The 115,343-nt window shown below is 47.4% G+C and carries 107 protein-coding genes, 1 tRNA gene, 2 pseudogenes, 2 riboswitches and 1 other annotated feature; of the genes and pseudogenes, 91 read left to right on the top strand and 19 right to left on the bottom strand.

Going from position 1 to position 115,343, the window contains the following annotated elements; all coding sequences use genetic code 11:
* Window positions 1-90: 90 nt before the first annotated feature.
* Window positions 91-312, bottom strand: coding sequence for a helix-turn-helix domain-containing protein (locus J2Z65_RS26095; RefSeq protein ID WP_028556998.1), 222 nt, complete (start codon window positions 310-312; stop codon window positions 91-93).
* A 195-nt stretch (window positions 313-507) separates the two neighbouring features.
* On the opposite strand from J2Z65_RS26095, the gene J2Z65_RS26090 reads away from it, so the two are divergent.
* From J2Z65_RS26090 to J2Z65_RS26080, 3 genes are read left to right on the top strand one after another with little or no spacing between them, the layout of a single operon-like run.
* Entirely contained in the window at window positions 508-1,206 is a 699-nt protein-coding gene (locus J2Z65_RS26090) for a DUF6483 family protein (RefSeq protein ID WP_167069011.1), read from the top strand.
* 19 nt (window positions 1,207-1,225) lie between these two features.
* Window positions 1,226-1,957 carry a class I SAM-dependent methyltransferase gene (locus J2Z65_RS26085; protein ID WP_167069014.1) on the top strand — a complete coding sequence of 244 codons (732 nt, stop codon included), beginning with the start codon at window positions 1,226-1,228 and terminating at the stop codon, window positions 1,955-1,957.
* Between the two features lie 10 nt (window positions 1,958-1,967).
* Entirely contained in the window at window positions 1,968-2,951 is a 984-nt protein-coding gene (locus J2Z65_RS26080) for an MBL fold metallo-hydrolase (RefSeq protein ID WP_167069016.1), read from the top strand.
* Between the two features lie 157 nt (window positions 2,952-3,108).
* Here J2Z65_RS26080 and J2Z65_RS26075 read toward each other — a convergent pair whose 3' ends face one another.
* The gene (locus J2Z65_RS26075; RefSeq protein ID WP_167069019.1) at window positions 3,109-4,071 is read right to left on the bottom strand and encodes a phosphatidylglycerophosphatase A family protein; all 963 of its coding nucleotides are present in this window, start codon (window positions 4,069-4,071) and stop codon (window positions 3,109-3,111) included.
* Between the two features lie 270 nt (window positions 4,072-4,341).
* On the opposite strand from J2Z65_RS26075, the gene J2Z65_RS26070 reads away from it, so the two are divergent.
* The 3 genes from J2Z65_RS26070 (at window position 4,342) to J2Z65_RS26060 (ending at window position 6,968) form a co-directional block, all read left to right on the top strand.
* Window positions 4,342-5,391 (top strand): GerMN domain-containing protein, encoded by a 1,050-nt coding sequence (locus tag J2Z65_RS26070; RefSeq protein ID WP_167069022.1) that lies wholly within the window; start codon window positions 4,342-4,344, stop codon window positions 5,389-5,391.
* Between the two features lie 184 nt (window positions 5,392-5,575).
* Window positions 5,576-6,334, top strand: a complete 759-nt coding sequence (rph, locus tag J2Z65_RS26065) for a ribonuclease PH (RefSeq protein ID WP_167069025.1) — start codon at window positions 5,576-5,578, stop codon at window positions 6,332-6,334.
* Window positions 6,318-6,968, top strand: coding sequence for an XTP/dITP diphosphatase (locus tag J2Z65_RS26060; protein WP_167069028.1), 651 nt, complete (start codon window positions 6,318-6,320; stop codon window positions 6,966-6,968). Before rph ends, J2Z65_RS26060 begins: the two co-directional genes overlap by 17 nt.
* Before the next feature lie 49 nt (window positions 6,969-7,017).
* Here J2Z65_RS26060 and asnB read toward each other — a convergent pair whose 3' ends face one another.
* Entirely contained in the window at window positions 7,018-8,862 is a 1,845-nt protein-coding gene (gene asnB / locus J2Z65_RS26055) for an asparagine synthase (glutamine-hydrolyzing) (RefSeq protein ID WP_167069031.1), read from the bottom strand.
* Between the two features lie 175 nt (window positions 8,863-9,037).
* Between asnB and J2Z65_RS26050 the strand changes: the two genes are divergently transcribed.
* The 4 genes from J2Z65_RS26050 (at window position 9,038) to J2Z65_RS26040 (ending at window position 10,831) form a co-directional block, all read left to right on the top strand.
* Complete coding sequence (locus J2Z65_RS26050) at window positions 9,038-9,394, top strand: hypothetical protein (RefSeq protein ID WP_167069034.1); 357 nt, start codon at window positions 9,038-9,040, stop codon at window positions 9,392-9,394.
* A 46-nt stretch (window positions 9,395-9,440) separates the two neighbouring features.
* Window positions 9,441-9,554 carry a DUF4023 family protein gene (locus tag J2Z65_RS26045; RefSeq protein ID WP_167069037.1) on the top strand — a complete coding sequence of 38 codons (114 nt, stop codon included), beginning with the start codon at window positions 9,441-9,443 and terminating at the stop codon, window positions 9,552-9,554.
* 416 nt (window positions 9,555-9,970) lie between these two features.
* On the top strand, window positions 9,971-10,102 hold the full coding sequence (locus tag J2Z65_RS35770) for a hypothetical protein (protein WP_275691097.1): 132 nt from the start codon (window positions 9,971-9,973) through the stop codon (window positions 10,100-10,102).
* Window positions 10,103-10,229: 127 nt separating this feature from the next.
* A riboswitch (cobalamin riboswitch) is annotated at window positions 10,230-10,434 on the top strand.
* A 28-nt stretch (window positions 10,435-10,462) separates the two neighbouring features.
* The gene (locus J2Z65_RS26040) at window positions 10,463-10,831 is read left to right on the top strand and encodes a (2Fe-2S) ferredoxin domain-containing protein (RefSeq protein WP_167069040.1); all 369 of its coding nucleotides are present in this window, start codon (window positions 10,463-10,465) and stop codon (window positions 10,829-10,831) included.
* 65 nt (window positions 10,832-10,896) lie between these two features.
* On the opposite strand, the gene J2Z65_RS26035 is transcribed toward J2Z65_RS26040, so the two are convergent.
* From J2Z65_RS26035 to J2Z65_RS26015, 5 genes are all read right to left on the bottom strand, one after another.
* Entirely contained in the window at window positions 10,897-11,739 is an 843-nt protein-coding gene (locus J2Z65_RS26035; RefSeq protein WP_338111835.1) for an energy-coupling factor ABC transporter ATP-binding protein, read from the bottom strand.
* Window positions 11,736-12,461 (bottom strand): cobalt ECF transporter T component CbiQ, encoded by a 726-nt coding sequence (cbiQ, locus tag J2Z65_RS26030; protein ID WP_240160108.1) that lies wholly within the window; start codon window positions 12,459-12,461, stop codon window positions 11,736-11,738. Before cbiQ ends, J2Z65_RS26035 begins: the two co-directional genes overlap by 4 nt.
* A 77-nt stretch (window positions 12,462-12,538) precedes the next feature.
* Window positions 12,539-12,823, bottom strand: coding sequence for an energy-coupling factor ABC transporter substrate-binding protein (locus J2Z65_RS26025; RefSeq protein WP_167069046.1), 285 nt, complete (start codon window positions 12,821-12,823; stop codon window positions 12,539-12,541).
* Window positions 12,820-13,599 (bottom strand): energy-coupling factor ABC transporter permease, encoded by a 780-nt coding sequence (locus J2Z65_RS26020; protein WP_167069050.1) that lies wholly within the window; start codon window positions 13,597-13,599, stop codon window positions 12,820-12,822. The genes J2Z65_RS26025 and J2Z65_RS26020 overlap by 4 nt, the downstream gene beginning before the upstream one ends.
* Window positions 13,600-13,752: 153 nt before the next feature.
* Window positions 13,753-13,944, bottom strand: a riboswitch (cobalamin riboswitch).
* A gap of 101 nt (window positions 13,945-14,045) precedes the next feature.
* Window positions 14,046-14,119, bottom strand: a tRNA-Arg gene (locus tag J2Z65_RS26015).
* Between the two features lie 180 nt (window positions 14,120-14,299).
* On the opposite strand from J2Z65_RS26015, the gene J2Z65_RS26010 reads away from it, so the two are divergent.
* The 6 genes from J2Z65_RS26010 (at window position 14,300) to J2Z65_RS25985 (ending at window position 20,837) form a co-directional block, all read left to right on the top strand.
* Window positions 14,300-15,193 (top strand): hypothetical protein, encoded by an 894-nt coding sequence (locus tag J2Z65_RS26010; RefSeq protein ID WP_167069053.1) that lies wholly within the window; start codon window positions 14,300-14,302, stop codon window positions 15,191-15,193.
* 110 nt (window positions 15,194-15,303) lie between these two features.
* Window positions 15,304-16,605, top strand: a complete 1,302-nt coding sequence (tig, locus tag J2Z65_RS26005) for a trigger factor (protein WP_167069056.1) — start codon at window positions 15,304-15,306, stop codon at window positions 16,603-16,605.
* Window positions 16,606-16,804: 199 nt separating this feature from the next.
* The gene (clpP, locus tag J2Z65_RS26000; protein WP_029194632.1) at window positions 16,805-17,395 is read left to right on the top strand and encodes an ATP-dependent Clp endopeptidase proteolytic subunit ClpP; all 591 of its coding nucleotides are present in this window, start codon (window positions 16,805-16,807) and stop codon (window positions 17,393-17,395) included.
* A gap of 12 nt (window positions 17,396-17,407) precedes the next feature.
* A complete protein-coding gene (gene clpX / locus J2Z65_RS25995; protein WP_167069059.1) occupies window positions 17,408-18,676 on the top strand; it encodes an ATP-dependent protease ATP-binding subunit ClpX in 1,269 nt (422 codons plus the stop codon).
* 98 nt (window positions 18,677-18,774) lie between these two features.
* Window positions 18,775-19,872: a flavodoxin-dependent (E)-4-hydroxy-3-methylbut-2-enyl-diphosphate synthase gene (ispG, locus tag J2Z65_RS25990; protein ID WP_167069063.1), complete on the top strand. Its 1,098-nt coding sequence runs from the start codon at window positions 18,775-18,777 to the stop codon at window positions 19,870-19,872.
* Between the two features lie 149 nt (window positions 19,873-20,021).
* Window positions 20,022-20,837 carry a divergent polysaccharide deacetylase family protein gene (locus J2Z65_RS25985; RefSeq protein ID WP_240160103.1) on the top strand — a complete coding sequence of 272 codons (816 nt, stop codon included), beginning with the start codon at window positions 20,022-20,024 and terminating at the stop codon, window positions 20,835-20,837.
* Here the strand turns inward: J2Z65_RS25985 and J2Z65_RS25980 are convergent.
* Window positions 20,824-21,513 carry an N-acetylmuramoyl-L-alanine amidase family protein gene (locus J2Z65_RS25980; RefSeq protein ID WP_167069066.1) on the bottom strand — a complete coding sequence of 230 codons (690 nt, stop codon included), beginning with the start codon at window positions 21,511-21,513 and terminating at the stop codon, window positions 20,824-20,826. The two genes, J2Z65_RS25985 and J2Z65_RS25980, sit on opposite strands and share 14 nt — an antisense overlap.
* Window positions 21,514-21,727: 214 nt before the next feature.
* On the opposite strand from J2Z65_RS25980, the gene lonB reads away from it, so the two are divergent.
* The 16 genes from lonB (at window position 21,728) to hemL (ending at window position 40,699) form a co-directional block, all read left to right on the top strand.
* Entirely contained in the window at window positions 21,728-23,446 is a 1,719-nt protein-coding gene (gene lonB, locus J2Z65_RS25975; RefSeq protein WP_167069069.1) for an ATP-dependent protease LonB, read from the top strand.
* Window positions 23,447-23,596: 150 nt separating this feature from the next.
* Window positions 23,597-25,942: an endopeptidase La gene (gene lon / locus J2Z65_RS25970; protein WP_167069072.1), complete on the top strand. Its 2,346-nt coding sequence runs from the start codon at window positions 23,597-23,599 to the stop codon at window positions 25,940-25,942.
* Window positions 25,943-25,965: 23 nt separating this feature from the next.
* A complete protein-coding gene (yihA, locus tag J2Z65_RS25965) occupies window positions 25,966-26,634 on the top strand; it encodes a ribosome biogenesis GTP-binding protein YihA/YsxC (RefSeq protein ID WP_167069075.1) in 669 nt (222 codons plus the stop codon).
* A gap of 245 nt (window positions 26,635-26,879) precedes the next feature.
* Entirely contained in the window at window positions 26,880-27,467 is a 588-nt protein-coding gene (locus J2Z65_RS25960) for a non-ribosomal peptide synthetase module (RefSeq protein ID WP_167069078.1), read from the top strand.
* Window positions 27,468-27,794: 327 nt separating this feature from the next.
* Window positions 27,795-28,202, top strand: a complete 408-nt coding sequence (speD, locus tag J2Z65_RS25955) for an adenosylmethionine decarboxylase (RefSeq protein ID WP_028556978.1) — start codon at window positions 27,795-27,797, stop codon at window positions 28,200-28,202.
* A 118-nt stretch (window positions 28,203-28,320) separates the two neighbouring features.
* Window positions 28,321-28,857 (top strand): S-adenosylmethionine decarboxylase, encoded by a 537-nt coding sequence (locus J2Z65_RS25950; protein WP_167069081.1) that lies wholly within the window; start codon window positions 28,321-28,323, stop codon window positions 28,855-28,857.
* A 157-nt stretch (window positions 28,858-29,014) separates the two neighbouring features.
* Window positions 29,015-30,418, top strand: coding sequence for a glutamyl-tRNA reductase (gene hemA, locus J2Z65_RS25945; protein ID WP_167069083.1), 1,404 nt, complete (start codon window positions 29,015-29,017; stop codon window positions 30,416-30,418).
* Between the two features lie 33 nt (window positions 30,419-30,451).
* A complete protein-coding gene (locus J2Z65_RS25940; RefSeq protein WP_167069086.1) occupies window positions 30,452-31,285 on the top strand; it encodes a cytochrome C assembly family protein in 834 nt (277 codons plus the stop codon).
* A 2-nt stretch (window positions 31,286-31,287) separates the two neighbouring features.
* Window positions 31,288-32,019 (top strand): precorrin-2 dehydrogenase/sirohydrochlorin ferrochelatase family protein, encoded by a 732-nt coding sequence (locus J2Z65_RS25935; RefSeq protein ID WP_167069089.1) that lies wholly within the window; start codon window positions 31,288-31,290, stop codon window positions 32,017-32,019.
* 14 nt (window positions 32,020-32,033) lie between these two features.
* Window positions 32,034-32,981 carry a hydroxymethylbilane synthase gene (gene hemC, locus J2Z65_RS25930; RefSeq protein ID WP_167069092.1) on the top strand — a complete coding sequence of 316 codons (948 nt, stop codon included), beginning with the start codon at window positions 32,034-32,036 and terminating at the stop codon, window positions 32,979-32,981.
* A gap of 5 nt (window positions 32,982-32,986) precedes the next feature.
* On the top strand, window positions 32,987-34,519 hold the full coding sequence (gene cobA / locus J2Z65_RS25925) for a uroporphyrinogen-III C-methyltransferase (RefSeq protein WP_167069095.1): 1,533 nt from the start codon (window positions 32,987-32,989) through the stop codon (window positions 34,517-34,519).
* Window positions 34,520-34,582: 63 nt separating this feature from the next.
* Entirely contained in the window at window positions 34,583-35,578 is a 996-nt protein-coding gene (gene hemB / locus J2Z65_RS25920; RefSeq protein WP_167069098.1) for a porphobilinogen synthase, read from the top strand.
* A 200-nt stretch (window positions 35,579-35,778) separates the two neighbouring features.
* Window positions 35,779-36,843, top strand: a complete 1,065-nt coding sequence (gene hemE, locus J2Z65_RS25915; protein WP_167069101.1) for a uroporphyrinogen decarboxylase — start codon at window positions 35,779-35,781, stop codon at window positions 36,841-36,843.
* Window position 36,844: 1 nt separating this feature from the next.
* Window positions 36,845-37,792 carry a ferrochelatase gene (gene hemH, locus J2Z65_RS25910; RefSeq protein ID WP_167069104.1) on the top strand — a complete coding sequence of 316 codons (948 nt, stop codon included), beginning with the start codon at window positions 36,845-36,847 and terminating at the stop codon, window positions 37,790-37,792.
* The gene (hemG, locus tag J2Z65_RS25905; RefSeq protein WP_167069107.1) at window positions 37,789-39,252 is read left to right on the top strand and encodes a protoporphyrinogen oxidase; all 1,464 of its coding nucleotides are present in this window, start codon (window positions 37,789-37,791) and stop codon (window positions 39,250-39,252) included. Before hemH ends, hemG begins: the two co-directional genes overlap by 4 nt.
* A 148-nt stretch (window positions 39,253-39,400) precedes the next feature.
* Window positions 39,401-40,699, top strand: a complete 1,299-nt coding sequence (hemL, locus tag J2Z65_RS25900; RefSeq protein WP_167069110.1) for a glutamate-1-semialdehyde 2,1-aminomutase — start codon at window positions 39,401-39,403, stop codon at window positions 40,697-40,699.
* A gap of 373 nt (window positions 40,700-41,072) precedes the next feature.
* On the opposite strand, the gene J2Z65_RS25895 is transcribed toward hemL, so the two are convergent.
* Complete coding sequence (locus tag J2Z65_RS25895; RefSeq protein WP_167069113.1) at window positions 41,073-42,572, bottom strand: phosphodiester glycosidase family protein; 1,500 nt, start codon at window positions 42,570-42,572, stop codon at window positions 41,073-41,075.
* A gap of 266 nt (window positions 42,573-42,838) precedes the next feature.
* On the opposite strand from J2Z65_RS25895, the gene J2Z65_RS25890 reads away from it, so the two are divergent.
* The 6 genes from J2Z65_RS25890 to J2Z65_RS25865 all read left to right on the top strand — a co-directional run bounded on the left by J2Z65_RS25890 (window position 42,839) and on the right by J2Z65_RS25865 (window position 52,485).
* Window positions 42,839-43,735, top strand: coding sequence for an RluA family pseudouridine synthase (locus J2Z65_RS25890; RefSeq protein ID WP_167069115.1), 897 nt, complete (start codon window positions 42,839-42,841; stop codon window positions 43,733-43,735).
* Window positions 43,736-43,846: 111 nt separating this feature from the next.
* On the top strand, window positions 43,847-44,938 hold the full coding sequence (locus tag J2Z65_RS25885) for a LysM peptidoglycan-binding domain-containing protein (RefSeq protein WP_167069118.1): 1,092 nt from the start codon (window positions 43,847-43,849) through the stop codon (window positions 44,936-44,938).
* A gap of 531 nt (window positions 44,939-45,469) precedes the next feature.
* Entirely contained in the window at window positions 45,470-48,139 is a 2,670-nt protein-coding gene (locus tag J2Z65_RS25880; RefSeq protein ID WP_167069121.1) for a valine--tRNA ligase, read from the top strand.
* Between the two features lie 70 nt (window positions 48,140-48,209).
* Window positions 48,210-49,589 carry a bifunctional folylpolyglutamate synthase/dihydrofolate synthase gene (locus tag J2Z65_RS25875; protein WP_167069124.1) on the top strand — a complete coding sequence of 460 codons (1,380 nt, stop codon included), beginning with the start codon at window positions 48,210-48,212 and terminating at the stop codon, window positions 49,587-49,589.
* A gap of 7 nt (window positions 49,590-49,596) precedes the next feature.
* A complete protein-coding gene (gene murC / locus J2Z65_RS25870; protein ID WP_167069125.1) occupies window positions 49,597-50,985 on the top strand; it encodes a UDP-N-acetylmuramate--L-alanine ligase in 1,389 nt (462 codons plus the stop codon).
* A 153-nt stretch (window positions 50,986-51,138) separates the two neighbouring features.
* Window positions 51,139-52,485: an SPOR domain-containing protein gene (locus tag J2Z65_RS25865; protein ID WP_167069128.1), complete on the top strand. Its 1,347-nt coding sequence runs from the start codon at window positions 51,139-51,141 to the stop codon at window positions 52,483-52,485.
* A gap of 115 nt (window positions 52,486-52,600) precedes the next feature.
* Here J2Z65_RS25865 and J2Z65_RS25860 read toward each other — a convergent pair whose 3' ends face one another.
* On the bottom strand, window positions 52,601-53,839 hold the full coding sequence (locus tag J2Z65_RS25860; RefSeq protein ID WP_167069131.1) for an N-acetylmuramoyl-L-alanine amidase: 1,239 nt from the start codon (window positions 53,837-53,839) through the stop codon (window positions 52,601-52,603).
* 143 nt (window positions 53,840-53,982) lie between these two features.
* Here J2Z65_RS25860 and J2Z65_RS25855 point away from each other — a divergent pair, with 143 nt between their 5' ends.
* The 23 genes and pseudogenes from J2Z65_RS25855 to J2Z65_RS25745 all read left to right on the top strand — a co-directional run bounded on the left by J2Z65_RS25855 (window position 53,983) and on the right by J2Z65_RS25745 (window position 73,827).
* Window positions 53,983-54,225 (top strand): DUF4321 domain-containing protein, encoded by a 243-nt coding sequence (locus J2Z65_RS25855; RefSeq protein WP_167069134.1) that lies wholly within the window; start codon window positions 53,983-53,985, stop codon window positions 54,223-54,225.
* 50 nt (window positions 54,226-54,275) lie between these two features.
* Window positions 54,276-54,884, top strand: a complete 609-nt coding sequence (locus J2Z65_RS25850) for a Maf family protein (RefSeq protein WP_167069137.1) — start codon at window positions 54,276-54,278, stop codon at window positions 54,882-54,884.
* Between the two features lie 98 nt (window positions 54,885-54,982).
* Window positions 54,983-55,435 (top strand): RrF2 family transcriptional regulator, encoded by a 453-nt coding sequence (locus J2Z65_RS25845; RefSeq protein WP_167069140.1) that lies wholly within the window; start codon window positions 54,983-54,985, stop codon window positions 55,433-55,435.
* A gap of 110 nt (window positions 55,436-55,545) precedes the next feature.
* A pseudogene (radC, locus tag J2Z65_RS25840) lies at window positions 55,546-56,028 on the top strand (RadC family protein); the annotation flags it as partial.
* Window positions 56,029-56,712: 684 nt separating this feature from the next.
* Window positions 56,713-58,608 (top strand): group II intron reverse transcriptase/maturase, encoded by a 1,896-nt coding sequence (gene ltrA, locus J2Z65_RS25835; protein ID WP_167069146.1) that lies wholly within the window; start codon window positions 56,713-56,715, stop codon window positions 58,606-58,608.
* Window positions 58,609-58,745: 137 nt separating this feature from the next.
* Window positions 58,746-58,952 (top strand): annotated as a pseudogene (locus J2Z65_RS25830) (JAB domain-containing protein); the annotation flags it as partial.
* Window positions 58,953-58,987: 35 nt separating this feature from the next.
* Window positions 58,988-60,022, top strand: a complete 1,035-nt coding sequence (locus J2Z65_RS25825) for a rod shape-determining protein (RefSeq protein ID WP_167069149.1) — start codon at window positions 58,988-58,990, stop codon at window positions 60,020-60,022.
* Window positions 60,023-60,035: 13 nt separating this feature from the next.
* Window positions 60,036-60,908, top strand: a complete 873-nt coding sequence (mreC, locus tag J2Z65_RS25820; RefSeq protein WP_342357359.1) for a rod shape-determining protein MreC — start codon at window positions 60,036-60,038, stop codon at window positions 60,906-60,908.
* Between the two features lie 13 nt (window positions 60,909-60,921).
* Window positions 60,922-61,449, top strand: coding sequence for a rod shape-determining protein MreD (mreD, locus tag J2Z65_RS25815; RefSeq protein ID WP_167069152.1), 528 nt, complete (start codon window positions 60,922-60,924; stop codon window positions 61,447-61,449).
* A gap of 72 nt (window positions 61,450-61,521) precedes the next feature.
* Window positions 61,522-62,181 (top strand): septum site-determining protein MinC, encoded by a 660-nt coding sequence (gene minC / locus J2Z65_RS25810; RefSeq protein WP_167069155.1) that lies wholly within the window; start codon window positions 61,522-61,524, stop codon window positions 62,179-62,181.
* 35 nt (window positions 62,182-62,216) lie between these two features.
* Complete coding sequence (gene minD / locus J2Z65_RS25805; protein ID WP_167069158.1) at window positions 62,217-63,011, top strand: septum site-determining protein MinD; 795 nt, start codon at window positions 62,217-62,219, stop codon at window positions 63,009-63,011.
* A 7-nt stretch (window positions 63,012-63,018) separates the two neighbouring features.
* Complete coding sequence (locus J2Z65_RS25800; protein ID WP_167069161.1) at window positions 63,019-64,167, top strand: FtsW/RodA/SpoVE family cell cycle protein; 1,149 nt, start codon at window positions 63,019-63,021, stop codon at window positions 64,165-64,167.
* A gap of 245 nt (window positions 64,168-64,412) precedes the next feature.
* The gene (locus tag J2Z65_RS25795; protein WP_167069164.1) at window positions 64,413-65,303 is read left to right on the top strand and encodes a M23 family metallopeptidase; all 891 of its coding nucleotides are present in this window, start codon (window positions 64,413-64,415) and stop codon (window positions 65,301-65,303) included.
* Window positions 65,296-66,171 carry a M50 family metallopeptidase gene (locus J2Z65_RS25790; protein ID WP_167069167.1) on the top strand — a complete coding sequence of 292 codons (876 nt, stop codon included), beginning with the start codon at window positions 65,296-65,298 and terminating at the stop codon, window positions 66,169-66,171. The genes J2Z65_RS25795 and J2Z65_RS25790 overlap by 8 nt, the downstream gene beginning before the upstream one ends.
* A 23-nt stretch (window positions 66,172-66,194) precedes the next feature.
* Complete coding sequence (locus J2Z65_RS25785; protein ID WP_167069170.1) at window positions 66,195-67,358, top strand: Rne/Rng family ribonuclease; 1,164 nt, start codon at window positions 66,195-66,197, stop codon at window positions 67,356-67,358.
* Between the two features lie 53 nt (window positions 67,359-67,411).
* Window positions 67,412-67,501 (top strand) — a sequence feature (ribosomal protein L21 leader region).
* 12 nt (window positions 67,502-67,513) lie between these two features.
* Window positions 67,514-67,825, top strand: coding sequence for a 50S ribosomal protein L21 (gene rplU / locus J2Z65_RS25780; RefSeq protein ID WP_127455312.1), 312 nt, complete (start codon window positions 67,514-67,516; stop codon window positions 67,823-67,825).
* A gap of 9 nt (window positions 67,826-67,834) precedes the next feature.
* Entirely contained in the window at window positions 67,835-68,188 is a 354-nt protein-coding gene (locus tag J2Z65_RS25775; RefSeq protein ID WP_167069173.1) for a ribosomal-processing cysteine protease Prp, read from the top strand.
* A gap of 4 nt (window positions 68,189-68,192) precedes the next feature.
* Window positions 68,193-68,504, top strand: coding sequence for a 50S ribosomal protein L27 (gene rpmA, locus J2Z65_RS25770; RefSeq protein WP_127455314.1), 312 nt, complete (start codon window positions 68,193-68,195; stop codon window positions 68,502-68,504).
* A 189-nt stretch (window positions 68,505-68,693) separates the two neighbouring features.
* Complete coding sequence (locus tag J2Z65_RS25765; protein ID WP_240160105.1) at window positions 68,694-69,449, top strand: Spo0B domain-containing protein; 756 nt, start codon at window positions 68,694-68,696, stop codon at window positions 69,447-69,449.
* 53 nt (window positions 69,450-69,502) lie between these two features.
* Complete coding sequence (obgE, locus tag J2Z65_RS25760; RefSeq protein WP_167069176.1) at window positions 69,503-70,804, top strand: GTPase ObgE; 1,302 nt, start codon at window positions 69,503-69,505, stop codon at window positions 70,802-70,804.
* A gap of 258 nt (window positions 70,805-71,062) precedes the next feature.
* A complete protein-coding gene (locus tag J2Z65_RS25755; protein WP_167069179.1) occupies window positions 71,063-71,203 on the top strand; it encodes a hypothetical protein in 141 nt (46 codons plus the stop codon).
* Between the two features lie 325 nt (window positions 71,204-71,528).
* Window positions 71,529-72,605, top strand: a complete 1,077-nt coding sequence (locus J2Z65_RS25750) for an anthranilate phosphoribosyltransferase (protein ID WP_240160106.1) — start codon at window positions 71,529-71,531, stop codon at window positions 72,603-72,605.
* Between the two features lie 190 nt (window positions 72,606-72,795).
* The gene (locus tag J2Z65_RS25745) at window positions 72,796-73,827 is read left to right on the top strand and encodes a C40 family peptidase (protein ID WP_167069182.1); all 1,032 of its coding nucleotides are present in this window, start codon (window positions 72,796-72,798) and stop codon (window positions 73,825-73,827) included.
* Between the two features lie 44 nt (window positions 73,828-73,871).
* Here the strand turns inward: J2Z65_RS25745 and J2Z65_RS25740 are convergent, their stop codons facing one another.
* On the bottom strand, window positions 73,872-74,381 hold the full coding sequence (locus J2Z65_RS25740) for an NUDIX hydrolase (RefSeq protein WP_167069185.1): 510 nt from the start codon (window positions 74,379-74,381) through the stop codon (window positions 73,872-73,874).
* A 166-nt stretch (window positions 74,382-74,547) separates the two neighbouring features.
* Here J2Z65_RS25740 and J2Z65_RS25735 point away from each other — a divergent pair, with 166 nt between their 5' ends.
* The 5 genes from J2Z65_RS25735 to J2Z65_RS25715 all read left to right on the top strand — a co-directional run bounded on the left by J2Z65_RS25735 (window position 74,548) and on the right by J2Z65_RS25715 (window position 79,694).
* On the top strand, window positions 74,548-75,030 hold the full coding sequence (locus tag J2Z65_RS25735) for an ACT domain-containing protein (RefSeq protein WP_338111837.1): 483 nt from the start codon (window positions 74,548-74,550) through the stop codon (window positions 75,028-75,030).
* A 30-nt stretch (window positions 75,031-75,060) separates the two neighbouring features.
* Window positions 75,061-76,347, top strand: coding sequence for a homoserine dehydrogenase (locus tag J2Z65_RS25730; RefSeq protein ID WP_167069188.1), 1,287 nt, complete (start codon window positions 75,061-75,063; stop codon window positions 76,345-76,347).
* A gap of 27 nt (window positions 76,348-76,374) precedes the next feature.
* A complete protein-coding gene (gene thrB / locus J2Z65_RS25725) occupies window positions 76,375-77,352 on the top strand; it encodes a homoserine kinase (protein WP_167069191.1) in 978 nt (325 codons plus the stop codon).
* Window positions 77,349-78,212 (top strand): prephenate dehydratase, encoded by an 864-nt coding sequence (gene pheA, locus J2Z65_RS25720; protein ID WP_167069194.1) that lies wholly within the window; start codon window positions 77,349-77,351, stop codon window positions 78,210-78,212. The genes thrB and pheA overlap by 4 nt, the downstream gene beginning before the upstream one ends.
* A 189-nt stretch (window positions 78,213-78,401) precedes the next feature.
* Window positions 78,402-79,694, top strand: a complete 1,293-nt coding sequence (locus tag J2Z65_RS25715) for a LysM peptidoglycan-binding domain-containing protein (RefSeq protein ID WP_167069197.1) — start codon at window positions 78,402-78,404, stop codon at window positions 79,692-79,694.
* A 75-nt stretch (window positions 79,695-79,769) separates the two neighbouring features.
* Here J2Z65_RS25715 and sigW read toward each other — a convergent pair whose 3' ends face one another.
* Complete coding sequence (gene sigW, locus J2Z65_RS25710; RefSeq protein ID WP_167069198.1) at window positions 79,770-80,381, bottom strand: RNA polymerase sigma factor SigW; 612 nt, start codon at window positions 80,379-80,381, stop codon at window positions 79,770-79,772.
* 518 nt (window positions 80,382-80,899) lie between these two features.
* Here sigW and J2Z65_RS25705 point away from each other — a divergent pair.
* From J2Z65_RS25705 to yajC, 8 genes are all read left to right on the top strand, one after another.
* Window positions 80,900-81,565 carry a BofC C-terminal domain-containing protein gene (locus J2Z65_RS25705; RefSeq protein ID WP_338111838.1) on the top strand — a complete coding sequence of 222 codons (666 nt, stop codon included), beginning with the start codon at window positions 80,900-80,902 and terminating at the stop codon, window positions 81,563-81,565.
* 120 nt (window positions 81,566-81,685) lie between these two features.
* The gene (gene ruvC / locus J2Z65_RS25700; RefSeq protein ID WP_167069201.1) at window positions 81,686-82,189 is read left to right on the top strand and encodes a crossover junction endodeoxyribonuclease RuvC; all 504 of its coding nucleotides are present in this window, start codon (window positions 81,686-81,688) and stop codon (window positions 82,187-82,189) included.
* On the top strand, window positions 82,186-82,815 hold the full coding sequence (gene ruvA, locus J2Z65_RS25695) for a Holliday junction branch migration protein RuvA (RefSeq protein WP_167069204.1): 630 nt from the start codon (window positions 82,186-82,188) through the stop codon (window positions 82,813-82,815). Before ruvC ends, ruvA begins: the two co-directional genes overlap by 4 nt.
* A gap of 148 nt (window positions 82,816-82,963) precedes the next feature.
* Window positions 82,964-83,974 carry a Holliday junction branch migration DNA helicase RuvB gene (gene ruvB / locus J2Z65_RS25690; protein ID WP_167069207.1) on the top strand — a complete coding sequence of 337 codons (1,011 nt, stop codon included), beginning with the start codon at window positions 82,964-82,966 and terminating at the stop codon, window positions 83,972-83,974.
* A 529-nt stretch (window positions 83,975-84,503) separates the two neighbouring features.
* Entirely contained in the window at window positions 84,504-86,696 is a 2,193-nt protein-coding gene (locus J2Z65_RS25685; protein ID WP_167069209.1) for a SpoIID/LytB domain-containing protein, read from the top strand.
* Between the two features lie 10 nt (window positions 86,697-86,706).
* The gene (gene queA / locus J2Z65_RS25680; protein ID WP_167069212.1) at window positions 86,707-87,792 is read left to right on the top strand and encodes a tRNA preQ1(34) S-adenosylmethionine ribosyltransferase-isomerase QueA; all 1,086 of its coding nucleotides are present in this window, start codon (window positions 86,707-86,709) and stop codon (window positions 87,790-87,792) included.
* A 44-nt stretch (window positions 87,793-87,836) separates the two neighbouring features.
* On the top strand, window positions 87,837-88,976 hold the full coding sequence (tgt, locus tag J2Z65_RS25675; RefSeq protein WP_167069215.1) for a tRNA guanosine(34) transglycosylase Tgt: 1,140 nt from the start codon (window positions 87,837-87,839) through the stop codon (window positions 88,974-88,976).
* Window positions 88,977-88,991: 15 nt separating this feature from the next.
* Entirely contained in the window at window positions 88,992-89,306 is a 315-nt protein-coding gene (gene yajC / locus J2Z65_RS25670; protein ID WP_167069218.1) for a preprotein translocase subunit YajC, read from the top strand.
* A 47-nt stretch (window positions 89,307-89,353) separates the two neighbouring features.
* Here the strand turns inward: yajC and J2Z65_RS25665 are convergent, their stop codons facing one another.
* Together J2Z65_RS25665 and J2Z65_RS25660 are read right to left on the bottom strand one after the other, a co-directional pair.
* Complete coding sequence (locus J2Z65_RS25665) at window positions 89,354-90,193, bottom strand: phosphatase PAP2 family protein (protein ID WP_167069221.1); 840 nt, start codon at window positions 90,191-90,193, stop codon at window positions 89,354-89,356.
* Between the two features lie 94 nt (window positions 90,194-90,287).
* Window positions 90,288-90,668 carry a TIGR04086 family membrane protein gene (locus J2Z65_RS25660; protein WP_240160114.1) on the bottom strand — a complete coding sequence of 127 codons (381 nt, stop codon included), beginning with the start codon at window positions 90,666-90,668 and terminating at the stop codon, window positions 90,288-90,290.
* 109 nt (window positions 90,669-90,777) lie between these two features.
* On the opposite strand from J2Z65_RS25660, the gene J2Z65_RS25655 reads away from it, so the two are divergent.
* Complete coding sequence (locus J2Z65_RS25655) at window positions 90,778-92,118, top strand: ArsB/NhaD family transporter (RefSeq protein ID WP_167069227.1); 1,341 nt, start codon at window positions 90,778-90,780, stop codon at window positions 92,116-92,118.
* A 105-nt stretch (window positions 92,119-92,223) separates the two neighbouring features.
* A complete protein-coding gene (locus tag J2Z65_RS25650; protein WP_167069232.1) occupies window positions 92,224-92,910 on the top strand; it encodes a DUF421 domain-containing protein in 687 nt (228 codons plus the stop codon).
* 1 nt (window position 92,911) lies between these two features.
* Here the strand turns inward: J2Z65_RS25650 and spoVB are convergent, their stop codons facing one another.
* Window positions 92,912-94,477: a stage V sporulation protein B gene (gene spoVB, locus J2Z65_RS25645; RefSeq protein WP_167069235.1), complete on the bottom strand. Its 1,566-nt coding sequence runs from the start codon at window positions 94,475-94,477 to the stop codon at window positions 92,912-92,914.
* Window positions 94,478-94,641: 164 nt separating this feature from the next.
* Between spoVB and J2Z65_RS35950 the strand changes: the two genes are divergently transcribed.
* The 10 genes from J2Z65_RS35950 to J2Z65_RS25595 all read left to right on the top strand — a co-directional run bounded on the left by J2Z65_RS35950 (window position 94,642) and on the right by J2Z65_RS25595 (window position 106,919).
* Window positions 94,642-94,995 carry a post-transcriptional regulator gene (locus J2Z65_RS35950; protein ID WP_167069237.1) on the top strand — a complete coding sequence of 118 codons (354 nt, stop codon included), beginning with the start codon at window positions 94,642-94,644 and terminating at the stop codon, window positions 94,993-94,995.
* A 100-nt stretch (window positions 94,996-95,095) separates the two neighbouring features.
* A complete protein-coding gene (gene secD / locus J2Z65_RS25635; protein ID WP_167069300.1) occupies window positions 95,096-96,328 on the top strand; it encodes a protein translocase subunit SecD in 1,233 nt (410 codons plus the stop codon).
* A complete protein-coding gene (secF, locus tag J2Z65_RS25630; protein ID WP_167069240.1) occupies window positions 96,318-97,244 on the top strand; it encodes a protein translocase subunit SecF in 927 nt (308 codons plus the stop codon). Before secD ends, secF begins: the two co-directional genes overlap by 11 nt.
* A gap of 65 nt (window positions 97,245-97,309) precedes the next feature.
* On the top strand, window positions 97,310-98,260 hold the full coding sequence (locus J2Z65_RS25625) for a cation diffusion facilitator family transporter (RefSeq protein ID WP_167069242.1): 951 nt from the start codon (window positions 97,310-97,312) through the stop codon (window positions 98,258-98,260).
* A 102-nt stretch (window positions 98,261-98,362) separates the two neighbouring features.
* Window positions 98,363-100,807: a single-stranded-DNA-specific exonuclease RecJ gene (gene recJ, locus J2Z65_RS25620; protein ID WP_167069244.1), complete on the top strand. Its 2,445-nt coding sequence runs from the start codon at window positions 98,363-98,365 to the stop codon at window positions 100,805-100,807.
* Complete coding sequence (locus J2Z65_RS25615; protein WP_167069247.1) at window positions 100,804-101,316, top strand: adenine phosphoribosyltransferase; 513 nt, start codon at window positions 100,804-100,806, stop codon at window positions 101,314-101,316. The genes recJ and J2Z65_RS25615 overlap by 4 nt, the downstream gene beginning before the upstream one ends.
* A 231-nt stretch (window positions 101,317-101,547) precedes the next feature.
* Window positions 101,548-103,734 (top strand): RelA/SpoT family protein, encoded by a 2,187-nt coding sequence (locus J2Z65_RS25610; protein ID WP_167069251.1) that lies wholly within the window; start codon window positions 101,548-101,550, stop codon window positions 103,732-103,734.
* A gap of 40 nt (window positions 103,735-103,774) precedes the next feature.
* Window positions 103,775-104,215 carry a D-aminoacyl-tRNA deacylase gene (gene dtd / locus J2Z65_RS25605; protein WP_167069254.1) on the top strand — a complete coding sequence of 147 codons (441 nt, stop codon included), beginning with the start codon at window positions 103,775-103,777 and terminating at the stop codon, window positions 104,213-104,215.
* Window positions 104,216-104,300: 85 nt separating this feature from the next.
* Window positions 104,301-104,474, top strand: a complete 174-nt coding sequence (locus J2Z65_RS25600; protein WP_167069256.1) for a hypothetical protein — start codon at window positions 104,301-104,303, stop codon at window positions 104,472-104,474.
* A gap of 498 nt (window positions 104,475-104,972) precedes the next feature.
* Window positions 104,973-106,919 carry an FAD-dependent oxidoreductase gene (locus J2Z65_RS25595; RefSeq protein ID WP_167069302.1) on the top strand — a complete coding sequence of 649 codons (1,947 nt, stop codon included), beginning with the start codon at window positions 104,973-104,975 and terminating at the stop codon, window positions 106,917-106,919.
* A gap of 103 nt (window positions 106,920-107,022) precedes the next feature.
* Here the strand turns inward: J2Z65_RS25595 and J2Z65_RS25590 are convergent, their stop codons facing one another.
* Both J2Z65_RS25590 and J2Z65_RS25585 read right to left on the bottom strand, forming a co-directional pair.
* The gene (locus tag J2Z65_RS25590; protein WP_167069258.1) at window positions 107,023-107,349 is read right to left on the bottom strand and encodes a hypothetical protein; all 327 of its coding nucleotides are present in this window, start codon (window positions 107,347-107,349) and stop codon (window positions 107,023-107,025) included.
* 325 nt (window positions 107,350-107,674) lie between these two features.
* A complete protein-coding gene (locus tag J2Z65_RS25585) occupies window positions 107,675-108,076 on the bottom strand; it encodes a DoxX family protein (protein WP_193581184.1) in 402 nt (133 codons plus the stop codon).
* Window positions 108,077-108,189: 113 nt separating this feature from the next.
* Here J2Z65_RS25585 and J2Z65_RS25580 point away from each other — a divergent pair, with 113 nt between their 5' ends.
* The 5 genes from J2Z65_RS25580 (at window position 108,190) to J2Z65_RS25560 (ending at window position 114,583) form a co-directional block, all read left to right on the top strand.
* Complete coding sequence (locus J2Z65_RS25580; protein ID WP_167069262.1) at window positions 108,190-108,495, top strand: winged helix-turn-helix transcriptional regulator; 306 nt, start codon at window positions 108,190-108,192, stop codon at window positions 108,493-108,495.
* Between the two features lie 437 nt (window positions 108,496-108,932).
* Window positions 108,933-110,198, top strand: coding sequence for a histidine--tRNA ligase (gene hisS, locus J2Z65_RS25575; protein WP_167069264.1), 1,266 nt, complete (start codon window positions 108,933-108,935; stop codon window positions 110,196-110,198).
* A 45-nt stretch (window positions 110,199-110,243) separates the two neighbouring features.
* Window positions 110,244-112,022, top strand: coding sequence for an aspartate--tRNA ligase (gene aspS, locus J2Z65_RS25570; RefSeq protein WP_167069266.1), 1,779 nt, complete (start codon window positions 110,244-110,246; stop codon window positions 112,020-112,022).
* A 25-nt stretch (window positions 112,023-112,047) separates the two neighbouring features.
* Window positions 112,048-112,800, top strand: a complete 753-nt coding sequence (locus J2Z65_RS25565) for a tRNA threonylcarbamoyladenosine dehydratase (protein ID WP_167069268.1) — start codon at window positions 112,048-112,050, stop codon at window positions 112,798-112,800.
* 463 nt (window positions 112,801-113,263) lie between these two features.
* Complete coding sequence (locus tag J2Z65_RS25560) at window positions 113,264-114,583, top strand: replication-associated recombination protein A (protein ID WP_167069270.1); 1,320 nt, start codon at window positions 113,264-113,266, stop codon at window positions 114,581-114,583.
* On the opposite strand, the gene J2Z65_RS25555 is transcribed toward J2Z65_RS25560, so the two are convergent.
* Complete coding sequence (locus tag J2Z65_RS25555; protein WP_167069272.1) at window positions 114,578-114,952, bottom strand: DUF3889 domain-containing protein; 375 nt, start codon at window positions 114,950-114,952, stop codon at window positions 114,578-114,580. The genes J2Z65_RS25560 and J2Z65_RS25555 overlap by 6 nt on opposite strands.
* Window positions 114,953-115,343 lie beyond the last annotated feature (391 nt).

The following is a 115,343-nucleotide window of genomic DNA, read 5'->3' as shown; positions in this document are numbered from 1 at the left end:
CTTTTAGCGTGCCCGTGCACCAACATAAAAGCCCTCGAATCCTCCACTAGGAGGCCTCGAAGGCTTACATGGATCCCTTTGCTGACGGAATCAGATCTTTAATTCCCCAAGCTTGATCAGTTCTACAACCGCTTGTGAACGACCCTTTACGTTCAGCTTCTGCATGACGTTCGAAATATGATTTCTCACAGTTTTTTCACTGATAAAAAGCTGCTGTGCGATATCCTTAGTCGTTTTGTCCTGCACTAATAGTTCGAATACTTCGCGTTCGCGGTTCGTAAGTAGAAATTTGTTTTTGTGGTCGCTGCCCATGGATGTGTGTCACCCCTCCTTGCTCGGGTATTGGGAAATACAAGGTTAAGGGATACAGTCAAAATTAGTTTATGAAGGGCTGCTGCCAATGGTGCGGTCTAGACGGAAAAATAGGCGGTATCCGCTTTTGAGTTTCTATTCGAGGCGTGGTAAGCTGAAATGAGGCATTTCTTTTGGGCAAAGGGGGCTTTTCTTATGTTCAAACGTGATTATTTTATGCGGCAGATCGAGCAAATGACGCAGGTGCTGCATCGCATTCTTTTTAATAAGGAACATATTCCACTGGGGGATGCCCAGCAGCAATTGGATGAGGCGAGCAGGCATTTGCTTGGGCTCAATCTTCGCTCTTTACAGGCTCTGTCCAGCAAAGATATTTTAGAATTGCTTTCCTATCATGGAAATTTAGATGTAGCGAAAGCGATGGTTATTGGGGATATGTTTGTTGGAGCTGGAGATCTGCTGCGACAGCATGAACAAACCGATGAGGCTTACCCTGTTTATGTAAAATCCCTTGATTTACTGCTTCACCTCTCTCTTTCCTCCGAGGTTGATCCGAAGGATGAGGAGAATGCAGAGATTTCTTCCCGAATTCAGACGAGTCTGGACCGGCTTAAGGCATGGATGATTCCCGAGGATCTGAAAAGATTGCTCTTCTCTCACTATGAAAAGCAAGGCGATTATGCAAAGGTTGAGGATGTATTGTTCCATTTTATGGAGGACCATCCCAATCAGCCGGATTTTCTAGGGCAAGGCATTATTTTTTATGAAAAATTACTTGATATCGAAGAGGTGCAGTTGGAAGCAGGCAACTTCAGCAAAGAGGAAGCAAGGGATGGATTGCGCATTGTAAAGCAGAAATTGGACTCTTATGTAATTCCTAACGAACATAATTAGAAATTGAAGGTGTGACGAAATGGCTTGGTATCAAGAAAGTTTTGGCAATGATTATTTGCTTGTTTATAAGCATCGGGATATGCAGGGCGCTTATCATGAAGTGAAAAAAATGATGGATTGGCTTGAGCTGCGGCAAGGAGCTGAGGTTTTGGACCTGTGCTGCGGGATGGGGCGCCATTCCATGGCATTAGCTGATTTTGGGTATGAAATCACGGGTGTTGATTTGTCTGAGGTGCTTTTGAAGGAAGCCATACAATTAGACAAACAGAAACGAGTGACTTGGATACACGGTGACATGCGGGAAGTTCCCCTTGAGCGTCAGTTTGATGCGGTCGTGAATTTATTTACTTCTTTTGGGTATTTCGATGAGGACGAACAGAATGAAAAGGTGTTTCATGAGATGAATCGGCTTTTAAAAAAGCACGGTCGTTTCATTATTGATTTCTTGAATCCCGTTCATGTCCAAGCTCATCTAGTTCCGCAATCTCAGCGGATGGAGGGAGACACTCAAATTCGTGAAACGAGAGCTATTGAAGATGGCTATGTGCGCAAGCGGATTGTGATTTCTAAGCAGGGAGCTCCTGAGCGGCAATATTTGGAACAGGTTAAACTATATGACCGGCCTGCGTTTGAAGCGATGCTGCAAAAGGCAGGTTTACATATTGATCACGTATACGGCGGTTATGATGGGCAGGAATATGATGCCGATGAATCGGGCCGGATGATTTTTGTAGGGCATAAGGAAGGATGAATACGCACAAATGAACATCGTGACGGAACATACAGATGAGATTACGCAAGTGAAGGTGCCGCTGCCCTTTCCGCTGCGTTGGGTGAATGCTTACCTGATCTGCGGCAGCAAAGGGTACACCGTCATCGATCCGGGGCTGCACACCCCGGATGCCGAAGCGCTCTGGCTGCAGGTGCTGCAGGAGCGCGGCATTGCCTTCGAGCACGTCGAGCAGATCGTGCTCACCCACCACCATCCCGATCACTACGGGATGGCGGGTTGGTTCCAGGAGCGCACGGGCGCGCCGGTTCTCCTCTCGGAGACCGGATTCGCGCAAGTGCAGCTCCTATGGGGGCCGGAGCAGCCGCTGTCGGCGCGGCTCCTGACGCTTTTTGCCCGGCACGGCTTCCCGGAAGCCGGGCTGGAAGAGATGGCGAAGCACATGGTGAGCTTCGTCGAATTGGTTTCCCCGCAGCCGCAGGTTACGCTGCTGCGGGAAGGACCCGTGCGCCTCGGAGACCGCATGTACGAAGCCATTGAGACCCCCGGCCATGCCGCGGGTCACCTGGTCTTCTACGATGCCGAGGCGGAGGTGGTGTTTTGCGGCGACCATGTCCTGCCGCAAATATCGCCGAACGTTTCCTTCCTCCCGCAGGTGGAAGAAAACCCGCTCGGCGAGTACCTTCGCAGCCTGCAGGAGATCGGCAGGCTGAAGGTCAAGATGGCTTACCCGGGGCACCGGGAACCGTGGTCTGGCTTTGGCGCACGCACCGAGGAACTGGTGCGCCATCATCATGAGCGGCTTGCGCTCATGGAAAAGCAGCTAAGCGCACCGCTTAGCGCTTATGAGGTGTGCCGCGCGACCTTTGGCGACCGGCTCAGCACGCATCAGATGAGGTTCGCGCTGTCGGAGACGATCGCTCACCTCATCCTGTTGGAAGCGGAGGGACGCATCCGGCAGATCGATCCTGCCGCGGAGCTTCTTCAATATATGGCCGTGGGCCTTAACGCGTGAATATTCGGCTTTCCAAGTTTTCAATGGAAAGCGTGCAAAAAGTACATCAAATTCCGCCTGCTCATCCCGGGTTTTGGACAATCCAAAATCGGGTGAATGAAGCGAATCTGATGTACTTTTTGTTTTCCCCTAGTTTCTTCCCCGGCAGCGACGCTTCTTACTTCAACGGCTTACTGTACGTAGGAATATTATTATGCGCTAACCGTCCGCAGGCTGCCGCGACAATACCGCATACCATATCGTCAATAAAAGTATTGCATTTTCCCTCGGAGTGGTCGCTGTCAAGGTCTTTAATGATCCCGATTTTCTCTTTGTCAAGGTATCCGAAATTCGTAAGTGCAATCGTTCCATACATGAGCGGAACAGCGGTTGCGATGCTTTCATCGACTCCAAAAAGACCTTCATCCTGTCCGACAATATGATTGTACTGCGGATTGAATTCACCGGCTTCGACGGCGGTATCTATTTTGAGTGCCAACTGCAGGGCGTGGAAGGTCTGCTGTTTGCGCAATACCGCAACAATGTGCTCCTCGCAGAGGCTGCGTTCCATGTCCGGGTTATAGGGACGCTGAAGCTGATCGAGAATGTCCACCATATCCTCAAGTTGGACGCCTCTTTCTGCGAGCATTGCGAGATTCCGCTGTGTATAATCGACTTTCACATTCTCCGAAATGATCACGCTAGCCGTTGAGGCGACGATTGCGCAGATCCCTTTTGAAATAAACGATTTAGGGCGCTTCGTTGGAAAGAAAAACCGGAATTTACAATCCATGAAGCCGAAGAGAGAAGCGGCGCCGCTGCCGTACAGTCCGCAAATGGACATGGCAATCGTGCGATGCACGTTGTAGGCAGGGTCCTTCATGCTTGCCAACAGTTCGGAATCGTGTTTGACCTTTTTTTGCAGCTCCATGAGTGTGGACATAACATTATAAGTTTCGGTTTTGCTTAAAACACCGAGTAAAGTCGTTGTGATCATCTCATAAGGAATTTTCTTGATCCCTTTGATTTCGACGAGTAGGCGGGCAACAGCCTCTTCGATGACAGCTTGGGGATAGTGACTGAAAACTTCATCACGGAATTCGTTGAAAATGAGCGTTTTGTCTTTGAGGAATGTTCTCATCTGAGCGCCTCCAGTTAGATCGAATCTGTCTATTTTACAAGTATAGCATACCAAGTTAAGAAGCCGAAAATGGCAGGGATTCATCGAAAAAGGGGTCGTAACGATTTCTCTGCACTTTTTTTGAAATGTGGACAGAAAGTAGTTATAAATCGGACAAAGCCCCGTATACATAATAATACGAAAAAGCAATGTACAGGCCATGCCGAAGGAAATACGCGGCAGATGCTTCTGAAGAGGCTTCTGCGAAAACTCGAAGGAGGAAATAAGCACATGAAACATCAACATTGGATTCGTTCAGCCGCTATCGCGGGGGTGATTGCCTTGCTGACCACAGGATGTTCGGTCCTGGGCACTGGGAAGAAAGCTGACATTGATGCACCTCCGACCACGGGTGCGGAAGCTGACGCTCAGAGGACATCAGCTGCAGTCACAATCGACATGATCGACGATAACTCATCACAGATGACCGTGTATGTGAGAGATGCCAAAGGCTTCGTCGCCCCGCTTAGTCTGGGATTGCCGAAATCGGTGTCCGTTGCAAAGACGACACTGGAGTACATGGTGGATGGCGGTCCGGTCTCAAGTCTGCTTCCATCCGGATTCCAAGCTCTGCTGCCGAAGGGCACAAAAGTCATTAGCTTGAATGTAACATCAGACAAACGCGCCATCGTTGATTTCTCTAAAGAGTTTCTCACCTATGACCAGCAAAATGAAAGAAAAATACTGGAAGCTATCACGTGGAATCTCACGAACTTCCCGACGGTAGAGAAAGTGCAGCTTCGCGTTGAAGGTAAGGATCTCAAAGAAATGCCGAAAGGCAAAACACCGCTTGATACGCCATTGGCGCGTTCGATGGGGATTAACCTAGAGAAGGCCGAAGATGCGGAGTTCGGGCAATCTACCCCGGTCACACTCTATTTCTTGAATCAAAACGATCAAAACTACAAATATTATGTACCTGTTACAAGGTTGGTCAAAAGAACGGACAATGTAGCTAAAGCTGTTGTTGATCAGCTCATTAAAGGGCCTGATCAGAAGAAGGGGCTTGCTGGGGTTCTGAATGCCGCAACGGAAGTGAAGAGCATTAATCCGGCGGATTCTTTAATTACAGTTGACTTCTCGAACAAGCTGCTTGGCGCAGATCAGAAAGCGTCCGAAGATGCTCTGAAGTCCGTTATTCTTTCTTTAACTGAGAATACTGGCTTTAAGCAAGTTCAGATTAAAGTGGATGGCGCTGTGAAATTTACATCCTCGGATAGTACTCAGAATTACACCAAGCCTGTTACAAGACCTGCTCATATTAATCCGGCGAAGCTGTGACCAGCTTGCACCGAGCTATAGAACCTCTTATGCAAAAAGTAATTTTGCATAAGGGGTTTTCTCATCCTTTTGATCAGGCCGGGCATCATTGTACTTGACGAGGGTGCTTTTCTCCGGCTACTTTGTTACAATGGGGCGAGAGAATTAAGCTTCCCTTGGAAGCAACAGGAGGAGAACACGATTTATGCGAATTGGCGGAAGAACGAATGAAGAATTGCGCCCTATGAAAATAACCCCCCATTACATAAAACATGCAGAAGGCTCGGTGCTTATTGAGGTCGGGGATACCAAAGTGATTTGTACGGCAACTGTTGAAGAACGTGTCCCGCCTTTTATGAAAGGGCAAGGCAAAGGCTGGGTAACGGCTGAATATTCTATGCTGCCGCGCGCCACACAGGTAAGAAATCAGCGTGAAGCAGCCAAAGGCAAGCTTGGCGGACGCACCATGGAGATACAGCGTTTGATCGGCCGTGCGCTTCGTTCCGTTGTTAACTTGGAGGCTCTAGGTGAGAGATCCATTACATTGGACTGTGATGTCATCCAAGCAGATGGAGGCACCCGTACGACTTCGATTACCGGTGCATTCGTTGCCATGGCGTTTGCCATCAACAAGCTGGCGACAGATAAAAACTTGGCGAAGTTCCCGATAAACGACTTTTTGGCTTCTGTCTCTGTTGGCGTTATTGGTCAAACACCGCGTCTTGATCTCAACTATGAAGAGGATTCACAGGCGAAAGTGGATATGAACGTCGTAATGACAGGGCAAGGCCAATTTGTGGAAATTCAAGGTACAGGCGAGGATGCTCCTTTTTCACGCAAGGAATTGGATGAACTGCTTGCCCTTGCGGAAACAGGGATTCATACGATGATTGAAGAGCAGTGTAAAGTGCTGGGCCCTATTGCGGATCGTATTCGAGGTGTACAACATGCGGCTACGAAGTAATATTGTCGTTATTGCAACGCGAAATGAGGGCAAAGTCAAGGAGTTCGAAAGTCTTTTCGGTCCCAAAGGCTATAAAGTTCGCAGCTTGGCTGATTATACGGAGCTTCCGGAAATCGTGGAAAGCGGAACGACGTTTGCGGAGAATGCGCGGATCAAAGCGCAAATCATTTCCGCGCATCTCCATGTTCCTGTTCTTGCAGACGACTCGGGCTTATGTGTGAAGGAGTTGGACGGAGCTCCGGGTGTTTACTCAGCTAGATATGCCGGTGAAAGCGCAACGGATGCAGATAACAACGCCAAGCTGCTTCAAGCTTTGAGCGAAATTGGCTCATCGGAGGGACTGCCGGCGGAAGTGGGCCACCCTAAGCTTCTGAGCGAGGCTGCTTATGTTTGTGCGCTTGCGCTTATCGACCCAGTAGCCAACGAGATCATAGAAGCTGAGGATTCCTGCAAGGGCTACATCATCGCGGAACACCGTGGGGAGAGCGGATTCGGCTATGATCCTTTGTTTTATATTCCCGCTCTGGGAAGAACGATGGCGGAGCTGACGGTGGAAGAGAAGAATGAAATCAGTCACCGGGCAAAAGCGTTACGATTATTTTTGGATAGGCTTCCTGATCAAAACGAATCCTAAATGAAAAGACCTGCTTCCACATTGCAGTGGATAGCAGGCCTTTTTTATATTAACGGATCGATATTTTATAGCTTCTTAACCACGTATCTACTTGTGCTAAATAGGCGAACAGCTGGGGACCTGTCATCAACTGGCCGAACCATGGAAGATCGAAGTCGTTTGTGTCTGAGCTGGCGAGTGCGCGTATTTTTTTCACATCAATGAATGGCAGCAGAGGGGAGCTGGGGTCATCGAGTATTTCCAGCACCCATTTACGCACAGCTGCCAAGTAATTAGGATTATGTGTTTTTGGATACGGGCTTTTCTTACGTGTCAGAACATCATCGGGAAGAACGCCTTTTAACGCTTTTCGCAGAATGCCCTTTTCACGATCGCCGGATGTTTTTATTTCCCAAGGAATATTCCACACATATTCGACGAGGCGATGATCGCAGAAAGGAACCCGTACTTCAAGTCCAACTGCCATACTCATACGGTCTTTGCGATCGAGCAGCGTTGGCATGAAGCGTGTGATATTAAGGTAAGACATTTCCCGCATGCGATTTTGCTGCTGCGTCTCACCCGCAAGCCGCGGCACTTCGCTTAAAGCTTGCTGATACCGATTGCTGACATACTCGACCGGCTTAATCCAATCCACGAAATCGGGAGCCAGCAGATTGACCCTGTTAGGCAATTTTAGCGACCAAGGGAATGTGTTTGCAGCCAAGGCTTCCTCGTTGTGGAACCATGGGTACCCGCCGAAGATTTCATCTGCAGCTTCACCAGAGATGGCAACGGTGGCTTCCTTTTTGATTTCACGGCAAAACAAATAAAGGGATCCATCAACATCTGCCATTCCCGGCGTATCCCGGGCAAAAACGGCAGTTTTCAGGGATTCCACTAGTTCAGGCGTGTCGAACTCAATATAATGATGCTCGGTGCCAAGATGCTCCGTCATCCGTTTAATCCACGGGGCGTCGGAATTCGGTTGAAACAGGTTGGCTTTGAAGTGCTTATCATTATCCTTGTAATCAACCGAAAAAGTATGCAAAGCGCCTTTTCCGCTTTCTTTGTAATGCTCGGCGGCGAGCGATGTAAGGGCACTGGAGTCGAGGCCTCCGGATAGCAGTGTACAGATAGGTACGTCAGAAACAAGTTGGCGCTGGGAGGTGTCGCTTAGCAGTTGTTGAACTTGAGTCGCCGTTGCGTCAATATCATGCGGGTGCGGTTGGCTTTCCAGCTTCCAGTACGTTCGAATGGATAAACCATTGCGGTCAAAAACAGCGCATTGTCCCGGTTTCAGCTCCGACATATTGCGATATATTCCGTGTCCGGGCGTGCGTGCGGGGCCAACTGCAAAGATTTCAGCCAAGCCTTCTGCACCGACTTCTGCTTGGAAATCCGGATGTGCAAGAATGGCTTTTGGTTCAGAACCGAATAGAAGAACACTGTTCTGATGAGAATAAAAAAGTGGCTTTACGCCAAGCCGATCTCTGACCAAGTAGAGGGATTGCTCTTGATCATTCCATGCGGCAAATGCGAATATACCATTGAGACGGTCTACACAAGCCCGCCCCCATTCAATGAAGGAAGCTAGCAGCACTTCCGTATCACAGGTTGTGCGGAAATGATGACCGCGCAGTTCGAGCTCTTTTTTTAGCTCGGGGGCATTATAAAGTTCGCCATTATATACGATCGTATAGGTGTAGTCTCCTTGTTTCCGGACCATGGGCTGAGCACCGTTTTCCGGATCCATTACACTAAGACGTCGATGGCCGAGGGCACAATGCTGTGAGATCCAAGTGCCAGAAGCATCTGGTCCACGCAAATGGAGTGTTTCCGTCATATTTTCTAGAATGGACGGGTACCCGGTCAAGTCTTTCCGCCAATCTATCCAACCCGTTATTCCGCACATAGACGTTCCTTCCTTTCTTTTTGAAGAGAGCATGATGATAAAGGGTATGCAAAATGGTGGTATATAATGTCTGTCCGAGGGGGAACGGGGGCAGTCTTTGGCAGATTTTGTGTTTTACGTTCAAGCCTGCTAGAATAAATTAATTATTACTTACTAAACAGTAAAGGTGATGGCAATGAAAAAGAAGCATTCCAAAGCACAAATCGATTACTTAGCTTCAAGAGAGCATTTTGTGCAAATTAGTCATCAAGCAGATAAACGAATTGCTGAATTGAAAGAGGAAGGCAAAGAAGTCGGACAGGCGGAAATGGAAGAAATCATCGAACGCGTCGGCCTGCACCGTGCCTATAACGAACTGACACAAGCCGAGAATGTTCTGATCAATTGGACGCAAACCGCAATAAAAACAGAACCTGAATTTATTGAAAAGCGCAGCCATTTCGAAGCGCTGTATGAAAAAGTCAAAACAGATGCTGAAGCCAGGGGCGCTATTCTAAATTTAGCCATGCGTTTAAATCTTGAGCTAGTGTGACATTCTAAAGAGGTAGTGCCATTCTTTCTTCAGGAGGCGAATGCTCATGGATAGTCATTTCATTAGCAAGCTGCACGACAAGCAGAAGAAAGCCGCGAAGAATTTCAGGACGCAAGGTGACGGTCAGCCAGGCAGTAACTTGCCTCACAAGAAGCACTAAAGTCTAATGGCACCAACCAAGAGCCTGCAGAGATCAAACTCTGCAGGCTTTTTTACATATCTGAATTGTAGGGGAACTACAGGGCGCTATTTTGCCGCAAACAGCCCTTTGAGCGGGTTAGGGGGAACTAGGGTCCACTATTTTGCTATTTTGACATATATTTGGACGCTGGAGGTTGAATAAAAGCCTGTAGTTCCCCTCCAACCTACGAAATTGTGCCATGTGCTTAAATAAGGGAATGGAGTTCCTTTAGCGTACCTATTTATCCGTAAACACTAAATTTTAAAAAACTTAACTGCAGGCAATGTTTATCACTATCCCATTTACCTTATGGATACTATATACAGCATATTTGGGAAGGCAAAACTCCATACTAATCAAGTGATCATTCCACTTACAGGAGGAGAAAGTCCATCATGGGTAAAAACAAAAGTATGAAACAAAAAGCGCAAAGCACAATCGATCATTCGAAACAATCTTCACGCATCCAGTCTAATTTAGATTCAACTGAGCCTGGTCATCATCAACCTAACCGGCCTTCTGTGTAAGAACTGTAAATTTGAATATTAAAATAAAGCATTTGAATGAAGCCGCAGCCATTTGGTTGACGGCTTTTTCCTTGTGCGAATCTCCGTATTCAAGTAAGATTACTAGAGAGTTGAGATCAACTCGGACAATCATATATTCAAAATAGGTGCTTACGCCGTGTGCATGTTCGCGAAGCGTTGCTGAAAAGGGAAGAACGGTTCAAAGCCGTCGCGGTCCCGCCACTGTAACAGAGGAGTCTACGTCTCTTTTAGCCACTGATCCATGGATTGGGAAGGCTGACGTTCGATGAGGATTCTGGAGCCAGGAGACCTGCCTATTCTTGATTCATTACTTACCTACGGGAGATAGGGGAGTGTAAGTTGAGCACTTGGGATTTATCAACAGTAAAGCATCATGTATTGATTTGTAATGGCGGATCCTGTCTTAGGAAATTAGGGGACGAGACAACTGTGGCTATTCGAGATGAAATTGCGCTTCATGATGCGCAGAGCCTCATACATACGACGAGGACAAGGTGTAATGGCCGCTGTGAAGATGCCTGTGTCGTTGTCGTATACCCGCAGGGGACATGGTATCAAGCGATGACACCGGAGAGCGGACGTCGGTTGGTGAGAGAGCATTTACTCCAGGGGCTGCCACTTGAGGAGCAGGTGACCTACGGCTATGGCGAGAGCTTTGTGCCGACAGGAAATGGCAGCGTTGGCCGAAGCCTTCGCAAAACGGTCTAAATAGAATGAAAAAAGGAGCGTCCCTAGGTCTTTTCAAGACTTAGGGGAAGCTCCTTTTTTAATAATTAGGCAAAAACTTTTTGCAGAAGCGTTTTGAAATCCTCTACATTTCTTGGCGCTTCGCGGCCTTGACGGCTAGCTTCAGGCAGTGCCTCCCACAGGTCGAGCAGCATGGGACGTTCCAAACCTAGCACTTTAATGGCTGCCTCATCCGCGAAAACATCCCCAGGCGTACCTTCCATAACGCACTGCCCCTTATCCATCACGAGTATCCAGTCAGCCCATGAGTAAGCCAAATTCATATCATGCGTAGCCATCACCAACGTGATGCCTCGACGATGAATGCGCTCAAGCTCTTCGACAAGCTCTCGTTCCGATACTCGATCGAGATAAGCTGTTGGCTCATCCAATAGCAGCAGGTCCGGCTCAAGGACGAGCACACCGGCAATAGCTACTCGTTTCTTTTGCCCTAAACTCAAATGGTGGATAGGAGTATGCGCGAGATGCTCCAACCGCATGGTCCGCAGAATTGCTTCTGTCCGCCTTTGTATTTCAGGTTCGGGAACGGAGGCATTCCTGAGTCCATATGTGACGTCCTCATAGGGAGTATTCAGGATAATCTGCTGTTCCGGATCTTGGAAGACAACACCGATGTCCTGACGCAGCTGTTTAAGTTCTTTGCGCCCGTAGGAGACCGGTGCGTTTCTCCACAGAACTTGACCGGAAGAAGGCGAATGAATGCCGATGGCATGAAGAAATAGGGTGGATTTGCCGGACCCGTTATGGCCGCATATGGCTGTCTTTTTTCCCTCAGGTACTCGAAGAGTTAAATTGCGCAAGGCATCGGACTGCGAGCCAGAGTAACGAAAGTTAACTTCTTTGGTTTCTAAAATACGGTTCATACTCATACGTTCCTCCAACTTAAGCGAAGCCAAATTTCCAGCAGCAGCAAGAGCATGAAACCGACGCAGCTCTCCAATTTGTATCGCAAAGGAACAGGGCTTCCTTGATAAGGGGCTAGCGGAATATCATCCGTAAAGCCTCTGGACATCAGTCCATTGGACAGCGATCTGTACTGCTGCATGGTTTTCATAAACATTTGCATAATGAGTGTGGCCGTATCTTTGAGCCTGTTTTTAAAGCCTGTTTGTCCGCCTCTGGCTTGTTGAGCGAGATACATGTCCTGGACCGTTTCAAAGAGGATAAACAGAAACCGGTACATAATCTGCATAATTTCCAGCACGAGTGCGGGAACACGAACTTTTTTCAGAACTTGAAGCAGCTCAGAAAAAGGTGTGCTGAACAAAATAAAGCTCACACAGGTAAGGCTTGCTAGAATGCGAAGGAATAACTTGGCGGCAAGCAGGAGACCGGCCGAGGTGACGGTCACTTTCCAATTTAATAGGGTGAAAGCGGCCACCTCATGAGGGAGAGTCAGCTCTCCCCTCACAGGATGAAGCTCGACAATTAACGCGGGCACACTTGCAGCAAAAAAGAGACAAGCAGCACCGATCAAAGTGGCATAATATTTGACCGGGATTCGAGCGTAGCCTACTGTCCATATCGTCATCCAACACGCAATTGCGACTTGAACCGCTGGATGTGTGAGATAAGAGAGCATCATCATCATCACCGCAAAACCGCATTTCCACATTGGAGATAACGGGCGCAAAGCATTCATATACGAAAGTGAATCGATTTGTTTCATCATTGGCTTTTGGGTTTTGACGTTTTTCCTTTAAAAAAACCGAAAGCAAACCCGATGAAGCCTGCACCGATGGCTGCTTGTAATGCAAACAGCATGCTTTCCGTCTCGCCTGGGAGCTCAAATAGCGATGAGAACCAAGGCGTATAGGAAGGATGAATGCTTTGGATTAATTTTTCAGCGGCATCATCGGATCCACCAAATTCGCCTTGGACGAAAATGAGCGGGAAAACGGCAAGCACAACAACGGCGGCTAGCATGAGGATGTTTTTTGTACGGGTTTTCATAGTTCGGATGCTCCTTTCATTTTATGCTGCAGAATCGTAAGCTCTTTCGGGCTGTAAGCTTGCAGCCAATTCCAAATCAAAACCGTTAGAATACCTTCACTGATTGCAAGCGGGATTTGGGTAATCGCGAAAATACCGCCAAACTTCAAGAAGGACGCGACAAACCCGCCATGCTCAGCAGGAAAAGCAAGGGCTAGCTGGATGGATGTCACGACATAAGTCGTTAGGTCAGCCAGCGCAGCCGCCATAAAAATCGACCATTTTTGCTTGCCGGTTGCTTTCATCATGGATCGATAGATGAGATAACCGACGACGGGGCCGGAGAGAGCCATAGAGAAGGCGTTTGCTCCTAGTGTCGTAAGACCGCCATGGGCAAGCAGGACAGCTTGGAAAAGCAAAACAATAGAGCCGAGGACGCTCATCGGAAGCGGTCCGAACATCACGGCACCCAAGCCTGTCCCAGTGGGGTGCGAGCTGCTCCCAGTGACCGACGGGATTTTGAGTGCCGACAGTACGAAAGTGAAGGCGCCGGCAAGGCCGAGCATAATTTTGAGCTCCGGATGTTCTTTGGTTATTTTGATCAATGAACGAACGCCGAGGAAGAAGAAGGGCAGGAAGGCCGCCCACCAGAAGATCGCCCAGCCGATGGGGAGAAATCCTTCCATAATGTGCATCGCGTACGCAGATTGAGGTACATTGATGAATAGATAGAGTGCGAAACCCAATACGACTAGCAAGAAACTAGTGAACTTTGTCTTTCTTGATTTTGTTTGCATGGTTTTGAGAAATCCTCCTATGAATTGAATGGTGAAGCATGAACAAAAAGACCAATCCTGGTGGATTGGCCTTGGGTAGGTACGCGCGAACAACGACAAATAGAAGCTAAATGCCGGAAGATTTGACGTACACCGCTCCTTTCCGCGAAGGTTTCTGGGTGCATAAATGGAGGTAGGTCTCCTGGCTCTCGGATCTGTGTATCTTTCAGCCTTCCCTGATGTTCATCAAGTGACATGATAGAAAGAAACTCCCCGAATACAGTGGCGGGACCGCTCGGGATTTGCACCCGATTCCCTGTTACCCCTTGCTTGCTGCGCAAGGGCACCTCATTTATTCGTAAATTATGTAATTGAAAAGAGTATAACACAATTTAAAAGATTCGTAGCATATTGTCTGAAAAAAACAAAAAGACCGCGATTTCTCGCGGCCTTCTCTTCTTGCTGAACGTCCCAGGAGGGATTCGAACCCCCGACCGCACGCTTAGAAGGCGTGTGCTCTATCCAGCTGAGCTACTGAGACATAGACCTCTTCTTACCGCCCAGCGTGTAGCTGTTTGGCGAAGCAAGAGTTATATTATCATATCTTTTCGAGGGAAGTCAACACCTATTTTAAAATTATTTTGCAATCAGGGATACAATCAAGTAAACTGTGTCCAGCGAGACCAAGATTTCTGAGGTGATCCACATAGTAGAGCCATCTATGAATAATGTTATTCTTTTTCCGAAAACAGAGCAATATTACGAAGAAGAGCTTACCCGCTTTTTAAAGAAAGAGCAGTATAGCGACGCTCTCCAACTGCTAACCTTCCTGCTTCAATTTCCAGCCGCCCACCCGCAAAAAATTGAGCAATGGGAAGCGTTGAGCATTTGGCTGCAAACGATGTTTCCGGAAACACTGTTCCCCATGTCGAGTCCAACGGAAGAGGATATAGAAGGGGAAGAGGATTTATTAAGACAGTACATACATGAGAAGTCATCGGACAACGGCGCCTATGGCCTGAAGTTATTGGACTTGCTCCAAACAGGTACATTGGAACAGCAAGTCAGCGCACTTGAACAACTGGGTTTTGTCGATCAACCAGGTATTAGTGCAAGTATTAAGGCATGGCTTAGCGAGAAACCGCGGCACCCGCACATTCAATTCAAAGCCCTGCAGGCGCTTAAACAAATGGGGGAGCAGGGATTCATCGAATTTCCGAAGAACGGGGATAGGATTGCTGTCCAGATCGAAGAGACGCCGCTATGTCCGGAGGATTTTCCATCTCAAATTCGTGATATGATTCGCAGAGTCGGAGATATTAGTGAGATAAGCCAACCGGATTTTGTTTATTTTGCAAAACAAACTTGGCAGGAGTTTTTGGCTTACGCTTACGGAACATCGATCTATACGGATTTGCTTAGAACGGAGGATGGAGCTGTCGATGTATGGGCATCTGCCTTGCATGCGCTGCTCCAAGAGCGATTATTCGGTTCCGTAAATCGGGAGGAATTGCTAGATAACTACGGGATTGTAGACTCGATGACACTGCAATGGAAGCGGGCGCATCTTGTGCTGCAGGCGTTTGTGAAGCAGTTTAACCCGGATCCGTCCTAAGGGCGAAAGGTCGCCTTGAAATGAATTTGTTATATGTTATAATAGAATGGTTATAATGAGCGTAACGTGAAAATATGTCATCGTACATTTTTGGAAGGGGAAAGCATAAAATGAAAGCAAGTTGGGAAAAAATAGAGAAGAACGTAGGCGTTCTTGAAGTGGAAGTTGGCGCAGAGCGCGTCGCAGATGCATTGGATAAAGCATTCAAAAAAGTATCCGCGAAAGTGAATGTTCCGGGTTTCCGTAAAGGTAAAGTGCCACGTTCAATCTTTGAAGCTAAATTTGGTGTAGAAAGCCTGTATCAAGATGCACTAGACATCATTTTGCCAGAAGTTTACGTACAAGCGATCGAAGAGGTCAAAATCGAGCCTGTTGATCGTCCTGAAGTAGACGTTGAGCAATTCGGCAAAGGACAAGTTCTCAAATTTAAAGCGAAAGTTACGGTTAAGCCAGAAGTAACTCTTGGCGAATACAAAGGCATCGAAGTTGAAGCGGTAGATGCTAATGTAACGGACGAAGAAGTGGACAGCGAGCTTTCCCGTCTGCAACAACGTCACGCTGAATTGGTTGTTCTTGAAGAAGGACAAGCAGCTAACGGCGACGTGGTCGTTCTTGATTTCGAAGGTTTCGTTGATGGCGAAGCATTCGAAGGTGGAAAAGCGGAGAAATACTCCCTTGAACTTGGTTCCAACTCCTTCATTCCTGGTTTCGAAGAGCAACTTGTAGGACTTGGCAAAGGCGAAGAGAAAGATGTTAACGTTTCTTTCCCTGAGAACTACCATTCCGAAGATCTGAAAGGCAAAGCGGCTGTGTTCAAAGTGAAAATTCACGACATCAAACGCAAAAACCTGCCAGAACTTGATGATGAGTTTGCCAAAGACGTGAGTGAGTACGATACGCTTGTAGAGTACAAAGAAGAATTGAAAAACCGTCTTCAAGAGCGCAAAACAAAAGATTCAGAGGCTGCTCTGGAAACAGCTGTTGTTGAGAAAGCTGCAGCTAACGCTGATGTTGAAATTCCAGCTTCGATGGTAGAAGCAGAGCTTGATGTAATGGTGAAAGAATTCGAAAGACGTCTACGCTCCCAAGGCATGACGCTTGAGATTTACTTCCAGTTCTCCGGTCAAAACGAGAGCGTGTTGAAAGAACAAATGAGAGAAGATGCTGAGAAGCGTGTTCGCAACAACCTTGTTCTTGAAGCCATTGCTGCTGCAGAAAATATCACAGTATCCGACGAAGAAGTTAACGCGGAACTTGAGAAATTTGCACCATCCTACCAAAAATCAACAGAAGAACTTCGCGAGCTGTTTGCATCTAACGGCAGCCTAGAAGGTCTGAGCAATGATCTTGTGATTAGAAAAACGGTAGACTTCTTGCTTGAAAATAGCAAGCATGTTTCCGCGGCAGTATAAATAAGGTTAGTAAAGGCACGTACGTAAGCAACGTGCCTTTCTTTTACCCTATTTTAGCCTCAAACTGCCTAAAAACTTAAGTAATTCCTTGCATACATAGCAGTCTTCTGAAAAAATGACTTTGCTGCTCAAACATGTTAAACTGTTACTGAATCCCAATTTGGAAAACATGGCTTTGGCCACAAAAGGAGTTGGTACAATGAGTCTTATTCCTATGGTTGTTGAACAAGAGGCACGTGGGGAACGTTCTTACGACATTTACTCGCGTCTACTTAAGGACCGCATTATTTTCATTGGGAGCGCCATTGATGATGATGTGGCTAATTTGGTCATTGCCCAGCTGCTTTTTTTATCTGCTCAGGATCCCGATAAGGATATCCACTTATATATCAACTCACCAGGTGGATCTGTAACAGCTGGAATGGGTATCTTCGATACCATGCAATTTATTAAACCGGATGTATCTACCATCTGCGTAGGTATGGCCGCTAGTATGGGGTCTTTGCTGTTAACAGCAGGCGCCAAAGGCAAGCGATACGCGCTGCCAAATGCTGAAGTTATGATTCACCAACCGCTCGGCGGTGTAAGAGGTCAAGCGACCGATATTAAGATTCACGCGGATTGGATTATCAAAACGAAACAAAAACTCAACCAGATTTATGTGGATCGTACGGGACAGCCGCTTGAAAAGATCGAAAGAGACACCGACCGGGATAACTTTATGAGCGCTGAAGAGGCGAAGGCATATGGGTTAATCGACGAGGTTATCACTCGAAACGACTTGAAATAAAGGAGTGATCCCATGTTTAAATTTAACGATGAAAAAGGCCAACTCAAATGTTCCTTTTGTGGAAAATCTCAGGACCAAGTTCGCAAGCTTGTTGCAGGTCCGGGAGTTTACATTTGTGATGAATGTATAGAGCTTTGCACAGAAATTGTGGAAGAAGAACTAGGTCACGAAGAAGAGCTGGATCTGAAGGATGTTCCGAAACCTAAGGAAATCCGCAACATTTTGGACCAGTACGTGATCGGGCAAGAACAAGCGAAGAAATCTCTTGCGGTTGCAGTGTACAATCACTACAAGCGCATTAATTCCCAAAACAAGCTGGAAGATGTTGAGCTTCAAAAAAGTAACATCGTTCTTCTAGGACCAACAGGAAGCGGTAAAACACTGCTTGCGCAAACGCTAGCCAAAATTCTGAATGTTCCATTCGCGATCGCGGATGCAACTTCATTGACAGAAGCGGGCTATGTGGGTGAAGACGTTGAGAACATTTTGCTCAAATTGATTCAAGCTGCAGATTATGATGTGGAAAAAGCCGAGCGCGGCATCATCTACATCGACGAGATTGATAAAGTAGCACGCAAATCCGAGAATCCGTCCATTACAAGAGACGTTTCCGGCGAAGGCGTTCAACAAGCATTGCTCAAAATTCTTGAAGGTACGGTCGCATCCGTTCCACCGCAAGGCGGACGTAAGCACCCGCATCAAGAGTTTATTCAAATTGATACAACGAACATTCTGTTTATTTGCGGAGGAGCCTTCGATGGTCTAGAGCAAATTATTAAACGCAGAATTGGTAAAAAAGTGATTGGGTTCAGCACGGACGGTGCTAAAGTAGATTTGAAACCAGGCGAGTACTTATCCATGGTACTTCCAGAAGATCTGCTCAGATTCGGATTGATTCCGGAATTCGTAGGCCGTCTACCGGTTATCTCTACGCTTGAGCCACTGGATGAAGCAGCGCTTGTTCGTATTCTTTCCGAACCGAAAAATGCGCTCGTGAAGCAATACCAGAAGATGCTCGAGATGGATAACGTTTCACTCGAATTCGACGCAGAGGCGCTTGACGCCATTGCCAAAGAAGCGATTAAACGGAATACCGGCGCGCGTGGTCTAAGAGCGATCATCGAAAGCATTATGCTTGACGTGATGTTCGAGGTCCCTTCAAGAACAGATGTCTCCTCTTGCGTAGTCTCTAAGGAAACGGTTCAAAACAAGCTTGCGCCTGTTTTGACGACCAAAGACGGCTCACAAGCGACAGGCAAGAAAAAAGAAGAAAGTGCGTAACCCATAATTTCATAAACGAACACACAGCCTCCAATCCGGTTTCCTTATGCAGGAAATTGGAGCGGAGGATGTTTGGTGTCATGGGGAGAGAAACCATAATGTTCCATAGAAAAGACACGCGTGCCGTTCGAGTAGGCGACTTAACGATCGGCGGAAGCAATGAAGTCATTATGCAAAGCATGTGTACGACGAAAACAGCGGATGTAAAAGCAACCGTTGCTGAGATTCATCGTCTGGAAGAAGCAGGCTGTCAATTGGTTCGTGTGACTGTGAACAATAAGGAAGCAGCAGAAGCGATTAAAGAGATTAAGAAGCAGATTCATATTCCGCTTGTTTCCGATATCCATTTTGACCACCGTTTAGCGCTGGCTGCGATTGAAAATGGGATCGATAAAGTGCGGATTAATCCAGGCAATATCGGGCGCCGCGAAAAAGTAGAAGCGGTTGTTAAAGCCTGTAAAGAGCGAGGGATACCGATTCGTATCGGTGTTAACGCCGGTTCACTCGAGAACCATCTTCTTGAAAAGTATGGTTATCCGACGCCGGAAGCTATGGTGGAAAGTGCCTTATATCATATCAATATTTTAGAAGAGCTCGATTTCCAAGATATCATCGTATCTCTCAAAGCTTCTGATGTTCCGATGGCGATTGCCGCTTACTCGCAAGCTGCGAAAGCTTTCAATTACCCTCTTCACCTCGGTATTACAGAGGCTGGAACGCTCTTCACAGGCGCTGTGAAAAGTGCCGCGGGCATTGGCACTCTGCTTAACATGGGAATCGGCAACACGCTTCGTATTTCGCTTAGTGCAGACCCGGTTGAAGAGATTAAAGTTGCACGTGAACTGTTAAAAACGTTCGGATTAATTACGAACGCTGCAACGCTTGTTTCCTGCCCGACCTGTGGACGCTTGGACATTGACTTGTTCTCGATCGCAAATGAGGTAGAAGAGTACATTGCCAAGATCAAAGTGCCGATTAAAGTATCCGTCCTTGGCTGTGCCGTTAACGGACCTGGTGAAGCACGCGAAGCCGATATTGGGATTGCAGGCGCACGAGGCGAAGGTATGCTGTTCCGGTACGGAGAGATGATCCGTAAAGTGCCGGAGGCAGAGCTTCTCAGCGAGTTGAAAAAGGAAATTGATATCATCGTAAAAGCCTTCGAAGAAACAGGTGCTATTCCTGGTCGTAAGCACTAATTTTATTTAAGATAAGTAAAGCCGTTAAGAAACTCCTTGGGGGGATCTTAACGGCTTTTTGTTATTCTCTGCACGCATATTTGGAGCCCAAGAGAAGCATAATGAGAGAAACTGGAAAGCTTATCTTCTAAGGGTGAAGGAGAATAATCATGAATTTGTTTAAAAAAAGCTCGGCAACGCGTCAAATCTCTCTAGTTGTTACAATGGGAATTTCGATGTTCCTTCTACCGGCACACTCCGGAGCAGATAGCATCCTTCCCAATCTACCTGTCGTTGAATCAACGACGAAGAAGGTCGCCATTGTCATTGATGACTTTGGCAATAATATGGAAGGCACAACCGAAATGTTAAATTTGCCGATTCCTTTCACAGTAGCCGTGATGCCATTCCTTCCTTCGACGAAACAGGATGCTCAGCTGGCTCACGACAAAGGCCATGAGGTTATTTTGCACCTACCTATGGAGCCTGTGCGCGGTAAGAAGAGTTGGCTTGGACCTGGGGCCATTACAACGGACTTATCCAGCGATGAGATCCATAAGCGAATCGTAGCGGCCATTGAGGATGTCCCTTATGCGATAGGCATCAATAATCATATGGGCTCCAAAGCGACTGCCGATGAAAGAGTCATGAACATCCTCGTGGATATTTGCAAAGAAAGAAATCTTATTTTATTGGACAGCCGCACGTCACCAAAAAGCTTGATCGGGAAATTGGCCAGCCAAAAGGGCGTTCCATTTTCAGAAAATCAGCTGTTCTTTGATGATCTATATACGTATAGCCACATTAGCAAGCAGATGGTGAGATTTAAGAAGCTCGTCAGAGACAGAGATTTGGTTATTGCTATCGGGCATGTAGGCCCCCCCGGCAAGAAAACGGCTCAAGTGATTAAAGAAGCTATTCCAACTCTGCAAAAGGAAGCAACCTTCGTCTCTCTATCGCAAACAGTGAAACTTAACTTGAAGTAGGGCTTTTATGGACCATCGCAAAGTATTCATCCACAGCACGGCTAACAGCTTCTGCAAGCTTTGATTGATGATGAGAGCTATTCAGCAGTTTGCGGTCGTGTTTATTGGAAATGAATCCGAACTCCACGATAACAGAAGGGCACTTGGTATTCTTGAGCACATAATATTTTTTGCCAAGTATAGGCAGTTCATCTGTGCCGTATACACGATTAAGTGATGTCTGGAGCAGATTAGCAAGCAGGATGCTGTCGGATTGATTCTGGTGAAAAACAAGAGGCCCTCTGCGATCGGACTTGCCTGACCAGTTAATATGCATGCTGAGCATCATTTTGGGTTTAATCGTATTGGCAATTCCGGCTCGCTGTGCCAAGTCTTTGCGATGTCTTCCTCCAAAGGACCATTTATTATCTTGGCTTAGAGCATAATCATCCGTTCGATTGATAATGACGCGGTAGCCTTTTTTCTGAAGAAGCTTGTACGTTTTTTTGGAAATGGCTAAATTCATGTCTTTTTCTTGGTATTTACCGACTTTGGCTCCAGAGTCAACGCCGCCATGACCTACATCGATGATAATATCGGCGTAGGGGAGAAGGGGATTCCCTGCAAAAGCGTATGCATCAGAGCCTGCTGCACAGAGGCAAAGGAAAAGTAGGACGATCGTCAAAAATTGCTTCAAAATGCCACATCCTTTTGCATGAAATATCTCCTCTTATCCTTCTTCAGGAGAAGGACTATCATACGTCGTTCAAAAGTTTGCTTGGATTGGATTAACCTTCTTTTACACGGGAATAATGGAAGTTATCGCTAAGGTTTACGAACCGTTTTGCCCAAGCAAAGACGAACTGACAAGCCAGTTTAGCGATGGGCGAAACTCTAAGGAGGTATGACAAATGAGTCTAAGTATTATTTTAATGGTAATTCAAGTGTTTTTTGCGGTTGTCATCGGGCTGTACTTCTGGAATTTACTGCGTAACCAACAGACCAATCGTTCTGCTGTCGATAGAGAATCCAGGAAAGAGTTGGAGAAGCTGAGAAAGCTTAGATCCATTTCTCTGACAAAACCGCTCTCGGAGAAAACAAGACCATCCTCTATGCAGGATATTGTAGGTCAGGTTGAAGGTCTTAAAGCTTTAAAAGCTGCATTATGTGGTCCAAATCCACAGCATGTTCTTATTTATGGCCCTCCTGGTGTAGGTAAAACGGCAGCGGCTCGCGTCGTATTGGAGGAAGCTAAGAAAAATCAGGAATCTCCGTTCCGTCCGGATTCGAAGTTTACAGAGATTGATGCGACAACGGCTCGATTTGACGAAAGAGGGATTGCCGATCCGCTGATCGGTTCTGTTCATGATCCTATTTATCAAGGCGCAGGCGCAATGGGCGTTGCGGGGATCCCGCAGCCGAAGCCAGGTGCTGTGACGAAGGCGCATGGGGGCATTTTGTTCATCGATGAAATCGGTGAATTACACCCAACCCAAATGAACAAATTATTAAAGGTGCTGGAAGACCGCAAAGTATTTCTAGAGAGTGCGTATTACAGCTCCGAAGATACGAATATTCCAGGCTATATCCATGATATATTTCAAAACGGCCTTCCTGCGGACTTCCGCTTAGTAGGCGCCACGACTCGCACTCCTAGCGAGATTCCGCCGGCGATTCGTTCGCGTTGTTTGGAAATCTTTTTCCGTCCGCTGTTGCCGGAAGAAGTCGGAGAGATCGCGCGTAAAGCATTGGATAAGATTGGTTTTAAGAAATGTGAAGCTGCCGTTGGGGTTGTTATGAAATACGCAACCAACGGTAGAGAAGCCGTGAATGTCATTCAACTTGCGGCAGGTATCGCTTTATCGGATAAAAGAGATGAAATTACCGCTTCCGACATAGAATGGGTTGTAAATTCATCGCAAATTCCTCCCAGACCTGAACGCAAAGTGCCAGCACAGCCACAGATCGGATTTGTCAATGGTTTAGCGGTTTATGGCCCTAACTTGGGTACTCTACTTGAGATTGAGGTATCCGCAATTCCTATTGCCGCAGCGGGTACAGGGAAGTTCAACATCACAGGTGTTGTGGATGAAGAAGAAATGGGAGGAGGCTCTCGGACGATTCGCCGGAAAAGCATGGCTCGCGGCTCTGTGGAAAATGTGTTAACGGTCCTTCGCAAGCTTGGATTTAACACCTCCGATTACGATCTGCATATTAATTTCCCAGGCGGTGTGCCGATCGACGGGCCTTCTGCCGGTATTTCAATGGCGACAGCTATCGCATCTGCGATACATAAAATTCCTGTCGATAACAAATTGGCCATGACGGGCGAAATGAGCATACACGGAAAAGTTAAGCCGGTAGGCGGAGTTGTCGCTAAGGTTGAAGCAGCGTTTCAAGCTGGAGCGACCAAAGTCATTATTCCAAAAGAAAATTGGCAAGAGATGTTTGCGGATTTACCAGGCGTCGAAGTGATTGCTGCTGATTCCATCGAAGAGGTGCTCAGCGTTGCTCTAGGCATTGAGCTTCATGATAATGTCATTCCTATGCCATATGCCGCAGATAGAACGATTGCTTCATCGACTTTGCCGATTCTGCACGCGAATTCACAGCATACGATTGATTCGTAATTCTGAATTGCCGTTACCTTACATGGTGCGTTAGGTGTCAATTGGTGTTTTCTGTGCAGTTTTGTTAAAATGTAAAGGGCAATGGATGAATAAAATAATGAGAGACTTTGAGCTTGGACTCAAAGCTCCCTATATATGGAGGTGCAGAGGATGGGACCCGGAAAAATCAAGGTGCGCAGATTGCCGCTATTGCCTCTAAGGGGACTGCTGGTTTATCCGAGCATGGTTCTACATCTGGATGTAGGGCGGGAGAAATCGGTTAAAGCACTAGAGCGGGCAATGGTGGATGACAGCATGATTCTCCTCTGCTCTCAATCTGAGATCAACATAGAAGAGCCTTCCAAAGAAGATATTTATCGCATCGGGACGATTGCAAAGGTGCGGCAAATGCTGAAACTGCCGAATGGAACGATTCGTGTATTAGTCGAAGGCGTGTTGCGTGCTGAGATTGTAGAGTACCTCGTGAATGATGAATATTACGAAGTTACAGCCAAAGAGCTGCCCGAGCAAGAAATTACGGATCCAGAGATCGACGCGCTGATGCGCACAGTACTGAATCAGTTCGAGCATTATATCAATTTATCTAAAAAGGTTACGCCGGAAACGCTCGCGGCTGTTTCGGATATCGACGAACCAGGTCGTTTGGCTGATGTGATCTGCAGCCATTTGTCACTCAAAATTAAAGATAAGCAGGACATTTTGGAGACGGTGGATGTGCGTGAACGGCTCGAGAAAATGCTCAATATTTTAAATAATGAGCGGGAAGTGCTCGAGCTGGAGCGCAAAATCAGCCAACGCGTCAAGAAGCAAATGGAGAAGACGCAGAAGGAATACTACCTTCGCGAGCAGATGAAAGCTATTCAGAAGGAGCTTGGAGACAAGGAAGGCCGCGCAGGCGAAGTCGATGAGCTGCGTAGTCAGTTAGCGGAAGCTGAATTGCCAGATAAAGTGCGAGAAAAAGTCGAGAAGGAAATCGACCGTCTGGAGAAAATGCCGGCAACCTCGGCAGAGGGCGGCGTTATTCGCAACTACATCGATTGGCTGCTTGGCTTGCCTTGGTCCAAATCAACCGAGGATGACCTCGATTTGAATAAGGCGGAAGAGATTCTCAATGAAGATCATTTCGGACTTGAGAAGCCGAAAGAGCGCGTGCTTGAGTATTTAGCCGTACAGAAACTGGTCAAGAAGCTCAAAGGACCTATCCTATGTCTGGTTGGCCCGCCAGGGGTCGGTAAAACGTCTATTGCCCGTTCCATCGCAAGATCGATGGGCAGACAGTTCATCCGCATCTCGTTGGGCGGAGTGAGAGATGAAGCCGAGATTCGCGGCCATCGTCGAACGTATGTTGGAGCTATGCCCGGCAGGATCGTCCAAGGTATGAAAAATGCCGGAGCCAATAATCCTGTTTTCTTATTAGACGAAATCGATAAAATGGCCATGGATTTCCGCGGAGACCCTGCGTCGGCTTTGCTGGAAGTTCTTGATCCCGAGCAAAATAGCACTTTTAGTGATCATTTCATTGAAGTTCCGTTTGACTTGTCTAATGTCATGTTCGTGACGACAGCCAATGCCGTACACAACATTCCGCGTCCTTTGTTAGATCGGATGGAAGTTCTGTACATTCCGGGCTATACGGAAATTGAGAAACTGCAAATTGCGAAGAAATATTTGCTGCCTAAGCAAAAACGAGACCATGGCCTCGAGGAAGAGCAGCTTCTAGTCGACGATTCGGCTTTGATGAAGATCGTGCGTGAATATACGCGTGAAGCCGGCGTACGTAATTTGGAACAGCAAGTGGCTGGTATGAACCGGAAAGCCGCCAAAAAAATCGTGTCAGACCCTTCTACACCGGTACATGTGACGGAAGAAAACTTAAAGGACTATTTAGGTCCTGCGAAGTTCCGGTATAACGTAGCGGAAGAGAAGGATCAAATAGGGGCTGTGACAGGGCTTGCTTGGACTGAAGTCGGAGGAGACACCTTGGTCATTGAAGTTACAGTGATGCAAGGCACAGGCAAGCTAACATTGACAGGTAAGCTCGGTGATGTGATGAAGGAATCCGCACAAGCGGCTTTCAGCTACACGCGTACACGGGCGGATGTGCTCGGCATAGCTCCTGATTTCCACGAGAAGAATGACATTCACATCCACATTCCGGAAGGTGCGATACCAAAGGATGGTCCTTCAGCTGGCATTACGATGGCCACCGCATTGATTTCGGCACTGACCAATATCCCTGTTTCCCGCACTGTCGCTATGACGGGTGAGATCACGCTCCGCGGCCGCGTACTGCCGATCGGAGGATTGAAGGAAAAGGCGCTTGCTGCACATCGAGCTGGTATCCGTACCATCCTGCTGCCTCAGGACAATGAGAAAGATATCGTAGAAATTCCAGAAAGTGTCCGCGATGAGATGACCTTTATCCCGGTTAGCCATATGGATCAAGTGCTCGAACATGCGCTTGTGAAGAATAGGCCGCCTGCTCATGTCGGATAACCATAGAAAGTAGTTGAACAATCTTGAAAGTCAATCAAGCTGAGTTTGTAATCAGTGCGGTTGGACCTAGTCAATATCCAGAGGATGCCTTGCCGGAGATTGCTCTGGCAGGGCGTTCTAATGTCGGGAAATCCTCGCTCATTAACTGCTTGATTTCCCGCAAAAATTTGGCTAGAACCAGCTCACAGCCCGGTAAAACCCAAACATTGAATTATTATAAAGTGAATCAGGACTTATATTTTGTAGATCTTCCCGGTTACGGCTATGCGAAAGTATCCAAAACGAAACGGGAGCAATGGGGCAAATTCATTGAGAGTTACTTAATGCATCGTGAAACGCTGCGCCTCGTCATGCAGTTGGTGGATTTAAGACACCCGCCTTCCAAAGACGATCAAGCCATGTATGAATGGCTAAGACATCATGACGTGCCCGTTCTCGTGGTTGCAACCAAGGCCGATAAGATTCCCAAAAGCCAATGGCCCAAACATCTCAAGATCGTTCGAGAGACGCTGGGCATGGACAAAGGTGTTCAGCCGCTGATGTTTTCCTCTGAGCTTACGCTTGGGAAGGACGAGTTGTGGAGCATCCTGGAGCAAGCTATTGCTTATGGAGAGCCAGAACCCGAAGCAGCCGAAGCCGAAGCAGCCCCAATAGAGACAATTAAAGAAGCAAATGAGCATGAGCCGTCCTGATTCAAAGGGGCGGTTTTTTGTGTATATAAGAGCAAGATGCCAAAAGAGCGAGGAAATCAAGAAGAAGTACACAGGAAAGTGAGGTTTTCTAGGGGAAATTTACTGGCATTCCGTATTTCCTTGGTTTTTTCAGAATATTTGGCGGATTATCATGAAATGCACGCAGGAATATTAGAGACGCATGTAGTATAATAATAAACAAGGTAATTGTTCATCGCTTGAAAACAAAGAATCGAGGGATTTTTATGGCACAAAGGTTAGCGACTGAATATGTCAAGACCTGCCTCCAGTTAACAGAAGCCGAGATGTTCAGGTTTTTTCAAATGTTCGTGGATCATCAAGTGACTTTGCAAGTGAAAGTTTTGGAAAATGGCAATCAAGAGGTTGTTTTTCAAGATGGTGCAGGTCAGGAAATCGTCCTTTCATTTGAGAAGAAATCGGGCCTATATGAATGTACAGGATCCTGCAGATTAAGTAATACTTTACTGGCTAATTTAATGCGTAAGGCAGTATCAGAGTTTAAAGGAAGCGCCACGGTGAACCGAATTTACCCTAGTTATACAATGGTTTACTACTATGAACGCGGGACTGTTGTGAAGATCGAGGAAGTCAAAGGGCAATTGGTAACGGTCATCTATGAGTACAGAGACACCATTGGCCTCATGCAGGAAATGTTCCAGAAGAGAGAAGTCGAACAAGAGATCGAAATGATCTACGACCAAATTAACCATCTTCTTGATTTGCGTAATATGGTGCAAGACCAAGAAGAACATCAGCAGATTGACACTCGCCTCAATGAGCTCACACATCGTTTGTTTATTCTGGAGGCTTAACAACCACATATACATGCTAATGGAAGACCCGGTTACCGGGTCTTTTTTGTGTCTAAATTGCGACTTTTTGCTAGGAATGAACAAGTTAAACTCCTTCTACATAAATTAGATATTGCGTGTTTGGATGAGAAGGCCTTGGTAAAAAAAACTATTGCATTTCTCGTCGATAGATGTTATTTTTATTCTCGTTGAAACAATATAGGAACCAGGATTCACTCAGGACATTGAATGTTGCGAGAGATAATACCCTCGGGAAGTGAATGACGTAGGTCCTAGCGGATGAAATTTTTTTCAGACATTTTATTCCTAGGAAGGGGGAACCGAAAGATGGAAACTGAATACTCAACTTTCGGAAGACACGTTGCTGTAGATACTTGGGGGGTAGATTTCGAACTTCTGAACAATGCAGATTGGTTGCAGGCTCAGATGGTAGAAGCTGCCGAGGTATGCGGAGCAACCGTACTATCTGTACAATCCAAGCAATTTGAACCACAAGGAGCAACTGTACTTGTTATGTTGTCCGAGAGTCATCTCTCCATTCACACTTATCCTGAGAGAGGTTTTGCCGCGCTTGACTGTTATACATGCGGTGAGACAGTGGACCCTCAATTAGCAATTGATTTTATGGTATCCGTATTGAAACCAGAAACATTCTATGCGAAGAAATTAGTTCGCGGAATGGGTGAATTACAAGTAGAAACTCCTGAAATTAAGCAAGCAGAGCTTGTGAAATAAGGTTCTGCACATAACAATAACGATAGCCACGGAGAAATCCGTGGTTATTTGTTTGTCCGTGTTCCCATACAATGATATTGCGACACATGTCCAATTAGGGAAGCGGGGAAATTGCGCTGTGAGAAAAAAAATAATTAGAAAAGCAATCCTTTATAGTATTGTTCTATTCCTCATTATTTGGCCTGTCTATCAGCTGTCTCAAATGCTTGGCCATCATAAAGAAGAGCACGATGCAACCCATCTGCTGTATCAAGTTTCTTTATTCCAGATGGAGCTTCTAAAGAGCAACTTGGAGGAAGCTGCGCAAAGTAAAACGACTGATGAGCTGGATGGAAGTGGGCAAGCCCTATACTCAGCGGGCTACACGCATGAGCGACTTGTATTAGCGGCGGGCGGAGCAGACTATCTGACTCCGTTGTCCAGTATGACGCAGTTATCCCAGTACTTGCAGCGTCTTCAGATCGGCGGGGGGCGGGCGTTGAAGCCGGAAGAACTGCAAACGTTGAAGGAAGCAGGGCTTCAGTACAAGAGCATGTATGAAGTTTATGAGAAAATCATGGCATCTAATGGGGATATTGTTTCTTCACAAAACACGAAGCTGGCAGAGTTGGATCGTAATTTGACTGCTTTTCTTCGCAAAAAGCTGCTGCAATAAATGGACATCTTGCCAGTTCAGGTATACGGGAGCCGATTGCTGTTAAAACTAACGATCAGAGTGAAGCATTCATAATTTATACAAAAAATTTGTCGGATTGCAGAGTTTGCTGTGCTATAATGATACATAGAAAATGAATGAAAGGCAGGTGGTACCTTTGCATATTGTAACAGTCGGTTTAAATTATCGTACGGCTCCGGTCGAAATTCGGGAGAAGTTCGCTCTTGCCGAGCAGGATTTGCCGATCGCATTAACAGAATTGAAAGATACTAAAAGTATTTTAGAATGTGTAATTGTCGCCACCTGCAATCGCACGGAAATTTACGCCGTTGTGGATCGACCACAGATGTGCAGTCATTATTTGACGCATTTTATTGAACGGTGGTTCCAAGTTCCTAAAGATCAGTTTCAGAAACATTTATATATGCATGAAAATGAGAAGGCGATTGAGCATCTATTCCGCGTAACCAGCGGTTTAGATTCTATGGTGATCGGGGAAACCCAAATTCTAGGACAAGTACGGGAAGCTTTTTTATCGTCTCAAAAAATGAAAGCGACCGGTGCTTATTTCAATACGTTGTTTAAACAATCGGTTACACTTGCCAAAAAGGCGCATTCCGAAACAGGCATTAGCAATAATCCCGTTTCTGTCTCCTACGCGGCAGTTGAGCTCGGCAAGAGAATTTTCGGTAGTTATATGAATAAAACAGTTATGATTATTGGTGCTGGGAAGATGAGCGAACTAACGGTTAAGCACTTGTATGCGAACGGAGCCAACAAGGTTATTGTTGTGAATCGTACGTTTGAGCGTGCAGCTGAGCTGGCGGAGAAATTCAACGGAATTCCTTGTACCATGGAAAAAATAGCTGATTATTTGCCGGAAGTGGATATTATTATCAGCTCTACAGGTGCTCCTGGATATGTCCTTACCAAGAATGATATCCAATCTTATGTCCAAAAGAGAAAATCACGTCCGCTGTTTATGATGGACATTGCCGTGCCTCGTGATCTGGATCCGCAAATCAGCGATTTACCGAATGTGTTTCTTTACGATATTGATGATCTGGAGCATATCGTAGATAAACATTTGCAAGAGAGAAAGAAAGAAGCGGCCAAGATTGAGACGATGATTGAATCGGAAATAGGTGTGTTTGAACAATGGACAAAGACACTCGGCGTAAGTCCGGTTATTAATGCCCTTCAGGCCAAAGCAAGCCAGATTCACGAAGAGACGATGGAGAGCATGTTGAATAAGCTGCCTGATCTCGATGACCGTGAAATTAAAGTTATTCGAAAATTAACGAAAAGCATCGTGAACCAAGTGCTGCGTGACCCGATCCTGCGCATTAAGGAAATGGCAGGAGAACGTCACGGGGAAGAAGCGCTTGAGCTCTTCACGAAACTTTTTGCCCTCGAAGAGACACTTGAACAACAAGAGCAAGCCAATCAGTTAGCACAAGAGATGGAATCTGGGCAAAAAGCGCTGGAAGCTAAACAGCTGCTGGAAGATAAGTTGTCCGTGCGCGGTTTACAAACCGCGGATATTCTGGCAAAATCTTGAGAAAAAAGGCGCTAATCGCCTAGGAGAGGTGCCATGGTAACTCGTAGCTGGTTGTTTGATGCGATGATTTATATGTATGCCCTGAGCCTATTGTTTTACTTTTCGGACTTCGCGAATGCGAACCGGAGCGCGAAACGGATGGGGACGGGGCTGCTTTTGTTTGTATGGGTTCTGCAGACCGCTTACTTAGTTATTAATTTGTACGGTCATTTGACAGAATGGGCATTTGCCCGGTCGGACGTCCTATTTATGTTTTCGTGGCTGATTGTGACGATTTCATTATTGGTTAATCGATTTTTCCGTATCGAACTGTTTGTGTTTTTTGTGAATGTGCTCGGTTTTGCAATTCTAGCCTTAAACATCTTCGGAAATCCGCACGTAATGCCAATCAAAGCTGGTTGGGACATCAACGACGAGCTATTATTTATACATATTACTCTGGCGATTGGCAGTTACGCGGCTTTCTCCATTGCAGCTATCTTCTCTTGCATGTATGTGTTTTTACACAGTATGTTGAAGGCCAAAAAGTTTTCCCAGACGGTTATGCGACTGCCTTCCCTTGAGAAAATTGAGCATTATACGTATTTTTCCGTTATTATCGGGGCTCCGTTGCTTCTTATGGCGCTAAGCCTCGGCGTGGTTTGGGTGGTACTGGAAGGGAATCATAACTTGCTTTACGATCCTAAAGTGATCAATTCCTTTTTTGTACTGGCTGCTTATGCGTTCTATTTATTTCAACAGAAGTCGATGCGGATTTCAGGCTTTAAGTTAGCCGCGTGGAACCTTGCAGCTTTTCTCATTGTTGTTCTGAACTTCGTTGTTTCCAATCTGGTATCAGGCTTCCATGACTGGATTTGGAGTTCATGAACATGAAGCATCCGTACCCGATTATGGTGAATCTGACTGGCAGGCAGTGTCTGGTTGTCGGCGGCGGGCCGATAGCTGAACGTAAAGTGCTATCGCTTCTCGAGGCAGGAGCCCACGTGACGGTTGTCAGCATGGAATTCACGGCGGGATTATCCGAAATCGCAAAAAACCCGGAAGTGGTACTGCACAGGCAGACGTTTCATCCGTCTATGATGACAGGCGATCATTTGATGCCCTATACGCTTATTGTGGCGGCGACGAACGATACTGAAGTTAACGCGCAGGTCCATGGGCTAGCAACGAAGCAGGGTAAACTGGTCAACGTCGTTGACCAGCCTGAACTTAGTTCTTATATTCAACCTTCCGTTGTACGTAGAGGAAAACTGGTGATTGCTGTTTCTACGGGAGGTGCCAGTCCGTCTGCGGCTCGTAAAATCGCTCGAGAACTCGATTATAATTATGGCGAGGAGTACGCAGCTTACCTTGATTTTCTTAGCGAGGTGCGTCATCTCGTTCAAAGTAAAGTAGCGGATAAGCAAGCGAGACAACGAATGTTTAAAGAGATGCTGGAATGGGATGTGCTGGCCAAAATACGCGCAGGCACGTTCGAGAGCTGGAAGGACAAGCTCTACATAGCTATAGAGAAAGAACCTTGGCCGACTGAAGAAGCAGGTCAAGCGAATACAGACCGGCCTTCATGGTCAGCGATTAATGATTTCGGGCAGCAAGTATAGGGAGGCGGGTAGAGATGAAGACCATTATTGTAGGAACTAGACAAAGTGCTTTGGCCATGACGCAGACGGGACAGGTGGTAGAGCTATTAAAGCAGCTTGCAGCAGAGCACGGGATTGCTTGTCAATTTGAAATAAAGAAAATTGTCACGAAGGGCGACCGCATCCTGGACGTCACGTTGTCCAAGGTAGGCGGCAAAGGCCTGTTCGTCAAAGAAATCGAACAAGCGCTTGTAGACGGCGAGATTGACATGGCCGTCCACAGCATGAAAGATATGCCCTTCGAGCTTCCCGAAGGGCTAGTCGTAGGAGCGATTCCGAAGCGTGAAGACGCGCGCGATGCGCTCATCACACGCGGATACCGCTCCCTGCAAGAGCTGCCGCTGGGCGCGCTCGTCGGCACCAGTTCGCTGCGCCGCGCCAGCCAGCTGCAGCATCTCCGCCCGGACCTCCGCATCGAGTCGGTCCGCGGTAACATCGATTCGAGGCTGCGCAAGCTCGATGAAGAGAACTTCGATGCGATCATGCTTGCCGCGGCCGGTTTGCACCGGATCGGCTGGCAGGATCGCATCAGCGCGTACTTGCCGCCCGAAGAGTGCCTCCCTGCCGTAGGGCAGGGGGCGCTGTGCATCGAGTGCCGGGGCGGCGACACGTTCATGCTGGACCTGCTGGGCAAGTTCCAGCATGAGCCTACTGCGCTCGCGGTGCGAGCAGAGCGGGCTTTCCTCGGCAGACTCAATGGAGGCTGCCAGGTGCCGCTCGGCGCTTACGCGAGCGTAAGCGAAGCCGGCAGCGGGCTTGATACGCCGCTGCTGACGCTGACGGGCATGGTCGGAACGCCGGATGGCGCGACCATGCTGAAGGAGACGGCTTCCGGGAGCGATCCGGAAGCGCTGGGCGAGCTCATTGCGGACAAGCTGATCGCGCAAGGCGCTGAGCGTATTCTGGCTGAGGTAAGGGAGTGAACCGCTTGAACAAAGGGAGAGTTTATCTCGTTGGTGCGGGTCCGGGTGACCCAAAGCTAATCTCGGTTCGTGGCATGGAAGCTATTCAGAAGGCGGATGTCATTGTCTATGACCGTCTGGCCAATCCTCGTTTACTTAAGCATCGCAGACCGGACGCTGAGCTTATTTTTGTTGGCAAGCTTCCGGACAAGCATATATTAAAGCAAGAAGAAATCAATCATTTGCTCGTAGATCTGGCCTTACAAGGAAAAGTCGTGACCCGTCTGAAGGGTGGCGATCCCAGCGTTTTCGGGCGGGTAGGCGAGGAAGCGGAGCTGCTGGCGGAGCATGATGTGACGTTCGATATCATCCCGGGCATCACGTCATCGATCGCCGTTCCGGCGTATGCGGGAATTCCGGTAACACATCGTGATTTTACTTCGTCGTTCGCAATTATTACTGGGCACGAGTATCCGAATAAAACGTACTCCGGTTTGGACTGGGAGCACTTGGCCAAAGCCATTGGCACGATGGTTTTCTTGATGGGTGTCGCAAATCTTGAACAAATTTGCCGGGAATTAATACGCTGCGGCAAATCGCCGGAAACACCGGTTGCGCTTGTTAGGTGGGGCACCTGGGCAGATCAAGCGACCATCACAGGAACCTTGGCTGACATTACGAACAAAGTAAAAGAAGCCGAATTCAAGTCACCCGCAGTCATTATTGTCGGTGAAGTTGTGAAGCTGCGCGAGAAGCTGGCTTGGGTCGAGAAGAAGCCGCTTTTTGGCCGCCGAATTCTGGTGACCCGGGCAAGAAGTCAAGCGAGCGAGCTTGTTGATTTGATCGACGATCTGGGGGGAGAAGCGGTCGAATTCCCAGTGATCAAGCTGCAGCCGCCAAGCCGTCCTGAAGCTCAGCGTGCCTTGGATGAAGCTTTAGGTGAATTGCATACTTTCGATTGGATTCTATTGACAAGTGTGAATGGGGTAGAATTTTTCTTCAACCGTTTGCGCCAGCTAGGGATCGATATTCGCCGTATGGGCAATGCCCGCATTGCTGCCGTAGGCCCCAAAACAGCCGAAGCGCTCGCCGAGCGAGGAATTATCGCAGATGTACTTCCAAGTAAGTTTCAGGCGGAAGACATGCTTGAGGCGATTCAATCCGATTTGTTAAAAGGTCAGAAGGTTCTTTTACCAACAGCAGATTTGGCACGTGATTATTTACCGGCTAAACTTCGCGAGCTAGGTTTGCAAGTTGCTGAGGTAGACGTATACGAGAACGTACTCACCACAGAAGACGGTGCTGAAGTCATTCATTTGCTTCAAAATCAAAGCATTCATATCATAACTTTTACAAGCTCATCCACCGTTACGAATTTGATAGAAGCCTTGAAACAGTTAGGAATTGAAGAGCCAGTATCCTTGCTTCAAGGTGTTGAAATTGCTTGTATCGGACCCAAAACCGCAGATACGGTACGTCAATATGGGCTGCCGATTACGTATATGGCCGAAGAGGCCACAGTTGCTTCACTCGTTCAAAGCATGATTCAACCTAAATAAAAGGCATCCGGCAGAAGTTGAAGCTATGTCGGATTGCCTAGCCAATAAGGAGGCGGAATCCTCATGAGTTTCCCCGTTGTTCGTAACCGCCGCTTACGCGGTAATGCAGCTATTCGTAATCTAGTTCGTGAAAATCAAGTAACGGTCAATGACTTGGTACAGCCGATTTTTGTTACACACGGCACCAACGTAAAGTCAGAAATTGCTTCAATGCCTGGTGTTTATCATTTGTCGCTGGACATGCTGAAAGCTGAGATCGACGAAATTACATCACTGGGAATTCAAGCTATTCTCTTGTTCGGGGTTCCTGATCACAAAGACGCAAAAGGCACATCCGCGTACATGGAAGACGGTATCGTGCAGCAAGCGACCCGTTTTATTAAAGAATTGAACCCGAATTTGCTCATCATTGCGGATACGTGCCTATGCCAATTTACGGATACAGGCCACTGTGGCGTTATTCATCATCACCCGGTAACGGGGGCAGCCGATGTGGCGAATGATCCATCTCTGGAACTGCTTGTTCGCACAGCGGTTTCCCAAGCGAAAGCAGGCGCGGATATCATTGCTCCATCCAATATGATGGACGGTTACGTTCATGCCATTCGGTCAGGTCTGGATGAAGCTGGCTATGAGAATACTCCGATTATGGCGTACTCGGTGAAATATGCATCCGCCTATTACGGCCCATTCCGGGATGCTGCTCATTCCACGCCGCAATTCGGTGATCGCAAAACGTATCAAATGGATCCAGCCAACGGCAGAGAGGCGCTGCGCGAAGCGGAGAGCGATGTTGTGGAAGGCGCTGACTTCTTAATGGTGAAGCCGGCACTTGCTTACATGGACATCATTCGAATGCTCAAAGATAATTTCGACCTACCGGTTGTGGCTTACAATGTGAGTGCCGAGTATTCCATGATTAAGGCGGCTGCATTGCAAGGTTGGGTGAATGAAGAAGCGATCGTAATGGAAACGATGCTGAGCTTCAAGCGCGCTGGCGCTGATATTATCTTGACTTATTTTGCTAAAGATATCGCCCGCTATCTGAAGAACAGCTAATTGAAACAAATGATTAGAACCATTCATCCTAGAAGGCGCAGCCGAGCAGTTTCCCGAGGAAATTGAGCTGCTGCCCAGCTAGACGCGGATGGTTCTTTTGTCATACTATTGTCGCAAAACGTGAGCTTACGTCGGTTGTGACAGGGGTATAATTAGGGCATAATGAATGAGAATAGATGGAAACCAGAGGAAGGTGCCTCATGAGCTATAACGACAATTTTATTAAAGCATGCCGGAAGGAACAGGTGAATACGCTGCCTGTCTGGTATATGCGTCAAGCCGGACGTTACGACCCGGATTATCGCAAGATTAAAGAGAAGTATACATTGCTCGAAATTTGCAAACAGCCAGAGCTTGCTGCAGAAGTTACAATGATGCCGATTAAGAAACTAGGTGTTGATGCGGCAATTTTATATTCGGACATTATGAATCCCGTGGCTTCGCTTGGGATAGATTTTGATATTGTCAAGGATGTTGGTCCTGTTATTCATACGCCGGTTCGGAATGCACAGGATGTTGAACGTTTGCGCCCAATTGATGTGGAGAAAGATTTATCGCATATCATTGAGACCATTCGGATTTTAGACAAAGAGCTCGAAGTCCCGCTCATTTCTTTTGCGGGCGCGCCATTTACGATTGCCAGTTACTTGATCGAAGGGAGACCATCCAAAAGCTATATTCGCACAAAACAGCTCATGTACGCTGAGCCTGCTGTTTGGTTTGCGTTAATGGACAAGCTCGGAGATATGGTGATTACATATTTAAAAGCGCATATCGCAGCGGGCGCAAAAGCGGTTCAAGTGTTCGACAGCTGGGTAGGCGCGCTTTCACCAGCCGATTTCAAGCTGTATGTGCTGCCAACGATGGAACGTATTTTCAAGGAGCTTTCCTCTTTGAAGGAGCCAAAAATTTATTTCCCTGGCGTAAGCTCAGGCGAATTGCTGCCTTATTTGAAAGACCTGCAAGCCGATGTCATTGGTCTGGATTGGCGTATTCCGATCTCGGTAGGCCGTGAGCGGGTTGGCGAGCGTTTTGCCGTGCAAGGAAACTTGGATCCTTATGTTTTGACGGCTCCCATGCACGTGATTGAACAGCAGGCGAAAGCCATCATGGATGAGGGAATGAAGAAGCCGGGTTATATTTTCAACCTGGGGCACGGATTATTCCCGGAAGCATCGCTTGAAAAGCTCAAAGATTTGACAGCATTCATTCACGCGTACTCGCATTCCGTGTTAACTCAACAAGCAGAAAAGAGTGGTGTTTAGGATGACCAAACGTCGCGTTGGTGTATTAGTCATGTCTTACGGGACTCCGGAAAGCCTGGATCAAGTGGAAGCGTATTACACACATATTAGACGCGGATCTCCGCCAACTCCCGAGCAACTGCACGAATTAACAGCACGGTATGAAGCGATTGTTGGAGGGTTCTTCCCGCTGCGCGAGAATACGAATAAGCAGGTTAAGGGGCTTGAGGACACATTGCGCACCGAACATCCGGAAGTGGAGTTTGTGTGCTACCAAGGCCTGAAGCATGCTCAGCCGTATGTAGAAGACGGAGTAGTGCAAATGGTCAAAGACGGGATTACGGAGGCTGTAGGTGTCGTTCTGGCGCCTCATTACTCGACTATGAGCGTTGGCGGCTATGTGAAAAGAGCGAAGGAAAAGGCAGAGGAGCAAGGGCTTAAAATGAGCTTTGTCTTAGACTATCACCTTCATCCTAAGCTGATTGATGCACTGAGCACGCGGGTAGATAAAGCATTAACGAAGTTCAGCGATGCGCAGCGCAGCGACATCCGAGTGATCTTCACAGCGCACAGCCTGCCGGAGAAAATTCTTGAAATGAAGGACCCATACCCGGACCAATTGCTTGCCACCTCGAAAGTCATCGCGGAGCGTGTAGGGTTGACGAACTGGCAATTCGGTTGGCAGAGCGCAGGCCAAACGGCAATGCCTTGGCTTGGACCAGACATTCTGGATGTCCTGCAGCAAATTCACAAAGAAGAAGGCGTAAAGAACGTTCTGCTTTGTCCGATCGGTTTCGTTTCCGATCATTTGGAGGTTCTTTACGATATCGATATTGAAGCGCAAGCTTTGGCTAAGGAGCTTGGCCTGCATTTGGAACGAACTGAATCGCTTAATACCGATCCTCTATACATGCAAACGCTAAGCGATGTTGTTTATACGAAATGGCATGAAGTTAGTGAACGGTCATGAGTACCCATATTCCTCACTACATGATTGTTGGCGGGGGGATCACTGGGCTTAGCGCTGCTTTTTATTTAAAGAAACGGTTAGAATCAGAGGGTTCTCCCTTTCGAATTTCGGTTGTAGAGAAGTCGCCTGCTTTTGGCGGGAAAATTCGTACGCTTGAGAAAGAGGGCTTCGTGATTGAAAAGGGGCCAGACTCTTTCCTTGCTCGGAAACGGCCCATTATTGACTTGGCGTATGATCTCGGACTCGAGCATGAACTTACCGGGACGAATCCTAAGGCCAAGAAGACCTATATCGTGCGTCAAGGCAAGCTTCATCGCATGCCGCCTGGATTAGTGCTCGGCATTCCCACACAAATGACTCCGTTCATGAAGACGGGCCTCATTTCTCCGTTAGGCAAACTGAGGGCGGCACTAGATCTAGTTCTCCCTAAGCGTGAGGTGACGAGCGATGAGTCTCTGGGACACTTCTTGGAGCGACGATTAGGCAAGGAAGTGCTGGAACGCATTGTGGAACCGTTGTTAGCGGGCATTTATGCCGGGGATACGTTCAAGCTCAGCCTGAAATCTACGTTCCCTCAGTTTCGGATGATGGAGCAGAAGCATCGAAGCTTGATCCTAGGGATGATGGCGAGCCGCAAGAACGTTTCTGAAGAAACGGCGCACTTGCCTTCGGCCATCCGGAATTCCGTTTTCGTGACGTTCAAAAAAGGGCTGCAGACGCTCGTCTCCGGCTTAGTCGCCGCGCTCGAGTCAGCCGACTTGCGCACAGGAGTAGGGGTTGCTTCCGTTCGGCAGTTGGAGCGGCAAGCTGAGGTGATATTTGAAGATGGCCGCAGCGAAATCGTTGATGGCGTTATTCTAACGTCACAGGCCTATCAGGTTGCCCAGATGATACCTCACTTCCCGGCAGCAAGCGAATTGAAGAAAATTGATTATATTTCCGTGGCCAATGTCATTATGGCATTTGACCGCAAAGATATTCCGTTTGAACTGGATGCTTCGGGCTTTCTGGTTCCGAGGAATGAAGGCAGTACGATCACAGCGTGCACGTTAACCTCCGCCAAATGGCTCCATACTGCACCCGATGGCAAGGTGCTGCTGCGTTGCTACATTGGCCGATCTGGAGAGCAGGAGTGGCCAGCATGGTCGGATGAGCAATTGATCAGCAAAGCGCGTCACGATCTGCGCAGCTTGCTTGGTTTAACGGCTGAGCCTCTGTTTACCGAAGTAACGCGGCTTATGCATTCCATGCCCCAATACCCGGTAGGCCATTTGGAGCAGATCGCGCGCTTCCGCGAAGAGCTGGAGACGGCGATGCCGCAGGTTTTGGTAACGGGTGCGGGATTCCATGGCGTCGGTCTTCCTGACTGCATCAGGCAGGGAAAAGAGGCGGCATGGCAGCTTGCAGACCGTATCCTTCAGTCCGCTAAGGAGCCTGCTGTACCAGCCGGTTCCGTCTAATACCGCTTGGCCAGATCCAACTTGAAGTCAGAAGGGGAGATGGCCAAGATTTGTTTTTTTCTCTATATCGAGATTTTTCCTCGCCGGCGATACCGGTTGTGAAGATTTTGACAGTTTAACATAGAACGTTTAACGGGGGTATGAAAGTATGGGAAATTCGAATAGAATCGACACGCGCTCATCAGCCGCATTTCAAGAATCCAAGAAGGTAATTCCCGGAGGTGTCAACAGTCCTGTTCGCGCCTTCAAATCAGTTGGATTGACTCCTTTATTCATGGAAAAAGGCTTTGGTTCCCGCGTCACGGATATTGACGGCAACACGTTTATTGATTATGTAGGCTCCTGGGGACCGCTTATTGTAGGGCATGCCCATCCTGTCGTGTTGGAAGCGATAAAAGCGACTGCCGAGAAGGGAACGAGCTTTGGCGCTCCCACACTGCTCGAGACGCAAATGGCGAAGCTGGTTATTGACCGCGTGCCGTCGATTGATATGGTCCGCATGGTGAATTCAGGGACGGAAGCGACGATGAGCGCATTACGGTTAGCCCGTGGATTTACGAAACGGGACAAGATCGTCAAGTTCGAAGGCAGCTACCATGGCCACGCAGATTCTCTGCTGATCAAAGCCGGTTCCGGCGTTGCGACACTTGGCTTGCCTGACAGTCCAGGCGTCCCTAGCAGTGTAGCCACGAATACGATCACAGTGCCTTACAATGATTTGGATTCTGTGAAATTGGTGTTTGAGAAGTTCGGTGAAGAAATCGCCGCTCTGATCGTTGAACCCATCGCTGGGAATATGGGCGTTGTCCCTCCGGCTCCAGGATTCTTGGAAGGTCTGCGTGAAACGACGAAGCAATATGGATCCTTGCTTATTTTTGATGAAGTAATGACAGGCTTCCGGGTGCACAAGAACTGCGCACAAGGCCTGTACGGCGTTACACCGGACTTAACTTGTCTGGGTAAGGTTATAGGCGGAGGACTCCCTGTAGGCGCTTATGGAGGCCGTCTGGACATTATGGAGCAGATGGCTCCTGCGGGTCCGATCTACCAAGCGGGTACGCTGTCCGGAAATCCGTTAGCAATGGCTGCCGGTTTTGCGACATTGTCCCTATTGGGCGAGCCGAATGTGTACGAGGAGCTGGAGCGCAAATCCGCGATGCTTGAATCCGGCTTTGCACGGAATGCGGCAGAATTTGGTGTCGCAAGTACGATAAATCGGGTTGGCTCAATGGTTTGTCCGTTCTTCACCGAGCTGAAGGTTACGAATTACGAGACGGCGAAAATGTCGGATTTAGCTAAATTTAACGCTTACTTTGGTCATTTGCTTGATTTGGGCGTTTCAGTTGCACCTTCGCAGTTTGAAGGCATGTTCGTATCCACGGCACACACGGATGATGACATTGAGGCGACGATTGAAGCGCACCGTGAGGCGTTAAAGCGATTGTAGGTTAGTTTTGCGGAGCTAGCCTATGCCTATGTGGCTGGAACGACTGTACTCCGACGAGCGCACGGATGCAACGTCCTAAATAAGGGAACGCCATTCCTTTATTTAGACGAAAAGCAGAAATCCAAGGGCTGGAGGGGAACTGCAAGGCCTTATTTCACCCTATCGCATAAATATCTGTTTACAATGGGAGAATAGCGGACCCTGGTTCCCTCTCCCTCGCACACAGAACCGTTTTTGGCAAAATAGCACCCTGTAGTTCCCAAATCTGCCCGCGCTACCTGAATTCTTACATGTCTAATAAGAAAGAGGCTGTATCCGAGTCATCATCAGTGATGACTTCGGATACAGCCTCTTTTGCAATCCTATGTAGCAATTAGCTTGTTTTGGGCGGCGAGCTAGCCGCTGGCTGGGAGGGGTTAGCCTCATTGCCGTTTCCTTGCTGGCTTTGTCCTTGCGTTGTGCTAGGGTTCGGTGTTGGCGTTGCGCTCGGTTTAGGTGTTGAGGAAGCTCCTGTAGTGGAGCCTCCTGTACCTGTTGTTCCGCCGCCGTTTCCTGGTGTAGGAGTCGGTGTTCCCGAAGCTGGTGGCGTTGGTGTCGGTGTTGGCGACGGTGTAGTTTGCGGCTTCGCCGTCGGACTTGGTTTGACAGAACCGTTATCCGATTCTGAAGGACGCTGCGTTGTTCCGCCGCCATTCTTGCCTGTCTCATTGCTGGATTCAGGTTTGTTTGACGGTGTTGGCGTTGTTGAAGGTTTTGGTGTTGCTTTAGGTGGGTTTGCTTTCTTCTCTGCTTGTTCTTTCAAGAAATCAGGATGATCGTAAGCACCGCCAGGATCGATGGTTGTAAGACCCGCCCAAACGTTCTTCACGACCACATCTTCCGGATGATCGAAAACGAGAAAAGCAGAAGGTAAGCGGCGCTCACCGTATCGGCTGGAAGGCTTCGTAATCAACTCATCGTTGTACACCATCTCGGAAGAGGCTCCGCCATCCAAGAAACCGGCGTTGATGACGCCATCAGCCAGGAAGATATCTTGTACTTCCTTAAGCGTTGCGCCTACGCTGTGGGTTTGACGGCCGTCGATAACGATGAAGATGACAGTACCGTCCGCTTTTTGGCCGACAGCTGTACGAGGTGCTCGTCCCCAGCCGCCGTCACCGCTCGTAATCAATGGCTTGCCGTTTGCGATAACGCGCGGATAGAATGAAACGGCATCCGTGACGCCGAGCTTCAACAGATCGTCAATCGTATATTTCCCGATAATAAGTGTGCCTTCTTTGGTAAAGCCTACAATGTGCTGTGGAATGCTGCCTTCTTGGTCGGTATAAAGAATTTCTCCGCCGGACATAATAGCTCCAATTGGGGCAAAGCCGTTTCCTAGACCGTCCGGATCGTTAAATCCTCCGCCATTTACGCCCGCGACAGCGCCTGTGCGCTGAACCATGGATGTGATTCGTTCGCCTTCACCTTGCTTAGCAGGAACGACAACGCGAATGGTGCGCGGATCGTAGACATACATCTTTTTGCCTTTCCAGAATTGACCGGAAATATCCTCGACCTTAACGAGACTTTCAATAGGACGATTTGTATTAAATTGAACGGCATGCAAGTCTTGCTTTTCAACCGAGTTGACTTCGGTCAAATTTTGCATTTCAAGAACCATCTGATCTCTGCGCTGTGCGCCTACGAAAATCCAAGCCCAATCCCGATGCTGCGTGGTGATGACCGTCTTGGCTAAATACTCGCGAATAAATGTCCCTGGCGGGGTCAGATATAAAAAACTTGAACTAAGGAATGTACATACCGCAATAACAAGTAAAGTGCGCTTTAACCAACTATAACTGCGAAAATGTTCTAAAATTGAACTACCCAAGTTGTCCCTCTCCTGCTCTAGTATTCTATTTGATGATTCAATGTCGAAAAAAATCAATACTAGACTTATATTATCATATTTTCACATGCAATTGATATTGGTAATTGTTAAAATAAAGTGTACGCCCATCCAATATCCTTAAGGAGTTATTGATCCATGAAACGATACTATTTTTTTGATTTTCCTATAGATTTAATGTTTTTGACCTTCATCTTTCTATTAATCCTGCTAGCTATTGTATTTTCTTTTCATAGAGGGTCGCGTTCATGACAGAGTGGAAACGCAGTGGGGAATGGTTGGAGCTGCCTCTTCCAAATGCGGCGTGGAAGCCCTTGAGGCCAGGGGCTGTAGAGGAAATTGCAGCTTTGCTGCCCGTGCCGCGCAAGTACTTTTTGCGCCTAGCATCCAAAGGCCTTATCCGAGTGCAAGACGAGCTGGTGAGACTTCACGTATTTCCGAAAGAAGAGGCTGCTTTCAGAGCGGAACAGCATGATATTGACGTCCTCTATGAGGATGATTTCTGTCTGGTCGTCAATAAACCGGCAGGCATGTCTGTTCATCCTTCGGAAGCAGGTCAAGGCGGTACGCTTGCTTCTGCAGTCGCCTACTACTACGAATCGACGGGTCAAGCCTGCGCTGTGCGGCATATTCATCGTTTAGATCAAGATACGACCGGGGCTGTTTTATATGCCAAAAATGAATGGGCTCATGTCCTGCTTGATGAAGCCATGCGTGATAAACGGATTGATAGACGTTATGTGGCCGTAGCAGAGGGCATATTCAGAAAGAACCAAGGGACCATAGATGCACCTATCGGCAAAGACCGTCATCATTCCGGAAAGCGGAGAGTTGCTCCTGGCGGAGATCAAGCGGTGACGCATTACCGGGTGATTCGCCAGCTGAAAAATGCAGCACTGGTAGAGTTGGAGCTGGAAACAGGCCGGACGCATCAGATTCGAGTCCACTTAAGCCACCTGGGGCATCCGCTTGCGGGGGATGCCTTATATGGCGGTTCAACCCGCTATTTTCACCGCCAAGCGCTGCATGGGGAAAAGCTTACGTTCGAGCATCCGGTCACACAAAAGTCGATCGAGGTTCATGCTCCTTTGCCACTTGATTTCCAGCAATTATTGGACAAAGTCGAGGCAACAACAAAAATGTAGTCATGCCATGCCCTCTCCACCCATATACTTAGAAAGACAAACAAGTAAATGGCCCAGCAATCCGAGAATGCCCTCCGGCATCCGGGTTTGATGGAAGGGAGGATTAATCCGGTGTCTGAACAACAACCAGGTCTAAGATTCGATATCTATGAACGCGTTCATTTGCAAGAGGATTTGGCGGGAATACAAGAGTTGAATGATGTAGAATTGGTTCCTCACATTCAGGTGCTTACTTTGGATGATCAAGCGATACTGAAAGGGAATTTGCTGCTTACAGGCAATTATGCCAGTGAAGAAGGGGGAGCACCCAGACTACTTGAGCATTTGATTCCGGTGGAAATCACACTACCCTTAAATCGCATTCATCGCGTGGAAGATATTCAAGTGGATATTGAGAATTTTGACATTGATTTGTTATCTTCGAGAAGCTTGAATGTGACAGGTGTGCTATCTCTGCAAGGCGTTGAAATTGTATCTGCTCCGGTAGAGAGCTGGAAGGAAGAAGAGGAAGTTACGTTCGTGCATGAAGTTGATTTCCCACGGTACGAGCCGCCTCCCGTGAATCCCGCACAGCCGGTTCAGGAAGCTCCGACAAATGAACCGATCCCAATGCCGTATTCGCAGTTCAGTCCACAGGTAGAGCAGCCAATGGTTCAACCGACGCCCGTGCCAATGCCAATTAATGAAGAGCCTATGTCTTCGCCTCCTTCGCAGCCTTCACCGCCTGCCATTGAGGAAGATGAGTATGATGACGGCGGATCCGCCGTCGTTGAGATTGAACAAACCGAATTGAAGGTGACACCCCATTCGGACAGCACGGTGGTTACGGAAGAGAAGAAGGATCTCAAGGTTGCATTCGGTAAAAAGGCCAATGAGGCTGTCGACCTCAACCCGTACGGCCTCAAATCGTTGCTCTCAAAAGCGGGCTCCTACCTTACGGACAAGAGGCGGGCGGAGGAAGAAGCGCAAGCCGCGCTTGCCGAGGAGGCACGGATAGACGCCGTCGAGTGGAAACGTCTGTTTCTGCAAAGCCAGACGAATTCGCAGGAATTTAGAAAGCTGAAAATGTGCATCGTTCAAAAGGAAGAAACGTTGGAGACGATTGCCAAGCGCTATCAGATCAATCCGCGTGAGCTGCAGCTTTTGAACAGACTGGGTGATCAGGAGATTTCAGCAGGGCAGGTTATTTATCTACCCAGATAGACTGGATACATAAACAAGAGCCTCTGGCTGCTTTCGCGGCTGGGGGCTCTTATTTTTTTGTCGTAACAACTTTTTTGGCGACAGCATATTTTACTTATAATCGGTAATACTGGATTGATATATTGACTCTATTTCAAATGTTCGTTATCATATGATGTAATCCTTTTGAGTAATATTGGAAACGTTGATAGGGAGTAGTAGGCGGAATGCCCTTCAGAGAGTGGAACTGCAGCGCTGAAAGGTTCCATAGGAAGCAACCGAACGAAGTCGCCCTGGAGTTGTGAATGTGATGGCAAGCGTCCGCTACTTGTGGAATAGCTTACTTAGCATTTGCCGGCCGCAGCCGTTATCTGTTTGAGAGCCACGCGTTTCATGTTTTGAAGCTGCGCGGAATAAAGGTGGTACCACGGAAGCAAGCCTTTCGTCCTTTGCGGGCGGAGGGCTTTTTTTGTTTGAATTGACCCAAAGCTAGCGCTTAATACAGGCCCCCAAAGCCTATTTCACAGATATAACAGTAATGGAGGTAATCTTATGACCGAAGCGAATGAAATCAAAGAGCAACTGCAAATGCCTACCACGTACGACCCCAAAGAAGCGGAGCGAAAGTGGTACGATTACTGGATTAAAAATGAGTTTTTCAAAGCGGGCGGCCGTCCGGAGGCGGAAACTTACACGATTGTGATTCCGCCTCCTAACGTTACGGGTATGCTGCATATCGGGCATGCGCTTGATTTTACACTGCAAGATATCTTGGTTCGTACGAAGCGGATGCAGGGTTTTGATACGCTGTGGCTGCCTGGCTCTGACCATGCTGGTATTGCGACACAAACCAAAGTTGAACAAAAGCTCCGCGAGGATGGCCAATCCCGGTATGATCTGGGGCGCGAGAAATTCCTTGAGAAAGTATGGGAATGGAAAGAGCAATATGCGAACACAATTCGCGAGCAGTGGGCCAAAATGGGCTTTTCTTTGGACTACTCCCGTGAGCGCTTTACGCTCGATGAAGGGTTGTCGCAAGCGGTTCGCGAAGTCTTCGTAAGCTTGTATGAAAAAGGTCTCATTTACCGCGGCAACTATATTATTAACTGGGATCCTGCAGCCCGCACGGCGCTATCGGATATTGAAGTAGAGTATAAAGAAGTTCAAGGCGCGCTTTATCACTTGCGCTACAAAACAACAGACGGCCTGGATTCCATCGTTGTCGCTACAACGCGTCCTGAGACGATGCTTGGGGATACGGCAGTTGCTGTACATCCGAAGGATGAGCGCTATCAGCATTTGATTGGCAAGAAATTGCTGCTTCCAATCGTAAATCGCGAGATTCCGGTTATTGCGGATGAGTACGTTGAGAAAGAGTTCGGAAGCGGAGCCGTCAAAATTACGCCTGCGCACGATCCGAACGATTTCGAAGTAGGGAAGCGCCATGATCTGCCGCAAATTCTTGTTATGGATGAAACAGGCACGATGAATGCGAATGCAGGTCCTTATCAAGGCAAAGATCGATTCGAGTGCCGCAAGCAAATCGTTGCCGATTTGAAAGAACAAGGCGTTCTGATCAAAATTGAAGAACATGTTCACCAAGTAGGCCACAGTGAGCGCAGCGGTGCTGTCATCGAGCCGTACTTGTCCACACAGTGGTTCGTGAAAATGCAGCCGCTTGCCGATCAAGCGATCGATGCGCAAAAATCAGGCAAAGGCGTAAACTTCGTACCAGATCGCTTTGAGAAAATTTATTTGAACTGGATTGAAAATGTTCGTGACTGGTGCATTTCCCGTCAGCTATGGTGGGGACACCGCATTCCAGCATGGCATTGCGCGGATTGCGGTCAAATTACGGTTTCCCGCGAGGACGCTTCAGCTTGCTCACATTGCCAAAGCACGAACCTGAAGCAAGATAATGACGTTCTTGATACATGGTTCAGTTCCGCTCTATGGCCATTCTCCACATTGGGCTGGCCGAATGATACAGAGGACCTTAAACGCTACTATCCGACGAATGTTCTAGTAACGGGTTATGATATTATTTATTTCTGGGTTGCCCGGATGATCTTCACGGCTCTTGAATTTACGGAGCAAATTCCGTTCAAAGACGTGCTGATGCATGGACTTGTACGCGACTCCGAAGGCCGCAAAATGTCCAAATCGCTTGGCAATGGCGTAGATCCGCTAGAGGTAATCGAGAAATACGGCGCAGATGCTATGCGCTACATGATTTCCACGAGCAGCACGCCGGGGCAGGATCTCCGCTTCCGTTGGGAGCGTGTGGAGCAAGCGCGGAATTTTGCCAACAAGATTTGGAATGCTTCCCGCTTTGCGCTCATGAATCTCGAAGGCGTTACGGCTGCAGATATCGATTTGACAGGCCAATTGGGTACGGCAGACCGCTGGATTCTGCACCGTTTGAACGAAACGGTTCGCGAAGTAACCCGATTAATTGACAGCTACGAATTCGGCGAAACCGGCCGCTTGCTGTATAACTTCATCTGGGATGACCTCTGCGATTGGTACATTGAGTTCAGTAAATTGAGCTTATACGGAACTGATGCAGCTGCAAAGAAGAAGACGCAATCCGTTCTGGCCTATGTGCTAGACCGCACGCAGCGTTTGATTCATCCGTTCATGCCGTTCATTTCCGAAGAAATTTGGCAGCATTTGCCGCATGAGGGTGAAACGATTACGCTCGCTTCTTGGCCGACGGAGAACCCGGCGTTCGAATCGCCGGACGCTGTTCGTGAGATGGAACTTCTGATGGATGCCATCCGCTCCGTTCGAAATATCCGCTCCGAGGTTAACGTGCCGATGAGTAAAAAGGTTGAACTGCTGATCAAACCGGCAAGCAGTGAGACGCAAAGCATTCTTCGTAAAAATGAAGAGTACCTGAAGCGTTTCTGCAATACGTCCCTGCTTCAAATCGATGCCGAGATGGCTGCGCCAGAGAAAGCGATGACCGCGATCATTACAGGAGCAGAGCTGTTCCTGCCGCTGGCCGGGCTGATCGATATTGCCCAAGAACTCGTGCGTTTGGACAAAGAACTGCAAACCTTGCATGGGGAAGTTGAGCGTATTGAGAAAAAGCTGGGCAATGAGGGCTTTGTGGCCAAGGCTCCAGCGAAGGTAATCGAGGAAGAGAAGGCCAAACTTGCTGATTATGCGGATAAGCGGGATAAAGTGATAGCTCGTTTAGCGGAATTAAAAGGATAATTGGAGTAAACCAACGATTGCCTAGCTTTTGTATGCAAGGTGATTCATATAGTAAATGAGGATGAGATCGATGAACGAAATCAAAGATAGCCATCCGGCAGCCGCCTTCCAGAGCGCGCAAGAAGCAATTGCCTGGATTGTTGGCCGGATGGAGAAACTTGGCATCAAACCGGGACTTCAACGGATGCAAATGTTGATGGAAAAGCTCGGTCATCCCGAACGCAGATTGAAATTCATTCATGTGGCGGGAACGAACGGCAAAGGCTCTACTTGTGCGTATTTATCGTCAGTCTTGCGGGCATGCGGCTATGATGTGGGGACGTTCACGTCCCCTTACTTAGAAAAGTATACGAATCGTATCCAAGTGAACGGTGCGGATATTCCGGACGATGATCTGCTTAGACTGGTGAATGACATGAAGCCTGTCATTGACGAGATTGCCGAAACAGAGCTCGGCTCTCCGACGATGTTTGAAATTTCTACTGCGCTTGCCATTATGTATTTCGGCAAGGTGGCATATCCCGATTATGTGGTATGGGAAACAGGCTTAGGGGGAAGGCTGGATAGCACAAATATCGTGAATCCGGTCGTGACCGTTATTACCAATGTAGGCCATGACCATATGGACATTCTTGGAGATACCATCGAGAAGGTTGCCGCAGAGAAGGCTGGAATTATTAAGGCGGGCGTGCCCGTCATTACCGCAGCCCAGCCTCATGAAGGCTGGAGCGTTATCGAGCAAACAGCTCGAGCGAAGAAAGCAACACTGTACACGCTTGGTGATCAATTCGATTATGCGAATGTGACAAGTGAGTTGGATCTTCAGACTTTTGATTTCAAGGGCCCGTTCCGGCCGATCCCGGGCGTGCCGATTTCGCTCAATGGCGAACATCAGCTGAAGAATGCCGCTGTAGCGGTAATGACGCTGGAAGTGCTTCGTCAATATTATGCTTGCATCGTCGATGATGAAGACTTGTACAAAGGGCTGAAAGAAACTCGTTGGCCGGGCCGGCTTGAGATGATTTCGAACGAGCCCCGTATTCTACTCGATGGCGCGCATAATCCTGAAGGAGCCGCGACACTTGCCGCAGCGCTCCAAACCGTATATAGTTACCGAAAGCTGAATCTCATGATGGGAATGCTTTCGACAAAGAATCATACGGGCTACCTCAGGCATATACTACCATTGGTGGATACACTTATTCTTACGGAACCCGATTTTCATAAAAAAGGGGATGCCACTATGCTCGCAGAGCTTGCACGTGAGCTTCTCCACGATATGAACCGTCAGGTGGATATTGTGGTTGAGCCCGATTGGAAGCGAGCATTAGAAATCCTTACAAGCAGAACTGAGCAGGATGATCTGGCGGTCGTATCCGGCACGCTGTATTTAATCTCTGATGTTCGTTCTTGGATTACCTATCAAACCGATTCTGAAAAAGGATGGTGAGAACGGCGTGAGTCAAGCAGAACACGTACATTTTATAGGCATCGGCGGATACGGCATGAGTGCTATTGCCAAAGTCATGCTTGAGATGGGATACCGGATTTCCGGTTCCGACCTGGCACACCAAGAATTAACGGAAAAGTTGAAAGCGAAAGGTGCGCAAGTTTTCATCGGGCATGAAGCCCGCAATGTTTCTGGCGCTGATTTGGTTGTTTACTCGACAGCCTTATCCAAAGATAATGTCGAGATGCAAGCGGCGGAAGAATTAAACATACCTGTCATTCACCGCTCTCAGATGTTGGCAAGACTGATGAATGAACGCAAAGGCATTGCGGTTGCGGGAGCTCACGGCAAAACGACAACTTCCTCGATGATCGCTCTCGTTATGGAGATTTGTGGTACAGACCCGACCTATATTATCGGCGGCGAAATCATGAATGTGGGCAGCAATGCCAAAGCAGGCAAAGGCGAATTCGTTGTGGCTGAAGCCGATGAAAGCGATGGAACTTTCCTTCAATATCATCCGACGCTTGCCTTAGTAAATAACATCGAAGCAGATCACTTGGAGAACTATAACGGTGATTTCGAGAACTTAAAGAAAGCTTACAAGCAATTCCTCAGTCAAGTGAGACCCGGAGGAAAAGCGATTGTTTGTCATGACGATATGTTCTTACGTGAGATGATTCCGTCCATTCAAAGCGAAGTCATTACGTATGGGATAGATAATGACGCAGACTATGTGGCCAGCGATATTTCGTTAGGCGACCGCAAGGTTACGTTCAACGTCCACTGCAAAGGCGCGCTGCTTGGGCAGGTTAGCTTATCCGTACCAGGTAAGCATAACGTATATAATGCATTAGCTACGTTAATCACTTGTTTGGAAGCGGGACTGCCTTTCGAGAATATTGCCGATGCCATTCAAGAGTTTCGCGGGGCTAAGCGTAGATTCCAAGTGCTTGGGGAAGTTGAGAACATTCTGGTCATTGATGATTACGCTCATCATCCGACTGAGATTCAAGCGACGATTTCCGCTGCCAAAGCAACAGGTAAACGGATCATTGCCGTTTTCCAACCTCAACGCTATACGCGAACCTATTACTTATTTGAGCAGTTTAGCCGCTCCTTCGATGAGGCCGATGAGGTAATTATTACCGACATCTATTCTCCTGCCGGCGAGAAGCGGATCGAGGGCGTAGATTCAGCCAAGCTGGTTGAATTGATCAAGAGCAACAGCAATTCCAATGTGCAGCACATTGCCACAAGGGAAGAAGTTCTCCATTACTTAATCGACCATGTGCAGCCGGGAGATCTGGTTTTGACCATGGGTGCGGGAGATATTTGGAAAGCGGCTGACGGTTTAGCGAAGTCATTGCGGAAGAAACACGAAACGAACGGTTAGAGAAAAGATCGCTGTAAGCCAATTGGCTGGAGGCGGTCTTTTTTTGCTTAACCAAACATATTTCAATTCTCTCAATCATAATCTAGTAACAGAAGATTTGGACAAGATGACGGCTGAGCCGTTTCCAAATACATTTTATGAGGAGTGAAGAGAATGAGTAAAGCAAGAATCACGTATCGTTTCGACTCCAAAGAGCCTGCAGATTCCACCCGTAAAGCTTCGCGAGTGCCGGTTTCGGAAGAGAAGGTGATTCCACTCTATCAAGAAGAGTTTAAGGTAGTAGCGAATGAGATAAGAGACAACCGAGATACAGAAGAGATTACCCCCTATCATCAGGCTGAGAGAGAACAGGTAGAAAGCATGTTTGAGCCGCATGCGCTTAATACATTTACGACGGATTTTGGGAGCTGGAGCAGTCAGATTGAGACAGAGGGGGAACGAGTCGAGCGAATTATTCGCGAATCGCAGTCTGTCCGGGAAGAGCAAGGGGTTAGGGATGTCCCCGCTGAAAGAACGGAGCCGATTACGGAGCGAAATCGTGACGAGTGGTCAAGTTGGACGCAAAAAGGTCCTTATATAGAACCGGAAACAGGCGCCAGATACGCCAAATCAAGTGGAGCACCCTGGATTCGCATTGCAACCTCGGTGGCAGGAGCTGTCGTTACGGGGATCGCCTTCGGATTCTTTGTTCTCTCCTTGTTTTCATCATCCGATCGTGATGCTACACAATCCGCATCGGGCCAAACAATCGCTGTTCCTTCAGCTAATGTGCAGGCGGCCGGCCCATCTAAGGCCCCGGGCGGAGCTACAAAAACGGGCACAGATCAAGCATCCGCCCTTCCGGCGGCAGCCGCTGCAGTGACTCCGGTTCAAATTCCTGCTAAATCCTATACATTCCTGCAAAATGGCGTATTCAGCTCCTTGCAGGGAGCCCAAGCCATCCAAGATACATTGAAAAAGAAGGGCTTGGCTTCCGCGCTGGACACCTCGGATAAGCTCACCGTATTTGTAGGATTTGCCAAGAGTAAGGATGATGCCAACACCCTTCGACAACAAGTACAAACGGCGGATAAAACGATAGAAGTGTATATCAAAAGTTTGGATATCCCGGCTGCGACAGGAATTCGTTGGGGCGGGCAAGAGCCAGAGGCGGTTCCTTCTTTTATCACAGAAGGAGATAAGCTTGTGAATACAATTAATGAACTCGCCCTTATTCATCTTGCGGAAACGAAGCCGACTGCGCTATCGGATAGCTCCTTGCAAACCATTCATTCTTCCCATCAGGCACTGACAACGTTATCCACGTCCCTCAATGAAGGTTTAAACGATGACTCCAAGCCTATTGTGCAAAAGATGACTTCTGCACTGAACAGCGCCGTGCAGTCGATGGACGAGTACAAGAAAAGTCCTTCCACAGCGATGCTGTGGCAAGCGCAAACATCCATGATGCAGTACATCCTTGCACAGAAAGAACTGCTTAAGAAAATCAGCGTATCTTAACTAAAAAAGCAGTGTGTCCGCGAGAACTCTATGAAGAGCCTCTGAGGACACACTGCTTTTCTTATCTACCTTGACAAACGCGCTTGTCCTAATAGGACGATGTAGTCGTTTATCCTTACTTCGCGTAATAACGATCTAACAAGGCAGCTATCTCTGCGCGTGTCATCGTTTGTTCCGGTTTGAACGAAGTATCCGTGATTCCGTTAATAATGCCTTTTTGTTTCAGCGCGTAGATCGCATTTGCACTCCACAATTCTGCGGGTACATCGTCGAATGATACCTTGGGAGAAGCGCTTTTCCCCGTGCTTTTTGCAGTCATTTGGATGAGACGGTCGAACAGATAAGCAACTTCACCTCGCGTGATCGCTTGTTCGGGGCGAATCGTCCCATCGGCGTAGCCCTGAAGCAGGTTCAATTTCTGGGCTTTGGCGAAAACAGGGCTTGCCCAATAAGAATCGGGCAGGTCTTTGTATGTTGGGTCAGCCGTCTGACAGCTATAGACCGCAGAAGTTACGCTTCCGTTTGGCGCACACGCCGTTTCTAATTTGCTGAATGAAAATACCCGGTCCATCAGTGTAAGGAATTCGGCTCTTTTCAAAGCGCGATCCGGCTCATACCGATTGGCGATGCCGTCAATAACACCTTTGTTCTTCATGCGAAGTATGGCTTCTCTTGCCCAGTGTCCAAGGGAATCTGTAAACATAGGTGGCGAATAAGCGGCAATGCCGTTCGCAATGCCCAATGCCATTTTGGATCGCATCGCATCGTTTGCAAGTAATGCCGCATCATTGGATTGGCTTAGAAAAGCAGTTTCTACCAGAATACTTGGAATGCTCCCCATTCTGGCTACATAAACAGCGCTTGGAACTAGTCCTAAGTTTTTGGTGCCTGCAGCGGAGACTAGCGCATCTAGTACGTGCTGAGCCAAATCTTTGCTGTAAGGCGTCAACTGTTTCATTTTATCGCTTGCGGGATAATCTTCTTGGGGGTATGCGTTGTCGTAGTAGAGCACCATGCTTCCATTAACCGTGTTGTTAGGATGCGAATTGGCATGGACGGAAACGAATAAATCCGCTTGCAAGGAATCTGTGAAGTTTACGCGCTGTGCGAGTGACAAGTAGGTGTCATCCGTTCGCGTCATGACGACTTCGTAGCCTCGCTTTGCCAGCTCATCCCGGAGCTTCTGGGTGATGTCGAGGTTGACATCTTTTTCTTGTAAACCATTTACACCTGTGGCACCGGGATCGCTCCCGCCATGTCCGGCGTCCAGTACAATTTTGTAAGCAAAAGCTTGGTAAGGAAACGCTATCGTAAGTATAAAAGTGAGCAGGACAAGTCTTTTAAGTAAAGTCATGTTGAAGTACCTCCGATAAACTATCTTACTAGGATCAGCGTAGATTGTAAGCAGGAAACAATCACCATATGGTTACATTTTCATGGAAAAAAATAGTGTGTGCCCGTATAATAGGCTTGTACATAGAAGAGAGGATGACAGCGATGAAAAAAGGCACCTTTACATTAGTGATATTTTTAATCATCGGTTTAATAACCGGGATTATTGTCGGCCAGTTGCTGGCTCCTGTGCCTGCTCTATCTTTTTTGACGAAATCGGCCTCTATTACTTGGGATCCCAAAGCAGACTTGCAAGTTGTGAAATATGAGCTGCATCTACTGGTGAGACTAAACTTGTGCAGTATTCTTGGATTAGTGGGGGCTTTCCTCCTATATCGCAAGCTTTAATCGGCATTGAATCATCGTTCGGACATTATCAAAGGCTAGGAGATGTTTTTATGAGTAATTCCCTTAACCACGAGCAAAGACTTATTCTTGCTTCATCCTCACCGAGGAGGCAGGAACTGATTCAATCACTTGGACTACCCTATATCATTCGGGTGAGTGACGCGGATGAGACCGTAGAAGGAAAAATAACTCCTTCCGAGATGGTAGAAGTTTTATCCATTCGCAAAGCGTCGACGGTTCGGGAAATGCTGGAACCCGGCGAAAAGCACGGGATTATTGTTGGATCTGACACCATCGTCGTTCTCCAAGATGAGGTTCTGGGCAAGCCCGCAGATGAAGAGGACTCCTTCCGGATGCTGAAAGCTCTGCAAGGTACGACGCACCAGGTGTACAGCGGAGTTGCCTGCATTGATGCGGAGACAGGAAAGCGTGTCGCCCTGCACAGCGTGACCCATGTGAAGATGAAGGGTATGTCCGATGCGCAAATTCGCCGCTATATCGCGACCGGAGAGCCTAAGGATAAAGCGGGCTCTTATGCGATTCAAGGGATTGGGAGCACCATCGTAGAATCGATTTCAGGTGACTATTTTACCGTTGTGGGTTTACCGCTTTCCTTGCTAAGCGACATGCTGCTAAACTTTGATATCCAAGTTTTGTAATCTTTCCGTTTCTAAGCGTTCACACATTGACTGTGTAATCTGTAACGGTTACAATGACAGTAGCGACACGACTTCGCATTCTTCAGGGAGGATTGGCCATGAACAGCGAATTTACGATAGCCGTCCACAGTCTCGTATTTCTTGCAAATTTGCCTGATCACATGGCAACCAGCGAAGAAATTGCTGCGAATGTATCCACGCATTCCGCTCGTATCCGCAAAGTTATGGGCTTTCTGCGAAAAGCAGGTTACGTTTCGACCAAAGAAGGCATCGGTGGCGGATTCATTCTATGCCGTAATCCGGACGATGTGACTCTAGGTGAAATTTACCGTCTGACCTGTCACGGCTCTTTGAAGCCAAGCTGGTGCTCCGGCGATGAGAAAAATAACGACTGTATGATTTCATCCAAAATGGATATGCTGATGGGAAATGTTTTCGCTGACGCAGAAAAACAGATGGAATCATACTTCGATGGCTATACCATCGGCAGTATGCTTGAACGAATCAAAGCGTTCGGATGCCCGCAATCGAATAATGAGCAGTTGTCCTAGAAGCCCTCGGATCTTATCAATCCGGGGGTTTTGTGTTGTTTTAAGGGCTTTATCGGTATGAATGGGATACGGATAAGTAACACAACCTACAGAAGGAAAGAGGGGAATTGATGGAAGTCACAAGTTTAATGCTGCGGGAAGTGCCGACGGAGGAAAGGCCTAGAGAGCGAATGCTTCAATATGGAGCCGGGGCATTAAGCCATGCGGAGCTCTTGGCGATTATTCTTCGAACAGGTACGGTTTCGGAGTCTGCGCTTCGTCTGGCCAGCCGCATTTTAAGCGAATCCGGCGGATTGCGCAGCCTTGTGGACATGAGCAAAGATCAGCTTACGCAAATCAAAGGCATTGGCGATGCGAAAGCGCTGCAAATTATGGCCGGCATCGAATTGGGGCGCAGAATTGCCAAAAGCACGTTCTCGGAGCGGGTTACCATTCGTTCACCGAAAGATATTGCTAATTTATTAAGCGAAGATCTTCGGTATTTACAAAAGGAGCATTTCGTCTGTTTATTTTTGAATACGAAAAACCATGTGCTTGCGCAAGAAACACTCTCCATGGGCAGTTTGAACGCGTCCATCGTCCACCCTCGCGAAGGTGCGCCACGTTGCGCATAAGTATGAGCATTGCTCATACGAATAGCGACAGTCAATACTTTGGCTGAACTGTATTACTCAAATCAAGGGGGAAGTACCCTTGCCGTACAGAGTTAACTTACGTACTAAACGTAAGGTACGAGTGCTAAACTCCACCATGCATCCAATAACTGTCAGTAAAGGGTGTGTGAAGCGTGGTAAAGTCGTAACTTGAAGCCTAAGTTTATCATGTCTGATAAATACGGTGTAATAGTGCGGGCATCCGCGAACCTATGGTTAATGCAAATGAAGCTATGGTTGAAGCTCCGTTAGGGTGGCTGATGAAAATCAGAAACAACGAAAATCGGATAGGATACTCTTCTCTTATCTTATTCATCCAAGCCTGAAATGACTTGGAAAGGGATTGAATAACTATAACTCAAACAATTCTCGGATTTTCCGGAGTAAAGTAGCGACCTAAGGGTTCCAATTCAAAGGATAGGTAATATGGAACGTGGGAGACCTTATGTTGGGAACTTGACAGAGTGATGAACAACATAAGGAGTCAGCAGTGTCGTAGTAGTCCGAGATAGAGAAAGTCTATCACATGGCGAAGGACACTAGACGGTTAAATTTTAGAGATGAACAAAAGAGAATTTGGTGACTCCTTGAAATAAAAGGTAACGTACCACGGGAGGTGATCCTGTGCATCTAAACGACAAATTCTCCTCAGAACACGGACTAAAACAAAAGCTTAAGTTCATATTCGACCAAAGCAAAATGGGAAAGAATTTCCATAGTATACTCGAAATCGCATTTAATGAAATCACAATTACCACCGCCATTCACAAGATTAAGTCCAATCACGGATCAAAGACCGCGGGTATTGATGGAATAAACATTGATAAATATCTGCAAATGGACAAGGATGAACTAATTAACCTTATCCAGAAACAAGTCAAAAGATACAAGCCTAAACCAGTCAGACGAGTATATATCCGAAAAACTAATGGAAAGAACAGACCGCTCGGTATTCCAACTATGCTTGACAGAATAATTCAAGAATGTCTGCGCATAGTTTTGGAACCCATAGTCGAGGCGAAAATGTATCCTCATAGCTACGGATTCCGACCTTTCAGAGCCACCAAGCATGCTATAGCAAAAATCATAAACTCCATCAACATTAGAAGTAACACCAAGCCGATTTACGTAATTGAGGGTGATATCAAAGGATACTTTGACAATATCAACCACAAAATTCTGATAAATAAATTATGGAAAATCGGTATTAGAGATAAGAGAGTTCTAGCTATCATCAAAGAAATGCTGAGGGCAGGGTATATCGAACAGGAACTATTAGAGAAAACGGATATTGGTACTCCACAAGGTGGGATTATTTCCCCACTACTGGCGAACGTGTATTTAAACGACTTTGATTGGACAGTAGGTAGGATGTATGAGACAGCTAAATTTGAAGGGCACAATACCAATGTGTCTGGAAAACGTAAATACCTGAAGAATAAAGGGGTAATTCCTAAGTACCTCATTCGTTATGCAGATGACTGGATGATTCTTTGTACTTCTGAACAGGAGGCAAAAAGACTCTTAAGTTACCTCAGAAAATACTTTAAAGCGAAGCTGAAACTGGAGCTATCAGATGAAAAAACAGTCATAACAAACATCACAGAAAAGCCAGCCAAATTCTTAGGGTTTCTAATTAAAGCAGAGGAACGTAGAGCTACTCCTGAAAAGCCAGAGAAAAAGATTGTAGGGAAAAACTATCCGAACCCTAAGAAAGTTAGGGAACAAGTCCGAAAGATAACAAAGGAAATAAGACTGTTAAGATCATTTACCAAAATCGACCAAAGAGCTGCGCAAGTCGAGAAGGTTAATGCAATTATCATTGGGGTAGCGGAATACTGGAAAACATCCATCTGCAACTCGACCTTCGGCTATATTGACGATAAGGTAAATCGAACGGCGGTAAGTACTTTCAAGAGAATTTATGGGAAAAGTTATAGGCAATACGAAATCCCTCTCGAAATGGTGAATAATCGCCCTCAAAGACACGAACAGTATAGTTGGAAAACCTTTGGTATCAAATATGAAGACCTATGGATAGGGCTGACAAAAGCGGGGATAACTCATAGCAAGTGGGAAAAGTACCCATTCAACCAGAAGATAACACCTTATACGGATGAGGGTATCAGTCTCTACCTAAAACAATTTGAAAGGAAGAGACTACCTCTAGACAGACCACCTCTCTATGACGTTGATACTCTAATCGGTGCAACAACCAAAAAGAATAAATACAACTTTGAGTATCTAATGAACCGTGAGTATGCCTACAATCGAGACAGAGGTAAATGTAAAATCTGCGATAACGAACTTCTTTATGGACAACGACACTGTCACCACATCAACAACAAACTACCTGTGAATGAAATAAACAAAGTGAAAAACTTAGCGTGGTTATGTGCGAGATGCCATAGGGTAGTACATGGTAATGACATGCCTGAAAGCTTTGGTAAAAAGGCTATAAATAGAGTCCAGAACTACAGAAATTCTCTGAGAACCAGTTCACTCGAAAGTACGTTATAAATCGTGAGATTATAGGGTATCGAAATCCGCAAAGGAAAGTAGGTTTAATCGTTAGAACGCCGTGTGCGAGGAAACTCGCACGCACGGTGTGGAGGAGGGGAAAAGGGGGAGAGAACTCAAACCCTTACCTATTCCTATTATTCCGAGCGGCAATCAAAAGAAGCAGCGCATCTATCGTTTGTGTACATAATCATCCTAGTGGAGATCCTACGCCAAGTCCGGAAGATATACAGTTAACCCACCGTTTGGTGGAAGCGGGAACTATTATTGGTATTGAAGTGTTGGATCATGTTATCATAGGTGATCAGAGATTCATAAGTTTGAAGGAAGAAGGCTTTATGTAATATAATAGGTTGGCAATAGGAAAGGAGTAACTGCCATGTTCGGAGGCTTTACAAAAGATTTAGGGATTGATTTAGGTACAGCGAATACACTGGTTTATGTAAAAGGCAGAGGAATAATCGTTAGAGAACCTTCTGTGGTTGCTCTACGTACGGATACGAAAACAATCGAGGCTGTCGGAGATGCAGCGAAAAAAATGATCGGCCGCACACCGGGCAACATTCGTGCGATTCGCCCCATGAAGGACGGCGTCATTGCCGATTTTGAGACAACAGCAACGATGATTCGTTACTTTCTGAGACAAGCTCAGAAACAACGTTGGTTATTCCAACGACACCCTAATGTTATGGTTTGTGTGCCTTCCGGCATCACAGCCGTTGAGAAGCGGGCGGTCGAGGACGCAACGAAACAGGCCGGGGCGCGTGAAGCGTATACGATTGAAGAGCCGTTTGCCGCAGCGATTGGGGCAGATCTCCCGGTATGGGAACCAACCGGAAGCATGGTAGTCGATATCGGAGGCGGAACTACGGAAGTTGCGGTTATCTCGCTTGGAGGGATCGTCACGAGCCGCTCCATTCGGATCGCAGGCGATGAAATGGACGAAGCTATCATTCAGTACATTAAACGTACATACAATCTAATGATTGGGGAACGTACGTCTGAAACGTTGAAAATGGAAATCGGCTCGGCACTTCCGATGGAAAAGCCGGAGACGCTTGAAATCCGCGGGCGCGACCTTGTTTCCGGTTTGCCTAAGACGATGAGCGTAACGTCCGATGAAATTACGGAATCTCTAACGGATACGGTCAATGCGATCGTTGAAGCCGTGAAGGTTACGCTTGAGAAGTGTCCGCCTGAATTATCAGCGGATATTATGGATCGCGGGATTGTGTTAACCGGCGGCGGCGGCTTACTGCGCAATCTTGACCGCTTGCTTGCCAGAGAAACCGGCATGCCTGTCTTGGTCGCAGAGAATCCGCTTGACTGTGTGGCGATTGGAACAGGCCGCGCTTTGGAAAACATACATTTATTTAAAAGCAAGTCAGGATCAAGTTCGCGATATAAGCGTTAATATTCGTTAGAAGGTGCTCATTTTGTTTAAATTCATGGGAAACAAGAGGCTGATTTTTCTGATGTTCGGTCTAGTCTGCTTCTTTATATTAATGGGATTAACACTGGGGAACCGAGCACCGATGACATGGCCGGAGAAATTTGTCAAAGACTCGGTATCGTGGACGCAAGGACTCTTCTATAAGCCCGCTGCGCAGGTAGCGGGTTTCTTCGAAGATATCCGCCAGCTCAGAGTCATTTATGAAGAAAATAAGACGCTGAAGCTGACCCTTACACAGTATGCGCGAGATACGCAGCGACTGAATGAACTGGAATCGCAAAATAAGCGGTTGATGGAAGCGCTGGGCTTTACAGAGAGGCAGCGGCAGGCTAACGTGTATACGTATCGGATCGCTGAAGTCGTTACAATCGATCCCGATCCGTACAACAGTACGGTCACGATTAATCTTGGCGACAAGGACGGCATCAAAGAGAATATGGCCGTCATGACGGTGGACGGATTAGTCGGCCGGGTGAGCAAGGTGTTCGGCTTCCACTCGAACGTTCAATTGCTGACGGAAATTACGGATACCGACAACAACTCGAAGGCGATTGCCGTCACAGTGAAGGGCAATGAGAATCAGCCCTTTGGGATGATCGAGTCCTTCGATTCCAAAACCGGAGAGCTTGTCATGAACAAGGTGGAACATGCCGACGAAATGAAAGTTGGAGATACGATTATTACATCAGGCTTGGGACAAGTATTTCCAAAGGGTATTGAAGTAGGGACGATTTCTTCCATCGGTCCAGGGGAATTCGGGATCACCTACAAAGTTATGGTGAAGCCTAAGGCTTCCTTTAACCGTATTCGTGAAGTATTTGTGGTCGAAGTTCCGGAAGTGAAATGAGGTGAGCCGTTACGTGACTCGACATTTGCTGTGGCTCATTCTATTTGGCTTGTTTGTTCTGCAAGGGACCATTGTAGTTTGGCTGCTCCCATCTTCTTGGCAGGCTAGCGTACATGTTACCCCCCATTTTACTCTGGTCTTTATTTTGTTTATCGGTCTTTTTCGTCATCGGCATTCTGCACTCATTTATGGGCTTTTGTTTGGTCTTTTGCATGATTTTAATTATTATGGGGCGATGCTCGGTGTCTATTCTTTCGGGATGGGACTGACCGGTTATTTGGCCGGACTGGCGCAGCGAAGACAGCCTAACCTGATTTTTTATAATTTGCTCATTACCGGATTCGGTTTGCTTTTGTTTGAGTTCATCAATTATGGCATTAACCGCTTGTTTAAGCTCATTGACATTGATATGAAATTTGCTCTCACCCATTACATGCTCCCAAGTGTTCTTTTTAATTTGCTTTTCGCCTTGGTTTGCTACGTTCCTATTCGCAAGCTGCTCGAAGGAAAGCGCATCGTGCCTGCGAATAGCGAAGATTAATTTTCCAGGCGGTTAGCAGGAGAATCTACGACATGAGCCGAAATGTATAGGTTGGGAGGTCGTCATTCAATTATGTCTGTAGCTAAGCACCACGTGATGATAAAAGGGGTCAAAGATGGCCTTGTATTTTTACTAAACGACGCATGCGATTGGCAAGATTTGCTGAAAGAGTTACAGCATAAGCTGGAAAAGACGCATCAGCAAATACTGACCGGACCGATTATTCATGTGCACGTTAAATTAGGCAGCAGGGAAGCAACCGAGGAGCAGAAAGAAGAGATCAGATCTGTCATCAAGCAAAAGGGCAATCTGCTTATTCAATCGATTGAAAGCGAACCTCGAAAAGAAGCTGTCGTAGAACCTGCCGCAAGAATGTCCGCCCTTAAAGGAATGATTCGATCGGGACAAACCCTCCATCATGAGGGTGATTTACTATATTTAGGCGATGTTAATCCAGGCGGAACCATTACCTCTACCGGGAACATTTATATTATGGGCTCACTTCGCGGAATGGCGCATGCCGGGATCGATGGTGATGATAAAGCGATCATTGCCGCTTCTCATATGCGTCCGACTCAGTTGCGGATCGCCGGAATTATTAGCCGTTCTCCCGATGAATGGGGAATTGAAGAGGCTTTTATGGAATTTGCTTATGTGAAAGATGGTAAAATGGAAATCGATAAGCTGCATCAACTTCATCGGATTTGGCCTGATTCGAATTTTAAATTATAGCATTTTATAGAAAATAGCGCGTGGGGTGAGAACACATGGGAGAAGCAATCGTTGTTACTTCAGGAAAGGGCGGCGTTGGCAAAACAACGACTTCGGCAAATCTTGGAACAGCATTGGCGCTTTTGGGGAAAAAAGTATGCATGGTGGACACCGACATTGGCCTGCGCAATTTGGATGTTGTCATGGGACTCGAAAATCGGATCATTTATGACCTTGTGGATGTCGCGGAGGGACGCTGCCGCTTGCCGCAAGCCTTAATCAAAGATAAGCGCTTCGAAGAGTTGTATCTGTTGCCTGCTGCTCAGACAAAGGATAAGCATGCGGTGTCGCCGGAGCAAGTGAGAGATATTGTTCTTGAGCTCAAAAAAGATTTTGAATTCGTGATTATTGACTGTCCGGCCGGCATTGAGCAAGGTTTCAAAAATGCGGTAGCCGGCGCAGACAAAGCAATTGTTGTAACGACCCCGGAAAACGCCGCTGTGCGTGATGCCGACCGAATTATTGGACTGCTGGAGAATGAGAAAATATCATCGCCGAAGTTGATTATTAACCGGATTCGTCCGCTGATGATGAAAAAAGGCGAAATGCTGGATATCGATGAAATCTGCTCGGTACTTGCCATCGATTTGCTAGGCATCGTTCCCGATGACGAGCATGTCATTAAGGCGGCCAACGCAGGCGAGCCTACCGTTATGAACCCGTCGTCCCGCGCGGCGATTGCTTATCGTAACGTGGCACGTCGTATCTTGGGTGACACAGTGCCTCTCATGCAGCTCGAAGACAAGACTGGCTGGGTCAAACGTATGAAAAAGTTTATCGGAATAGGATGATCGTGCTGTGCTTGCAAAACTGAAAAACATCGATATTCCTATTGTTGTCATCTTGTTCGCTTTCATGGTCATCAGTACGATGACCGTTTACAGCGCATCCGTGGATCATCCGTCAATTGTCATCTCGATTTCCAAAATTCTTATTCTCTATGCCGTCGGTTTACTTGCCTTTCTAGCCTGCAGTCTTTTTGATTATCGTGTACTCATTCGGATTGCCCCATTCTTATACGGTATCGGCATCGTGTCTTTGGTGGCAGTTTATTTTTTCGGTAAAAAAATTCACGGAGCGCGCGGTTGGTTTGAGCTTCCGGGAGGCTTGACCTTCCAGCCTGCGGAGCTGGTGAAGCTAATCCTGATCATTTGCGTGACTGCGCTGCTGGCCAAGCGTGGCGGCGAACTGCTGCTGATCAAGAACGATTTAATCCCTGTATGCGCGGCTGTGCTGCTGCCGTTCATCCTCGTTTTGATTCAGCCGGACTTAGGGAATGCGATCATTTTCGTCATTATCCTGCTCGGCATGCTTTGGATCGGCAATATCAAATACTCGCATGTCTTGTTGAGCGTCGTTATTTTTGCAGGGCTGGGTTTCCTGCTGCTCACCCTTTATAAGACGTTTCATACAAGTTTGTTTGAAACGCTCAAAGGCTACGGGTTCAGCCACTGGATGGACCGTATCGACACTTACTTGTATCCACAAGACGTGACGGAAGATGATAGCTATCAAGTGAAAAATGCGATCAGAGCAATCGGGTCAGGGGGGCTGGAAGGCGAGGGCTTCCTAAAGGGAACCTCCGTCCATAGCAACTTCATTCCTTTTGCTTATTCGGATTCTATTTTTGTCGTGGTGGGCGAAGAGTTCGGCTTCCGGGGCTCAGCGGTTCTGCTCCTTATTTATTTCTTGCTCATTTACCGCATGATTCTGATTTCCATCCAAAGCACTCAGCTAAGCGGAGCTTATATCGTGGTTGGTGTTGTTTCTATGTTTGTCTTCCAGATTTTCGAAAATGTAGGCATGATGATCGGCATTATGCCGTTAACGGGAATCACCCTTCCTTTTGTTAGTTATGGGGGAACCTCCTTGTTGATCAACATGCTTTCGCTTGGTCTGGTCATGAGCGTGAAGCTGCATCAGGAACGTGAACCGGAATTGTTTTAAAAAAGCAAAATAAGAGGAGCCCCTGGCCGTTGGCCGGCGGGCTTTTTTTCAGTAAATACCTTGACAAATGCAATCGTCCTAAATGGACGACGAAGCCGTTTATCCTTGGTTCTTCCCAAGCGGGATTCCATGCGGGTTTATCACATAATCTTGTCCTTCTTCTCATAGGCTGTACTATGTGAGATTAGCAGGTATGACGATATGAAGATAGCTTTCCGGAAGAAAACCGTTTGGGAGGGGCTGGCATGGAAGTCAAAGATAAAGTGAAACAAAGGCGTTTAGAACGGCTGCGCCATTTACGCGAAGCTTCTGAGAATGCTAACGTGATCGGAAAACCGGTAAATGCGCCTCGAATGATGGAACATTTGCCTCCCCGGCAGCAATCGGAGCTGCCTCTCTATGTGGATGCGGATTGGAAAAGGCGCATGGAGGATCCCGAGTACGCTTGGCAGCAGAAATTATTGATGGATAAGACGCTTAATGGCGGCATGTATCCAACTGATGGGGAGAGAGGAGTGTTTGCGCCTCCTTCGCCGCGTAAAATAGCAGTCAAGCTGTTGATTAGCTGCGTCATATTTGCAGCGCTGTACGGCATGTTTCAGATCAATCAGCCATGGGCGAACAAAGGGAAGCAATTCGTTGCGGCTTCGCTCACTCAGTCTTATGATTTCACGGCGCTCTCCGCTTGGTATACCAATCAGTTCGGGGGCTCTCCGTCGTTCATTCCAAGCTTTAACCGGGAAGGGGATGAAGCCGTTAAGGTGAGCACTTCGAAGCGCACCATGTATGCTCCTGTTAAAGGGACTATCATGAAACCGTTCGATGGGACCAATCAGCTCGGCGTTACGTTAAATACAGCGGAGTATGCGCCAGTGTACGCGCTAGACACCGGACAAGTCGTTTTCTCGGGCGTTGCAGCTGAAACCGGCATAACGGTTATTATACGGCATCCGGGAGGGCTTCAGTCTCTGTACGGCGGCTTAAGCGAGGCAAGTGTAGAGGCGGGGGACTGGATGAAAGTGGGCGAACCCATCGGCAAGGCATCCAAGAAAGATCCGGTGAAAGGTACACTCTATGTTGCATTTACGAGAGACGGCCGGCCTGTCAACCCAACGGATGTGATTTCCTTTGATTAAAATTGCCGGAACAACGTATCGGTTTCATCCGTTATTTACACTCATTTTGATTGGATCTGCCCTAACAGGTTATTTTCTGGAGGCTATCACATTATTTGGGATCGTACTCGTTCACGAGCTCGGTCACTTGGCAGCCGCAAGCGGCTTTGGTTGGCGGGTGAGAGAGGTGCAGCTGCTTCCTTTTGGCGGCGTGCTTGTCGTAGATGAGCTCGGCAGTATGCCTACTTGGGAAGAGCTCGTTGTTGCTTTAGCCGGTCCGCTGCAGCATGTATGGCTAATTCTGTTGGCTCTTCTTATGAAATGGATAGGGGCAGGTTCAAGCAACTGGTGGGATTATTTTATCGAAGCGAATTTGATGATCGCGCTGTTCAATCTCCTTCCTGTCATGCCTCTCGATGGGGGCAAAATTATGCAGTCTTTATTAGGGTACTTATTGTCTTACCATAATACGATTCTATATACCGTTTGGATCTCCATGTTCTTAAGTCTGGCTATCATCGTCATGGCCATTATCCAGCTGCTTAGCGGGCAGCTTCCATTGAATATACTGGTGATCGGCATCTTCTTGCTCGTTTCCAATTGGTACGCTTACCGGCAGCTGCCGTACCATTTTTTCCGCTTTCTTATCGGTCGCGGGAGCCGGGTGAGCCAGCTGCTTAGCCGCGGAACCTTAGCACAGCCGATCGTCATTACGAAGCACAGGACTATGGCGGATACCTTGAAACTTTTTATGCGGGAAAAATATCACTTAATCTATATTGTCAACGAAACGGGACGTATTCAAGCCATTTTGCCAGAACAACAGTTGGTGAGCGGTTATTTGGATGGAAAAAAACCGGGGAGTGCAGTTTCCGATCTTTTCATGTAAAATAACTGTTGAGGTGAACGTGTATGAAGCAACTTATAATTCACTGCGCACCGGAACTTACACAAGCGGCTTTGCTGGAAGAAGGTCGCCTTGTTGAGTATGATTCGCAGTATCCGCTTGATTCCCAAAGAGCAGGCAGCATCTACATGGGTCGCATCGTCAATGTACTTCCCGGCATGCAGGCAGCATTCGTCGATATTGGACTTGCGAAGAATGCCTTTCTTTATATAGACGATCTCCTCCCTGTCCATTTGGACAAGCAACCGAAAATTAAACCCTCCATAACGGAGCTTGCCGAAGCGGGGCAGCAACTTATGGTACAGGTGTCAAAGGACCCGCAGGGCACCAAAGGCGCACGAGTAACGACTCATATTTCTATTCCTGGCCGCTGGATTGTGTATATGCCAGGCGCCGATTACATTGCAATCTCCCGTAAAATTGATTTAGAAGCCGAGAGGCAGCGTCTCAAACAGCTGGCAGAAGGCAATTTACTCCCTGGCGAAGGTGTTATCCTGCGTACGGGTTCGATTGGCCAAAGCGAAGAGGCTATCCGTGATGATTTGCAAAATTTGCGAGATCTTTGGCAAACGATCCAATCTAAAGCCCATGGGGCAGAAGCGCCCGAGCAGCTTTATCAGGACCTCGATCTGTTGCCGCGATTAGCCCGCGATGTCATTACTTCCGATGTGAATGAAGTTTGGCTCAATGAAGTCAAAGTGTTCGAAGAAATGAGACAATTGCTTCGTAAGCAGCACCCGAGTTGGCGTGGACGGATCGCTTTCTATGACCGGAAAATTCCTTTGTTTGATCAGTTTGGCGTAACGGAACAATTGAATTTGAGCTTTAGACGCAAGATTTGGCTGCCGAGCGGTGGATATTTGATCATCGATCAAACCGAAGCACTCACGGTTATTGATGTGAATACAGGCAGGTATACCGGATCCATTGATTTGGAGCAGACGGTCACCGATATTAATCGGGAAGCAGCAAGTGAAATTCCAAGGCTATTGCGACTTCGGAATATTAGAGGCATTATTATCGTTGATTTTATCGACATGACTTCAGAGGCAAACCGTGCCGCGGTAATGGAGAACATTACGCAGGCTGTACGCAAAGATCGTTCCAAAACGATTATTGTTGGATGGACGAAGCTAGGCTTGCTGGAAATGACGCGAAAACGCAAATAAAACATTGCATATCAAAATGTTTCTGTGATATAATACTCGGAGTGTGTTGTTTAGGCATGCTGTAACCGCGCGAAACGGGTTCAAGCACGGCTTGGGGTATTCATCCTGGTCGTCACCTGGACAAGGCGAGTCTGAGACATGAGGAGGTCATGAAAATGTACGCAATTATTGAAACTGGTGGTAAACAGTACAAAGTTCAAGAGGGCGATGTTCTTTACATCGAAAAATTGAACGCAGCTGAAGGTGAAGTTGTTTCTTTTGATCGTGTGCTTATGGTATCCAAAGAGAGCGGCGTAGTAGTAGGTGCTCCATTGGTATCCGGTGCTGCAGTTTCCGCGAAAGTGGAGAAACACGGCAAAGGCGCGAAAGTTATCGTGTATAAGTACAAACCGAAAAAGAACTACCACAAAAAGCAAGGTCATCGTCAACCATACACAAGAGTTGTAGTTGAGAAAATCCAAGCGTAAGAGGCCCTTATGATCTACGTGACCATAAAGCGTCTAGTACCGGATTTACCTCAAATTGTATCTTTTGTAGTGGAAGGCCATGCTGAATATGACGTACCTGGCAAAGACTTAGTCTGTGCTGCAGTATCGGCGGTTGCGTTCGGTACATATAATTCGATTGAATCGCTAACGGGTGTCATTCCCATTCACGAGATGGAACGAGGCTTTATGGATATTACGATACCAGATAGCGCTCGAGCTGTACCGGAGAATTGGAACAAAGTCCAGGTGATTCTAGAGTCGATGGTCGTCATGCTACAAACCATTGCAGAAAATTACGGTGACTATATAACGATTGAAACAATCTATCACAAAGGAGGATAACATCATGTTGAAATTGGATCTCCAGTTTTTCGCTTCCAAGAAGGGTGTAGGTTCCACAAAGAACGGACGTGACTCACACTCTAAGCGCCTTGGCGCAAAACGTGCTGACGGACAAACCGTTACTGCGGGAAGCATTCTCTATCGCCAACGCGGTACGAAAATTCACCCAGGAACGAACGTGGGCATTGGTTCGGATGATACACTTTTCGCTTTAGTACCAGGCGTAGTGAAATTCGAGCGTTTAGGCCGCGATCGTAAAAAAGTGAGTGTATACCCAGTTGATGTAGCTCCTGTGGCTGCAGCTTTAGAAGCGTAATGAGAATCCCTGGCGAGCGATAAGCCCGTCAGGGATTTTTTCCTAATCAGAAGCAAACCTCTAAACGCGGTCACTCATTTCCGGATGGCCAAGGGCAGAGGTTTTCTCATTTGTTTGGTGACGTTTGCAAGATGGCCATGCTATACTGGATAAACGTGTACAAAGCAGGGAGAACGGAGCGGACATGGGATGAAACGAGCGGTCAGCGCACAAGTTTATTTATTGGCACTTGTGCTCATTGGATTAACGGGGATGATGCTTCTGGAACCCTGGATCGTCAGGGCGGCATTGCTCCTAATCATCGTCATTTGCGGTTACACAGCTTTTAAGCTGCATGTAAGCAGCGCCGAAGAGAAACGGAGCCAAGAGCTTCGAGAGCAGGAAGATCTTGCTCAGAAGAATTTGATTCAGGTCATCAACAGACTGCGTCATGATTGGATGAATGATACCCAAATCTTATTTGGTTATATTCAGTTGAAGAAGTTTGATAATTTACAGCCGTATATGGAAAAAATAAAAATGAATATGCAGCAGGAAAGCAATCTTTCCAAGCTCGGAATTCCTTCGTTAATTGCTTACTTGCTGTTATTCCGAGTTCAGTCGAAGTCTTTAGAACTCGAAGTTGCCTTAGATGAAGAGATTAATTTGGGACAACTGCCTCTCCGTAGCGGACTGATCGAAAGAGTGGTAAGGCAAATCGTTGAATGTGTGCAAACGCATGCTGCGATTGGTGACGATGAAAGCGGCAAACTAAGCTTGGAATTTGAGCTTCAAGAAGATGGTTTACTGCTTGATTTCGTATATCAAGGTCCCTGTCAAAAGGACCGGCTTGAAAAAGCAGTGAAGGAAAGCATGAGCTTGCAGGCTAACTCCTATTCACTGGAGCACAGTGATTGGCAAGACGAAGAAGCGGTTATTACAATAAGACTGCCGTTTCTTTCCTAATAGAGGGGTCTTTGAATATAAGACCAAAGTCTTATCTTAGTTGAGGTGTTGAAATGTTTGTAGATAAAGCGAAAGTGTTTGTAAAAGGCGGCGACGGCGGCGATGGATTAGTGGCATTCCGTCGCGAGAAATATGTACCGGAGGGCGGTCCTGCCGGCGGTGACGGTGGCAATGGCGGCGATGTGATTTTCCGCGTAGACGAAGGTCTGCGTACATTGATGGATTTCCGCTATCAGAAGCATTTTAAGGCTGATCGCGGCGAGAAGGGCCGCAATAAGTCCATGCATGGCGCTAATGCGGAAGACATGATTGTTCGCATCCCGCCGGGTACGACGGTTATTGACGATGATACGCAAGAAATCATCGCGGACTTGACGCGACACGGCCAGGAAGTCGTAGTTGCCAAAGGTGGACGCGGTGGACGAGGCAATACTCGGTTCGTCACCCAGCGCATTACGGCGCCGGAGATTGCGGAGAACGGTGAAGAAGGCGTTGAGCGCTGGGTTGTGCTGGAGATGAAGGTCATGGCAGACGTAGGCTTAGTGGGTTTTCCTAGCGTAGGGAAATCTACCCTGCTATCGGTTGTTTCTGCTGCGAAGCCCAAAATCGCAGCGTATCACTTCACAACCCTTACCCCGAACCTTGGGGTTGTGGATGTCAGTGACGGCCGCAGCTTCGTCATGGCGGATCTTCCCGGTTTGATCGAAGGCGCCCATGAGGGTGTCGGACTAGGCCATGAATTTCTGCGCCACGTAGAACGGACACGAGTGATCGTGCACGTAGTCGACATGTCTGCTGCAGACGGCCGCGATCCATATCAAGATTTCCTCATGATCAATGAGGAGATTAAGCTCTATAATGCGAAGCTGGAGCAGCGCCCGCAAATCGTTGTTGCCAATAAAATGGACATGCCGGAATCCGAAGATAATCTGGTACGATTCAAGGAGCAGCTCGCTGCCGACGGCAAAGATTTCGAGGTGTATCCGATCTCGGCGTTAACGCGGGATGGCGTGCAGGAACTTCTCTACAAGATTTCTGACATTGTAGAAAGCATTCCGCATGCGCCTGAAGTAGAGGGCGTAGCTGAGAAAGAAGAGCGTAAAGTGTATCGCTTCGAGAAGCAAGAGGAGAATGATTACACGATTCGTCGAGTAAACGATGTCTTCGTAATTGAAAGTCCTTCGATTGAGAAGTTGATCAAACGGACGAATTTCAGCACGCAGGATGGCGTTGCGCGATTTGCTCGCATTTTGCGTAATATGGGAATCGATCAGGATCTTCGTAGCCGTGGCGCTGTTCACGGGCAGACGATTCAAATTGGTGATTTTGATTTTGAGTTTGATGAGAAGAGCTAATAGAAACGCTCATCCTTAGGGATGGGTGTTTTTTTCATATAAGAATTTCTGTGTTTATAGGGAAACTGCAGGCCGTTATTTTGCCAAAAAGATCCCTTTGCGTGAGAGAGGGGGACTAGGGGCCGCTATTTCGCCATTTTGACACCTATTTGGACGATGGAGATTGAATAAGAGCCTGTAGTCCCCCCAAAAAAAACGACGAAATTCCGCTATTTGCATATATAAGGGAATGGAGTTCCCTCAAGGACTTCTTCGAACATGAAATGGACACCAGCGCTGCACTTGCTCACTTGTGGGACTGATTTCGTCCCGAAATCGGTAAATGAGGTCTCTGGTGTCCGTAAGCAGAGAGACACGACGTTTTTTGCGAATATAACGGCCGCTGTGTCCGAAGCGTAATGAGATATAGGATTCCTTCACCCCATTCTTCCACGGGCAGAAAACTCCCCGCACTTGAAACTGCCCACCAAATAGGGTGAGGGAAGGACCGTCAGGGCGATTTGTAAACTGATGGTTTTTCTTCATGGTTTAGAATGAGTAATGTTGTTATATATATCGTGTAATGGAAGTTTTATGGGTAATTCATGCAATTTCTAATGTTATATGTTATATAACTTGACATATAATCTGGAAAGTATTACGATTCCCTTATAAATCTTATCGGTATGTCATAAACTGTGACACGTAGTTAGCGACTCGCTAATCCATAAGGAAAGGAGAATGAATGATGAAAAGATGGATCCAAGCTATTGGCTCGGGTCAGCAGGGAACAACGCGGGATTTATCGTACGAAGAAGCTGTAGAAGCCGCGCATGAGATGGCGAGAGGGGAATCCACAGACGCGCAATGCGCTGCTTTCTTAATGGCTCTTTGCATGAAAGGAGAAGCCGATGAAGAGCTGAGGGCATTTATTGATGTTTTCCGCAGCTATTGTTTGAATTATCATCCTTTTGCGGATTCACTCAATTGTGCGGGTCCAGCGGGAGGCCGCCAATTTTTTTCTGTCACACTGCCGGTTAGTCTTTTGCTAGCCTCCGTAGGGTTCTCCCAAGTGCTGCATGGAGGCAATTCCCTTCCTTCTAGTCAAGGAACAGCCATGCAAGAAATTTTGGAAAGCTTCGGCGTTGCCATGGATCTATCTCCAAAAGCCTGGGAAACGATGTTGTTTCACCTGCATATTGGCTTTCTGCATACAGACCAGCTTTGTCCACCGCTAGGGAAGTTGAAGCAGGTTCGTGAGCAAATAGGGTTGGGTACTGTTATCAACATGATTGAGAAAGTGATGAATCCCGTACAGTCCATGAACATGATCATTGGTGTCAGCCAGCGAAAAACGATGGAATCTCTCATTCCGATCTCCATGAGATCCGGCCTGCAAAATGTGTACCTCGTGAATGGAATAGAAGGCTCTGAGGATTTGCCGATCTACCAGAACAGCACTATTCGTATCGTTACCCCGTGGGGGGATGAGGCGCGAGTGGTTGAACCGCAGAAATTCGGCTTTCTGAGTGGGCCTCTTCAGCCACTGGATAAAAAGGATCAGCTATCGATGCTGCGTCGGATTATCGGTGGCGAGAACTCCGAGGAGCTGAAACGCGAGCGCGATCATGTCATTTTTAATGCGGGATTGCGGCTGACATGGTTCGATAAAGTAGGCAGTTATGAGGAAGGCTTTCAACTAGCGGAATCCTTGCTGCAAAGGAAAGAGGCACAGAAGGTGATGCAAAAATGGGTGGATCAGAGTCATCGTTTCACGCTGCAAGATTATCCTCATACTGATTCTTCAGAAAAAATCGGATGAAAGACCGTCCTATAAGCTGTCAATTCGGCTAAGGAGGTCTTTTTTTGTGCTTACCCCCTGAAACAAGTTTTTGCTTGCGAATCCATATAAAGGGCAACCCTTTCGATGCCGGACAACCTGGCATAAGCAAGAACGAGAAAGTCGGTTGCTACAAAAAATGAATAAGCAAAACGCTAAGGAGGCACACAACATGAAAAAACAAATAATCACCCTAGCGCTAGTTCCAGCCCTTCTATTCGGCGCAGTTACCGTTCCAATGCCCAAAGAGGCTTCGGCCGCTACGGCAACGGGACAAATCATAAGTTCCGTCAGTTTACGCCAAGGTGCAGATACGAATGCTGCACGTATTCGTTACTTGAAGCCCGGCGAAAAAGTTACCATTTTGTCCAAAGTGAACAGTTGGTGGTACAAAGTAAGAGCATCCGATGGTCAGGAAGGTTATATAAGCACTGATTCCAAATACATAGAAACGTCTAGCGTGACAACGCCGGATGGTTCCAACAATAACGGTGGCTCTAACAGCGGGTCAGCCAGTGAAGGACAAATCGTAAGCTCCGTCAGTTTTCGCCAAGGTGCAAGTACGGATGCTGCACGTATTCGTTACTTGAAGGCAGGCGAGAAGGTTACCATTTTGTCCAAAGTGAATAGTTATTGGTACAAAGTAAAAGCATCCGATGGTCGGGAAGGTTATGTAAGTACCGATTCCAAATACATAAAAACTTCAGGCGTGACATCGCCGGGAGATTCGAACAATAATGGTGGTACAAGCGGCGGATCCGTTAGTGAAAAAGCGCAAAAAGTGATTGCAGCTGGTAAAAAATACTTAGGTACGCCATATGAATATGGCTCCAGCCGAGATAATACCAAAACGTTCGATTGCTCGGATTTCGTTCGCCAAGCATTCTTGGATGGTATTGGCTTGAAGCTGCCAAGTGACTCCAGAGGGCAAGGGAGCTATGTAAAGTCGCTCGGGAACGCCAAAACGGATTGGCATGATTTGAAACCTGGCGATCTCATGTTTTTCATGGATTACAAAGGGACAAGCAAGTCGGCTTACAGCGGTGTGGATAAATCCAAACAAACGATTACGCATGTAGCTATTTATTTAGGAAATGGACAAATTCTATCAACGTATTCAAAGGAAAGCGGAGGAGTCCGCATCGATTCCTTTGAAAATCGTCACTGGGAATACCGTTTCTTATTTGGTGGGAGTGCTCTCTAAGCACCTTAAAAAAGCAGACTTCGAGAAATCGAAGTCTGCTTTTTTTATACTTCCATAGGATCAACGAATGGATTCCAATGAATTGTGGGTAGACCATTTTCTTCGCTAACGCCGGCGGAGCCGATCCAAGGGTCTGGGGTAGGTCCATTGGCTAAATAATGCTCAAGCAAACTGCGAAAAATAAAAGGAAGAGGACGTTCAAGCGCAAGTTCTCTCGGAACCCAATGCAGGTCACCCTCAGGGGTGGTAATGCGGGGGTTTACGTCGGTAGAGCCAACATAGAAAAACTGCTGCCTTACTTCTTGGCCATTTAAGCGCAGTAGAATATATTGCAGGCGCAGTCCATGAATTTCATCATGTTCAATGCCGGTTTCCTCCCATATTTCGCGAAGACAGGCGGCACGCGGATTGCTCAGCTCATCTGGCTCCAAATGGCCGCCGATGGCTGCCCATAGTCCCGGCGACAGAGTACGCGTTAAGGATCGTTTCATCATTAGTAATTCGTCTCGACTGTTCCACAGGAGAGCCGTAGACATCATACGGAGTGTAATCATAGTGGCGGTCCCTTTCTTTTTCTAGTACACTCAGCTTAGCACAAGTAAACTAGCTCCTGCAAAGAAGCTAGTTTAAGAGTAATTTGCCTATTGCTTCAGACTCCATGATTCGATATAATGTCCTCTATAGATAAACAATAGTCTTTCTAGAGAGGACGGTAACGTGGTGCCGGAAAGTAAAGAGTTTTTACAAACGATCAAGCACACCGGTCCTGAGAGGTACTACTTAGTCCGTGAAGATATTTTGCCGGAAGGCGTGCTGAAAACGGTACAGGCGAAGGAACTGTTGGCACGGGGCGAAGTGAAGACGATTCACGATGCCGTTGAACAAGTCGGACTTAGCCGGAGCGCTTTTTATAAGTACAAGGATGGCATTCACCCGTTAAGTAAGCTCGAAAGAGAGCGTATCATCACGATTTCGATGGATTTGGAGCATCGGTCAGGGATTTTGTCACGCGTCTTAGCGCTTATAGCTAATTTGGAGGGCAATGTACTTACCATTCATCAGACGATACCGCTCCAAGGAATGGCTAATGTCGTCATTTCCGTAGAAACCTCTTCGATGGGGGAAGAGATTCGTCAAATAATGGACCGGCTTCAATCCCAAGAGGGAGTCAAGCGTGCCATGATCATAGGTCAGGGCAGTTAAAATAGAAATATTATTCGGGAGGCTAACAAAATGAAACCGATCAAGGTTGGATTGCTTGGATTAGGCACAGTGGGAACTGGTGTTGTGCGTATTATTGAAGGACATCAAGAGGATTTACAGCGCCAAACAGGCTCAGTCATCGAAATTTCCAAAATTTTGGTACAAGATAAATCAAAGCTTCGCAACATTTCCGTGGATGCAGACAAGCTTACGGAGAATGTATGGGATGTAATCAGCGATAGTGAAATTGATGTCGTTGTTGAAGTGATGGGCGGCGTTTCCGCTACGAAGGAACATATTCTTACGGCGCTGGGCAACGGGAAGCACATCGTGACAGCGAACAAGGATCTCATGGCGATGCACGGTGCTGAAATTTTGGCAAAAGCCGCTGAACACGGCTGTGACGTTTTCTATGAAGCCAGCGTTGCCGGCGGTATTCCGATCATTCGCGCGCTCGTAGAGGGATTCTCCTCCGATCGCATTACGAAGATTATGGGGATTGTTAACGGAACAACGAACTACATTTTGACGAAAATGAGTCAAGAAGGCGCTGCCTACGCCGACGTGCTGAAAGAAGCGCAAGCGCTTGGCTACGCAGAAGCGGACCCGACTTCCGATGTGGAAGGCCTGGATGCTGCGCGCAAAATGACGATCCTTTCCACACTTGGCTTCCACGCCAACGTTGCGCTAAGCGATGTTGAAGCGAAAGGGATTTCCAACGTATCGAAAGAGGACATTCAATATGGTAAAAAATTAGGATACGAAGTAAAGCTGCTTGGTATCGCAGAAAATCACGACGGGCACATCTCAGTCAGCGTTCAGCCGACGATGGTGAAGAGCTCTCACCCGCTTGCATCCGTAAATGGCGTGTTCAATGCGGTGTACGTGACAGGCGAAGCGGTTGGGGAGACGATGTTCTATGGGGCTGGCGCAGGCGAGCTGCCAACGGCAACATCCGTCGTAGCGGACTTGGTCGCTGTTGTGCGGAACTTAAAGCTTGGCGTAAATGGACGCAAGGTGCTTGCGCCTTACAAAGAGAAGAAACTGAAAACAGATGAGCAAATTGCATGCAAAAACTTCATTCTTTTGCACGTGGAAGATAAAGCTGGTGTGCTTGCGCAAATTACGCAAATTTTTGCCCAGCATGAAGTTAGTTTGGAATCTGTCTTCCAGCATCCGAATAAGCACAACCCTAAGGCTGAGATTATTATCATCACACATGATGCGAACCAAGCCAGCATGAAAAATGTGCTGAAACAGTTTGAATCCATGGACGTTATTCACGCCATCAAAAGCGTGTACCGCGTAGAAGGCTAAATTATAGGAAAGAGGCGCAATTTCGAAATGAGTTATAAGGCAGTGCAAAAGGTAAGAGTGAAAGTGCCGGCAAGCACGGCAAACTTAGGTCCTGGCTTTGACTCACTGGGGATGGCCTTGAATTTATATGCCTGGATCGATATGGCCACCTCGGATCAAACTACGATTCATTTGATCGGCGATCAAATGCACGGGATTCCAACGGATAAGACTAATTTAATTTATAAAGTCGCACAGATGGTGTTTCAAGAAGCGGGCGTATCTCATCCTGAGCTGGATATCTCGATGTACAGCGAGATTCCGCTTACCCGTGGACTGGGGAGCAGCGCGTCAGCGATCGTTGGCGCTCTTGCAGGTGCCAATGCGCTGATCGGAAATAAGCTCTCGGAGTATGAGTTGTTCCAAATCGCAAGCCGCCTAGAGAAGCACCCTGACAATGTAGGGGCTAGCCTTTTCGGCGGGATTGTGGTCGCGTTCTGGGACGGCGAGAAGGCAGAATCCATTCGGATCGAACCGGACCCGAATTTGGAAGTGCTGGTGGCGATACCAGCCTTCCAGCTTTCTACAGAGAAGGCGAGAGGCGTCATGCCGAAGCAGGTAACCATGAAGGATGCGGTGTTCAACCTCAGCCATTCTTCTTTGCTGGTTGCCGCGCTCAGCACAGGCAATCTCGGGATGATCCGTCATGCCATGAAGGACGCGCTGCATCAGCCTTATCGCGCCGCGCTCATTCCCGGCATGAAGACACTGCTCGAGCAAGCTGAGAATCATGGCGCGCTTGGGGTTGCGCTCAGCGGAGCAGGGCCTACGATGCTTGCGCTTGTGGACCTGCGAAGCGGCCGTAAGGCGGAACTGGAAGGGTTCCTGAAGGAGACGCTGGCGAAGGAAGGTATCGACGCACAGACGCTGTGGTTGAAGCCAAGCCGTGAAGGCGTAGCGACGACTCAGCTTCAGGAAACTGACGGGGATCTCCAATCCTTCGTGGAAAAGGGGGTACTTGCATGAAGAAAGTCGCGATTCTTGGTCCCAGCACCTTTTCGGAAGAGGCTACCCGCCATTTTTTGGGAGAAGACTTTACGTACGTTTCCTATAAGTTAATTTCGGAAGTGTTCAATGCTACTGCGTCGGGTGAAACAGAGCTCGGTGTGATTCCAATTGAAAATACGCTGGAAGGCTCCGTTCATCTGCATGTGGACTGGCTCGTTCACGAAGTGGATCTGCCGATTCGGGCGGAATGGGTGTTTCCCATCGATATGAATCTCATTGGATACGCCGGCCCGGAAGAACAACGGGATGAGGCCAATCCATACCGTCATATTCGGAAGGTGCTGTCTCATCATGTCGTGCCTGCGCAGTGCAGCCGTTTTATGAAGCAGTATTTAAGCGGGGCGGAATTTGAACAAGTTAGTTCCACTGCTGAAGGTGTGCGAATTGTTTCTACCCTGCAGGACCCGTCTGTAGCTGCCATTGGAACGGCGATTGCTTCAACAAACTATGGCGTTCCAATGCTGCAAAAGGAAATTCAGGATCATAAAGATAATATGACGCGCTTCTTGCTTGTGGGTGTAGAAGCATCCGAGCTAAAGCCCTCGGAAAATATGAAGACAACGATTCTTGTAACGCTGCCTGAAGATTTTCCAGGTGCCCTTCACCAGGTGCTCTCCGCTTTCGCATGGCGGAGAATCAACCTTTCCAAAATTGAGTCCAAGCCTACAAAAAAGAAGCTGGGCACTTATTATTTTTATATTGATATTGCAGGCTCCTTGGATTCGGTTCTCCTCCCGTCGGCGATTCAAGAAATTGAAGCGATCGGTTGTCAGGTCCGCGTTTTGGGTTGCTATCCGAGTTATACGTATACGAATTAAATCAACTTTCCTCCAGCGTTTCAGCGCGGGGGATTTTTTTTGTCCTAGAGGGGCAAAAGCCTAGAAACGCGCATAAGATGTAATATCATTGTGAATAAGTAGGTGGCTTAGATAACAAGTCTTCACAAGAAAACGCTGTGATTAAGCTTCCGAAGCCAGTTTTTCTAACGAAAAAAAGGAGGTAAGGTGTTGAAAATCCATATTGTCAAAAAGGGAGATACCCTGTACGAGCTTGCAAAAAAATACCACATCACATTGGATCAGATCATTGCATTCAATCCGCAAATCGCTGATCCGAATCAACTGGATATCGGCATGAAGGTAAAAATACCTTCCAAACCGAAGCCGGTTGAACCGCCTGCGCATGAGTTTGTGTATAAGCACATTGTTCAGCAGGGAGACAGCTTATGGAAGCTCGGAAAAGCATGGGATGTGCCTCTTCAAGCCATGATTGCGGCTAATCCGCAGCTGAAGAATCCCAATGTACTTATGACGGGGGAAGTCGTGTATGTTCCCAAGTTGAATCATGAAGCTCCAGGCATGAATCCGCCATCGTCGTCCAAACCGTCCACGATGCCTTTCGATCATATGCCGGAGACTCAACCGCTAACTCCTATGGAAGAGAGTCCGGCGCCATTTATGCCGATGGCGGAAGAGACCGTGCCTGAGGCAGCGCCGTCAATGCCAAGCATTCCTGCTCCCGCAGCTGAGCAATCCGTCTCTCCTTCGATTTCGATGCCTGAAATGCCTGCGGCGGAGCCAGGGGGTATTACGCTGCAAGAACCATATGAGCAGCCAGCCGTTCATCCGTTCAAGCAGTTTCATATTACAGCGACAGAAGTTTTTGCTTATCCGGGCTCGGACCAGCAAGAGGCCGAGGCTTATCCGGCATTTTCTCCGTATCAGCATCAGCCGCCTTGGGAACAAGCTCCTTACAACGCTCAGATGAGCTCTTTCCCGCCGAGCAGCGAAGGTTGCGGCTGCGGAGCTCCATTAATGATGGAACAACCGTGGAATGCAGGCCCGGAAGGGTTTCCGAGCGGTCCCGTTGCAAGTCCGTGGGATGGCCACCAACATGGCTTCCATGAAGGGTACCACCACGGTATGCCTGCCATGCCAGACTTATATCCGCCGGGGTCTCCTTATGACACGGGGCAGGCTATGCATCATCATAATCCGTTTGCTTTTCAGCCTGGGCCGTACGGCATTCCTTATGCGGGAGCTCACTATCAGGCCCCTTTTGAGTCGCCAATGATGCCGCAAGTTCATACCCACCAGCTTGCCACAGAGAGCGATAAAGAAGAAGTTGTCGAAATAGACATTCGTAACAATAAGCCAGCGAAGTCCAAAAGCGGCAGCAACTCCTCTAAAAAAGTGAAATTGTCGGGGGCGGATGCACTCAATGCGTTCTTGAAACGTCAGCAAAGAGCGTCCTTGGACAATCAAGAAGCCAAACCGAACGTTCCATGGATTAACTTCTGAACATAACGAAGAAGCCTCCTAAAACCACAATTCAGTGGTAAGGAGGCTTCTTTATTTGACGGATAACATGAGGCATTAAGCGATCATCCCGATGGTGAAAAATACCATGAGGCCAACGACGAAGTTCATGCCCCACTTCTTACGGAGCAGCTCTCGCCCGCGGTGCAGACGTGTTTTGACCGTGGTAATAGGTAAATTCAGCTTAGAGCTAATTTCTTGAAGAGAAAGCTCTTCTAGATAGTACAGCGTGATGACACTTTTATATTTATCGGCCAATTTGTTAATGGAGGTGTGCATGTGATCTTGAATTTCCGTTTGAAGAACAGCGTGCTCAGGTGACTGATCTTGGCTTGCGAGCTTGCTGTAATAGCTGTAATCATCGTCATGATCGTTCAGCTCTGCGTCTAAGGATTGAACGGGCCGTTTTTTGCGAAGCAGATCAATGGCGACATTTTTGCCGATCCGATAAATCCAAGTAGAGAAATTCTGGCTCTCATCGTAGTGATTCAAGTTCAAGTAAACTCGAATAAACGTCTCTTGGACAATATCCTCTGAATCGGGCCTGTTATGAAGCATACGGAAAGCAAGCTTTTGTATTTTGTTACGGTACAACTCGACTAATTCAACAAAAGCGTTGCGATCGCCACGTCTGGATAATTGAATTAATTGAAGTTCTGCCACATTCATGGTGTTTCCCCTCCTTAGAGTTTTCGTAAGAAAACTGACTTCGAAAGATTAGGCTTAGCGTTTTCTTTGAGAAAACAGGCTGGCAGCCTTTTTCAAATATATATCGTTTTCCATGGATAAGTATGTGAATATTTCATCTACTTCTGACTATATCATTTCTGCGGCTACAGTCAAATTATTAAGCTATTTTATACTCAGTTTATTCCCATTTGTTACCGAATTTATGGAGTTTTGGTTACTTTCCGGATCATTAGTTGAGTGTGAGGCTGAAGTTGAGCGCGGTGTTGACACGCCCTTCTCGATTTTGATCACTTCGTTCCAAATGGCTACAGCTCCCCACAATAGGACAACACCGATGATCAGGAGTGTTGTACGCTTAATACGTCTTTTACCTTTCACGATAGAGCTTCACCGTCCGTCTTGATTGGTTTAATGCTTCTCTCTCTCTATGGTAAATGATGTATAGCGTCTCATGCAAATGGAAACAATACGGAAAAAGAGAATAGAAGGGGATATCAGTGAATGTACAACGTTTTTTGAAACATTGGAAAAGAAGGCTGCGTTGGAAGCGCAGTTGGTTGACATTAGGGATGATCTTCCTGGTAGGTACGGTTTGCTGGATAGGTTATGCAACAAACAGTTTCTCAGGTGCGGGCAAATCCCCGTCCAAAGCGACGATGGCTCAATTAACGCCGGAAGATGATGAACGGCTGAAAGAAGCAGAAGCTACACTTAAACGGATAACAGATAGCAGGGAAAGCTACTTGCTTAAGTCCTACGTATGCGGTGAAGAACGGAATACGCTCGGCCTTCAAACCTCGGAGCAGCTGCTTAATATGCAAGTGAAGAATCCAAATTGGATATTAAGTGTTGGTCCTAACGGAAATGTCACCTTTACCGAAAACATCGATGATTTGTCTCCGGCTTGCAAGGAGAAAGCGGTATTCGGTATCGATGGAAGCAGCAATCTCTCGTTATTTAATGGTACTCCTGCGAAAGATAACGTGATACGGACATTTTTTCAATTAAATATTAAACATTTGGAAAGCAGCCTGCCCCGCGATACGGTGCAGCAGTTGCGCGACGGCATCCGCATCTCTGATATGGAGGAGTATAATAGCGTATTATCAACATTCAGCGATTATGCCGTGGAAGAGACAGAAAGAGCGATGACAAGACCATAAATAAGCAGTTCAAGATGAGGTAGATGAGGGGAAATCCCGAGTCTATCTCTTTTTTTTGTTATCTGCTATAATGGGAAATGACTACATATGTTCGCTTTTTTTAGATGGGAGAGAAATGCTGTGCGTATTCTGGGGATTGATCCGGGGATCGCGATTGTAGGTTTTGGCTTTATTGATAAGATTGGCAGTAAGCTCGTTCCTGTGCAATATGGTTCCATACAGACGGAGGCACATACCGATCCAGGGCTAAGGCTGAAGGATGTCTATGACGCTACAACGCAATTGATAGAAAAGTATAAACCGGACGCGATGTCCATAGAGAAGCTCTTTTTTAACCGAAATGTAACAACGGCATTTACCGTAGGGCAAGCGCGGGGAGTCATGATTCTAGCCGGTGTTCAGGCAGGCCTGCCGATTGCAGAGTATACGCCTCTGCAAGTGAAGCAATCGGTTGTCGGCTACGGGAATGCGGAGAAGCATCAAGTCCAGGAAATGGTCAAAATTTTACTTAAACTGTCGCAGGTGCCTAAGCCTGATGATGTAGCGGATGCACTTGCGATTGCTATTTGTCATGCGCATTCTTCTGCTTTGCAATCTAGGATAAATGAGGTTAGAAAAAGATGATAGATTTCTTGCGAGGAAAAGTTGCGCTGCGCGAAAGCGAGTATGCGGTGCTGGATGTGAACGGCGTAGGCTATCGTGTGTTTTGCCCTAATCCTTACGCGCTTTCGCATAAGGAAAACGAAGATGTGACAATGTTCATACATTATCATGTGCGCGAAGACGCTCATTTGTTGTTCGGTTTCATCTCACGCGATGAGCAGGCTCTATTCCGTTTATTGCTGGATGTGACGGGGATTGGCCCCAAGGTAGCTTTGGGCATTCTTGCGGCTGGAGGCAGGCCGGAGGCGGTCATTTTGGCAATCAGCCAAGAAAACTTGGCATTCCTAACCAAGCTGCCCGGCATTGGCAAAAAGACGGCGCAGCGAATTATTTTGGACCTCAAGGATAAATTAGGTTCGGTGACGTTCTCCAGTCCTGAAGCTGCAGTAGCTTTAAGCGTAGTTGGCTCAGCTCAGATTACGGAAGGCAGTCAGGCATGGACGGAAGCGAAGGAAGCGTTGATGACGCTAGGTTACACGGAAGCGGAAGCTGATCGCGCTTGGCTGCAAGTGAAACCAAAAGCAAACCCATCGGATTCCGTAGATGTATTGATGAAGCTTGCCCTGCAAGCTTTGTATACGATGTAGCAAGTACTAGCTTACCAAGGATAAACAACTTCGTCGTCCTTGCGGGATGAGTATGTTTGTCAAGGTTGATGTGAAGCAAAAGTATAATGCATATACTTTCTTATCAACGAAGAAAGCTTTCCTACGGGAAGCTCTTAGGAGGATCACCATGGATAATGACCGGATTATATCGGCTAATTTGATGATGGAGGACAGCGCCATAGAGTACAGCCTGCGCCCCCGTTATTTGGCTGAATATATCGGCCAGAAGCAGGCAAAGGAGAACCTCAAGATTTATATTGAAGCGGCCAAAATGCGCAAAGAAGCGCTGGATCACGTGCTGCTGTATGGACCGCCAGGGCTGGGGAAGACGACGCTGTCCAATATCATTGCCAATGAGCTTGGCGTGAACATCAGAACAACCTCCGGTCCCGCGATTGAGCGGCCGGGCGATTTGGCTGCCATTCTGACGAATTTGCAGGAGGGTGACGTGCTGTTCATCGACGAAATTCACCGCCTCCACCGTACGGTGGAAGAGGTGTTGTATCCGGCGATGGAGGATTTCGCCCTTGATATTATTATCGGCAAGGGCCCGAGCGCACGCTCGGTGCGGCTGGACTTGCCGGCGTTTACGTTGATCGGCGCGACGACGCGCGTCGGCTTGTTGTCTGCGCCGCTGCGCGACCGTTTCGGAGTCGTCAGCCGGCTGGAGTTTTATACGGTGGAGGAGCTCACCTACATCGTCTCCCGGACGGCCGACATCCTGCAGGTCGGCATCGTCGGTGAAGCTGCGCGCGAGATCGGCATGCGCTCGCGCGGGACACCGCGTATCGCGAACCGCTTGCTGAAGCGGGTGCGCGATTTCGCGCAGGTGAAGGGCGATGGCATCATCACGCTGGACATCGCCAAAGAGGCGCTGAAGCGCATCCAGATCGATGACCTGGGTCTGGATGAAATCGATCATAAGATGCTGAGAGCGATTATTCAGAGCTTCCAGGGCGGCCCTGTAGGCCTCGAGACGATCGCTGCCACCATCGGTGAAGAGAGTCAGACGATCGAGGACGTCTATGAGCCTTATTTGCTGCAAATTGGATTTTTGCAGCGTACTCCGAGAGGGCGGACCGTTACGCCGCAGGCTTATCATCATCTTGGCTTGCCGGTGCCGGAACAGCGGTCATAAGGATTACGAAGAAGGAGCCGGGTGGCTCCTTTTTATTTTTCCTGCCGAGGAGAGTACGGACGATGCGGCTGAAAGCCGAGTCGTCGGAGCATCGGGGATCGGCGAGTTGCCCGGGCGCTGAGCCGTCCGAGTTGTTTGTGTTGTCTGGGTTACGTGTTTTCCCCCACCCCAAAGGGAACGATGATCCGCTATTTAGCCGTAAAGCGACGTTTTGACGGGGAAGGGGAACTACAGGACTCTATTTGGCTGTTTTGGACTGATAGGATGCCAAAACAGCCAAATAAGGCTCTGTAGTTCCCTCAAATGACAGCATCAAGCCTAATCCGGCGCAATAGAGGATCTGAGTTCCCTTATGTGCAGTACAGGCCAACCGAGACCGCACGAAGGGTCTTCAGTAAGCGAAGTGATGCATGTGAGACAAGTATTTTTGCGGCCTCTGTCTATTTTTATTATTCTACGAAACAAAACTTCTGCCATTAGCTAGAGTCTAACTTAGTAGAATGCTGCAAAAGAAAGGAATTATTGTCGAATGAAACAGAGAAAAAAGCTGCTAGCCCCTAAGGCCCTTGCGTTGATTACGACGGCTGCTTTGACTTTTGGAACAATCCAGGTATCATCTCTCCCTGCGCATGCTGCGGGATTAAAGCACTTGGATGAAGTACGCGTTGCCTTATTGATAGATTCAACCAAATATAAATTGGTAGAACCGGTTACCACGTTTAGTTCGGCAGGCGGAATGGAGGTCAGCGTACGCAGTTCCGCCGGAGCTGAGCAGCTGTGGCTCTCTGTCCCAGAGTCTTCCATCCGCATGTCGCTGGATCAATACAGCATCATGATGCTGGAAACGGTGGACTTTGCTTCTGCAAAGGGGTTATATGCCAAGCTAGCCACGACGTCGGCGGATGGTTATGTGCTTAGCCGGGTAAAGCAAGGAAAGACCGTGTATCAGGTATTTTACGGCAGCTTCCCGACCGAGGAAGCGGCTGACAGCGCCGCCTCTCAGGCGCTTAAGGATGTGGCCGTGGCTGCCATCACCAAACAGGCCACCCCTGTAGTGACAGGACCGCTCCATTATAGCGCAGGCACGTATCCCACTGAGGCTGCGGCTTTGCAGCAAGTAGCCGTCTATGCTGGAGCCGGAATCCAAGCGGACCTAGTCTTGCAAGAAGATACGGTAGGCAAGCCGGCTTACAGTGTGTGGGTTGGCAATGAAGCGACTCCCGCACAGTTAGAGTCGGTGAAGCAGGCTGCTTTGCAAGCGGCTCCAAGCATTCCATTGCAAGCTGCCAACACCAAGTCATCCTATCTCATTCGAAGATCGGATGTAACGGCATCTACGAATGGAACCGCGCCGATTCCACATTACGCTGCAGGAGCCAGTCAGCAAAAAACCTTGGTTCACCCCAAAAGCGAAGGCATTTCAGTAAAAGAGAAGGCAGACCGCAAGTACCGCGGCGACATGGAAATAAGTACATATCAGAATAAATTAGCATTGGTGAATGAAGTGCCGATGGAATCTTATTTATATGGCGTATTAGGCTCGGAGCTCAGCTCCGGATGGCCTGCGGAAGCTTTGAAAGCTCAAGCCGTCGCTGCCCGAACATTTGCCATTAAGCAGGGTAATAAGTATGAAATCGCACAAGTGACGGATACAACGCTAGATCAAGCTTATTACGGCATGCAAAAAGAATTTCCAGCAGGCATTCAAGCGGTTGATGCGACGAAGGATGAAGTTATTTCGGATAAAAACGGATTGATTTCTCCTGTGTTTTCATCGAATTCAGGAGGCATGACAGCAGATCCTTCTGAGGTTTGGGGAAATCCCTTAGATTATTTGCGAAGTGTGGCTAGCCCCGATGAAGGCGCTGAAAAAGGCAAGGCGACGTGGTATCGTATCCAAATGGCAGATGGCCGGATGGGATATGTCTCTGCCGTTTATTTGAAAAGTACCGGCGAGAAGGGGAAGGATGGAGCTTCCTATTACGAGGCTACCGAGCAAGGCGTTAATGTACGTCTGGCCCCATACGTGGATAATGCAGCGAATCCATCCATTGAACAGCTCGCGGCAAAAGAAAAAGTACTCGTCTTAGGTCAGGAGAAAGAGTCCAATGCCTATTCCTGGGTAAGAGGTCCATATACGGCGAGCGAGATGAAAAGTAAATTGACGGCAGCTGGGGTCACAGTGAAAGGGGACCTGACATCGCTTGAAATATCCGGGAGAGGCCCATCAGGAAGGGTCACGGAGCTGAAGGCGAATGGCGTGGTGGTGAAAGTGCCATATCCTGATGCCTTGCGCACGGTGCTTGGCGGATTGCCAAGCACACGGTTTGAAATTGAGGGAGCGGGAAGTTATACTGGTAATACCTCACCAGGAACCAATCTGGCCATCGCGGGGGCGGGAACTACCGAGACCAGCAGCGCCAGTGCTGACTCCGTCTATGTACTGTCGGGCAGTCAATCCCAACCGACAGCGTTGAAGAAAACGGATTTGACAGCTTTAGGCACAAATGGACTGGCTAAACCAACGGATAAGCCAGGCACCTCCGGTACGCCTGCTGATACGCCAACACAAGGCAGCAAACAATTCGTGTTCCGTGGTACAGGCTATGGTCATGGGCTTGGAATGTCCCAATGGGGAGCAAGAGGCTTCGCTGAACAAGGCTATGATTACAAAAAAATACTTCAGACATATTATGCTGGAGTCAACATAACTAAGGAATGAATACACACTCATGGATGTACAAGCATTTGATTTTGAATTACCTGAATCGTTGATTGCTCAGACGCCGCTGCTTGATCGCACGGCGTCTAGATTGCTTACGCTGAATAAGCAGACCGGAGAAATTGGTCACCAGACTTTTGAACAGTTAATTGATTATGTGGAAGCCGGGGATTTGCTCGTGATGAATGATACACGGGTCATTCCAGCACGGCTCTTTGGCGTGAAGAAAGACACGGGAGCTAAAGTCGAGCTATTGCTTTTGAAGCAGCTGGGCGAGGATCGCTGGGAAGCTTTGGTGAAGCCAGGGAAGCGCATGCAGCTAGGGGCTGTAGCTATTTTTGGGATTAATCAAGAAGATACGCAGGCTGGGGAGCCGTTACTAACGGCGGAAGTCGTCGAAGTGGGAGATATGGGCGCGCGTGTGCTTCAATTCAACTACAAAGGCATTTTCAATGAAATTTTGGACCGATTGGGCGAGATGCCCCTGCCTCCTTATATTAAGGAACAGCTGCCGGAGAGGGAACGCTATCAAACGGTGTATGCTAAGCACGAAGGCTCAGCCGCGGCGCCGACGGCAGGACTGCACTTCACGGAAGCTTACTTGGATAAGCTGAAAGCGAAGGGAGTGCGCTTGGCGTTCGTCACCCTGCATGTCGGACTCGGAACGTTTCGTCCGGTCTCCGTCGACACCATTGAAGAGCACCAGATGCACGCGGAGTATTACGTGCTTTCCCCAGAAACAGCAACAGCGATCAATGAAACCAAAGCAAACGGCAAACGCGTAATTGCCGTAGGCACGACATCTGCGCGAACGTTGGAAACCGCTGCAGGGCTCAGCCGTGAGCAGGCAGGAGCCGAAGCCGGGAAGCAGATAGATATTCAACCTTCACAGGGATGGACGAGTATTTTTATTTATCCGGGATACACCTTCGGGGCTGTGGATGCGTTGTTAACGAATTTTCATTTGCCGAAGTCAACTCTCCTCATGCTGATCAGCGCACTGGCCGGAAGAACTTATGTGATGAAGGCCTATGAAGAAGCCGTTCGAGAGCAGTATCGCTTTTTCAGCTTTGGAGACGCAATGCTTATTTACTAAGAGATGCAATTACTAGAGGAAGCTTAGAATAGGAAGTGGATGTAGTGGCAGCAGCCGTAACGTACGAACCGATTAAAACTTGTAAACAATCCGGAGCCCGACTAGGCCGGGTCCATACACCGCATGGTGTAATTGAAACGCCAGCCTTCATGCCTGTAGGTACACAAGCAACAGTGAAAACCATGAGTCCTGAGGAATTGAAGACGATGGATGCTCAAATTATTTTGAGCAATACGTATCATCTCTTTATTCGCCCTGGTCATGAAATCGTGAAAGCCGCAGGTGGATTGCACAAATTTATGAACTGGGACCGCCCTATTTTAACGGATAGCGGTGGATTTCAAGTATTTAGCCTAAGCAATATGCGCAAAATCACAGAAGAAGGCGTTACATTTAAATCTCATTTAAACGGTGACAAACTATTTCTTTCCCCTGAAGTGGCGATGGAGATCCAGAATGCACTCGGCTCTGATATTATGATGGCCTTTGACGAATGCCCTCCCTTCCCGGCCGAGTATGAGTATGTGAAGAAATCACTGGAACGTACGACACGCTGGGCGGAGCGCTGCTTGAAAAGTCACAGCCGACCGGAAGACCAAGGCTTGTTCGCGATTATCCAGGGCGGCATGCACGAGGATCTGCGCAGGATGAGTGCCGAGCAGTTGACTTCCATGGATTTCCCGGGGTATGCTATTGGTGGACTGAGTGTAGGCGAGCCAAAGCATTTGATGTACGAAGTGCTTGACTATACAGCACCTTTGATGCCGGCTAATAAGCCTCGCTATTTGATGGGCGTAGGTTCACCTGATGCTTTAATTGAAGGCGCTATTCGTGGGATCGATATGTTCGACTGCGTACTGCCAACAAGAATCGCCAGAAATGGGACATGTATGACTAGCGAAGGCCGTCTTGTGATTCGGAATGCGAAGCATGCGACTGATTTTGGTCCGCTGGATCCCAAATGTTCTTGCTATACATGTACAAATTACAGCAGAGCTTATATTCGTCATTTAATTAAAGCGGATGAAACCTTTGGAATCAGATTGACGACGATTCATAACCTTCACTTTCTACTACAGCTTATGCGCGATGTTAGAGGAGCCATTAAGGAAGATCGCTTACTAGATTTCCGCGATGAATTCTTTGCCGCTTATGGGCTGAATGATAATGAAAGAGGATTTTAAGAGAGGAGGATACCTATGTTTCTATTGGCTGAAACTACAACTGCGAATACTGGCGCGGTAGGATATTTGTATACATACGGGCCTTTAGTGCTCATGTTTGTAGTTCTCTATTTCTTACTTATTCGTCCACAACAAAAAAGACAGAAAACACGCAATCAAATGCTTGGGGGATTGAAAAAAGGGGATAAAGTCGTGACGATCGGCGGACTGCACGGCACGATTATGGAGATCACGGATGACATTTGTGTGCTTCGTGTCAACGATGCAACGAAAATGACTTTTGATCGTTCTGCTATCAATGCTGTATCTCAATCGACAGCAAAGGAATAAAATGAGAAAGCGAGAACCTTCAAGAGGCTCTCGCTTTTTATTTGGTCTTATAGTTCATTGTTCTTTAGAGGCCGCTTAAGCAGCGCTTGTTCCCCAAGAATGAGGCGTCCTTCGGAAATGCGCAATCCCAGTCTGGCCGCTACAACACCGAGGACAACACCGGCACACATATCGGATAACCAATGGATGCCTAAATAAAAAATAGTAAAAACGATAAAAGCGGAAGAAATCGGTACGAAAATTTTCCAGAACGTGTTACGGCTCTTTACAGCAATGACAGCCATCGATACGGAGATGGACGTATGTAGGCTTGGAAAGCAATTGTCCAGTCCTGACAGCGGACGATAGTCTTGCTCAAAGGTTGGGAATACATCCAAGATCAGCAGTTTAACATTAGGATGAAACGACCAAACCTCATTAACTGGAAAGAACAGATAAAACGGAATGGCTATCATATAGTTGAACATTAGTGCATAACAAATGGCGTAGAATAGTTTATAATTTTTCTTAAACGTATAAAGGGCGATGGAAGTAATCATGACGGCTGGGAAAATCACGACATAGAAATAACTGCTTATTGCCGTCAGTATGTCGTTGTGGAAGAGATGTTGAATCGATGAAACAAAGTTGCCTTCAATACCGTAAATGGATTGTGTAAAATCAGCTTTATAGTGAATTCTTTTTTCGATCCACATTTCAAGTTTATTGAAAAAAAGAATTGTGATGAGTGCGGCGAAGTGAAGCAGATATTTGCGTGATGTAAATACTTCTTGAACGAAGCTTCCGGCGATGACGAACGGATTCTTTCGAGTGGCAGCAATTAGAAAGACAATGACAGTAATGACTATATAGACCGTTGCATGTGTCATAGACTGAAACGGGCTCATGGTGTTTTCCCCCTAATATTGGAAATTATTGCGAATATAACTATGATATTATACCACAATCTAAGGGGGATAGTGATATTTTCACGGAAACGTCTTATTTCGTAGTATTAACGCCAAGTATGCCTCCAAGCGCACCCGATGCGAATAAAATACCGAGCAATTGCAGGGAATTAAGATTCAGTCCTGCGTCAAAAGCCAGAAAGCCTACCAGGAAAATAAGGATAAAATAAACGAATCCGACGAGTCCCCCATGATACCAGCCGCGGTTTCCGGCTCTTTTGCCTGAAACCCAACCTCCGATAAACAGCGCTGCGGCATGGATAATCGTAGTTAACGTATGCAGGGAACTCTCTTGTGTGCTTGTTAACAATAAAAATAAAGATGTAACTATTGTCCCAATTGTCATCATGCTTAATGAGTAGGCAAGTCCGGAAAATAAAGGAGATGTTATTCGAACCTGACTGACCGTCTTCATGGGGTTCACAGGCACCAATCCTTTCTTATTTTCGTTCTTTTCATTAACATCATTGTATGGCCAAGCACATAGAATTAGTACAGACTGTTCAAAGGGAAGGTGAATATTTATGACTGAATTTTCTCAAGGACCCGCTCTATGGCAGGCTATTGCAGCCCTCATTATTTTTGTTGCAGCCTATGTTTGTATTTTGATTGAGAAATGGGACCGTATGTATACGGCGCTTGGCGGAGCCGTTCTGATGCTTCTGCTGGGCATTGTTCCGATAGGCAAGGCGCTTACAACTTATGCGAATTGGCACGTAATTTTATTTCTTATCAGCTTATTTGTGATTGCCGGCCTTTTTCAGAAAACAGGACTTATTGCTTATTCTGCAAGCAAAATAATACGAGTGTTTCGGTTACAGCCATTTACGATACTTTTGTGTTTATCGGTGCTGGCTGCCGTGGTTTCGGCGTTATTAAACAGCTTGCTGGCTGTTGCTGTCATCGTCCCGCTGCTGCTTAAAACAGCAAAGATGATGAAATTATCGCCGGTTCCGTTTCTTATCTCTGTACTGCTATCTGTGAATTTAGGCGGTGCGGCAGCACTGATGGGCAACTGGTCCAACAGGTTGATTGGCGCAGCGGAGCACATAACAACAGGACAAATGCTTATAAAGATCGCACCGCTTGTTATTCTCATGCTTGCCATCGTGTACGTTGTGATGTGGTTTCTTTATGGCAGGAAAATGATCATCCCGGAAACATACAAACGAGAGGTTCTCAGCTTACAGCCTGACTCCTATTTAGCTGAAAATAGGGTGATGTTTCTTGGAGGCTGCGCGATTTCCGCTTTAACACTTCTGGCCTTTTTATTCCAGGGGATTTTGGGCTGGGACGCAGCCTACATTGCCGCATGCGGAGCTGCAGCGCTTTTGGCGCTCAACTATAATGATCTAGTCCAGCTCGTCAAAAGAAGAGACTACCGTTCCGTTTGGCAGGGTGTAATTGAGACACAAGGGCTATTTTTCCTTGGACTTTTTATTATGGTAGGCGGATTAATATATACAGGAATTTCGGGGTTCATCGCAGTAAGAGGACTGGAAATCAGCCAAGGCAGCATTTCTTTCTTATCTATCCTCTTGTTATGGCTTACAGGATTTGGATCGTCAGTGGTGGACTATGTTCCTTATACCGCGGCTATGATTCCGGTCATCGAGCATATAGGCCAAGAAATGCAAAGTCTATCACAAACATCCATCCAGCCTCTATGGTGGGCTCTAATTGTCGGTACGGCGATTGGGAGCGGGGTTACACTCTTCGGTTCTCTATCGAACATGTATGCGGCAGCGCTGACCGAGCAAGAAGGGGGAGGGCTGAATTCCCGTAACTATTTCATGATTGCAGGGCCCATCTCCTTGGTTTTATTCATCGTAGCCACGATCTATTTCAAGTTATTTCTGCTGTAATTGCCAACAATTGAATACGTAAAATCTGCATGATGAAGTGCATCAGCGGTCAGAATACCAGTGAACTCCGAGAACAAGCAAGAGCTTAGATCAGGGAGGCTATCAATGGATATTCTGACCATTTTTTTTCGTACCGTGCTGATCTACTTTGTCGTTTTTCTGATGCTCCGTCTGATGGGCAAAAGAGAAATTGGGAAATTGTCGCTGTTTGATCTAGTTATTTCGATTATGATTGCTGAAATTGCTGTTTTTGTTCTTGAGGATTCAGCGAAACCGCTTATGGATGGGCTTGTCCCAATGGCTACACTGGTGCTCATCCAAATTTTCATTGCCTATGTCACCCTCAAAAATAGAAGCCTTAGGGTTCTATTTGATGGAAAACCTAGCGTCATTATTAAAAAAGGGTTGATCGACCGGGAGGAAATGAAAAAACATCGTTATAATCTGGATGATTTGATGCAGCAACTTCGACAAAATAAGATCATGAATGTTGCGGATGTGGAGTTTGCCGTTCTAGAGCCTTCGGGGAAATTAAGCGTTGTGGAGAAAAGCCAAAAAGAGAAAGAGACAGCCATAGACGATCAGGGCCTTAAAGGCATGATTCGGTATGAGGGTCTTCCACTGCCTCTCATTATGGATGGCAAAGTGCAGGATGATAATTTGGAGAAAATAGGTAAAACGAGATTTTGGTTGAAAAACCAGCTTCAGGTCAAAGGAGCACGCGATTTCAAAGAAGTGTTTTACTGCTCCATAGACCATAGAGGACGGATGTTCCTTGACCGGAAGAGGTAGGTCAGCGGATAATTTTTTTGCCCATGTTCATGAGCCGGGTTAGATCTTTCAAACTAATCAGTCGGAAAACGGTAATGAAGAACATATAAACACCAAACCCGGTGAGGGACGAGATAACAAATCGAAGCCATTCAACAGACGTCCAAGGAAGATACATGACGAAATAGCAGCATAGACCGGAGAGCGCCATTGCGGCTCCAATTTTTCCGAAATCACTGCCTTCCATGCGAAATTTCAATAAACGCACGACACTGTTCCAATGCAGAAGCGTAACGAGCACAATGTTTACATTGATGGCAAAAACCGCACCATGAATGCCAAGTTCCGGTTTGCTTGCCAGCCAATAGATGAGGATCAACTTGACGCTAGAGCCAATGAGGGTGTTGATTAAAGCGGCACCAGGCTTGTTCAAAGCTTGCAAAGTTGATTGCAGGGGCGCCTGAAAATAAATGAATATGGCGATAGGAGCCATCATTTTCAACATGATACCTACATCGGGTTGATTGTACATATACCTGCAAATAGGCTCGGCCAGTACGTACATGAGAACAGCGAACGGAGCTCCGGTTACAAGTGCCAGCTTCAAGGATTGGTGCAGACGCGCATGGATGGTTTTGATATCTTTACGGGCCGCGGCTTCGCTTAAGGAAGGTACAAGCGAAACCGATAGGGACATAGTTAGAGCGCTGGGCAGCAGGATGATGGGGATAATCATTCCTTGTAAAGCACCATATTGCGCTGTAGCCAACGAAGTAGTTATACCTGCGATCGCGAGACTTTGTGCAATTAGAATGGACTCGAATAGGTAAGAGCTTGCACCAATTAACTTACTTCCAGTAATCGGTACAGAAATACGAAGAATTCTTCGGAAATTAGCAAGCCGGCCATTCGTTTTCGTTGTGCCAATTTGGGCGGCCGGTAACTTGGGCGACGTTTTTTTATCGTACCTGAAATGGATAGCCAAGACAGCCAGTCCGCCAATTTCACCGGCAAGTACACCCATCATAGCGCCAGCGGCGGCGTACTCGACCCCGTACGGGATCATAACATAAGAACATACAAGTACCATCACAATGCGAATCAGTGTTTCCATGATTTGTGAAGTTGCTGTAGGAATCATATTTTGTCTGCCCTGAAAATAACCGCGATACACGGCAGAGATCCCTATGATGGGGATCATAGGACTCATGGTCAGGAACGTGTAATAAACACGTGTATCTGTTAACAAATGAGAGGTTATCCATGAGGCTCCCGCGACACAAGCAATTGTAAACAGAATGCTAAGACTAATCGTGATAGCTAAGGAAATTCGTAGAATGCTGCGAATTCTCGTTTCATTGCGCTCGGCTTCGGCTTCAGCAATTAGTTTGGCTATCGCTACAGGAATACCGCCTGTAATGATCGTCAGAATGACGGAAAGGAAGGGCCAACCCATATGATAAATGCCAATGCCTTCTGCGCCGATGACTCGCGGCAAAGTTATTCTAGGTATGAAGCCGAGAATACGGTTCAAAATACCCGCGGCCAAAAGAATCATCGTGCCTCTGATAAACGACTGCTTGGTCATGCCATACCCTCTTCCGATACTTGTCTTACACTATGGATATGCGAGGGCCGGTCAAGCTCATGCTAACATTTTATGGACAGGTCAAAGTTTGGCAGGAAAAAGGCAGGTGAATATCGAATGACTCAAGTGATTAATGATAAATCTGACCTTAGGAGGATCTCTCTATGAACGGAGAAGATAACGATCAAGTGCCTCATCATCCTGAGGACAAGGTGAATACACTGCTTGAGGAAGGTGAGTCCGCTCCTCCAGACGCGGAGGAGGAAGTTGAAGTTAATCTTTCAGATCTTGAACTGAATGAGGTTATCGAGAACCTTTGCTTAAGCAAAGTGGAGGAATTTGTTCTGCTAGGCTATGAACATGTCAGCGGGAAAGATATTTGGGATTGTGTAAGTGACAAATACCGTAAAACGGGCGTCCCTTCTCTTCATCAAATCGTAAATGACATTTTATCACTGAAATCGACCCAGTTTATGAACTGGATGACGATAAGCATGTATAGAGGGGCCCAATTCTAAGAATAGGGCTTATTTTTCATGAAGCGACTTAAATTGACTCGATTTTCAGACCTGTATATAATAGGCATATTGAGTATCGAAGGGAGACAAGCAAGAGATGCTGGATTGGAAAAGAATATCGTTCTTTTTTCTAACGGTTGTAATTGTTCTTGGCGCAATCGGAGCAACAAGCCCTAGACTTGTAGAACGAATCAAGCTTGGTTTGGATTTGAAAGGCGGATTTGAAATTTTGTACACCGCTGAGCCTTTGGCAGCTGGACAACCTTTAACAAAGGAAACGCTTACGCAGGCGGCGGAAAGTCTTGCCAAACGGGCTGACTCCCTTGGTGTAGCAGAGCCTGAGGTCTACCCGGAAGGATCAGACCGCATTCGTGTACGTCTTGCAGGCGTGGAGAACGAAGAAGAAGTTAGAACCTTGATGTCCAAACCATCTGTTCTTACCTTCAGAGGTCCGGATGGCACGGTCTACATGAACGGTACAGATTTCGTAGAAAACGCAGCGAAATTAAGCTACGACCCGAATACGAAACAGCCGATCGTAGAGATCAAAATGAAAAGCAGAGAGAAATTCAAGGAAGTTACGACAAAGCTGGTTGGCAGTACATTATCCATTTATTTGGATGATCAAGTGCAGTCTACGGCATCCGTTAATTTCCCGATTGACAGTGATTCCGCGATCATTACACAAACTAGTGTAGCGGAAGCGACCAAAGTGGCGAAAATGATTAACTTAGGGGCAATGCCGCTGAAGTTAACCGAAAAATACATTCAACGTGTAGATGCGACATTGGGGCAAGCATCCTTGCACCAAACAGCACGAGCAGGGCTGATTGCATCGATCCTGATTTTCCTCTTTATGGTGTTATATTACCGTGCACCAGGGCTTGTTGCAGCTTTCACGCTCATAACGTACATTTGGGTGCTGCTGGCGATCTTTGACTTTATGAATGCGACCTTGACGCTGCCGGGTATCGCTGCCCTCGTATTGGGAGCAGGTATGGCGGTTGATGCGAATATTATTACATACGAAAGAATCCGTGAAGAAATTCGTGCAGGCAAGAGCATTCTTTCTTCCTTGAAAGCGGGCTCCAAACATTCCTTCCGTACCATTATGGACGCTAACGTCACGAACTTAATTGCCGGTATTGTTCTGTATTACGTTGGGAACGGTGCAATTCGCGGTTTCGCGGTTATTACGATGCTTAGTATTATCATCAGTATCTTAACGAACGTTATTTTCTCCAGATGGCTGCTGCATCTGATCATACGAGGCAACTTGCTCAAAAAGCCAAGTTATTTCGGTGTGAAGGAGGCAGACATTCGTGGACTCTAAGAAAAAGTTTGATTTTGTAAAATCGCGTAATCGATTTTTTGGTATTTCGATTGCTATTCTTATTATTGGTCTAGCAGTCATGTTGTTCTCGGGCATGAACTTCGGCGTCGATTTCAAAGCAGGAACGAATATCGATCTTGTCGTGGGCAAGCAGTTGGACAAAGCGAAAGTGGATGAGATTCTGAAAGGTCTTATATCAAGCGGCGACGTGAAGTCGCACTACGCGGACCCGACAATCGGCGGGAATAACAGCGACCGAGTCTCGATCCGTTTCGATGATGTGCTTAATGATGAGACGGTTAATAAAATTCAGAAAGCTTTCGCAACGGCTTATAGCGCAGAAGTTTCCAAAGAAATTAACACTGTCGATCCTCAATTAGCCAAAGAATTGCTGCTCAAAGCCGTATATGCGGTAGCAATTTCAAGCGTATTGATCTGCATTTATGTCAGCATTCGTTTTGAATGGCGCTTTGCGATTGCAGCGATCATCGCTATTCTTCACGACGCCTTCATGGTTATCGCAATTTTTGCGATTTTCCGCTTAGAAATTAACTTGCCGTTCCTGGCGGCGGTTCTGACAACGATTGGTTATTCCATCAATGATAAAATCGTTATTTTCGACCGTATTCGTGAAAATTTAAGATTTGCCAAGCTCAAGACGGACGAGGACCTCGTTGCTCTGGTCAACGATAGTATTTGGCAAACGATGGCGCGAAACATTAATACCGTTCTCGTGGTATTGATAGCGGCTGGCTGCTTGTACATATTCGGAAGCGAGTCCATCAAGCTGTTCGCGCTTGCGAAACTAGTCGGACTGACAAGCGGTGCATACTCATCTATCTTTATTGCTTGTTCGCTTTGGTACCTCTTGAAAAGAAAGTCGTTACGGAGTTCTAAAAAGAAAGCTGCAGCGTAATAACCATAATAACCGGCCGCGTGAATGTTGCGCGGCCTTTGTATCCGTTCAGGGGGAGTGTCCGCGTGGAAGACGAGCGTTTTCAAAAAACGCAACTTGCTGTATGGGGCGGTATCGCCGGCAATGCAGCACTTGCGTGTCTGAAAGGTTTTGTTGGAGTTATGGTGCAGAGCTCAGCTTTGTTAGCTGACGCCGCGCATTCGGCATCAGGGGCAATAGGCTCATCCGCTGCACTCATTCGGTTGCGTTCAGATCAGATGATGCCGGAAGCATCGAATCCTCATGCAGAGAAGAAAGTTTCAGTCGCAACCATTCTGCTTGCTATCATCATTCTGGTTGTTGGTGTCGAAATGGGCATCTCTGCGATTAAAAATATGTGGGTCGCACCAGAACATTCGGACAAAAAATATGCGCTCGCTGCGCTTGGAATTTCACTCTTAGTAAAAGAAATCATGTATCAATACACGACCAGGCAGGCCAAACGATTTGGCTCTCAGGAATTAATTGCTAATAGCAGGGGACATCGTTCCGATATATACTCTACTATTGTGGCTCTCATTGGAATATTCGGCGCTGTAATGGCAAGTTATTTAGACGTATCCCTCCTTTATTATTTGGATCCGATAGCAGGAATCGTTATTTCTCTTATGATTATGAGGATGGGGTATTCTCTCGTTCAGGCAGCTTTACATAAAAAGCAGGAATACGTCCTGCAGCAGGAAGATGCTGACGATCTGATTGCCGTTGTTCAGCTGATCAAAGGTGTGATCACCGTAGATGACTTAAGGGCCAGAGAACACGGACATTATGTCGTGGTCGATATCAAAATCAGCGTGAATCCAAGGGTGTCGGTTTGGGAAGGGCATGAAGTTTCCAAAAAGGTCAAACAGCAGCTGATGAAAAGATTCCATCATGTATCAGACGTACATGTGCATGTAGCCCCTTATGATGCAGGGTATCCCTATAAGCATTCGACGGATTCAGAGCTCAGTGAGCTCCCGTCTGTCATTCATTAATTTAACCGCAAAGCTTACGAACAAAGTTTTTCCTACGGAAATATTAAGCTGATACTTACGAAGAAAGTTTTGCACAGCAAAACTCTGAGGAGGACACACCAAGTGCTAGCACCAAAGGCAAGATGGAGCATTGGAAATGCGGATGAAATGCTCATAGAAACTTTTGTGCGCGAGCTGCAGATTGACCCGCTTGTGGCCAGACTGCTTGTTCTCCGAGACATAAGAACCATACCGGATGCTGAACAATTTATGAATGGCGGAGTTCAGTATTACCATGATCCGTATTTGCTGGACGGGATGTTCTTGGCCGTAGAACGTATTCGGAAAGCCCTCCAGAACGATGAATTTATCCGAATTTATGGGGACTATGATGCCGATGGCGTCAGCAGTACCTCGCTAATGTATCATTTATTAAAAGGCTTAGGCGCCCGGTTCGATACGTATATCCCGCACCGCATTCGTGAAGGCTATGGTCTGAATCGCTCTGCAATTGATTTAGCCAAAGAACAAGGCGTCGATTTATTAATTACAGTGGATACGGGCATTAGCGCCTTTCAAGAAATAGCCTACTGTCAAGAACTAGGCATAGATGTTATTGTTACAGATCACCATGAGCCTCCAGAGCAGCTGCCCCAGGCTTTGTCCGTCATCAATCCTAAGAAACCGGGATGCCCCTATCCTTTTAAACAACTCGCGGGCGTGGGTGTTGCCTTCAAGCTGGCTCACGCTCTGCTGGATAGGCTGCCGGAAGAACTGCTTGAATTTGCGGCGCTAGGCACAGTGGCAGATTTAATGCCTCTAACGGGAGAGAATCGATTAATCGTCAAACAAGGCCTGCAGCGCATGCAAGAGTCCGTTTACGCAGGATTCCGTTCACTCATTGGTGTATCGGGTATTGAACGCAAGGAAGTGACGGCAGGCCATATCGGCTTCTCCCTTGCACCAAGAATTAATGCCAGTGGACGGTTGGAAGCTGCGGATATTGCGGTTAAACTGTTGACAACGACAGATGAAACCGAAGCGGAGCAAATTGCTTTTGAATTGGATATGTTGAATAAAGAACGCCAGCTTATCGTTGAAGAAATGGTGAAAGAAGCATTTGTTCTGGCCGAGGAGCAGCAAGCCAAAGGTATGGACAAAGTAATTGTCGTCGCGAAGGAAGGGTGGAATGTTGGCGTAGTCGGCATTGTTGCCTCCAAGATCGTGGAGAGATTTTACCGTCCGACTTTGGTGCTCAGCATAGATCCGCAGACAGGAGTTGCCAAAGGTTCGGCGAGGTCTATCACTGGCTTCGACTTACACAAGGCTCTGACAGTCTGTGAAGAGTGGCTAGACCACTATGGGGGCCATCAAGCAGCGGCAGGCATGAGTTTAAGCAGCAGTCATCTGGAGGCATTTACACATAAGCTGAATGAACTGGCTGCTGCGGCATTGACAGATCAGGATTTCATTCCGCTTTTGAAGGCTGACGCCGTTTGCAGCTTGCCGGATGTTCCGATTGCCAGCATTGAAGGGCTGGAGAAACTTGCTCCATTCGGAATGGGCAACCCAGCCCCAAGGTTCATGTTTACTGATTTACAGCTTGGCGACATCCGAACCTTGGGAAAAGAGAAGCAGCATCTGAAGCTTGCTCTCACTCAAGCGAAGGATGAAGTTAGCTGTTCGGTGGAAGCAATTGGGTTTGGCAAAGGAAGTCTGGCAGGACTCATAGCACCGGCTGCTAAGCTGGATGTGCTAGGTGAGATGTCCATCAACGAGTGGAATGGTGTCCGCAAACCCCAAATCGTTATGCAGGATTTGAAGATCACCCATATGCAGCTGTTTGATTGGCGAGGAGCCGGTCAATTGAGTGCGAAGTTGAATGTGCTTCAGAATTCTCTGGCTTCCAGCGCCGCAAACTCTCTGGTGCCGGCTATCGTTCTGTTTGACGAAACGGATGCGGGGGCTTTTGCGGCCACGGCGTTTCAAATTGGCGATGCTGTTCCCTACTGGATCGTTCAAGACAGCGGACAATTACAAGCGGGCAACGAAAGCGCCGGACAGCTTGATTTTGCCCATATGAAGGATATCATTCTGTATACGATCCCAAGGAGTATCGATAGCTTACAGAATGTTTTGCGGCAAGCTGCGGGGATGATGCGCTGCTATCCTGTTTTTGCAGAGTTGGGTCCTGACAGTGGAAGTACACTGCCATCACGCGACATGTTCAAGATGATGTACGGCACTTTGCAAAAAGAAGGTTCTTTGAATGTTCAGGATGTCCGTTTAATGGCTTCTTTTAGCAAAAGATCAGGCCTGTCGCCAGCAATGATTCAATTTATTTTATCCGTGTTTGAAGAGTTAGCGTTTGTTGAAAGACAAGGTGCTTTCGTGAAGCTAAATGCAGCTCCGGCCAAGAAAGATCTTACGGCATCCCGCATATATCAGCATAGAATGAATCGTCAGGAAGTTGAATCCATCGTGATGTATTCTTCGGCCAAAGAATTAGAGCTGTGGATTGCCCAACATATAAATAAAGAAAAACACTTATTGGAGGAAATCATATGAATTTCAAAGATTACATTCGCGTCATCCCGGACTTCCCGCAACCAGGCATCCGTTTTAAAGATATTACCACTTTGCTGCAAAACGGCGCAGTTTATAAAGATGCGATAGATCAACTGAAAGAAATGGTAAAAGAAAAGGAAATTGATGTCATTGCAGGCCCTGAAGCCCGCGGCTTCGTTATCGGCGCTCCGCTCGCTTATGCGCTTGGGGTAGGCTTTATTCCAATTCGCAAAAGCGGTAAATTGCCTGGCGAGACGATTGAAGTGGACTATGCTCTTGAGTATGGCAAAGATAAATTAGCGATGCACAAAGACGCAATTAAGCCAGGTCAAAAAGTTCTGATTGCGGATGACCTGTTGGCAACCGGCGGAACGATTCAATCCTCCATCGACCTGATTAAACAACTAGGCGGAGACATTGTAGGAGCGGCATTCTTGATCGAGCTTTCCTATCTGGAAGGCAGAAATAAGTTTGATGGTATAGATGTGGTTTCATTAGTTCAATATTAAAATAATGGGAAGAATCGAATTCTTATTCGATTCTTTTTTGTACCTCAAAATGAGCGGCAAAGATGGGATCCTTCAGAGCATTTGAGGCGAAATGATGGTTTTTGTCGAAAGTATAGCAGCGCATAGTTGACGCGGAGCCTGCCTTGCAGGCATAATGAATAAAAATCGACTAAAGATGAGCGTTTGAAAAGTTCGCTTTTTAAACAACCTCTAAAGGGAATGGGTAGATGCATGGGTATAGAGCAGCTGTTAGAGAAGGCAGCCACCTATCTGAAAGAGAATGATTTGCAGAGGATACGGGAGGCCTATGAATTCGCGGATGAAGCCCATCATGGCCAAGTGCGCAAATCGGGGGAGCCCTATATTCTGCATCCACTCGCTGTTGCAGATATACTGGTGAACATGCAGATGGACGTCACTTCCGTGATTGCCGCGCTTCTGCATGATGTCGTTGAAGATACAACAGTTTCACTGGGAACTGTTCTAGATAAATTCGGGAAAACCTGCGCAATGCTTGTTGACGGCTTGACGAAGCTTGAACGGATCAAGTTCAAGTCCAAGGAAGAGCAGCAGAACGAGAACTACCGCAAAATGTTTGTCGCCATGGCGCAGGATATTCGCGTTATTTTGATTAAGTTGGCGGATCGTCTGCATAATATGCGGACATTGAAGTACCAATCTGAGGAGAGCCAGCGCCGCATTGCAGAGGAAACGCTGGAAATTTTCTGTCCGATTGCGCATAGACTCGGTATTTCCACGATCAAGTGGGAAATGGAGGATATCGCCCTTCGGTATTTGAATCCTCAACAGTATTACCGGATCGTTAATCTTATGCAGAAAAAGCGAACCGAGCGTGAGCAGTATATCGAAGACGTGATTCACAGCATCAAAGAGAAGCTGGACGAAATGGGGATACAAGGAGACATTTCCGGGAGACCCAAACATCTATACAGCATTTATAAAAAAATGAGCTCACGCGGCAAGCAATTCAATGAGATTTATGATCTCATGGCGCTGCGCGTTATCGTCGATGGCATCAAAGATTGCTATGCTTCTTTGGGGATTATTCATACGTTGTGGAAACCGATGCCTGGGCGTTTCAAAGATTATATTGCGATGCCTAAGCCGAATATGTATCAGTCACTCCATACAACGGTCATAGGCCCTAAGGGGGAGCCGCTAGAGGTTCAGATTCGTACTTGGGAAATGCATCGGACGTCGGAGTTCGGTATCGCCGCACACTGGGCTTACAAAGAAGGCGGCTCCGTTGTCCCTTCGGGCACCTTTGAAGATAAGATGAGTTGGTTCCGTGAAATTTTGGAGCTCCAGCAAGAAACCAATGATGCTTCCGAATTCATGGAATCGATGAAGATGGACTTCTTTTCGGACCTTGTTTTTGTGTTTACGCCAAAAGGTGAGGTCATTGAACTTCCGGCAGGTTCCGTGCCATTGGATTTTGCTTACCGCATTCATACGGAGGTCGGCAATCGGACTATTGGTGCCAAAGTGAATTCCCGTATTGTACCCCTGGACCACAAGTTGAAAACAGGGGACATTATTGAAATTTTGACCTCTAAGCATTCATATGGCCCTAGCCAAGATTGGGTCAAGCTCGCACAATCTTCCCACGCCCGAAGTAAAATCAAGCAGTGGTTCAAGAAAGAGAAGCGCGAAGAGAACGTCGAAAAAGGGAAAGACATGATTGAGCGCGAGCTCAAACGGTTGGCCATCGATCCGCCGACACTGATGAGCGATGAGAAAATGCTCGAAGCGGCGAAGAAATTCAATTTTAATGACATTGAAGATATGCTGTCAGCCGTCGGGTTCGGCGGTATTACAGCCGCGCAAATATGCACGAAGCTTACGGAAAAGCTGCGCAAGGAAGCGGAAGAAGCCCAGGTGCTTCAGCTTTCTACGGAAGTTAAAGAAGTTAAGTCCCAAACCGCAACCGAACGAAAAAGCCGTCCAACCAACGGCGTGCGAGTAAAAGGCGTGGACAACTTGCTTGTGCGCTTTGCCCGCTGCTGCAATCCGGTTCCCGGCGATTTGATCATAGGGTATATTACAAGAGGACGCGGCGTGTCTGTGCACCGGTCGGATTGTACGAATATCCCCACAAGCATGGGGGAAGAAGAACGGGTCATTGAGGTCGATTGGGCGGAAGCCGTCGAATCCAATTTCAATGTGGAAATTGAGATTACGGGCCATGACCGCCGAGGTTTCTTAAACGAAGTGCTTCAGGCTGTTTCAGAATGCAAAACAATGTTATCGGCGGTTTCGGGCCGATCGGATAAAAACAAGATGGCAACGGTTCATATGACAATTTTGATCAAAAATATCGATCATCTGCAATCGGTTGTTGAGAAGATCAAACGTGTGAAAGACGTCTATTCCGTTCAGCGAATTATGCAGAGCTAAGTTTGCGGCTGCGAACGAAGGTAAGGAGATTCAGAAAACGATGAGAGTAGTAGTTCAGCGTTGCAAACGCGCCGAAGTAACCGTTAACGGTGCATCTGTCGGCCGGATCGAGCATGGACTTATGCTATTAGTCGGCATCACGCATGAGGATACCGAGCAAGATGCTAAATATGTAGCGGACAAAGTATCGGGGCTGCGCATTTTTGAAGATGAAACCGGGAAAATGAACCATTCTGTTCTCGAGACAGGCGGTCAAATTTTATCTGTATCCCAGTTTACCTTGTATGGGGATTGCCGCAAAGGGAAGCGTCCTAACTTCATGTCGGCGGCTAGACCAGAAATTGCAGAACCGCTCTATGACAAGTTCAATGAGCTTCTGCGCGCACAAGGCTTACACGTAGAAACGGGTGCATTTGGAGAAATGATGGATGTTTCGTTGACCAATTGGGGACCTGTGACATTAATTATCGACAGTAAATAGACTTCAATACGGCCTAACAAAAGGATAAGAAACTGACAGCCTGGTTATACTAAAACTGTAGATTCTTGCAGTTAGGAGCATCCAGATGCGTCAATCGATCAAACACAAAGCCATGACGGCGCCAGAGCAGCAGCTGCTGCATACAACATTTGCGGAGCGGATGAGTCAAGCACCAGCGCTAGCGGATATAGAAATTAGTGCTGAGTTCACATCCGAACAAGAAAAGTTGAAAAGCATTCCCAAAAAATCATATCGTTAATCGTAAAGCCTTGCGTGCTGACTCGACAGCCCGCAGGGCTTTATTTGTTTATAGGGAAACTACTGGCCGCTATTATGACAAAAAGATCCTTTTGCTTGAGGGAGAGGAAACTAGGGTCCGCTATTTCGCCATTTTGACACCATAGTTGGACGATGGAGGCGGAATAAGAGCCTGTAGTTCCCCTCCCCCCATGAAATCCGGCTATTTGCTTAAATAAGGGAATGGAGTTCCCCTATTAAGGGGCGGGGTATCCCTGTTTGGGACAAGCGTATGTAGCATGACGGTTCCCTCCCCATGCCCGAACAAGACAAGGACCTAGCCGCATGCTAGGTCTTTCTTATTGGAAATAGCAGAATTTCTCTCAGTCTTTAAAATGTGGTAAACTAAAAAGTGATGTTTTTTGACATAAAAATTAATCGACTGCTCAAGAAAGCTTATCAAACCTTTAACCGGTAAGCTGTATGAAAAGCAGGGGACAAGGTGGGTGCTTTCGTTTTAATGGCAAATCCGAATCGTAACAATTCCGCTTCCAAAGGATGGCTTTGGTTGATGGGGACTTTGATTCTACTGGCGGTGCTGGGAGCTGCAGCATCCTTGTATTATCAGTATAAATACCATGTCAGCGGTGGACAAAGCAAAGCGAAGCAAGAGATTGAAGAAGTGAAATCCGTGAAGAAAACGAAAGAGGCTTACGACGTCATTGTCGTGGGTACTGATCCAGAGGGGGTTGCAGCGGCAGTTTCAGCGGCTCGCAACGGATTGACGACCCTTTTGGTTGATGGACGGAATCGGGAGATCCTGGGTGGGCTAATGACGCTCGGCTGGATTAACTCCATTGATATGAATTACTCCTCCAGCAAGAACCTGTTGGGGAAGGATGATGTGTTCAACAAAGGCTTTTTCTCCGAATGGTACGCCAAAATTGAAGGGGATTCCTTCGATGTGAATACAGCTGCTAATGCGTTCTATGATTTAGTTAAAAATGAACCTAAAATCGATCTGCTGCTAAAAACGAAAAAGATCGATCCCGTTCTTTCACAAGATAAAAAGACCGTTCAAGGCGCCACAATTACGCTTGAAAACGGCAGTACGCAAGTCGTGAAGGCTGCTTCTGTCATCGATGCGACGCAGGATGGGGATTTCGCGGCAGCGGCGGGCGTACCGTTTACGATCGGGCACGAAGATATTGGTGATCCGAATTCCAAGATGGCCGTAACGCTTGCGTTTCGTCTGAAAAACGTAACGCCGGAAGTTTGGAACCTGATGGCCAAAAGGTTAAACGGTGACAACAATCCGGATACGGGTGTCAACGAAGTCAGCGTGTTCGGCTACGGGGAAATGAGCAAATACCCGCCTCTCAATAAAGAAAGAGCCAAAATGAGAGGGTTTAATATGGGTAGGGAGAATGACAATACCGTACTGATTAATGCTTTGCAAATCTTCGGAGTGGATGCTTTTGATCCGAAATCTGTGCAAGAAGCTTTTGATATCGGGAAGAAAGAATTGCCTAATATTTTAACTTATATGCAAAAGAATTTTCCGGAATTCGCAAGCCTGGAGCTTGCCGGCTCGGCACCGGAGCTGTATGTGAGGGAAACACGTCATATGCAAGGGGAATATCGACTGAATATTGTTGATGTGTGTACGAACACGGATCAATGGGACCGCATCGGATTTGGTTCTTATCCAGTTGATATTCAAAGGATTTCTCCAACGGACTCAGGGACGGTTGTTTGCAAACCTAAGCAGTATGCGATCCCATTCCGCAGCCTTGTGCCACAGAAGGTGGATGGACTGCTTGTGGTAGGACGTGCGGCTAGTTACGATACGCTGCCGCATGGCAGTGCGCGCGTTATGCCAACGGGCATGGCGGAAGGCGAAGCAGCCGGTGCTGCAGCGATGTTCGCGAAACAGGAGAAGATGACGTTCCGACAGCTCTCAGCTTCCAAAGAGGTGATTGCGAAACTGCAGGATCAACTCAACAAGCAGGGGATGGAGATTCATCCAATTACGCTCAAACCGCAGCCATTTATGGAGCATAAAGCGTACGAAGGCTTGAAAACGGCATTAATGCTTGGACTAGCTGCTGGAGCGTACGATAACAATTTCCATTTGGACGATGCGTCGAATCCGAAGCGGATGACGAATCTTGTGAGCGGTGCTAAGAAAATGAAGCCTGATGCTTTCAAAGGCGATGTTTCCCAAGCGATTGCGAAACTGGAGAACGCCGATAAAGTTCCGTTATCACTTGAGCAAGCGACGTATACGTTGACTCAAGCTTTGGGACTGACAGCTTCGTCCAAAGAATCGCAAGCTAAGCTAATGGAGAATAAGCTGCTGACAGACGCTTCCTTGAATCTCATAGCAGACAAGCAGAAGTTAACAAATGCTGACACCTATATGTTAATCAGAGATTTAAAGATTGGTTTAACGGGCAAGCCTTAATAAACACCAAATAAGAGCCTTATTGCGCCGCAGATGAATGTGGCGGTAAGGCTCTTTTCCTTTTCGAAGCCAATGGAAGTTTTTGTGACTGCGCTTACATTTTTCAGTCAGCTTCGGAAGCATCCTCATCGGCTTCCGCAGATTCTTCTGCTTCTTCTTCTGCAGAATCTTCACTATCCGCTTCGGCTTCCTCCTCGGCATCAACTTCCTCTTCTTCTTCTGCTTCCGCGTCCTCTTCCTCTTCCGCTTCGACTTCCTCTTCATCTGCAGCTTCTTCCGCTTCCTCAGCTTCGTCCGAGTCTTCAATGGCCTCTTCTTCGGCTGCTTCTTCGGCTACTTCATCTTCAACTTCAGCTTCGGTTTCGGATTCCTCAGAGAAGAGCACCACTAAATCCTGCCGTTCCTCTTGAAACTCGTTTTTTGTTGTCATTGTTACAGCCTCCTGATGATAAATTCAAGGCCATTTGCCTTGTTGTACATGTATATGTGAAAAAAAGGCTGAATATACGAGGGGAAGCAAATGAAAATGGCTGAAAATTATAGGGAAAATCGTTGTAATGAAATTGTAATTTAATTTTCATATCCCTTTAATCAAGCGTGGATATAATAAAAGTCGACCCCCTTTAATTTATATATTGTCTAGAGGCCTGCTGCCTTTGTGCGGCAGGCTATTTTCTTTTTAAAACATGCGCTGAAAAGAAAAAAAGGCTATCCATCAGGTCATTTCAGACCTTTTGAGATAGCCTATTTCGTCATTATTGAAATAAAGCGTCTAGGGAATAGTCACCTGCACCAACAAGTGCAATGCCTAGCGCCACGACAATCAGGAGCAGCTGGTACTCATACCCGTTCGAGGAAGCCCAATAGCTTTTTCCATGAACCTTTACTATAGCAACGAGCATAGTAATTATAATAAGTGCAGCTGCAAGTGGTGTCCAAAGTCCGGCAGCAAAGAGCACGCCGCCCGCAATTTCCGACAAACCGGCAAGAACCGCCATGAGAACACCGGGTTTTATTCCGATAGATTCAAAAAAGCCGCCTGTGCCTTTTGGACCATAACCGCCAAACCATCCAAATACTTTCTGTGTGCCGTGGGCGGCTACTGTTAAACCTAACACCAAACGAATAATAAGAAGACCTAATGCCACAACTAACAACTCCTCTTTAAATAAATTTTATTTAATTACTTACTTTATGTTAGTATATTATTACGCAATACTTACTTTTGTCAAGCGACTATGTTAAAATCTTTAATAAGGAGATGATTTATATGGAAGACTATCAACTGTGCCCGAAATTCGAGAATGCATTTGAACTTCTAGGAAAGCGCTGGACAGGGCTCATCGTACATGTCTTGTTGTCAGGACCGAAGCGGTTCAAAGACATATCCGTGCTTATTCCCACTATGAGCGATCGCATGCTCTCGGAGAGATTCAAAGAGCTTGAGGCTGCAGAGATCATTGTCCGACATGTGTACCCGGAAACTCCGGTTCGTATTGAGTATGAATTGACAGCTAAAGGTAAAGGACTTAAGCCCGTTATGGACGAGTTGCAAAAGTGGGCGGACCTACATTAACTAATCCAAGGAAGTTATAAGTCGAGTGGACGCTTATCTCTTGACTTTACTTCTGCCAATGTTTACAATAAACAATAATTCAATACCTTTGTGATCCGTTGAAGGGATAAAGTAATTCGCCCCCACATTATCAGAGAAGGAAGTCCAGGCTGCAAGCTTCCTATGATGAGCGAACGAAAAGACCTCCCCGAGGACCTGCTGGGAACGACATGTCGACTTATATCGACCGTCTAGTAGCGGCTAGTGCGTATTCGCGGGCGTTAACCGTAAAGAGCAGATTTCTGTTTGATATGTCTATGACATGAGAACGGGTGATCTGAATGTGGGTGGTACCACGGGTGAATTTGTTAATCAAATCTCTCGTCCCTGACGAACGTCGGGGGTGGGGGATTTTTTTGTTATATGACAAAGAACGATAGATAAGGGAGGTTGAACACATGAGCATTCAAAAGCCAAAAGGCACACAGGACCTGCTTCCCGGGGACGTGGAGAAGTGGCAGTACCTGGAAAGTAAGGCAAGAGACTTATGTCAACGATTTAATTACAAAGAAATCCGTTCGCCGATTTTCGAAAGCACGGAGCTTTTTTCCAGAGGTGTCGGAGAAACGACGGATATTGTCGAAAAAGAAATGTACACATTTCTTGATAAAGGCGATCGCAGCATTTCCTTGCGTCCTGAGGGGACAGCCGGCGTCGTTAGGGCTTATGTAGAAAATAAGCTTTACGGACTGCCTGATTTGACGAAACTGTACTATGTGGGACCTATGTTCCGCTACGAACAGCCGCAAGCAGGGCGATACCGCCAGTTCCACCAGTTCGGTATTGAGGCTTTCGGATCCGTTGATCCTAGCATTGACGCCGAAGTGATCGCGCTGGGGTACACTTTTTACAAGGAAATTGGCTTGAAAGAAGTATCCGTTGAAATTAACTCGGTAGGCACTCCTTCCGTTAGAACGGCTTACCGCGAGAAACTGCAGGAATTTTTTGCGCCAGTGAAACATTTGCTTTGCAAAGATTGTCAGTCCCGTTATGATCGCAACCCCATGCGAATTCTTGATTGCAAAACCGATCAGAAGTACGGGGAAGGCGCTCCTGAGATTCTTGACTATTTGGACGAAGAATGCTCCACGCACTTCTCGCAGGTTCAAGAGCACTTAACGGCTATGGAGATTCCATATCGCATTAATCCTCGCCTTGTGCGCGGACTTGACTACTATACGCACACTGCATTTGAATACAAAGCAGCCGGAATTGGCGCTATTGATACGATTGGCGGCGGCGGGCGCTATAATGGTCTCGTTGAGCAAATTGGCGGACATGGCACAGATCAGCCTGGCGTTGGCTTGGGATTAGGACTTGAACGCATTTTGCTAGTTCTGCAGGCGCAAGGTGTCGAAATTCCGAAGCCGGAACCGCTGGATGTATACCTAATCGGACTAGGCGAAACGGCAGAGAAAGAGGTCACCAAACTGCTGCACCAGTTAAGGGTTCAAGGCCTCAAAGCCGAGAAAGATTACCAAGGGCGTAAATTGAAGGCGCAAATGAAATCAGCAGACCGTTTTCAAGCGAAGTATGTGGCGATTCTCGGTGACGATGAATTAGCCCGCGGCGAAATTACGCTGAAGCAAATGGAAACCGGTTCTCAAGTCATTGTAAGTTTAGTGGATCTTGCCTCAAATGCCGCAAAGACACTATTCGAATAGATAGTTTTAAAATTTGATAATTACTCATGAGGAGGCAACAACATTATGATGCTCAAAACACATCATTGCGGGCAGCTAACGAAAGCCCAGGTAGGACAGACTGTAATTTTAAACGGGTGGGTACAAAGAAGACGTGACCTTGGTGGCGTTCTCTTTATTGATCTTCGTGACCGCAGCGGACTTGTACAGACCGTATTTAACCCGGATTTCTCAGGGGACGCTCTAGCTATTGCTGACCGTGCGCGTAATGAATATGTGCTTGCTGTAAAAGGGAAAGTCGTAGAACGCGACGCGGAGACGGTTAACAAAAATATCCCAACCGGTGAAATTGAAATTCAAGTGACAGAAATCGAAATCATGAACGCTGCCAAAACACCTCCATTCTTCATCGAAGATGGTGTAGAAGTGGATGAAGCGGTTCGTTTGAAATACCGTTACTTGGATCTTCGTCGTCCAGAAATGCAAAGAACGTTAATGCTTCGCTCGAAAGCATCCAAAATTTTCCGCAATTTCTTGGATGACCAAGGATTTGTAGAAGTTGAAACACCTATTTTGACGAAAAGCACGCCGGAAGGCGCTCGCGATTACTTGGTGCCAAGCCGTGTTCATCCAGGCGAGTTTTTCGCGCTTCCGCAATCACCGCAAATTTTCAAACAGTTGTTAATGGTTAGTGGTTTGGAGCGTTACTACCAAATCGCACGTTGTTTCCGCGATGAAGATCTTCGTGCAGACCGTCAACCGGAATTTACGCAAGTCGACATTGAGACTTCCTTCTTATCACAGGATCAGCTTCTGGACATTTTGGAAGAACTAGTCGTTAACCTAATGAGAGAAACCGCACAAGTAGAAATTCCTCGTCCATTCCAGCGTATTACGCATGCGGATGCGATGGCGAAATATGGTTCAGATAAACCGGACCTGCGTTTCGGGCTAGAGCTTCAGGACGTATCGGATATCGTTCAAACTTCTGGCGTTCAAGTATTTGCGAATGTGGTTAAAAGCGGCGGCCAAGTCAAAGCGTTGAACGCAAAAGGCTGCGGCACTTGGAGCCGTAAAGAAATCGACGACTTGCTGCCATTCGCAGCGCGTTACGGAGCCAAAGGCTTGGCATGGATTCAGGTCAAAGACGGCGAATTCAAAGGGCCTATCGTGAAATTCTTCAATGAAGCCGAAATCGCAGCATTGACGGAGCGTCTAGGCGCTGAAGAAGGGGATTTGCTTCTTTTCTCCGCAGATAAGAAAAAAGTCGTAGCCGATGTCCTAGGAAACCTTCGTCTGAAAATCGGTCGTCAACTCGGACTTATCGATGATTCGACATTCAAGTATGCATGGGTTGTTGACTTCCCACTTCTTGGATATGACGAAGAGGCGAAACGTTATGTAGCAGAACACCATCCGTTCACGCGTCCGAACGAAGACGACATTCATTTCTTCGATACAGACCCTGGTCAAATTCGTGCTCAAGCGTATGACCTTGTTTTGAACGGCTATGAAGTAGGCGGCGGTTCGATGCGTATTTACCAACGCGAGGTACAAGAAAAAATGTTCGGAGCTCTCGGTTTCTCCAAAGAAGAAGCGACGGAGAAATTCGGCTTCTTGCTTGAAGCTTTCGAATATGGAACGCCTCCGCATGGCGGCTTTGCATTCGGTTTCGACCGTTTGGTCATGCTGATTACTGGCCGTACTAACTTGAGAGAAACGATTGCATTCCCGAAAACAGCCAGCGCTACGGACCTGTTGATGGATGCGCCGGGAACTGTAGATGACAAACAGCTTGAGCAGCTGTCGATTCGCTTAGCGCTTAAGCAACCTGCTAAAGCCTAAGAACATTGAAAGAGGAAGTGTTTCTATGCTTCACCAATTTTCGCGGACTGAACTAGCCATTGGGCCTGAAGGCCTGGAAATCATGAAAAACAGCACCGTCGCCGTATTGGGTATCGGCGGTGTAGGTTCAATTGCTGCAGAAGCGCTCGCGCGTACAGGGGTCGGACGCCTTATTCTGATCGACAAGGATGTTGTTGATATCACGAATATTAACCGTCAGATTCATGCCCTTACAACGACCGTAGGACAGCCTAAGGCCGACCTGATGCGGGATCGCATCAAATTAATTAACCCGGAATGCGATGTTGTCTCCATGCGGATGTTTTATACAGAGGAAACGTATGAGGAAGTATTTGCTCATCACATCGACTACGTGCTCGATGCAAGCGACACTATTTCCTATAAGATTCATCTGATCAAGCAGTGCTTGGAGCGGAAAATTCCGATCATCTCCAGTATGGGCGCCGCGAACAAAATGGACCCTTCGCAGTTTAAAGTTGCGGATATCTCCAAAACGAGCATGGACCCGATCGCCCGGGTTGTGCGCCAAAAGCTGCGCAAAGAAGGCATCAAGAAAGGCGTCAAGGTCGTCTTCTCGACCGAAGAGCCAATGAAGCCGCGTGAGGACGTAACGCAGCAAATCGTACCCGCGAATGCGCCGGAAATTCGCAAAGCGAAGCAGCCTCCGGCAAGTAACGCATTCGTTCCTCCAGTGGCTGGTTTGATCATGGTGAGTGTAGCCGTGAAGGATCTGCTTGAGATCGGATTGAAGAAATAAGGTTTAGTGGAAGAGGGCCATCCCGAAAGTAGAATATTCTACTTCGGGATGGCCTTCTGTGCGTTTGGCAGCATCTACAAGCTTGCTAATGTGAGCTACGGGGGGCTAATTGAACAAAATAGGCTGTTTCCTGCTTCTAGGGGAACTACAGGGTCTAATTTGCCGCTAAAAAGCTTGCTATTAAGCTGATTTGGTGAAATAAAGGACCGTAGTTCCCTGCGTCAAGTGAAATCTGTGATTTCATGGAAAATAGCGGAACGTAGTTCTCCGCCATTCAGAATTGGGCGCTTGCAAGCGTCAGGAGGGGGAGAAGGCTAACTTTAGACAGGAGTGTTCGACTGGTACTCGAAGAAGTTGGAGCCGATGAGCGGAAGGCCAATCCCACACAAGACATGACAGTCTAACCCATGCGGGGTATAATGAAACATGTCTCTTTAAACCCAAAAGCAAAGGAATAACCATTATGGACTTGTTTACATATGCCTCATCACAAGAACCTACAGGAAAGCTGCTAGCCGACCGCATGCGCCCAACAACGCTGGACGAGTATATCGGCCAGGAGCAAATTGTCGGCAAAGGGAAGCTGCTGCGCAGAGCCATTGAAGCCGATCAAGTAAGCTCCATCCTGCTTTATGGTCCGCCAGGCACGGGTAAAACCACTCTTGCCAATATTATTGCGAACCGGACAAAGGGAGAGTTCATGAAGCTGAACGCCGTTGATGCTTCGGTCAAAGACGTGCGGGAGATTATCGAGCTGGCGAAGACCAACAAAGCGATGTACGGACGCAAGACGATCTTGTTCCTGGACGAGGTGCATCGCTTCAACACCTCGCGGCAGGATGCGCTGCTGCCAGCTGTGGAGCAGGGCATCCTCATCTTCATCGGGGCGACCACAGAGAACCCGTTTCACCATGTGAACGGGGCTCTGCTGTCGCGCTCGACGCTGTTTCAGCTCGAGCCCCTCACGGCGGAGCATGCGCTCATCGCCATGCGAAGAGCCATCGCCGACCCCGTCAAGGGGCTCGGCTTCATGCGCCTCCACGTGGACGAGGAGGCGCTGGAGCACATCGCGCGGATGGCCGTTGGCGACATCCGCCGCTCTTTGAACGCGCTGGAGCTGGCAGCGCTGACGACATCTCCCGAACCTGACGGTACGGTTCGGATCACGCTTGAGGTGGCGGAAGAGTCGATCCGCCGCCCGATCGTGAAAGCGGACGAGTCGACGCAATACGACGTCTTGTCCGCTTTTCACAAGAGCGTGCGCGGCTCCAGTGATGCCGCGCTGTTCTGGTTCTTGTATGCCGTCGAGAAGCTCGGCATGGATCCCATGACGTTCCTGCGGCGGCTCATCGTCGCCAGCAGCGAAGACATCGGCCTTGCCAACCCGCAGGCGATGGTTCAATCAGTGACGGCCATGGATGCTTACCACAAGATCGGCTGGCCGGAATCGAAGTACGTCATTTCCCAGGCAATTTTATTCGCCGTAGAAAGTCCCAAATCGAATTCGATCCCGATTGCCATTTCCCGTGCAGAACAGTTGATGGAGCGCGTAAAGTCTGCAGATGTGCCGCTTCATTTGCGCGATACGCACTATAAAGGAGCAGAGAAGCTCGGGCACAAAGGATATATGTATCCGCATAATTATCCAGGTCATTATGTGCAGCAGCAATATTTGCCGGACGAAATCAAACATGAAATCATCTTTGCAGCCAGCGAGCAGGGGACGGAAGAGAAGATGAAGCAAAATCAACAAAAAAGAAGAGGGAGACCTGCAGATCTATAGGATCTGTAAGTTCCTTCTTCTTTCTTGTTCCATATCGATGGTAAAAAGCTTCTCCGACACAGGATCATATCGAATAGACACAATTAGCGGAAACTCCACGTCCTTATGTCTAACCCAGAAGCGAAATTGCTGTTGATCTACCCCCGCAGCTACGTGAGAATGACCCAAGTACCTGTAGTCTAGCAATGTGTATACTTTACCGGCCTCATGAAAGGCAAGGCGGCTCCATTTGGCATATTGGGGATCGGGTTCTAGTGCTTGGACGGTTTGCTGAGCTATGGCTTCAGAGATATCCTTATCTATGCACGCTTGTGCTGTGCTGCACCAACTAAGTCCGATAAGGAGAAGTACGGCTGAAATTTTACTCATTCGCTCACACCTTTCGCTCTTATCGTTTGCGTCAGAATGAGGCTGCATACTCGCAGACGATGAGGTAAATTTGGGCACTTTTTGCAGATTGAGGACTGACGAATCAAGCAGTTTCCTCCCTAAATGTCGAGAGTGGAACGTTAATTGACTTTGGAGAATCGAAGGGAACTACGATCCTCTATTCTCCGGATAACTCGCCTCATCTGCTGATTGGAGGGAACTAGAGGCCACTATTTCCCCAATATTGGCCGAAAAGCAGGGTTATGAGAGCAAATAAAACCCCATAGTTCCGTCTAGCTATTAAGCCCCCTAATTAAATTGGAGAGTACCATGGGAAATAAGGTACTATTCATATAAAGGGAGGCGAGCGGAATGAGACAACGTAACAACG

Source organism: Paenibacillus aceris (assembly GCF_017874035.1).
Lineage (GTDB): Bacteria > Bacillota > Bacilli > Paenibacillales > NBRC-103111 > Paenibacillus_E > Paenibacillus_E aceris.
Note: the sequence above shows the minus strand (reverse complement) of the source record. Positions and strands in the feature narration are given on the sequence as shown.

Bases quoted from the DNA above. Each gene is read 5' to 3' on its own strand.
- hemB (WP_167069098.1), top strand. From the start codon at position 34,583: ATGAGTTTCCCCGTTGTTCGTAACCGCCGCTTACGCGGTAATGCAGCT.
- J2Z65_RS26095 (WP_028556998.1), bottom strand. From the start codon at position 312: ATGGGCAGCGACCACAAAAACAAATTTCTACTTACGAACCGCGAACGC.
- hemG (WP_167069107.1), top strand. From the start codon at position 37,789: ATGAGTACCCATATTCCTCACTACATGATTGTTGGCGGGGGGATCACT.
- J2Z65_RS26080 (WP_167069016.1), top strand. From the start codon at position 1,968: ATGAACATCGTGACGGAACATACAGATGAGATTACGCAAGTGAAGGTG.
- J2Z65_RS25580 (WP_167069262.1), top strand. From the start codon at position 108,190: ATGGAAGACTATCAACTGTGCCCGAAATTCGAGAATGCATTTGAACTT.
- J2Z65_RS26020 (WP_167069050.1), bottom strand. From the start codon at position 13,599: ATGCAAACAAAATCAAGAAAGACAAAGTTCACTAGTTTCTTGCTAGTC.
- J2Z65_RS26085 (WP_167069014.1), top strand. From the start codon at position 1,226: ATGGCTTGGTATCAAGAAAGTTTTGGCAATGATTATTTGCTTGTTTAT.
- J2Z65_RS25600 (WP_167069256.1), top strand. From the start codon at position 104,301: ATGCGTCAATCGATCAAACACAAAGCCATGACGGCGCCAGAGCAGCAG.
- spoVB (WP_167069235.1), bottom strand. From the start codon at position 94,477: ATGACCAAGCAGTCGTTTATCAGAGGCACGATGATTCTTTTGGCCGCG.
- J2Z65_RS25860 (WP_167069131.1), bottom strand. From the start codon at position 53,839: ATGACTTTACTTAAAAGACTTGTCCTGCTCACTTTTATACTTACGATA.
- J2Z65_RS25615 (WP_167069247.1), top strand. From the start codon at position 100,804: ATGAATTTCAAAGATTACATTCGCGTCATCCCGGACTTCCCGCAACCA.
- J2Z65_RS25750 (WP_240160106.1), top strand. From the start codon at position 71,529: ATGATGAAAAGATGGATCCAAGCTATTGGCTCGGGTCAGCAGGGAACA.
- J2Z65_RS25740 (WP_167069185.1), bottom strand. From the start codon at position 74,381: ATGATTACACTCCGTATGATGTCTACGGCTCTCCTGTGGAACAGTCGA.
- J2Z65_RS26035 (WP_338111835.1), bottom strand. From the start codon at position 11,739: ATGAGTATGAACCGTATTTTAGAAACCAAAGAAGTTAACTTTCGTTAC.
- J2Z65_RS25785 (WP_167069170.1), top strand. From the start codon at position 66,195: ATGAAGCAACTTATAATTCACTGCGCACCGGAACTTACACAAGCGGCT.
- ruvA (WP_167069204.1), top strand. From the start codon at position 82,186: ATGATAGATTTCTTGCGAGGAAAAGTTGCGCTGCGCGAAAGCGAGTAT.
- J2Z65_RS25890 (WP_167069115.1), top strand. From the start codon at position 42,839: ATGACAGAGTGGAAACGCAGTGGGGAATGGTTGGAGCTGCCTCTTCCA.
- tig (WP_167069056.1), top strand. From the start codon at position 15,304: ATGAAAGCAAGTTGGGAAAAAATAGAGAAGAACGTAGGCGTTCTTGAA.
- J2Z65_RS26090 (WP_167069011.1), top strand. From the start codon at position 508: ATGTTCAAACGTGATTATTTTATGCGGCAGATCGAGCAAATGACGCAG.
- J2Z65_RS25875 (WP_167069124.1), top strand. From the start codon at position 48,210: ATGAACGAAATCAAAGATAGCCATCCGGCAGCCGCCTTCCAGAGCGCG.
- J2Z65_RS25755 (WP_167069179.1), top strand. From the start codon at position 71,063: ATGAAATGGACACCAGCGCTGCACTTGCTCACTTGTGGGACTGATTTC.
- J2Z65_RS25590 (WP_167069258.1), bottom strand. From the start codon at position 107,349: ATGACAACAAAAAACGAGTTTCAAGAGGAACGGCAGGATTTAGTGGTG.
- clpP (WP_029194632.1), top strand. From the start codon at position 16,805: ATGAGTCTTATTCCTATGGTTGTTGAACAAGAGGCACGTGGGGAACGT.
- J2Z65_RS25775 (WP_167069173.1), top strand. From the start codon at position 67,835: ATGATCTACGTGACCATAAAGCGTCTAGTACCGGATTTACCTCAAATT.
- J2Z65_RS25855 (WP_167069134.1), top strand. From the start codon at position 53,983: ATGAAAAAAGGCACCTTTACATTAGTGATATTTTTAATCATCGGTTTA.
- J2Z65_RS25565 (WP_167069268.1), top strand. From the start codon at position 112,048: ATGCTTCACCAATTTTCGCGGACTGAACTAGCCATTGGGCCTGAAGGC.
- minD (WP_167069158.1), top strand. From the start codon at position 62,217: ATGGGAGAAGCAATCGTTGTTACTTCAGGAAAGGGCGGCGTTGGCAAA.
- ruvB (WP_167069207.1), top strand. From the start codon at position 82,964: ATGGATAATGACCGGATTATATCGGCTAATTTGATGATGGAGGACAGC.
- J2Z65_RS25730 (WP_167069188.1), top strand. From the start codon at position 75,061: ATGAAACCGATCAAGGTTGGATTGCTTGGATTAGGCACAGTGGGAACT.
- dtd (WP_167069254.1), top strand. From the start codon at position 103,775: ATGAGAGTAGTAGTTCAGCGTTGCAAACGCGCCGAAGTAACCGTTAAC.
- speD (WP_028556978.1), top strand. From the start codon at position 27,795: ATGGAAACTGAATACTCAACTTTCGGAAGACACGTTGCTGTAGATACT.
- asnB (WP_167069031.1), bottom strand. From the start codon at position 8,862: ATGTGCGGAATAACGGGTTGGATAGATTGGCGGAAAGACTTGACCGGG.
- J2Z65_RS25685 (WP_167069209.1), top strand. From the start codon at position 84,504: ATGAAACAGAGAAAAAAGCTGCTAGCCCCTAAGGCCCTTGCGTTGATT.
- J2Z65_RS26010 (WP_167069053.1), top strand. From the start codon at position 14,300: ATGAATAATGTTATTCTTTTTCCGAAAACAGAGCAATATTACGAAGAA.
- sigW (WP_167069198.1), bottom strand. From the start codon at position 80,381: ATGAATGTGGCAGAACTTCAATTAATTCAATTATCCAGACGTGGCGAT.
- ispG (WP_167069063.1), top strand. From the start codon at position 18,775: ATGTTCCATAGAAAAGACACGCGTGCCGTTCGAGTAGGCGACTTAACG.
- J2Z65_RS25795 (WP_167069164.1), top strand. From the start codon at position 64,413: ATGGAAGTCAAAGATAAAGTGAAACAAAGGCGTTTAGAACGGCTGCGC.
- hemE (WP_167069101.1), top strand. From the start codon at position 35,779: ATGAGCTATAACGACAATTTTATTAAAGCATGCCGGAAGGAACAGGTG.
- J2Z65_RS25665 (WP_167069221.1), bottom strand. From the start codon at position 90,193: ATGAGCCCGTTTCAGTCTATGACACATGCAACGGTCTATATAGTCATT.
- lonB (WP_167069069.1), top strand. From the start codon at position 21,728: ATGAGTCTAAGTATTATTTTAATGGTAATTCAAGTGTTTTTTGCGGTT.
- J2Z65_RS25935 (WP_167069089.1), top strand. From the start codon at position 31,288: ATGAAGCATCCGTACCCGATTATGGTGAATCTGACTGGCAGGCAGTGT.
- J2Z65_RS26060 (WP_167069028.1), top strand. From the start codon at position 6,318: ATGCGGCTACGAAGTAATATTGTCGTTATTGCAACGCGAAATGAGGGC.
- J2Z65_RS25560 (WP_167069270.1), top strand. From the start codon at position 113,264: ATGGACTTGTTTACATATGCCTCATCACAAGAACCTACAGGAAAGCTG.
- J2Z65_RS25610 (WP_167069251.1), top strand. From the start codon at position 101,548: ATGGGTATAGAGCAGCTGTTAGAGAAGGCAGCCACCTATCTGAAAGAG.
- minC (WP_167069155.1), top strand. From the start codon at position 61,522: ATGTCTGTAGCTAAGCACCACGTGATGATAAAAGGGGTCAAAGATGGC.
- J2Z65_RS25595 (WP_167069302.1), top strand. From the start codon at position 104,973: ATGGCAAATCCGAATCGTAACAATTCCGCTTCCAAAGGATGGCTTTGG.
- J2Z65_RS26045 (WP_167069037.1), top strand. From the start codon at position 9,441: ATGGATAGTCATTTCATTAGCAAGCTGCACGACAAGCAGAAGAAAGCC.
- J2Z65_RS25555 (WP_167069272.1), bottom strand. From the start codon at position 114,952: ATGAGTAAAATTTCAGCCGTACTTCTCCTTATCGGACTTAGTTGGTGC.
- J2Z65_RS25865 (WP_167069128.1), top strand. From the start codon at position 51,139: ATGAGTAAAGCAAGAATCACGTATCGTTTCGACTCCAAAGAGCCTGCA.
- cbiQ (WP_240160108.1), bottom strand. From the start codon at position 12,461: ATGATGATGATGCTCTCTTATCTCACACATCCAGCGGTTCAAGTCGCA.
- J2Z65_RS26050 (WP_167069034.1), top strand. From the start codon at position 9,038: ATGAAAAAGAAGCATTCCAAAGCACAAATCGATTACTTAGCTTCAAGA.
- J2Z65_RS25825 (WP_167069149.1), top strand. From the start codon at position 58,988: ATGTTCGGAGGCTTTACAAAAGATTTAGGGATTGATTTAGGTACAGCG.
- J2Z65_RS25845 (WP_167069140.1), top strand. From the start codon at position 54,983: ATGAACAGCGAATTTACGATAGCCGTCCACAGTCTCGTATTTCTTGCA.
- yajC (WP_167069218.1), top strand. From the start codon at position 88,992: ATGTTTCTATTGGCTGAAACTACAACTGCGAATACTGGCGCGGTAGGA.
- J2Z65_RS25960 (WP_167069078.1), top strand. From the start codon at position 26,880: ATGGCACAAAGGTTAGCGACTGAATATGTCAAGACCTGCCTCCAGTTA.
- hisS (WP_167069264.1), top strand. From the start codon at position 108,933: ATGAGCATTCAAAAGCCAAAAGGCACACAGGACCTGCTTCCCGGGGAC.
- J2Z65_RS26025 (WP_167069046.1), bottom strand. From the start codon at position 12,823: ATGAAAACCCGTACAAAAAACATCCTCATGCTAGCCGCCGTTGTTGTG.
- J2Z65_RS25985 (WP_240160103.1), top strand. From the start codon at position 20,022: ATGAATTTGTTTAAAAAAAGCTCGGCAACGCGTCAAATCTCTCTAGTT.
- pheA (WP_167069194.1), top strand. From the start codon at position 77,349: ATGAAGAAAGTCGCGATTCTTGGTCCCAGCACCTTTTCGGAAGAGGCT.
- rplU (WP_127455312.1), top strand. From the start codon at position 67,514: ATGTACGCAATTATTGAAACTGGTGGTAAACAGTACAAAGTTCAAGAG.
- clpX (WP_167069059.1), top strand. From the start codon at position 17,408: ATGTTTAAATTTAACGATGAAAAAGGCCAACTCAAATGTTCCTTTTGT.
- J2Z65_RS25650 (WP_167069232.1), top strand. From the start codon at position 92,224: ATGGATATTCTGACCATTTTTTTTCGTACCGTGCTGATCTACTTTGTC.
- J2Z65_RS26070 (WP_167069022.1), top strand. From the start codon at position 4,342: ATGAAACATCAACATTGGATTCGTTCAGCCGCTATCGCGGGGGTGATT.
- J2Z65_RS25655 (WP_167069227.1), top strand. From the start codon at position 90,778: ATGACTGAATTTTCTCAAGGACCCGCTCTATGGCAGGCTATTGCAGCC.
- hemC (WP_167069092.1), top strand. From the start codon at position 32,034: ATGAAGACCATTATTGTAGGAACTAGACAAAGTGCTTTGGCCATGACG.
- J2Z65_RS25850 (WP_167069137.1), top strand. From the start codon at position 54,276: ATGAGTAATTCCCTTAACCACGAGCAAAGACTTATTCTTGCTTCATCC.
- aspS (WP_167069266.1), top strand. From the start codon at position 110,244: ATGATGCTCAAAACACATCATTGCGGGCAGCTAACGAAAGCCCAGGTA.
- J2Z65_RS35950 (WP_167069237.1), top strand. From the start codon at position 94,642: ATGAACGGAGAAGATAACGATCAAGTGCCTCATCATCCTGAGGACAAG.
- J2Z65_RS25940 (WP_167069086.1), top strand. From the start codon at position 30,452: ATGGTAACTCGTAGCTGGTTGTTTGATGCGATGATTTATATGTATGCC.
- rpmA (WP_127455314.1), top strand. From the start codon at position 68,193: ATGTTGAAATTGGATCTCCAGTTTTTCGCTTCCAAGAAGGGTGTAGGT.
- rph (WP_167069025.1), top strand. From the start codon at position 5,576: ATGCGAATTGGCGGAAGAACGAATGAAGAATTGCGCCCTATGAAAATA.
- J2Z65_RS25880 (WP_167069121.1), top strand. From the start codon at position 45,470: ATGACCGAAGCGAATGAAATCAAAGAGCAACTGCAAATGCCTACCACG.
- hemH (WP_167069104.1), top strand. From the start codon at position 36,845: ATGACCAAACGTCGCGTTGGTGTATTAGTCATGTCTTACGGGACTCCG.
- thrB (WP_167069191.1), top strand. From the start codon at position 76,375: ATGAGTTATAAGGCAGTGCAAAAGGTAAGAGTGAAAGTGCCGGCAAGC.
- J2Z65_RS25745 (WP_167069182.1), top strand. From the start codon at position 72,796: ATGAAAAAACAAATAATCACCCTAGCGCTAGTTCCAGCCCTTCTATTC.
- hemL (WP_167069110.1), top strand. From the start codon at position 39,401: ATGGGAAATTCGAATAGAATCGACACGCGCTCATCAGCCGCATTTCAA.
- queA (WP_167069212.1), top strand. From the start codon at position 86,707: ATGGATGTACAAGCATTTGATTTTGAATTACCTGAATCGTTGATTGCT.
- obgE (WP_167069176.1), top strand. From the start codon at position 69,503: ATGTTTGTAGATAAAGCGAAAGTGTTTGTAAAAGGCGGCGACGGCGGC.
- J2Z65_RS26075 (WP_167069019.1), bottom strand. From the start codon at position 4,071: ATGAGAACATTCCTCAAAGACAAAACGCTCATTTTCAACGAATTCCGT.
- J2Z65_RS25660 (WP_240160114.1), bottom strand. From the start codon at position 90,668: ATGAAGACGGTCAGTCAGGTTCGAATAACATCTCCTTTATTTTCCGGA.
- J2Z65_RS35770 (WP_275691097.1), top strand. From the start codon at position 9,971: ATGGGTAAAAACAAAAGTATGAAACAAAAAGCGCAAAGCACAATCGAT.
- lon (WP_167069072.1), top strand. From the start codon at position 23,597: ATGGGACCCGGAAAAATCAAGGTGCGCAGATTGCCGCTATTGCCTCTA.
- J2Z65_RS25765 (WP_240160105.1), top strand. From the start codon at position 68,694: ATGAAACGAGCGGTCAGCGCACAAGTTTATTTATTGGCACTTGTGCTC.